Origin of the sequence: Limnobaculum allomyrinae (assembly GCF_016649425.1) — a bacterium.
In the GTDB taxonomy this organism is placed as follows: Bacteria; Pseudomonadota; Gammaproteobacteria; order Enterobacterales; family Enterobacteriaceae; genus Limnobaculum; species Limnobaculum allomyrinae.
This window is the reverse complement of sequence record NZ_JADRCR010000004.1, coordinates 115,343-230,685: the sequence shown is the minus strand read 5'-3', so window position 1 is coordinate 230,685 and position 115,343 is coordinate 115,343. Positions and strand designations below refer to the sequence as shown.

General features: G+C 45.8%; 99 protein-coding genes, 1 tRNA gene and 4 pseudogenes (2 of these 104 running past the window's edge). 49 read left to right on the top strand and 55 right to left on the bottom strand.

What is annotated here, in order from left to right; genetic code table 11:
• On the top strand, nucleotides 1-390 hold the 3' portion of the coding sequence (gene rsmD, locus I2494_RS09955) for a 16S rRNA (guanine(966)-N(2))-methyltransferase (protein ID WP_218466689.1). The gene continues 222 nt to the left of window position 1, outside the view; the window shows 390 of its 612 coding nt (coding positions 223-612); its start codon lies beyond the left edge, outside the window; its stop codon occupies nucleotides 388-390.
• Nucleotides 387-665, top strand: coding sequence for a DUF1145 family protein (locus I2494_RS09950; protein ID WP_218466688.1), 279 nt, complete (start codon nucleotides 387-389; stop codon nucleotides 663-665). Before rsmD ends, I2494_RS09950 begins: the two co-directional genes overlap by 4 nt.
• 22 nt (nucleotides 666-687) lie before the next feature.
• On the opposite strand, the gene I2494_RS09945 is transcribed toward I2494_RS09950, so the two are convergent.
• Nucleotides 688-1,011 (bottom strand): DUF1820 family protein, encoded by a 324-nt coding sequence (locus I2494_RS09945; protein ID WP_218466687.1) that lies wholly within the window; start codon nucleotides 1,009-1,011, stop codon nucleotides 688-690.
• Nucleotides 1,012-1,223: 212 nt separating this feature from the next.
• On the opposite strand from I2494_RS09945, the gene I2494_RS09940 reads away from it, so the two are divergent.
• Nucleotides 1,224-1,826, top strand: coding sequence for a lysoplasmalogenase (locus I2494_RS09940; RefSeq protein ID WP_228350918.1), 603 nt, complete (start codon nucleotides 1,224-1,226; stop codon nucleotides 1,824-1,826).
• Between the two features lie 30 nt (nucleotides 1,827-1,856).
• Here I2494_RS09940 and tusA read toward each other — a convergent pair whose 3' ends face one another.
• Nucleotides 1,857-2,105, bottom strand: coding sequence for a sulfurtransferase TusA (gene tusA, locus I2494_RS09935; RefSeq protein ID WP_130593219.1), 249 nt, complete (start codon nucleotides 2,103-2,105; stop codon nucleotides 1,857-1,859).
• 91 nt (nucleotides 2,106-2,196) lie between these two features.
• A complete protein-coding gene (locus I2494_RS09930; RefSeq protein ID WP_218466686.1) occupies nucleotides 2,197-2,388 on the bottom strand; it encodes a hypothetical protein in 192 nt (63 codons plus the stop codon).
• Between the two features lie 214 nt (nucleotides 2,389-2,602).
• On the opposite strand from I2494_RS09930, the gene I2494_RS09925 reads away from it, so the two are divergent.
• Together I2494_RS09925 and I2494_RS09920 are read left to right on the top strand one after the other, a co-directional pair.
• Nucleotides 2,603-3,268 (top strand): 7-cyano-7-deazaguanine/7-aminomethyl-7-deazaguanine transporter, encoded by a 666-nt coding sequence (locus tag I2494_RS09925; protein WP_218466685.1) that lies wholly within the window; start codon nucleotides 2,603-2,605, stop codon nucleotides 3,266-3,268.
• A gap of 101 nt (nucleotides 3,269-3,369) precedes the next feature.
• On the top strand, nucleotides 3,370-3,927 hold the full coding sequence (locus I2494_RS09920) for a DcrB-related protein (protein WP_218466684.1): 558 nt from the start codon (nucleotides 3,370-3,372) through the stop codon (nucleotides 3,925-3,927).
• Between the two features lie 108 nt (nucleotides 3,928-4,035).
• Here I2494_RS09920 and glpC read toward each other — a convergent pair whose 3' ends face one another.
• Genes glpC through glpA form a run of 3 tightly spaced genes read right to left on the bottom strand, consistent with a single transcriptional unit; the run spans nucleotide 4,036 to nucleotide 8,130 of the window.
• Nucleotides 4,036-5,238, bottom strand: coding sequence for an anaerobic glycerol-3-phosphate dehydrogenase subunit GlpC (gene glpC, locus I2494_RS09915; RefSeq protein WP_218466683.1), 1,203 nt, complete (start codon nucleotides 5,236-5,238; stop codon nucleotides 4,036-4,038).
• Complete coding sequence (gene glpB, locus I2494_RS09910) at nucleotides 5,235-6,497, bottom strand: glycerol-3-phosphate dehydrogenase subunit GlpB (protein ID WP_218466788.1); 1,263 nt, start codon at nucleotides 6,495-6,497, stop codon at nucleotides 5,235-5,237. Before glpB ends, glpC begins: the two co-directional genes overlap by 4 nt.
• Nucleotides 6,487-8,130 (bottom strand): anaerobic glycerol-3-phosphate dehydrogenase subunit A, encoded by a 1,644-nt coding sequence (gene glpA / locus I2494_RS09905; protein WP_407657890.1) that lies wholly within the window; start codon nucleotides 8,128-8,130, stop codon nucleotides 6,487-6,489. Before glpA ends, glpB begins: the two co-directional genes overlap by 11 nt.
• A 376-nt stretch (nucleotides 8,131-8,506) precedes the next feature.
• On the opposite strand from glpA, the gene glpT reads away from it, so the two are divergent.
• From glpT to I2494_RS09890, 3 genes are all read left to right on the top strand, one after another.
• On the top strand, nucleotides 8,507-9,865 hold the full coding sequence (glpT, locus tag I2494_RS09900; RefSeq protein ID WP_218466682.1) for a glycerol-3-phosphate transporter: 1,359 nt from the start codon (nucleotides 8,507-8,509) through the stop codon (nucleotides 9,863-9,865).
• Between the two features lie 234 nt (nucleotides 9,866-10,099).
• A complete protein-coding gene (gene glpQ / locus I2494_RS09895) occupies nucleotides 10,100-11,191 on the top strand; it encodes a glycerophosphodiester phosphodiesterase (protein ID WP_218466681.1) in 1,092 nt (363 codons plus the stop codon).
• A 134-nt stretch (nucleotides 11,192-11,325) separates the two neighbouring features.
• A complete protein-coding gene (locus tag I2494_RS09890) occupies nucleotides 11,326-12,243 on the top strand; it encodes a hypothetical protein (RefSeq protein WP_218466680.1) in 918 nt (305 codons plus the stop codon).
• Between the two features lie 66 nt (nucleotides 12,244-12,309).
• Here the strand turns inward: I2494_RS09890 and yigL are convergent, their stop codons facing one another.
• A complete protein-coding gene (gene yigL, locus I2494_RS09885) occupies nucleotides 12,310-13,107 on the bottom strand; it encodes a sugar/pyridoxal phosphate phosphatase YigL (RefSeq protein WP_218466679.1) in 798 nt (265 codons plus the stop codon).
• 49 nt (nucleotides 13,108-13,156) lie between these two features.
• Nucleotides 13,157-14,158, bottom strand: coding sequence for a lysophospholipase L2 (gene pldB / locus I2494_RS09880; RefSeq protein WP_218466678.1), 1,002 nt, complete (start codon nucleotides 14,156-14,158; stop codon nucleotides 13,157-13,159).
• A 308-nt stretch (nucleotides 14,159-14,466) separates the two neighbouring features.
• Between pldB and I2494_RS09875 the strand changes: the two genes are divergently transcribed.
• From I2494_RS09875 to I2494_RS09835, 9 genes and pseudogenes are all read left to right on the top strand, one after another.
• Nucleotides 14,467-15,342 (top strand): glycerophosphodiester phosphodiesterase family protein, encoded by an 876-nt coding sequence (locus I2494_RS09875; protein ID WP_218466677.1) that lies wholly within the window; start codon nucleotides 14,467-14,469, stop codon nucleotides 15,340-15,342.
• A 153-nt stretch (nucleotides 15,343-15,495) separates the two neighbouring features.
• Complete coding sequence (rhtB, locus tag I2494_RS09870) at nucleotides 15,496-16,122, top strand: homoserine/homoserine lactone efflux protein (RefSeq protein ID WP_218466676.1); 627 nt, start codon at nucleotides 15,496-15,498, stop codon at nucleotides 16,120-16,122.
• Between the two features lie 189 nt (nucleotides 16,123-16,311).
• Nucleotides 16,312-17,424, top strand: a complete 1,113-nt coding sequence (gene asd, locus I2494_RS09865; RefSeq protein ID WP_130593230.1) for an aspartate-semialdehyde dehydrogenase — start codon at nucleotides 16,312-16,314, stop codon at nucleotides 17,422-17,424.
• Nucleotides 17,425-18,073: 649 nt separating this feature from the next.
• Nucleotides 18,074-18,517, top strand: a complete 444-nt coding sequence (gene cmtB / locus I2494_RS09860) for a PTS mannitol transporter subunit IIA (RefSeq protein ID WP_218466675.1) — start codon at nucleotides 18,074-18,076, stop codon at nucleotides 18,515-18,517.
• Nucleotides 18,518-18,543: 26 nt separating this feature from the next.
• On the top strand, nucleotides 18,544-19,932 hold the full coding sequence (locus tag I2494_RS09855; RefSeq protein ID WP_218466674.1) for a PTS mannitol transporter subunit IICB: 1,389 nt from the start codon (nucleotides 18,544-18,546) through the stop codon (nucleotides 19,930-19,932).
• Between the two features lie 13 nt (nucleotides 19,933-19,945).
• The gene (locus I2494_RS09850; protein WP_218466673.1) at nucleotides 19,946-21,223 is read left to right on the top strand and encodes a zinc-binding dehydrogenase; all 1,278 of its coding nucleotides are present in this window, start codon (nucleotides 19,946-19,948) and stop codon (nucleotides 21,221-21,223) included.
• A complete protein-coding gene (gene glpX, locus I2494_RS09845) occupies nucleotides 21,220-22,188 on the top strand; it encodes a class II fructose-bisphosphatase (protein ID WP_218466672.1) in 969 nt (322 codons plus the stop codon). The genes I2494_RS09850 and glpX overlap by 4 nt, the downstream gene beginning before the upstream one ends.
• Nucleotides 22,189-22,206: 18 nt before the next feature.
• Nucleotides 22,207-22,716, top strand: a complete 510-nt coding sequence (locus I2494_RS09840; protein ID WP_218466671.1) for an MltR family transcriptional regulator — start codon at nucleotides 22,207-22,209, stop codon at nucleotides 22,714-22,716.
• Nucleotides 22,713-23,413: pseudogene (locus I2494_RS09835) on the top strand (nucleoside/nucleotide kinase family protein). The gene I2494_RS09840 and the pseudogene I2494_RS09835 overlap by 4 nt, the downstream one beginning before the upstream one ends.
• A 175-nt stretch (nucleotides 23,414-23,588) precedes the next feature.
• Here I2494_RS09835 and I2494_RS09830 read toward each other — a convergent pair.
• From I2494_RS09830 to pepE, 4 genes are all read right to left on the bottom strand, one after another.
• Nucleotides 23,589-24,377, bottom strand: a complete 789-nt coding sequence (locus I2494_RS09830) for a tyrosine-protein phosphatase (RefSeq protein ID WP_218466670.1) — start codon at nucleotides 24,375-24,377, stop codon at nucleotides 23,589-23,591.
• Nucleotides 24,378-24,532: 155 nt separating this feature from the next.
• Nucleotides 24,533-25,234, bottom strand: a complete 702-nt coding sequence (gene fre, locus I2494_RS09825; protein ID WP_218466669.1) for an NAD(P)H-flavin reductase — start codon at nucleotides 25,232-25,234, stop codon at nucleotides 24,533-24,535.
• A 54-nt stretch (nucleotides 25,235-25,288) separates the two neighbouring features.
• Nucleotides 25,289-26,776, bottom strand: a complete 1,488-nt coding sequence (gene ubiD, locus I2494_RS09820) for a 4-hydroxy-3-polyprenylbenzoate decarboxylase (RefSeq protein ID WP_130593233.1) — start codon at nucleotides 26,774-26,776, stop codon at nucleotides 25,289-25,291.
• A gap of 80 nt (nucleotides 26,777-26,856) precedes the next feature.
• Nucleotides 26,857-27,582, bottom strand: coding sequence for a dipeptidase PepE (pepE, locus tag I2494_RS09815; protein ID WP_218466668.1), 726 nt, complete (start codon nucleotides 27,580-27,582; stop codon nucleotides 26,857-26,859).
• Nucleotides 27,583-27,797: 215 nt separating this feature from the next.
• On the opposite strand from pepE, the gene rfaH reads away from it, so the two are divergent.
• The gene (gene rfaH / locus I2494_RS09810) at nucleotides 27,798-28,289 is read left to right on the top strand and encodes a transcription/translation regulatory transformer protein RfaH (RefSeq protein WP_218466667.1); all 492 of its coding nucleotides are present in this window, start codon (nucleotides 27,798-27,800) and stop codon (nucleotides 28,287-28,289) included.
• A gap of 144 nt (nucleotides 28,290-28,433) precedes the next feature.
• Here the strand turns inward: rfaH and hemB are convergent, their stop codons facing one another.
• The 12 genes from hemB to I2494_RS09750 form a co-directional block, all read right to left on the bottom strand.
• Nucleotides 28,434-29,456: a porphobilinogen synthase gene (gene hemB / locus I2494_RS09805; RefSeq protein WP_218466666.1), complete on the bottom strand. Its 1,023-nt coding sequence runs from the start codon at nucleotides 29,454-29,456 to the stop codon at nucleotides 28,434-28,436.
• A gap of 85 nt (nucleotides 29,457-29,541) precedes the next feature.
• Nucleotides 29,542-30,324: a 3'-5' ssDNA/RNA exonuclease TatD gene (gene tatD / locus I2494_RS09800; protein ID WP_218466665.1), complete on the bottom strand. Its 783-nt coding sequence runs from the start codon at nucleotides 30,322-30,324 to the stop codon at nucleotides 29,542-29,544.
• A gap of 502 nt (nucleotides 30,325-30,826) precedes the next feature.
• Nucleotides 30,827-31,624 carry a Sec-independent protein translocase subunit TatC gene (tatC, locus tag I2494_RS09795; protein ID WP_218466664.1) on the bottom strand — a complete coding sequence of 266 codons (798 nt, stop codon included), beginning with the start codon at nucleotides 31,622-31,624 and terminating at the stop codon, nucleotides 30,827-30,829.
• Nucleotides 31,625-31,627: 3 nt separating this feature from the next.
• Nucleotides 31,628-32,155 carry a Sec-independent protein translocase protein TatB gene (gene tatB / locus I2494_RS09790; RefSeq protein WP_218466663.1) on the bottom strand — a complete coding sequence of 176 codons (528 nt, stop codon included), beginning with the start codon at nucleotides 32,153-32,155 and terminating at the stop codon, nucleotides 31,628-31,630.
• Between the two features lie 3 nt (nucleotides 32,156-32,158).
• Entirely contained in the window at nucleotides 32,159-32,440 is a 282-nt protein-coding gene (gene tatA, locus I2494_RS09785) for a Sec-independent protein translocase subunit TatA (protein ID WP_218466662.1), read from the bottom strand.
• 97 nt (nucleotides 32,441-32,537) lie between these two features.
• The gene (ubiB, locus tag I2494_RS09780; protein ID WP_218466661.1) at nucleotides 32,538-34,169 is read right to left on the bottom strand and encodes a ubiquinone biosynthesis regulatory protein kinase UbiB; all 1,632 of its coding nucleotides are present in this window, start codon (nucleotides 34,167-34,169) and stop codon (nucleotides 32,538-32,540) included.
• The gene (ubiJ, locus tag I2494_RS09775) at nucleotides 34,166-34,774 is read right to left on the bottom strand and encodes a ubiquinone biosynthesis protein UbiJ (RefSeq protein ID WP_218466660.1); all 609 of its coding nucleotides are present in this window, start codon (nucleotides 34,772-34,774) and stop codon (nucleotides 34,166-34,168) included. The genes ubiB and ubiJ overlap by 4 nt, the downstream gene beginning before the upstream one ends.
• 550 nt (nucleotides 34,775-35,324) lie before the next feature.
• Nucleotides 35,325-35,891: a DUF4291 domain-containing protein gene (locus tag I2494_RS09770; protein ID WP_218466659.1), complete on the bottom strand. Its 567-nt coding sequence runs from the start codon at nucleotides 35,889-35,891 to the stop codon at nucleotides 35,325-35,327.
• 239 nt (nucleotides 35,892-36,130) lie between these two features.
• Nucleotides 36,131-36,886 (bottom strand): bifunctional demethylmenaquinone methyltransferase/2-methoxy-6-polyprenyl-1,4-benzoquinol methylase UbiE, encoded by a 756-nt coding sequence (gene ubiE / locus I2494_RS09765; RefSeq protein ID WP_130593784.1) that lies wholly within the window; start codon nucleotides 36,884-36,886, stop codon nucleotides 36,131-36,133.
• 91 nt (nucleotides 36,887-36,977) lie between these two features.
• A complete protein-coding gene (gene rmuC, locus I2494_RS09760) occupies nucleotides 36,978-38,486 on the bottom strand; it encodes a DNA recombination protein RmuC (RefSeq protein WP_218466658.1) in 1,509 nt (502 codons plus the stop codon).
• Nucleotides 38,487-38,616: 130 nt separating this feature from the next.
• Nucleotides 38,617-39,150 carry a DedA family protein gene (locus tag I2494_RS09755; protein ID WP_218466657.1) on the bottom strand — a complete coding sequence of 178 codons (534 nt, stop codon included), beginning with the start codon at nucleotides 39,148-39,150 and terminating at the stop codon, nucleotides 38,617-38,619.
• 164 nt (nucleotides 39,151-39,314) lie between these two features.
• A complete protein-coding gene (locus I2494_RS09750) occupies nucleotides 39,315-41,060 on the bottom strand; it encodes a sensor histidine kinase (RefSeq protein WP_218466656.1) in 1,746 nt (581 codons plus the stop codon).
• A 637-nt stretch (nucleotides 41,061-41,697) separates the two neighbouring features.
• On the opposite strand from I2494_RS09750, the gene gbpA reads away from it, so the two are divergent.
• A complete protein-coding gene (gbpA, locus tag I2494_RS09745) occupies nucleotides 41,698-43,173 on the top strand; it encodes an N-acetylglucosamine-binding protein GbpA (protein WP_218466655.1) in 1,476 nt (491 codons plus the stop codon).
• A 141-nt stretch (nucleotides 43,174-43,314) separates the two neighbouring features.
• On the top strand, nucleotides 43,315-43,581 hold the full coding sequence (locus I2494_RS09740) for a DksA/TraR family C4-type zinc finger protein (RefSeq protein ID WP_218466654.1): 267 nt from the start codon (nucleotides 43,315-43,317) through the stop codon (nucleotides 43,579-43,581).
• An 18-nt stretch (nucleotides 43,582-43,599) separates the two neighbouring features.
• Here the strand turns inward: I2494_RS09740 and I2494_RS09735 are convergent, their stop codons facing one another.
• Entirely contained in the window at nucleotides 43,600-44,841 is a 1,242-nt protein-coding gene (locus tag I2494_RS09735) for an MFS transporter (protein ID WP_218466653.1), read from the bottom strand.
• Nucleotides 44,842-45,051: 210 nt separating this feature from the next.
• Between I2494_RS09735 and I2494_RS09730 the strand changes: the two genes are divergently transcribed.
• Nucleotides 45,052-45,960 carry a LysR family transcriptional regulator gene (locus I2494_RS09730; protein WP_218466652.1) on the top strand — a complete coding sequence of 303 codons (909 nt, stop codon included), beginning with the start codon at nucleotides 45,052-45,054 and terminating at the stop codon, nucleotides 45,958-45,960.
• 6 nt (nucleotides 45,961-45,966) lie between these two features.
• Here the strand turns inward: I2494_RS09730 and I2494_RS09725 are convergent, their stop codons facing one another.
• The 3 genes from I2494_RS09725 to I2494_RS09715 form a co-directional block, all read right to left on the bottom strand.
• The gene (locus I2494_RS09725) at nucleotides 45,967-46,872 is read right to left on the bottom strand and encodes a PHP domain-containing protein (protein WP_228350914.1); all 906 of its coding nucleotides are present in this window, start codon (nucleotides 46,870-46,872) and stop codon (nucleotides 45,967-45,969) included.
• A gap of 206 nt (nucleotides 46,873-47,078) precedes the next feature.
• Nucleotides 47,079-47,723: a hypothetical protein gene (locus I2494_RS09720; protein ID WP_218466651.1), complete on the bottom strand. Its 645-nt coding sequence runs from the start codon at nucleotides 47,721-47,723 to the stop codon at nucleotides 47,079-47,081.
• 16 nt (nucleotides 47,724-47,739) lie between these two features.
• Nucleotides 47,740-48,936 (bottom strand): BaiN/RdsA family NAD(P)/FAD-dependent oxidoreductase, encoded by a 1,197-nt coding sequence (locus tag I2494_RS09715; protein WP_228350913.1) that lies wholly within the window; start codon nucleotides 48,934-48,936, stop codon nucleotides 47,740-47,742.
• Nucleotides 48,937-49,212: 276 nt separating this feature from the next.
• Between I2494_RS09715 and pitA the strand changes: the two genes are divergently transcribed.
• From pitA to I2494_RS09695, 4 genes are all read left to right on the top strand, one after another.
• Nucleotides 49,213-50,703 carry an inorganic phosphate transporter PitA gene (gene pitA / locus I2494_RS09710; RefSeq protein ID WP_218466650.1) on the top strand — a complete coding sequence of 497 codons (1,491 nt, stop codon included), beginning with the start codon at nucleotides 49,213-49,215 and terminating at the stop codon, nucleotides 50,701-50,703.
• A gap of 287 nt (nucleotides 50,704-50,990) precedes the next feature.
• Nucleotides 50,991-51,422, top strand: coding sequence for a universal stress protein UspA (gene uspA, locus I2494_RS09705; protein WP_130593255.1), 432 nt, complete (start codon nucleotides 50,991-50,993; stop codon nucleotides 51,420-51,422).
• Nucleotides 51,423-51,910: 488 nt separating this feature from the next.
• Nucleotides 51,911-53,254, top strand: coding sequence for an NADP-specific glutamate dehydrogenase (gene gdhA / locus I2494_RS09700; RefSeq protein WP_130593256.1), 1,344 nt, complete (start codon nucleotides 51,911-51,913; stop codon nucleotides 53,252-53,254).
• 72 nt (nucleotides 53,255-53,326) lie between these two features.
• The gene (locus I2494_RS09695) at nucleotides 53,327-53,728 is read left to right on the top strand and encodes a hypothetical protein (RefSeq protein WP_218466649.1); all 402 of its coding nucleotides are present in this window, start codon (nucleotides 53,327-53,329) and stop codon (nucleotides 53,726-53,728) included.
• A gap of 500 nt (nucleotides 53,729-54,228) precedes the next feature.
• On the opposite strand, the gene rsmJ is transcribed toward I2494_RS09695, so the two are convergent.
• From rsmJ to I2494_RS09660, 7 genes are all read right to left on the bottom strand, one after another.
• The gene (gene rsmJ, locus I2494_RS09690; RefSeq protein ID WP_218466648.1) at nucleotides 54,229-54,975 is read right to left on the bottom strand and encodes a 16S rRNA (guanine(1516)-N(2))-methyltransferase RsmJ; all 747 of its coding nucleotides are present in this window, start codon (nucleotides 54,973-54,975) and stop codon (nucleotides 54,229-54,231) included.
• 8 nt (nucleotides 54,976-54,983) lie between these two features.
• Nucleotides 54,984-57,026 carry an oligopeptidase A gene (gene prlC / locus I2494_RS09685; RefSeq protein ID WP_218466647.1) on the bottom strand — a complete coding sequence of 681 codons (2,043 nt, stop codon included), beginning with the start codon at nucleotides 57,024-57,026 and terminating at the stop codon, nucleotides 54,984-54,986.
• A 407-nt stretch (nucleotides 57,027-57,433) separates the two neighbouring features.
• Nucleotides 57,434-58,627: a 3-hydroxybenzoate 6-monooxygenase gene (locus tag I2494_RS09680; protein ID WP_130593260.1), complete on the bottom strand. Its 1,194-nt coding sequence runs from the start codon at nucleotides 58,625-58,627 to the stop codon at nucleotides 57,434-57,436.
• Nucleotides 58,628-58,677: 50 nt separating this feature from the next.
• Nucleotides 58,678-59,322, bottom strand: coding sequence for a maleylacetoacetate isomerase (maiA, locus tag I2494_RS09675; RefSeq protein ID WP_218466646.1), 645 nt, complete (start codon nucleotides 59,320-59,322; stop codon nucleotides 58,678-58,680).
• Nucleotides 59,323-59,343: 21 nt separating this feature from the next.
• Nucleotides 59,344-60,045: a fumarylacetoacetate hydrolase family protein gene (locus tag I2494_RS09670; protein ID WP_130593262.1), complete on the bottom strand. Its 702-nt coding sequence runs from the start codon at nucleotides 60,043-60,045 to the stop codon at nucleotides 59,344-59,346.
• Between the two features lie 73 nt (nucleotides 60,046-60,118).
• Nucleotides 60,119-61,156 carry a gentisate 1,2-dioxygenase gene (gene gtdA, locus I2494_RS09665; RefSeq protein WP_218466645.1) on the bottom strand — a complete coding sequence of 346 codons (1,038 nt, stop codon included), beginning with the start codon at nucleotides 61,154-61,156 and terminating at the stop codon, nucleotides 60,119-60,121.
• Nucleotides 61,157-61,204: 48 nt separating this feature from the next.
• On the bottom strand, nucleotides 61,205-62,554 hold the full coding sequence (locus I2494_RS09660; protein WP_218466644.1) for an MFS transporter: 1,350 nt from the start codon (nucleotides 62,552-62,554) through the stop codon (nucleotides 61,205-61,207).
• A 134-nt stretch (nucleotides 62,555-62,688) separates the two neighbouring features.
• Between I2494_RS09660 and I2494_RS09655 the strand changes: the two are divergent.
• From I2494_RS09655 to kdgK, 6 genes and pseudogenes are all read left to right on the top strand, one after another.
• Nucleotides 62,689-63,640 (top strand): annotated as a pseudogene (locus I2494_RS09655) (LysR family transcriptional regulator).
• 164 nt (nucleotides 63,641-63,804) lie between these two features.
• A complete protein-coding gene (locus I2494_RS09650; protein WP_218466643.1) occupies nucleotides 63,805-64,647 on the top strand; it encodes a 23S rRNA (adenine(2030)-N(6))-methyltransferase RlmJ in 843 nt (280 codons plus the stop codon).
• Nucleotides 64,648-64,686: 39 nt separating this feature from the next.
• Complete coding sequence (locus I2494_RS09645; RefSeq protein WP_218466642.1) at nucleotides 64,687-65,472, top strand: hypothetical protein; 786 nt, start codon at nucleotides 64,687-64,689, stop codon at nucleotides 65,470-65,472.
• 95 nt (nucleotides 65,473-65,567) lie between these two features.
• Complete coding sequence (gene gorA / locus I2494_RS09640) at nucleotides 65,568-66,920, top strand: glutathione-disulfide reductase (protein WP_218466641.1); 1,353 nt, start codon at nucleotides 65,568-65,570, stop codon at nucleotides 66,918-66,920.
• A 227-nt stretch (nucleotides 66,921-67,147) separates the two neighbouring features.
• Nucleotides 67,148-68,086 (top strand): inner membrane protein YhjD, encoded by a 939-nt coding sequence (gene yhjD, locus I2494_RS09635; protein ID WP_218466640.1) that lies wholly within the window; start codon nucleotides 67,148-67,150, stop codon nucleotides 68,084-68,086.
• Between the two features lie 176 nt (nucleotides 68,087-68,262).
• Entirely contained in the window at nucleotides 68,263-69,195 is a 933-nt protein-coding gene (gene kdgK / locus I2494_RS09630; protein WP_218466639.1) for a 2-dehydro-3-deoxygluconokinase, read from the top strand.
• Nucleotides 69,196-69,264: 69 nt separating this feature from the next.
• Here kdgK and I2494_RS09625 read toward each other — a convergent pair whose 3' ends face one another.
• From I2494_RS09625 to bcsR, 9 genes and pseudogenes are all read right to left on the bottom strand, one after another.
• Nucleotides 69,265-70,704: a M16 family metallopeptidase gene (locus tag I2494_RS09625; protein ID WP_218466638.1), complete on the bottom strand. Its 1,440-nt coding sequence runs from the start codon at nucleotides 70,702-70,704 to the stop codon at nucleotides 69,265-69,267.
• A 434-nt stretch (nucleotides 70,705-71,138) separates the two neighbouring features.
• The gene (locus I2494_RS09620) at nucleotides 71,139-72,419 is read right to left on the bottom strand and encodes a dicarboxylate/amino acid:cation symporter (RefSeq protein WP_218466637.1); all 1,281 of its coding nucleotides are present in this window, start codon (nucleotides 72,417-72,419) and stop codon (nucleotides 71,139-71,141) included.
• 268 nt (nucleotides 72,420-72,687) lie between these two features.
• On the bottom strand, nucleotides 72,688-74,688 hold the full coding sequence (gene hmsP, locus I2494_RS09615; RefSeq protein ID WP_228350912.1) for a biofilm formation regulator HmsP: 2,001 nt from the start codon (nucleotides 74,686-74,688) through the stop codon (nucleotides 72,688-72,690).
• Between the two features lie 128 nt (nucleotides 74,689-74,816).
• Nucleotides 74,817-78,371 (bottom strand): cellulose synthase complex outer membrane protein BcsC, encoded by a 3,555-nt coding sequence (gene bcsC / locus I2494_RS09610; protein ID WP_218466635.1) that lies wholly within the window; start codon nucleotides 78,369-78,371, stop codon nucleotides 74,817-74,819.
• On the bottom strand, nucleotides 78,353-79,459 hold the full coding sequence (gene bcsZ, locus I2494_RS09605; RefSeq protein WP_218466634.1) for a cellulose synthase complex periplasmic endoglucanase BcsZ: 1,107 nt from the start codon (nucleotides 79,457-79,459) through the stop codon (nucleotides 78,353-78,355). Before bcsZ ends, bcsC begins: the two co-directional genes overlap by 19 nt.
• A 1-nt stretch (nucleotide 79,460) precedes the next feature.
• Nucleotides 79,461-81,805: pseudogene (gene bcsB / locus I2494_RS20690) on the bottom strand (cellulose biosynthesis cyclic di-GMP-binding regulatory protein BcsB).
• Nucleotides 81,806-81,825: 20 nt separating this feature from the next.
• Nucleotides 81,826-84,402: pseudogene (bcsA, locus tag I2494_RS09595) on the bottom strand (UDP-forming cellulose synthase catalytic subunit).
• A 50-nt stretch (nucleotides 84,403-84,452) separates the two neighbouring features.
• Nucleotides 84,453-85,193, bottom strand: a complete 741-nt coding sequence (gene bcsQ, locus I2494_RS09590) for a cellulose biosynthesis protein BcsQ (protein WP_218466633.1) — start codon at nucleotides 85,191-85,193, stop codon at nucleotides 84,453-84,455.
• On the bottom strand, nucleotides 85,190-85,444 hold the full coding sequence (gene bcsR, locus I2494_RS09585; protein ID WP_218466632.1) for a cellulose biosynthesis protein BcsR: 255 nt from the start codon (nucleotides 85,442-85,444) through the stop codon (nucleotides 85,190-85,192). Before bcsR ends, bcsQ begins: the two co-directional genes overlap by 4 nt.
• Nucleotides 85,445-85,833: 389 nt before the next feature.
• On the opposite strand from bcsR, the gene bcsG reads away from it, so the two are divergent.
• Nucleotides 85,834-87,498, top strand: coding sequence for a cellulose biosynthesis protein BcsG (gene bcsG / locus I2494_RS09580; protein ID WP_218466631.1), 1,665 nt, complete (start codon nucleotides 85,834-85,836; stop codon nucleotides 87,496-87,498).
• A gap of 66 nt (nucleotides 87,499-87,564) precedes the next feature.
• Here the strand turns inward: bcsG and I2494_RS09575 are convergent.
• Nucleotides 87,565-87,641: transfer RNA gene (locus tag I2494_RS09575), tRNA-Pro, on the bottom strand.
• 251 nt (nucleotides 87,642-87,892) lie between these two features.
• Here I2494_RS09575 and fpr point away from each other — a divergent pair.
• The 3 genes from fpr to tpiA all read left to right on the top strand — a co-directional run bounded on the left by fpr (nucleotide 87,893) and on the right by tpiA (nucleotide 90,399).
• Nucleotides 87,893-88,639: a ferredoxin--NADP(+) reductase gene (fpr, locus tag I2494_RS09570; protein WP_218466630.1), complete on the top strand. Its 747-nt coding sequence runs from the start codon at nucleotides 87,893-87,895 to the stop codon at nucleotides 88,637-88,639.
• A gap of 141 nt (nucleotides 88,640-88,780) precedes the next feature.
• Nucleotides 88,781-89,458, top strand: a complete 678-nt coding sequence (locus I2494_RS09565; RefSeq protein ID WP_228350911.1) for a DUF1454 family protein — start codon at nucleotides 88,781-88,783, stop codon at nucleotides 89,456-89,458.
• Between the two features lie 173 nt (nucleotides 89,459-89,631).
• Nucleotides 89,632-90,399 carry a triose-phosphate isomerase gene (tpiA, locus tag I2494_RS09560; RefSeq protein ID WP_218466628.1) on the top strand — a complete coding sequence of 256 codons (768 nt, stop codon included), beginning with the start codon at nucleotides 89,632-89,634 and terminating at the stop codon, nucleotides 90,397-90,399.
• A 76-nt stretch (nucleotides 90,400-90,475) separates the two neighbouring features.
• On the opposite strand, the gene pfkA is transcribed toward tpiA, so the two are convergent.
• The 4 genes from pfkA to cpxP form a co-directional block, all read right to left on the bottom strand.
• The gene (gene pfkA, locus I2494_RS09555; RefSeq protein ID WP_218466627.1) at nucleotides 90,476-91,438 is read right to left on the bottom strand and encodes a 6-phosphofructokinase; all 963 of its coding nucleotides are present in this window, start codon (nucleotides 91,436-91,438) and stop codon (nucleotides 90,476-90,478) included.
• 343 nt (nucleotides 91,439-91,781) lie between these two features.
• Nucleotides 91,782-92,660: a CDF family cation-efflux transporter FieF gene (gene fieF / locus I2494_RS09550; RefSeq protein WP_218466626.1), complete on the bottom strand. Its 879-nt coding sequence runs from the start codon at nucleotides 92,658-92,660 to the stop codon at nucleotides 91,782-91,784.
• Nucleotides 92,661-92,924: 264 nt separating this feature from the next.
• The gene (locus I2494_RS09545; RefSeq protein WP_218466625.1) at nucleotides 92,925-93,815 is read right to left on the bottom strand and encodes an antimicrobial resistance protein Mig-14; all 891 of its coding nucleotides are present in this window, start codon (nucleotides 93,813-93,815) and stop codon (nucleotides 92,925-92,927) included.
• A gap of 291 nt (nucleotides 93,816-94,106) precedes the next feature.
• The gene (gene cpxP / locus I2494_RS09540; RefSeq protein WP_218466624.1) at nucleotides 94,107-94,652 is read right to left on the bottom strand and encodes a cell-envelope stress modulator CpxP; all 546 of its coding nucleotides are present in this window, start codon (nucleotides 94,650-94,652) and stop codon (nucleotides 94,107-94,109) included.
• Between the two features lie 146 nt (nucleotides 94,653-94,798).
• Between cpxP and cpxR the strand changes: the two genes are divergently transcribed.
• Genes cpxR through trmL form a run of 3 tightly spaced genes read left to right on the top strand, consistent with a single transcriptional unit; the run spans nucleotide 94,799 to nucleotide 97,400 of the window.
• Nucleotides 94,799-95,497 carry an envelope stress response regulator transcription factor CpxR gene (cpxR, locus tag I2494_RS09535; protein WP_218466623.1) on the top strand — a complete coding sequence of 233 codons (699 nt, stop codon included), beginning with the start codon at nucleotides 94,799-94,801 and terminating at the stop codon, nucleotides 95,495-95,497.
• Entirely contained in the window at nucleotides 95,494-96,873 is a 1,380-nt protein-coding gene (gene cpxA, locus I2494_RS09530) for an envelope stress sensor histidine kinase CpxA (protein WP_218466622.1), read from the top strand. The genes cpxR and cpxA overlap by 4 nt, the downstream gene beginning before the upstream one ends.
• Nucleotides 96,874-96,926: 53 nt before the next feature.
• Nucleotides 96,927-97,400 (top strand): tRNA (uridine(34)/cytosine(34)/5-carboxymethylaminomethyluridine(34)-2'-O)-methyltransferase TrmL, encoded by a 474-nt coding sequence (gene trmL, locus I2494_RS09525; RefSeq protein WP_218466621.1) that lies wholly within the window; start codon nucleotides 96,927-96,929, stop codon nucleotides 97,398-97,400.
• Nucleotides 97,401-97,461: 61 nt separating this feature from the next.
• Here trmL and cysE read toward each other — a convergent pair whose 3' ends face one another.
• From cysE to I2494_RS09505, 4 genes are all read right to left on the bottom strand, one after another.
• Nucleotides 97,462-98,280: a serine O-acetyltransferase gene (gene cysE, locus I2494_RS09520; protein ID WP_218466620.1), complete on the bottom strand. Its 819-nt coding sequence runs from the start codon at nucleotides 98,278-98,280 to the stop codon at nucleotides 97,462-97,464.
• Nucleotides 98,281-98,337: 57 nt separating this feature from the next.
• Nucleotides 98,338-99,351: an NAD(P)H-dependent glycerol-3-phosphate dehydrogenase gene (gpsA, locus tag I2494_RS09515; protein WP_218466619.1), complete on the bottom strand. Its 1,014-nt coding sequence runs from the start codon at nucleotides 99,349-99,351 to the stop codon at nucleotides 98,338-98,340.
• Nucleotides 99,351-99,824, bottom strand: coding sequence for a protein-export chaperone SecB (gene secB, locus I2494_RS09510; RefSeq protein ID WP_218466618.1), 474 nt, complete (start codon nucleotides 99,822-99,824; stop codon nucleotides 99,351-99,353). The genes gpsA and secB overlap by 1 nt, the downstream gene beginning before the upstream one ends.
• A gap of 105 nt (nucleotides 99,825-99,929) precedes the next feature.
• Nucleotides 99,930-100,361 carry a rhodanese-like domain-containing protein gene (locus I2494_RS09505; protein WP_218466617.1) on the bottom strand — a complete coding sequence of 144 codons (432 nt, stop codon included), beginning with the start codon at nucleotides 100,359-100,361 and terminating at the stop codon, nucleotides 99,930-99,932.
• Nucleotides 100,362-100,705: 344 nt separating this feature from the next.
• On the opposite strand from I2494_RS09505, the gene gpmM reads away from it, so the two are divergent.
• From gpmM to I2494_RS09460, 9 genes are all read left to right on the top strand, one after another.
• Entirely contained in the window at nucleotides 100,706-102,250 is a 1,545-nt protein-coding gene (gene gpmM / locus I2494_RS09500) for a 2,3-bisphosphoglycerate-independent phosphoglycerate mutase (RefSeq protein ID WP_218466616.1), read from the top strand.
• Between the two features lie 45 nt (nucleotides 102,251-102,295).
• Complete coding sequence (gene envC, locus I2494_RS09495) at nucleotides 102,296-103,594, top strand: murein hydrolase activator EnvC (protein ID WP_407657896.1); 1,299 nt, start codon at nucleotides 102,296-102,298, stop codon at nucleotides 103,592-103,594.
• A gap of 23 nt (nucleotides 103,595-103,617) precedes the next feature.
• On the top strand, nucleotides 103,618-104,592 hold the full coding sequence (locus I2494_RS09490) for a divergent polysaccharide deacetylase family protein (RefSeq protein WP_407657895.1): 975 nt from the start codon (nucleotides 103,618-103,620) through the stop codon (nucleotides 104,590-104,592).
• 93 nt (nucleotides 104,593-104,685) lie between these two features.
• Complete coding sequence (locus tag I2494_RS09485; RefSeq protein WP_218466613.1) at nucleotides 104,686-105,447, top strand: glycosyltransferase family 2 protein; 762 nt, start codon at nucleotides 104,686-104,688, stop codon at nucleotides 105,445-105,447.
• A gap of 142 nt (nucleotides 105,448-105,589) precedes the next feature.
• Nucleotides 105,590-106,525 (top strand): ADP-glyceromanno-heptose 6-epimerase, encoded by a 936-nt coding sequence (rfaD, locus tag I2494_RS09480; protein ID WP_218466612.1) that lies wholly within the window; start codon nucleotides 105,590-105,592, stop codon nucleotides 106,523-106,525.
• 108 nt (nucleotides 106,526-106,633) lie between these two features.
• Entirely contained in the window at nucleotides 106,634-107,683 is a 1,050-nt protein-coding gene (rfaF, locus tag I2494_RS09475; protein WP_218466611.1) for an ADP-heptose--LPS heptosyltransferase RfaF, read from the top strand.
• Nucleotides 107,683-108,642, top strand: coding sequence for a lipopolysaccharide heptosyltransferase RfaC (gene rfaC / locus I2494_RS09470; RefSeq protein ID WP_218466610.1), 960 nt, complete (start codon nucleotides 107,683-107,685; stop codon nucleotides 108,640-108,642). The genes rfaF and rfaC overlap by 1 nt, the downstream gene beginning before the upstream one ends.
• Nucleotides 108,639-109,805 (top strand): glycosyltransferase, encoded by a 1,167-nt coding sequence (locus tag I2494_RS09465; protein WP_218466609.1) that lies wholly within the window; start codon nucleotides 108,639-108,641, stop codon nucleotides 109,803-109,805. The genes rfaC and I2494_RS09465 overlap by 4 nt, the downstream gene beginning before the upstream one ends.
• Before the next feature lie 29 nt (nucleotides 109,806-109,834).
• On the top strand, nucleotides 109,835-110,932 hold the full coding sequence (locus tag I2494_RS09460; protein WP_218466608.1) for a glycosyltransferase: 1,098 nt from the start codon (nucleotides 109,835-109,837) through the stop codon (nucleotides 110,930-110,932).
• Between the two features lie 7 nt (nucleotides 110,933-110,939).
• Here I2494_RS09460 and I2494_RS09455 read toward each other — a convergent pair whose 3' ends face one another.
• The gene (locus I2494_RS09455) at nucleotides 110,940-112,190 is read right to left on the bottom strand and encodes an O-antigen ligase family protein (protein ID WP_218466607.1); all 1,251 of its coding nucleotides are present in this window, start codon (nucleotides 112,188-112,190) and stop codon (nucleotides 110,940-110,942) included.
• A gap of 34 nt (nucleotides 112,191-112,224) precedes the next feature.
• Nucleotides 112,225-113,187, bottom strand: coding sequence for a polysaccharide deacetylase family protein (locus I2494_RS09450; RefSeq protein WP_218466606.1), 963 nt, complete (start codon nucleotides 113,185-113,187; stop codon nucleotides 112,225-112,227).
• A 516-nt stretch (nucleotides 113,188-113,703) separates the two neighbouring features.
• On the opposite strand from I2494_RS09450, the gene I2494_RS09445 reads away from it, so the two are divergent.
• A complete protein-coding gene (locus I2494_RS09445; RefSeq protein ID WP_218466605.1) occupies nucleotides 113,704-114,606 on the top strand; it encodes a sugar glycosyltransferase in 903 nt (300 codons plus the stop codon).
• Nucleotides 114,607-114,675: 69 nt separating this feature from the next.
• Nucleotides 114,676-115,343: the 5' portion of a glycosyltransferase family 4 protein gene (locus tag I2494_RS09440; protein ID WP_218466604.1), read on the top strand. 463 nt of this gene lie beyond the right edge of the window; 668 of the gene's 1,131 nt are visible here — the first part of the coding sequence; its start codon is at nucleotides 114,676-114,678; its stop codon lies off the right edge, out of view.

Sequence of the window (115,343 nt, the reverse complement as noted above, 5' to 3'; positions counted from 1 at the left end):
TATGCCGGGAAAACAGTGCTGCTGGAATCGGAAAGATCGATCGCCCAACAGCTACAACAAAACCTGCAACGACTGAATTCCGATAAAGGTCAGGTGGTTCACACCAATGCTCTTCAGTGGCTGGCTCAGGCCGGTACGCCATTTGACGTGGTATTTCTCGATCCGCCATTTCGCCGTAATTTACTAACTGAAACCTTCACGCTGCTGGAACAACAGGGCTGGCTGGCTGACGAAGCCTGGATTTATGTAGAGGCTGAAACTGAACATGCGGTGAGCGATGCTCCGGCTAACTGGCATTTGCATCGTGAAAAAACCGCCGGGCAGGTGGCTTATCGGTTGTATGTTCGACGCGCGTCCTCCCTCAATGAAACCGCAGGAAATGAAGAATGATTAAACAACTATTTATCAATCTGGGACGCCTGCTAATGCTTGGGGTATGGGGAATTCTGTTGTTAAATCTGTTTCATCCTTTCCCTAGCCCGCTAAAATACTTTATGCACGTGGCAATGGTATTTATGTTCTTTATGCACGGTTTACAGCTAATGATGCTGAAATCGACACTGCCTAAAGATGGGCCAAAACTCACGGGCTGGCAGGAATTCACTATTTTCGTATTTGGCGTATTTGAATTGCTGGCGTGGCAACAGAAGAACAACAATAAATAGTTTCTGGTGCCATCTGTTGTCCTCAGCCTTTTCTGTCAGGGAAGTAGGGAAATGTCATCACGTTATTACCCAGTTCAGAAATGCGCGCGCTCCCCTGAGTGAGCACCGAGTCGATGCGGATCACCGCGTGCATTGGAATATAACTGCGGGTCACACCGCTGAATTCCGTTTTTAACTTCTCTTCGCTGGGATCGACCAGCAGTGAACTCTGACTATCAAAAACAAAATCGCCAATCTCAATAAAGCCAAAAATCGCACTTTGATTCAGTTCACGAACGTAAATCTGATAGTTTTTACCGTTATTCATAAACTGAATCCGGTACAGTGGCTGCTCATTATTATTCATAGACTCATTGATCTCCCGAACAATCGTTAGACTACCTGAAAAGGCATTAACGATCGTGAGGTAACGTTTATCGACTACAATAAAAAGTGCTCTGTTCTTTTCAGTGACATAACAGACTGAAAGCTAACATAACCTAAAAAAGAATGCGACCAGTGCATTCTGGCAGAGGAAAAACTGAAGGATAAGCGATGAGTTGACCATTTTTAGCAGTAATCTTTTCCGGCTGGATCTACATTGATGCCGCTTACCGCGGACCAGCATGGCAACGCTGGGTGTTCAAACCTGTCACTATGTTGCTGATGCTCCTCTGGGCCTGGCAGGCGCCGGAAATAACCACCTTCAGCTATCTGATTCTGTTTGGCCTGTTGGCCAGCCTAATCGCTGATATCATTCAAATGTTTCCACAAGACAGAATGCTCTACACCATAGGAGCACTGTTTATCTCCCACCTGCTGTATACCCTCTATTTTGTTAATCCATTAACGCTGAGTTTTTACTGGCCGCTGATGGTGATTCTACTGGTGGTTGGCGTGGCGATGGCTTTGTTACTGTGGAACCGGCTGGAGGATATGTGCTGGCCTGTGGTGACGTATCTGTTTATCACACTACTGATGGTTTGGGCCGCGGCTGAAGGCTACATCACTCAAACGAATGATATGAGTTTTAGCCAGCTTATCGGCAGCATATTACTACTGATAGCCAGTACTATTTGGTTAACCGACCGCTACCGCACGCCTTTTAGAGCAGCTAACGCCGTTATTGCTGTTTGCTATTTCCTGGGACATTTTATGGTGGTGCGCGCCCTGCATATCTGATCCAGTCAGATATGCAAGAGAGAAGAGAAGCTATTCATTTCCCTTACGAATCAGATAGCGATATGGCAGCTCATCAGTAGACGATTCCAGCAGCTCATGGTCCATAAACCGACAAAAACCGGGAATATCGCGCGTGGTGGCAGGATCGTCAGCAACAATCAGCAGCGTTTGACCAGCATCCATATGACGAACGGCTTTACGCACCATCATCACAGGTTCAGGACAACGCAGCCCTAACGCATCAAGGGTTTTATCCGGATTGGCAAATAAATCAGTCATTAAGCTCTCAAGTCACTTTATCAATACATCTAATAACCCCGCTAGTTTAATACGATAAACCCCCGGTGCAAATCCACTGAGTAAAAATCTATTACGTTAGGGGGTAAATACCACGAATAATGACGCTATTAAGAGGAACATTTAACAAAACTAATCGTCCGGAGAGGCTGCCATTGGCGGTCATAGCAGCGTTAACTACCAGACAAACAGGCAACAGTGCTAGCGCGGGCCCACAGGATGCCCCCGTATGGAATACAAACAGTCTTCCGGTCGGGCACAACATCAATATAAGCACCTGAGATTCTACGACCGAAACATCCTCTTTAGCCGATTTAGACGAGTTTTATCCACATCGCCCATTGCATTCCCCACTCAACTGAGTATCATCTCCACCTCGCAATAAACTGCGTATAATTTATTCACTATTTTATTTAATGCATAGGTTGGGTTCCCTCACCCCAACAGAGTGTTGATACTCATTTAAAAAGGCTAATATCATGTTTGATTTTTCTCCGCAGCAGCGGCTAAAAGCGCTGTTATGGCTATCGTTCTTCCATATTCTGATCATTGCCTCCAGCAATTACCTGGTTCAATTACCGATTAATATTTTCGGTTTTCATACCACCTGGGGCGCATTTACTTTCCCGTTTATCTTTCTGACCACCGACCTTACCGTTCGGGTATTTGGCGCGCCATTAGCTCGCAAGATTATTCTGGTGGTTATGATACCGGCACTGGCCATCTCCTATCTGCTATCTACCCTATTCTATGACGGGGCGTGGCAGGGTTATCAGGCGATTTACAGCTTTAATCTGGTGGTTGCCAGAATAGCCATCGCCAGCTTTATGGCCTACGTGCTGGGACAGATTCTGGATATCTATGTATTTAACCGTCTGCGTCAGTTAAAAACCTGGTGGATCGCTCCCAGCGTGTCTGCGGTTTTCGGTAATTTGAGCGATACCATCGCCTTCTTCTCCATTGCATTTTATAAAAGCAGCAACGCCTTTATGGCAGAAAACTGGGTGGAAATTGCGCTGGTAGATTACGCCTTTAAACTGATCATCTGTGCCCTGTTCTTCCTGCCAATGTATGGCATTCTTTTGAATGTACTACTAAAGCGATTAGTTCAGATAAATTCCCCACAACAACTTCAGCACAGTTAAGTGCAGGATAAAATTTGGCGGAAAAGCGGCAGAAATGATATTTTTATATCCTGTTAACTGAATCCGCGAAAGCATTAGCTTATCAATGTTAAGGAAGTACCATGCAAAAGTTAGTCAAAATTGTAGGAGTCTGCTTGTTTGCCGCCAGCCTGATGGCCTGTGACGGCAGTAAAGACCAACCGGTGGCAACCGGAAGTGGTACTTCAGCAGAGCAATCCGACCAAACCAGCGTATTAGGCGGTAAAGTCAGCTTCACCGTTCCGGATGGCCTACAGGATCAGAGCGGTAAGAGTGCCACTCAGGCGACCAATATGGCGGTATATGCAGATAACGCTGCCCAGAAAATGCTGATTGTTATCAGTAGTTCAATGCCGGATGACACCCTGGAAAATCTGATTACTCGCATGGAAGCGCAGCAAAAAATGCGCGATGCCGAACTGGTCATCATTAAAAAAGAAGAAGTGACCGCCGATGGTCAAAAGCTTCAACGTCTTGATACCGCTATTCGTATCGACGGTAAGAAAAACTACTCATCCACACTGCTGGGTCAGATCGATAAGCAATTGCTGACTATGCAGCTTACCTATCCAATCGAGCAACAAGAAGAGGCTGAGAAAGCCATTAATCAGTTCATCAGCTCACTGAAAATCAAACCGTAATATTGCCAGTTACCGCGCAATAAAAAAGGGGCACGCCATAGGCTGCCCCTGATAACAACGCCATCCCTACAATGTCCTGTTATCTAATACCACTATTATAATCTTCGTTTATTCTGCTAATGCCTGAGCCAGTAAGGTTATTGGGTGTTCACACTTCTTACTGGTGGACATCTCAATTTGCCACTTACAGGTTTCACAATCTGACACCACAAAATCAACGCCGCTCTCCTCAATCTGACGGAACAACGACGCACCTATCCCTTGTGATGTTTCATAGTTCTCTTTCTTAAAACCATAAGTCCCGGCAATACCACAACACTGAGATTCCAGCACAATTAACTCAACGCCAGGAATACGTTCCAGCAACGCCAGGGTATATGCCGTCCATCCCATTTTCTCCATATGGCATGGGGTATGATAAGCAATACGTATCGGAGTATGTTTTAACTTAAGCTCTCGCCCTTCGGACAGCAGGCGATAGAGATGACGAGTTGCCAATTCAACCTGTTCACGCACCGGTGAAGTATCAACCCCCAGCAAATGCGGGTACTCATCCCGTAAAGTGAAGGTACAGGTAGACGATGTTGCTACCACAGGAATGCCTTTACCGATGACGGCATCAACTAACGACTCAGCATTGACCTTAGCCTGCTTTTTCGCCTGATCGATAAACCCGTTGGCGATCAGCGGAACACCGCAGCACTTTTCTCTTTTCAGTAATTGCACGCCAATACCCATGGCGTTAAACACCCGCACCAGATCTTTACCCAACTGCGGATGGTTATAATTAACGAAACAGCCATGGAAAAAGGCAATCTGCTCATCAAATTTTTGCTGCTCTGCCGCCTGTTTGCGATACCAGTGGCGGAAAGTACCAAAAGAGTACTTCGGTAGCTGACGACGATGGTCAATTTTCAGTGCGCTATCCAGCAATTGCTTAACCGGTTTCAACCCCACAGTGGCATTGACGATAGGCGCAAATGGAGTAGAAAGGGTACCCATTAAATCGGTATTACTGAGGATGGCATCACGCAGCTTGAACTTAGGCTTGCTGTAGTTAATACGCGCACGCTGAATAATATCGCCAATCTTCACATCTGACGGACAGGCGACTTCGCAGCGTTTACAGTTGGTACAGTATTTCAGGGCTTCATCAAACAGTGATGGGTCTTTTAAGCGTAAGCGCTCACCGTCAGGCCCCGCCTGTTTTGGGCCTGGATAGTTGGGGTTAACTTTTGCCACCGGACAATAGGTAGTACAGGCGGTACATTTAATACAGTTCTCAAAACTGTTATCCGTTGTCAGGCTCATGCTTCCACCTCCGACAGGGCAAGGATCTGTTCTGCGGCATATTGTGCAGTCACCAGAGAAACGCCGGCGCCACAGCCTTGTGATATCGGGTCATAGCCACCCAATACCGCACCAATGATATAGAGATTATTTAATGGCTGACCCGCCACCGTACCGCGCAGTTGGCTATCGGTTTTAACCCCAAAGCGCAAATAGGGTTGAGCAGAGAACATGCTTTCCTGCGTCCAGTCAGCGCGTTGTGCTGCATCATGGACATCCAGGCCAAACACCGGCTCATAAATCCGATCAAACTCAGCAATTAAACCATTACTAAAGAAACTACCGCTGGCTAAGACCACCTGCCGGGCGACTACCGGAATATCGGTATGGTTACGGGTATAAATACGCGTGACATGTTGCCCTTCGGTTTCAGCTCGCAACACCGCATCACCCGGCATAAACTGACCGCCCAATTGTTGGAAACGACGGCGTAACGCCATATGCATACGCATACCTAATAGGGATGGCGGCAATGTTGGCACCAGCATAACCGGCTTACCAACTCTCTGGCGTAACAGAGTAACTGCATCCGGATTTTCCAGGCCAATACAGGCTGGCAGAATCAGCGCTTCCACATCGCCCGATAAACGAATCAGCTCTTCCGCCAGTAATTCGGTGTTTTCCGGCAAATCAAGCACCCTGGCTATATTGATCGCCCAGAACTCACTGGGGTTGTTACGCAAACGATCCAGCGCGGGAACATGCAGATAATCAGTAATAACGTCAATGCCTTTATCGCTCAGAGACCCTGCTGCCAGTTGAGGCTGGAAGTCGAGGAACCCCTCAATACCTACAATGGCGATCTTCTTCCACGGCAGTGGCTGTTCCAGCTCGGCAACCGGTACTTCTGTTGGACTTAACCAAGTGGCCCGTAACGTACCTAACGGGGTAACACGCAGGTGATTTTGCTCGATATCACCGTGAAAGCGTAATCCACAATCCGTAAGTAAACGTCGCGCCTCTACCGCCATTCTGCTGACGCATTCCCCACCTAATAAAGAATAAGGGTGCTCCGGAGATAACGCTGCCAGCTCTGCCAATGGATGGTTAATTGTTGAACCATCTTCCCGATAACTGAGAAAATCCAAAGAACCCGAAGAGAAATGCAACGCACTCTGTCCTGCACTGATAATCGCACAGCGCTTGCCCTGTTCCGCCAGCCGGATACCGCAAGTTAGTCCAGCCAGACCGCCACCAATAATTGCCACATCAAATTTCATCATTCTTCTCCACCCCGGACGGAGCGTCTAAACCGCACAGCCCCATATAAACCCAGTTGGTAAACTCGCTTTCCCGTAGCGCATCTCCCCATGCAATAGGCCTGACACCTTTCCACCGTTCGTTCAGGAAAGTTGATAGTTGCGTCAATGACTGTTGTGGAGAAGAGACTTTAAAACGGTTCAACAAACCCGCGGCCCGGCAAGCGCACAGCTCACCCTGGCAGGTGCCCATTCCCACACGAGTACGGCGGCGCAGGTCGATCAGATTGTTTACCGTTAATGAATCCACCGCATAACGTACCTCTCCCGCCGTCACCGCTTCACATTCGCACACCAGACTATTATCTAAACGACCGTTGGCGATAAGTTGAGTCGCTCTATCCCCATGACGATAAACCGCAGATCCACGAATGGTTGATGGTAAAGAGATCACTTTGCGCAGCGTTTCTTCAGCAGAATGACGGGAACCCGGCAACGCCTCTTCAGCAGTGGTACATTTAGCGTTATGCCCTAATTTTTCACAGACCTTATCCGTTGCCCATTCAGCCATCAGACGATAAGTCATCAGCTTACCGCCGGTAATAGTAATAAAGCCTTCCATACCGTCGCGTACCGCATGGTCTAGCAGAACAATACCGCGGCTGACGTTGCGACCTGAAGGGTCATCGTCACTGGCAACCAATGGACGAACACCAGCATACGCTCGTAAAATGCGCGTTTGAGCCATTTTAGGGGAGAGTTTGGTGCCTTCGCGAATCAGAACGTCCACCTCTTCAGGGGTGACTATCATGTTATCTATCTGGTCGTAAGGAATGCGGGTTGAAGTCGTACCAATTAACGAGATGGTATCACCCGGCACCAGAATATCGGCATCGGCAGGCTTGCGGCAGCGGTTAATCACCATATTGTTAATGCGGTGCCCCATAATCAATAAGGCACCTTTCGCCGGGAACATGCGTACACGCAGATCGGCATATTCCGCAATATTTTGCCCCCAGATGCCACCCGCATTTACCACAATCGACGCATAAAGTTCTTTGGTCTCTTTTTTGTAGTGGTCAAATACTTTCACCCCGGTCACTCGCTCATTATGGCGAATCAATCCGATCACTTCATGATAAGTCAAAACTTGTGCGCCATGTTCCCGCGCATCCAGCATGTTGGCAGCCGTTAAGCGAAAAGGGTCAACGGTGCCATCCGGTACCCGTACCGCACCCAACATAGTTGGGTTGGCGGAAGGTTCCAGCCTTAGCGCTTCTTTTGGATCCAGCGCCTGAGCATTAATTCCTGCCCGCTGACAGGCTTCAATAAAGGTAGACTGAAAGGCAATATCATCTTCCGGCAACGTCAAAAACAGACCATCCGTTGGCTCCACACAGTGGCGGGCAATGCGTTTGAGGATCATATTCTCTTCAATACACTCACGGGCCGATTCCGCATCGGTTACCGCATACCGGGCTCCACTATGTAACAAACCATGGTTACGCCCTGTCGCACCAGTAGCAATATCATGGCGCTCCAACAAAATAGTTCGCAATCCACGACGAGCACAGTCACGGGCAATACCCGCACCTGTTGCGCCACCACCAATAATGATGACATCCATCTCTGCTGGGGAAAAATCGCTCATCATTAATTACTCCCGATCCTGTATTGCTTATATAAAGAAATTCTCATACTGCTATTTAGGCACAGCCTCAAACAAAATTGTTTGATAAGGAGCAAATTCGAACATAAATAAAAGCAAAAACGCTCATAAAAGAACATTTATGTGATAACAGTCACAACAAAATCAGAAAATAAACACAAAGCGTGTTAAAAAAATGATACATTTCGCGCCGAAAAATACATAAATCATATAAGTCGTGTTGCATCACATATCATTTGAAAATAAATGAGTAATATAGTGAGCGATAAAGAAAATGATGTGGGCATATAAATCATGACCCACCCTAATAACAATACTCATACGACCATTACAGAGATGAATCATCGCCAGTGGAGGCACTATGTTAAGTATGTTTAAACCCGCGCAACATATTGCGCGCTTACCAAAGGATCAAATAGATCCAACCTACCGCAAGTTGCGGTGGCAGATCTTTATGGGAATATTTTTTGGTTACGCAGCCTACTATTTAGTCCGTAAAAACTTTGCTCTGGCTATGCCTTACTTAGTTGAACAAGGCTTTAGCCGCGGAGATCTGGGTTTCGCCCTTTCCGGTATCTCTATTGCTTACGGATTCTCCAAATTTATTATGGGTTCCGTTTCTGACCGTTCAAACCCACGGGTATTCTTACCTGCCGGTTTGATACTGGCTTCATTAGTGATGCTGATTATGGGCTTCGTTCCATGGGCAACCTCCAGCATCATGGTCATGTTCGTTTTACTGTTCGTCTGTGGTTGGTTCCAGGGTATGGGTTGGCCTCCATGCGGCCGTACTATGGTTCACTGGTGGTCACAAAAAGAACGTGGCGGTATCGTTTCAATCTGGAACTGTGCGCATAACGTGGGTGGTGGTATTCCTCCTCTGTTATTCCTGTTAGGTATGGCATGGTTTAACGACTGGAAAGCCGCATTCTATATGCCTGCGATGGCAGCCATTGTGATTGCTATTATTGCTTTTGCTCTGATGCGTGATACTCCGCAATCTTGTGGTTTACCACCGATCGAAGAGTACAAAAATGACTACCCACCTGACTATTCTCACGAAGCAGAAGAAGAACTGACTGCAAAAGAGATCTTCATGCAGTATGTGTTCCCTAACAAACTGTTGTGGTATATCGCTATTGCTAACGTTTTCGTTTACTTACTGCGTTACGGCATTCTGGACTGGTCACCAACTTACCTGAAAGAAGTGAAACACTTTGCGCTGGATAAATCATCCTGGGCTTACTTCTTCTATGAATATGCGGGTATTCCGGGCACCTTACTGTGCGGCTGGATGTCAGATAAGGTCTTCAAAGGTAATCGTGGTGCAACCGGCGTATTCTTCATGGTGCTGGTCACTATCGCCACTGTGGTTTACTGGATGAACCCTCCGGGCAACCCAGGCATCGACATGGCTTGTATGACTGTTATCGGCTTCCTGATCTATGGTCCGGTGATGTTAATCGGTCTGCACGCTCTGGAATTAGCACCGAAGAAAGCGGCAGGTACCGCAGCGGGCTTTACCGGTCTGTTCGGCTATCTGGGTGGTTCTGTAGCGGCCAGCGCCATTGTTGGTTACACCGTTGACTTCTTCGGTTGGGACGGTGGCTTTATGGTGATGATCGGCGGTAGCTGCCTGGCAGTTGTGCTGCTGGTATTAACCATGATCAGTGAAAACAAACATAAAGCTGAAATGCTGGCTAAACAAGCAGCAGAATAATTATTAGTTAAATACTGTCGTCGAAACAAATTGTCGGCAGCTCAAAATAATACCCGCGGAAGTCACAAAGATGTCATGTTCCGCGGGTATCATCGCCCGCAGTTATCCAACTGATACACAATAAGAAAGATAAGACACACTCTGAAAAACGCACCGCACCCGCAGTGGGGTTTCCAGACGCTCTTCCCCTCTGCGTACGTTATTACCTACACCAAAAGATGGAGAAGGAAACTTATGAAAATAGGTTTTAAAACGCTACTCACGGGTATTGTACTCAGCATGTCTATGGCTTCTGTCGCTGATGCTGCCACCGCTAAAAATGACAAAATCGTTATTGCTCACCGCGGAGCCAGTGGTTATCTGCCAGAACACACGCTACCTTCCAAAGCGATGGCCTATCAGCAAGGTGCTGACTTTCTTGAACAAGACCTGGTGATGACCAAAGACGATCGTCTGGTAGTGCTGCATGACCACTATCTGGATCGAGTGACTGATGTTGCTGAGCGCTTCCCTGACCGGGCACGTAAAGATGGCCGCTATTACGCCATCGACTTCACTCTGGATGAAATCAAATCATTAAAGTTCACCGAAGGGTTTGATATTAAAGACGGAAAAAAAGTGCAGTCTTACCCGGGCCGCTTCCCAATGGGCAAATCTGACTTCCGCATTCATACCTTTGAGGAAGAGATTGAGTTTATTCAGGGTCTGAATCATTCAACCGGAAAAAACATTGGTATCTATCCGGAAATTAAAGCGCCATGGTTCCACCGCAGCGAAGGCAAAGATATCTCAGTGAAAACGCTGGAGGTGCTGAAAAAGTATGGTTACAGCCAAAAAAGCGATAACGTTTATCTGCAATGTTTTGATTTTAATGAACTCAAACGTATTAAGACCGAGTTAATGCCAAAAGCCGGCGTTGACCTGAAACTAGTCCAGCTTATCGCTTTCACCGACTGGGAAGAGACTTTTGAGCCAAACGCCGAAGGTAAACTGGTTAACTATAGCTATGACTGGATGTTCAAACCGGGCGGAATGCAAGAAATCGCTAAATACGCCGATGGTATTGGCCCACAGTATCCGATGTTGCTGGATGTAGAAGCCTCTAAGCCTGAGCATGTGAAGCTGTCTGCTATGGCAAAAGAAGCTCACGACAGCGGCATGGTGATCCACCCTTACACCCTGCGTGCCGATGCCTTACCTAAATATGCTACCAGTATGAATCAACTGCTGGACGTGATGTACAACCAGGCAAAAGTGGAAGGTTTATTCACCGACTTCCCGGATATGGCAGTACAGTTCCTGCAAAAAGAGGGACAGCATAAGTAATTACCGTGGGGCATAGTCGCTTTGAGCTGTGCCTCATTGGTTATCTCATTACTGATATTTGTTTATCCACGATCGTTTAACCGCCACGCACACTGGCGTGGCATATTTCATCAGATAATTGCGGAAACCAGTATATGAAACATCAATACCTTGCTTTGAGCCTCGCGCTTACCACGTTCTCATTTCCTGCTTTGGCAGCAACGAACCTTTGCGACTCCAGCTATCGTGATGCGATTCCTAAATATGAATATCAACTCAAAAAAACCTTTGAAGTGGATGGGCGTCAGGGCATCACTACCGACGGTAAGTTTTACTATGTTTCTGGCAGTACCACTCTGTCGAAATACGACTTGCAGGGCAATCTGATCAGCACCAATAAAACACCGTTCGACGGCTATAAGATTCCAGCCAACCATATTGGTGATATTGATGTGTACAACAATGAAATCTATGTTTCTTCTGAATGGTTTATGGATGGCGTCGGTAAAGATATTCAAATCGCAGTGCATGATGCAGATACACTAAAGCTAAAGAGAACCTTCCCATTCAATCCTGATTCGGGCCAACAGGAAGTTTCCGCCATCACCGTTGATAAAGTGAATAACAGCATTTGGATGGCATCCTGGGTTGGGGAAGAAAGCGGTCGTTATCTGTATGAATACGACCTTGCCAACGGCCAGTACAAACGAAAAGTACACTTACAGCCAGTACCTCAATGGATTCAGGGAATTGTTGCTTATCAGGGAGATATTTACCTGACCGCTGATGATGGTACCGCCGATGACAAAGAGGTCGATAACCTTTACCGGGTTAAAATTGACGGCAATAAGAGCAATGCACCGGTAGTGTTGGAAAGAGCCTTCTCCGATTTTAAAGACTATGGTGAAATTGAAGGCGTCGCCATTAATCCACAAACTCATGAACTGCTGGTGCATTCCAACCGGGGCAAACAAATTGTCCTTGGTATGCCAAAAGGCTTTTATCCGGGGTATGACCGGGAAATCAGTGAAGTTTATGTCTACGGTATGGAGCCGGTTCGCAAAACTAAATAGGCTGACAAAAACAGCCCGACCAGCACAAGTGCTGGTCGGAATTTAACAAATTACACGTCGAAGCGATTATAAATACAGTTTACGCAAATAGTGCATCACTGCATCATCCACATTACTACCAATCACTTCCAGTTGAGGCAGTGTCTGCTTTAAGCGCGGAGAAGCATTTTTCATAATGCAGCCTTTGCCTGCCATCGACAGCATCTCTTTATCATTCATGCCGTCACCAAAGGTAATACAGTCTTTTAGCTCATAACCGAGAATGCCGGAAACGTCCTGCAACGCATGGCCTTTCGACACACCAGCACCCATGATTTCCAGACAGTAATCCAGAGAGAAGCTGGCATTAACCTGACCGTGCCAACGGCGGTTAATCTTCTCTTCCAGACGCAGTAATGTCTCATGATTGGTACAGGTATAAAAAACTTTGCATATACCGTCAGTGGCCATCGAGTTTGGTTCAAACAGTTGATAGCTAAAGTCTGACTCTTTATGGAAGTTTTTCAGATCTTCACTTTCACGATTGGTTAGCCAGTCATCGTTACGATAAACGTGAGTTTCAATATCCGCACTGTCATTTACAATACGGAAAAGTTCATAGGCTATCTCTTCATCCAGATTATGGCTGAAAAGCAGTTCGCCCTGGCCATTATGCACTCGGGCACCATTGGACGTGATCATGTAGGAATCGATCCCCAACCCATCACGAATTTGTCCAACATCTACGTGATGGCGACCGGTAGCAAAAATAAAATTCACACCATGTTGAGAAATTAGCTTCAGTGTCTCTTTAGCGAAGGGGGACAACGTGTGATCTGATTGCAGTAAAGTACCATCCAGATCCGATGCAACGATTTGATACATATAGAATGACTAGCCTCTGACTAAAAAATTATATTTACTGGTTTGAAGATTAATACCGGTCGAAAAAACCTAATATTTCCATCAATGCCTCAGTGCGCAGTTCGTCATGTTCAAACAAAATTTCATGGCGAGCTCCCTCAATCACCCTGGGTGAACCACCTTCACAAGGATGACCCGCATCAGCCAAAGCCTGACAAAAGGCAACATGGGCATCATTATCCACTAAACGCTCCTGACTTGCCTGCAAAATAATCAGCGGCGTAGTAATTTCTGGTGCCAGTTCGATGGCGCGCTCACCAGCCATCATCGACTCACGCACCCAGCGATAAGTTGGGCCGCCAATCCGCAGTTCCGGACGATCTGCATAGTGGCGTGAAAACAGACGGTAGCGATCTTTACTGTGGGTTAATAAATTCACCGCATAGGGCATCGGCAACCAGCGACCGGTACCCATGGCGTAATACTCTCTGGCACCCTGCCAGCGTTCCGTCAGGTCTGTAATTTTTTTCGCCAGCCAGGAGGGCATTGGCAGAGCAATGCCTAACATTGGAGAACAAAGCGCCGCGGCCCTGACAGAGTTTGGATGCCGGGCCAAAAATAGCGCGGCAATTGCGCCTCCCATGGAGTGAGCCAGCAGGAACGCCGGTTTATGATTTTCGGCTTCAAAAATAGTGCGCCAAAAGAATTCAAAATCATCCACATAATCATCAAACTTTTCAACGTGCCCACGCTGCCCATCATCCAGCAGACGCCCGGAAAAACCCTGACCACGATGGTCTAAAATCCAGACGTCATAACCGCAGCGAAACAGGTCATAGGCCAATTCCTGATACTTGATATAGCCCTCGGTACGGCCGGTCGCTACCACAATAGCGCGCTGATTCTCTTCTGCGGTGAATTTCACGTATTTAATTGGCACACCATCGGCGCCGTTAAAACTGCACTCTTCCCTCTGCTGCCAGAAGCTCAATAATGGCCCGGCAACAAATGACGAAAAGCGGTTTTCACGGCTTAGCCACTCATTTTTGAAGGATGAAAAATTGACTGTCATTGGCTTCACATATCCTGTGTTGATAGCTGTTTATCGCCCGTGTCGTGAAAATCATCAATAGAATATTGTGGAATAAAAAACCGATTCAAAAATACAGATCTTTTATAATATAACCCCGATACTACACCTTAGTTTTAACCTTTTCAGCCTTTCCGGCATCTAATTACTGCCATGTCATTATCGTGAAATATATGGCGGCGAAACTACGTTCTTTCAACTGGCCCTATTACTGAACATGCCATGTTATTGATGAAATAGTCACAATGATTACTGTTATCAATAATTGTTATTTTTTGGCGGAGACAAATATGAAAGAACGACTGACCATTGCCTTACTATGTTGTTCGTTTTCCACTCTGGCTGCCCCTCAGATTATTGCCCACAGAGCAGGTACTGATGACGCCCCAGAGAACACGTTAGTGGCTATAGATAGCTCACTTAAAAATGGTGCTAATGCTATCTGGATAACTTTGCAGTTAAGTAAAGACCAGATACCTGTTCTGTACCGTCCTTCAGCACTGGAAAAACTCACCGATAAAACAGGCAAAGTTTCTGACTATAGCCAAAAAGAGCTTGCCAATGTGGATGCCGGTTGGAACTTTGGTGACAACGACCATCCTTTCAGGGGAAAAGGTATTCATATTCCTTCGTTAGAAGAAGTGTTGAAGCAATATCCTGATACTTTCTTCTACCTTGATATCAAATCTCCGGATGCGGAGCCGACAGTATTAGCGAAAGCATTAAGCGATGTGCTCAACAAAAATAATTCGCTAAAACGCATTCGCGTTTACTCTACCGAGGCGAAATATCTGGCGGCCCTGCCAGCAGAGATACCTCGTTTTGAAACTCGTGATGAGACCCGATCTTTACTGGCCAATATTTCTCTTAGCCATACCTGTAACATCAATGCTAAAGATAAGCAGCCGCGCTGGTATGGGCTGGAGCTCAAGCGAGATGTGGAAGTAGTCGAATCTTTCACTTTAGGGGAAGGGCGCTCAAAAGCAACGCTGACCTGGGATGAAGAAGCTATGAAATGTTTCCGCTCGCAGGGAAATGCACACATCATTTTCTTTGGTATTAATAACGAACAGGATTATCAGCAGGCCGTTAAGCTAAAAGCAGACGGTGTAATGGTAAATTCCCCGGCTAAATTTAAATCCATATTGAAACAACGAAAGTCGTAACTCCCATTATCCAACATGAGACTGGCTAAATGGTCAGTCTCGATATGTTTGCTGATTAATTTCCCCCTCCTAGTGACTTATGGCAAAACATCAGATAAAACTATCTGATCCCTGTATTTTTCTTGTGCGGCGGCGCACTGATGGTGATCTATTGTGACTTTCGAGTGGTGGTTAACCTATCTGATAACAACCATTATCCTCAGCCTTTCTCCTGGCCCTGGGGCGATTAATACCATGAGTACCGGAACCACCTACGGGTTTCGCGGTACAATTCCCGCGATTGCTGGCTTACAGGTTGGGTTAGCGGTACATATTGTGCTGGTTGGCATCGGTCTGGGGACGCTGCTGTCTCAATCGGCAATAGCCTTTGAGATGTTGAAATGGCTGGGAGCCGGTTATCTTATCTGGCTGGGAATTCAGCAGTGGCGTACCGCCGGAGCCATCGATTTAAATGCGGTATCTAAAGCATTACCAAGCAGTGGGCTTTTTAAACGTGCCGTATTGGTCAATTTGACCAACCCTAAGAGCATCGTATTTTTAGCTGCCCTGTTCCCACAATTTATCATTCCCCACCAGCCACAGGGCATGCAGTACCTGATTCTGGGTGTAACCAGCATTGCTGTGGATGTCGTCGTCATGGCAGGTTATGCCACACTGGCCACTCACGTCGCCAAATGGTTACGTCAGCCTCACCAAATGAAATTGCTTAACCGCCTGTTTGGTACGCTGTTTATGATGGTTGGCGCCCTGTTACTGTTCGCCCGACGAAGTAATAGTTAACGGGCTATGGGCACGATTATTATTGGATTATAAGTTTTACTGCTGAATAATTTTTCTATATCGAATTATTTTACTTGCGCGCTCCGATACATTTTGTAAGGTTGAAGGGGTCCGCTCACGATAATTCAGTAAAAAGTAACGCGGCAAAGACACTCTCACATTGATTACTGCAAAGTTAGGATTGCTAATATGAAAAACGTCGGTTTTGTTGGCTGGCGCGGCATGGTCGGTTCCGTTCTGATGCAACGCATGATAGAAGAACGTGATTTTGATGCTATCCGCCCGGTATTTTTCTCCACTTCACAAACTGGTCAGGCAGCACCCACCTTCACCGGTCAAAGCGGTACGCTGCAGGATGCCAATGATATCGACGCGTTACGCGCATTGGATATTATTATCACCTGTCAGGGTGGTGACTATACCAGTGACATTTATCCTAAGCTGCGCGCTACCGGTTGGAATGGCTACTGGATTGATGCAGCTTCAACCCTGCGCATGAAAGATGATGCCATTATTATTCTCGATCCGGTGAACCATCAGGTGATCCATCAGGGTCTGAATCAAGGCATCAAAACGTTTGTTGGCGGTAACTGTACCGTTAGCCTGATGCTGATGGCGCTGGGTGGCCTGTTTGCTAATAATCTGGTGGAGTGGGCTTCCGTTGCCACCTATCAGGCAGCATCCGGCGGCGGCGCTCGTCATATGCGTGAACTGTTGACCCAAATGGGCATGCTGCACGCCACCGTTGCCAAAGAGCTACAGGATCCGGCGTCTGCTATTCTGGATATCGAACGTAAAGTAACGGCAGAAATGCGCAACGGCGTATTACCTGTCGATAACTTCGGTGTACCATTGGCCGGTAGCTTAATCCCATGGATTGATAAGCAGTTAGAAAACGGCCAGAGCCGTGAAGAGTGGAAAGGTCAGGCCGAAACCAACAAAATTCTGAACACCGGCTCCGTCATTCCGGTAGATGGCTTGTGCGTTCGTATTGGTGCTCTGCGCTGTCACAGTCAGGCATTTACCCTGAAGATGAAAAAAGATGTTCCTCTGGCGGATATTGAAAGCATGCTGGCAGAACATAACCAATGGGTGAAAGTAGTACCAAACGACCGGGAGCTTTCCATGCGAGAGCTGACACCAGCGGCAGTGACCGGTACGCTTTCTACTCCGGTAGGTCGTCTGCGTAAGTTGAATATGGGGCCTGAGTATCTGTCAGCCTTCACCGTAGGTGACCAGCTGTTATGGGGTGCAGCAGAGCCGCTGCGCCGTATGCTGCGTATTTTACTGCAACAGGCCTGATTATATTACTTCCCCTTTTCGGTTTTTGCCGGAAAGGGGTTTGATTTTATACAAGTAGCCATATCGAACCCTCTATCAACTCACTGATATCAAAAGTGATGTCCCTTCCTGTTATCTGATACCTGATTTTCGTCAATCACACCCTAAAATACATTTTGATCAAACAAATCATGGATGAAAGCCAGATCGAATAATGGAAAAGAGATATTGTGAACGCTCTGTAGGTTTGAAGCCAAATACCACAACGAGACAGATTACATAACTAACTTATTGTTTTATAATTATTAGTCACCATATAATCGCCATTTTGTTATCCATCGACTTGGCATTAAATTAATAATTACTTATAAAAATCATATTGTTAATAAAAAATGCATGCGTTAAATCACAAAAATCAATTAACGCAATAGCCTTAATGTGATAATTATCACAAATAATCAAATTCAATTAACTCAAATAATTGTGACTCCCATCACAATTACTGCCATTATTTCTCCCTCAAAATTTTCAACTATTTGATTTTTATTATTTAAAAAATAAACTCAAATTCAAAAATAACCGATTTTCCCTGCATTGCATTCACTAAAACGGTCGCGTATTTTCCTTTCAGAAGCGTCACATACCCTAAAAAATAAAATGAGAGATACCTATGCGATTAATCGACTTTTTCCCGGAAGCATCGATTTCAGTTAAAAACGCAGCAAGCTCATGGCAAGAAGCCATTGATTTTTGCATGGATCCGCTATTAAGACACGGAATTGTGAATGAGGATTATGTTAAGGCAATCAAAGAATCCACAGAAAATAATGGTCCGTATTACATTCTCGTTCCCGGCGTGGCGCTTCCCCATGCAAGACCAGAATGTGGAGCCTTAAAAACAGGGCTGTCATTAACATTATTAAAAAACGAAGTTCATTTTGGTGAGAATAATGAACCTGTACGTTTACTGATTGGTCTGGCCGCTTCAGATTCGAACGCCCATATTGGTGCTATTCAGTCACTCAGTGAATTACTGTGTGAAGATGAGCATTTAAGTGCGCTTCTGGAAGCCAGCACAGAACAGCAACTCACAGACATTATATCTCGCGTCTAGCATCGCCCTCCCTATAGGAAAATAACATGGAAAATAAGTCTGCTCGCGCAAAAGTCCAGGCTTTTGGGGGATTTTTGACTGCAATGGTCATCCCTAATATTGGTGCATTCATTGCCTGGGGTTTTATTACTGCACTATTTATACCTACTGGCTGGATGCCTAACGAAAAATTCGCCGAAATCGTTGGCCCGATGGTGACCTATTTACTCCCGATAATGATTGGTTCAACGGGTGGTCTTCTGGTCAGCGGTAAGCGAGGGGCCGTCATGGGAGGTATTGGTACCATGGGTGTCATCGTTGGTGCAAATATCCCCATGTTTATCGGTGCCATGATCATCGGCCCTTTAGGCGGATGGATCATCAAACATATAGATCGTTTTCTGGAGAAACGCATTCCTGCTGGTTTTGAGATGGTTATCAATAACTTCTCTCTTGGCATTGCCGGTATGCTTCTTTGCCTTTTAGGATATGAAGTTATTGGCCCGGCGGTTCTTGTCGCTAACAATTTCGTAAAACAGGGTATCGAAGCATTGGTACAGACCGGGTATCTACCTTTGCTCTCACTGATTAATGAGCCAGCCAAAATCCTCTTCCTGAACAATGCCATCGATCAGGGTGTTTATTATCCACTTGGCATGCAACAAGCCTCTGAGGCCGGAAAATCTATCTTCTTCATGGTTGCATCAAACCCAGGGCCTGGTTTGGGACTACTACTCGGATTCGCTGTCTTTGGTAAAGGAATGAGCAAAAAGTCTGCACCCGGTGCAATGATCATTCATTTCCTCGGTGGTATTCATGAACTGTACTTCCCGTATGTCCTGATGAAACCGTTGACCCTGATAGCAATGATTGCCGGTGGCATGTCTGGTATCTATACCTTCAACTTACTCGGCGGTGGTCTGGTTGCCGGCCCAAGCCCTGGCTCCATCTTCGCTTATCTGGCGTTAACGCCGAAAGGGTCATTCTTTGCAACGATTGCGGGAGTAACCGTTGGAGCCGTTGTTTCTTTTGCTATCACCTCGTTGATTCTGAAAATGGAAAAAAATGTTGCCGTTGAAAACGAAGATGATTTTGAAAAATCAGCCAATGCCGTCAAAACAATGAAACAAGAAGGCACGCTGTCCATGCCTCAAATTCAGCGTATTGCTTTCGTATGTGATGCCGGCATGGGGTCCAGTGCTATGGGAGCGACCACCTTCCGTAAACGATTAGAAAAAGCGGGCCTTAATATCGATGTTAAACACTACGCGATTGAAAATGTCCCTACGGATACAGACATCATCGTGACTCACGCAAATCTTGAAGGGCGGGTAAAGCTGGTAAGTGATAAGCCATTAATTTTAATCAATAACTATATTGGCGATCCAAAATTAAACGACCTGTATGAAACACTTATCACCGAATCTAAACGCTAATATTGAGGCCATTATGAAAACTAAAGTCGCTGCTATCTATGGCAAACAAGATGTTCGTTTGCGTGAGTTTGAATTACCGGAAATTACCGATAATGAATTATTGGTGAGTGTGATATCTGATAGCGTTTGCCTGTCGACGTGGAAAGCGGCCTCACTCGGCAGTGAGCATAAACGTGTTCCGGACGATTTAGAAAACCACCCGGCAATTACCGGTCACGAATGTGCCGGCGTCATTGTTGAGGTAGGAAAAAACCTCCGGGATAAATATAAGAAAGGACAGCGCTTTGTGTTACAACCCGCGATGGGCCTTCCTTCTGGTTACTCTGCCGGGTATAGCTATGAGTATTTTGGTGGCAACGCGACCTATATGATTATTCCGGAAGTCGCGATAAACCTGGGATGTGTTTTACCTTATCAGGGTTCATATTTTGCGGCAGCTTCACTGGCTGAGCCAATGTGCTGCATTATCGGTGCCTATAATGCCAATTACCACACCACCCCCTATGTTTACGAACATCGTATGGGGATCAAAACCGGCGGTAATCTGGCACTGCTCGCCTGCGCAGGCCCCATGGGGATTGGTGCAATTGATTACGCCATTAATGGAAATATTCAGCCTGCTCGAGTGGTTGTGGTGGATATTGATGAAACACGTCTGGCTCAGGCTAAAAAGCTTCTGCCGGTTGAGCTTGCCGCTGAAAAAGGCATCGAGCTGATTTATGTCAATACGACCGGTATGACCAATCCTGTCGAATCCCTGCGGGCGCTAACCAATGGGGAAGGATTTGACGATGTGTTTGTTTATGCCGCTGTACCTTCCGTTGTGGAAATGGCTGATGAATTACTGGCAGAAGATGGTTGTCTGAACTTCTTTGCCGGCCCAACAGATAAGAACTTTAAGATCCCATTTAACTTCTACAATGTGCACTACAACAGCACTCATGTTGTCGGCACCTCGGGTGGCTCCACCGATGATATGAAAGAAGCCATTGCCCTCAGTGCTACCGGTCAGTTACAGCCATCATTTATGGTGACTCATATTGGCGGCCTTGACGCCGTACCGCACACGGTACTCAATCTGCCGAACATTCCTGGCGGTAAAAAACTTATCTATAACGGCGTAACAATGCCGCTGACCGCCATCGCTGATTTCGCTGAAAAAGGAAAAACCGATCCTCTGTTCAAAGAGCTGGCGCGGCTGGTGGAAGAAACTCACGGTATCTGGAACGAAAAAGCGGAGCAATATCTGCTGGCACAGTTCGGCGTTGATATCGGGGGAGGTGTTGAATGAGGCCACTAGTCTGGTCGTTGGTGCGCACAACGGAACAGGCGGCACTTGCCGCCTGGCCAAAGGTCGGATGCGGCGACAAAAATATCATAGACGGGCTTGCGGTTACGGCCATGCGACAAGCGCTCAATAATATTCCAATGCGGGGGCGTATCGTTATTGGTGAAGGTGAGATAGATAAAGCCCCAATGCTGTGGATTGGTGAAGAAGTGGGGAGCGGCGCCGGGCCAGAGGTAGATATTGCGGTTGATCCCATTGAAGGTACGCGAATGGTGGCTATGGGCCAGAGTAACGCTCTGGCAGTCATGGCGTTCTCTCCGCGTGGCAGTATGTTTCATGCCCCTGATATGTATATGAGAAAACTGGTGGTTAATCAGAAGGCTGCAGGGGCGATTAACCTTTCACTATCACTGGAAGATAACTTACGCAATATCGCTAAGGCACTCAATAAATCTCTTGATACGTTGCGCATGGTGACGCTGGATAAGCCACGCTTACAACCAGCGATAGAAGAAGCGTCCCGTTTAGGGGTTAAAGTTTATGCCCTTCCGGATGGGGATGTCGCCGCCAGCGTGTTGACCTGTCAGCAGGATAATCAGTTTGATGTGATGTATACCATTGGCGGCGCGCCAGAAGGTGTGATATCAGCCTGCGCGGTTAAAGCCTTTAACGGTGACATGCAGGCTGAGCTCATCGATTTTTGTCAGGCTAAAGGTGAATCAACCGAAAACCGGCGCATCGCAGAAAATGAAAGAACCCGATGTGCAGAAATGGGAGTCGATATTAATCGGGTTTATATGCTTAACGAACTGGTTACCAGCGACGACATTCTATTCTGCGCCACCGGCGTTACAGGAGGAGACCTTCTTAGTGGGATACAACAACAGGCATGCGGGTTACGCACTCAAACGCTGCTCATCTGTGGCGCGGACCGGACATGTAATATGGTAAACTCCGTCCATTCCTGATGATTTATTGAGAGATGAATGACGGTGTTAACTGAAGATGATGTGTTGGAGCAACTCGATGCGCAAGCAGATCTGCGCTCGTTTATAACAACAGCAAATGAGTTATTGCTGATTGGCGTAAAACAATTTTTACCTTCGCTATTCGTCAACAACGATCAAGAAATTATGGAATATGCAGTAAAACCGTTACTTGCCCGCAGTGGTCCGCTGGATGATATTGATGTAGCACTCCGACTGATTTATGCCCTGGGGAAAATGGACAAGTGGTTATATTCAGATATCACTCACTTTTCTCAGTTTGGACACTATTTACGGGAGCAGGAGCGCTCGCCTGATTTTACCGATGATATATGTTGGGACTTTATTAGCAACGCCAATATCATCACCGACAATGCCACTATGTTCAGTGCATTAAAATCGATGAAATTTGCTGATTTTTCTGTCTGGTCAGAAGTTCGCTTTAAAGGCATGATTAAAACGGCACTCATACTGGCAGTAACGGGAATTTTAAAGGAACTGACACCATGAAGATTAAGTTGCCTATCAATGGATTGATGGTTGAAGCACAATATAACGAGCAAGAAATTACTGATGTCCACCTGCCTCTGCTGCAACGCCTTACAGACTTAGAAAATACTCCGCAGGGAAAGAGAAAAATCATTTTTCTAAGTGCTCCGCCGGGTACCGGAAAGTCCACACTCACTGCCTTCTGGGAATATTTAGCGCGTCAGAACCCCCATCTACCCGAGATTCAGACACTGCCGATGGATGGTTTTCATCATTATAATCATTGGCTTGATGAGCGGGGAATGCGACCTTTCAAAGGCAGTCCTGAAACATTTCATGTTAAAAAATTAGCCGAAAACCTTGAGCTTATTGCTACCCATAACGGTACCTGGCCTCAATATGACAGAAAACTTCATGACCCGGTTGAACATGCCATTACGGTTACCGCACCGGTTGTGATTGTAGAGGGGAACTGGCTGTTACTGAATGATGCTAACTGGCGAACCCTGCAACCTTTTTGCGATGTATCCGTATTTATTCAGGCACCGGCAGAAACACTGCGCGAACGGTTAATTGCAAGAAAATGTGCAGGAGGACTAAGCATCGATGAGGCAAATGCATTTTATCTGCGTACTGATGTGTCAGGGTACTGCAGGAGAGCAGGCCTGCTGATATTACGCTTTCAATGAATGCTGATGGTGAATACCGTATCGTCTGAAATCAATCTCATCCAATGACGCCTGGTTTATTCAAAACACCAAAAGGTATCATGACGTTGAACTGACCCCATAAGCAGCAGTACAAGGGGTCAGTTTCTTTCTAAATGCTAATAAATTCAAAACCTGCCGCCAACTTGAAATTATCATAATGACAATTTCAGGATTTCAGGCTTATTAGCCTTCTAAATACTTATCCTGAACCTTCGCCCGAACTTCTGGCGTTAAACCAAATTCCTGCTCCAGCCAGTTATCGGTATTGCCATAACGCTGGTCGATAGCCTGCAGCGCGGTGCCAATAAAGCTCTCTTTGGCTGACATTACATAGCTCAGGCTATCAATACCATGCTGTTCGTTCAGATGTTCAGTCATATGACTTAAAATCTCTCTGCGATAAGGCGCCAGCGTCGTTTCCGTCAGCATATAGTCTTCAATAACCGTATTGCGATCTGCACCCAGCGTGAGCAACACGATAGCAGAACCAATACCAGTGCGATCCTTACCCACCGCGCAATGCTGTACTAAAGCACCAGAACCTGGCTGCTGCATCACCTGAGTCAGATAACGGTAAGCCCGATTATTAAAAGGCAGTTGGTTATACAGGCGGGTCATAAAATCAACCGCATTAAACGATGCCAGTGACTCATCCGTCAGCTTACCAAAGTTAGCATTTACATCATCGGATAAAGGATTAGCCGGAATATTTTCATAATCAACACCCTGCCACAGTACATCGGGACGGGTTTGCACTTCATCAGCGTCACGGTAGTCAATAATCTGGGTCAGTGGCATTTGGCTAAGATAGCGGCAATCATCCGCGGTTAGTCGATCCAGAGAGCCGGCACGCAGCAACAAACCAGATTTCACTTTACGTCCGTCTTTGACCTGATTTCCACCCTGATCGCGAAAATTAATGCCGCCCTGTAGCGGTAGCAGTGATGAATGCAAAATATTGATAGTAGTCATGGATCCCTCTTCAATTCGGCTATCAGTAGTATTAATGATCTGTTTCGATGCTCAAATTAGCACCGGATAAATGGCTGAGGAGTGAAGTTGGTGGCTATGACGCGATCGCTTTTATCTATATCCGATACGTCATAGCCTGATAAGTAGATAGATTCTCAGATAAACGAGAAGGCGTCACCAAACATGCGGGTTTCGTCCGCGCCACGCTCATTGCAGAACCGTTCCCTGGCAATCTTGACCATTTCAAAGCGCCCGGCGATATAGATATCATGCTCAGCCAATGAACCGAAATCAGCCAGTACGGCAGTGAGTACGGTTCCGCTACGCCCGCGCCATTCAGGTTCTGGTTGTTCTACTACGGAGATAACGCTCAGGTTGGGATACTGAACGGTCAGCGCTTCAAGACGGCCAAGGTCATATAAATGCGCCTCTTCACGACCGCCCCAGTACAGAGCTATCTGACGTTCCGGCTGTTGGGCCAGTACGGTCATTAAGATAGAGTTCACATAAGAGAATCCGGTACCACCGGCAATCAGCAGAATTGGACGCTGAGAATCCGTGCGTAGCCATGCCTCACCGTGAGGAATATCAACAGAAATTGTCTCTTCCTTCAACAAACGATCCATCACTGCCATAGCATACAGATTGAGTTCGGAAGCGCCGATATGCAACTCAATAGATTCGCTCTCCATGGGAGTCGACGCCATGGAAAACGGGCGCTTATCACGCTCATCCATCACCACCATCAAATACTGACCGGCCTGAAATGAAACCGGTAAATCGGGGACTAAACACACGCGAAATACCGTATCAGTGATGGACTCCACTGAGGCAACCTTACAATTCAATATAGCCATGTACTCCCTCTACAGAGTCATTAAATTCCAGCTATCGCTAAGTTAATGCGACAGTTAACGAGGCGTTTTGCCATCTTCAAATATTGCCAGCTCATCCCAGATGGCATCAACACGAGAACGCACGGCAGGGTCCATCGTAATTGGTCTTCCCCATTCACGCTGCGTCTCTCCTGGCCACTTGTTGGTGGCATCCATACCCATCTTGGAACCTAACCCTGAAACCGGTGAGGCAAAATCCAGATAATCGATTGGCGTGTTTTCCATTAATACGGTATCGCGCGCCGGATCCATTCTGGTGGTAATTGCCCAAATCACATCATTCCAGTCTCTGGCATTAATGTCATCATCACAGACAATGACAAACTTGGTATACATAAACTGCCGCAGAAAAGACCAAACGCCCATCATCACGCGCTTGGCATGACCGGCATATTGCTTCTTCATGGTCACTACGGCCATTCGATAAGAGCAACCTTCAGGAGGCAGGTAGAAATCAACAATTTCCGGGAACTGCTTTTGCAGAATTGGCACAAAAACTTCATTCAGCGCCAACCCCATCACCGCTGGCTCATCCGGTGGACGACCGGTATAGGTTGAATGGTATATGGCATCAGCCCGGCGAGTAATATGAGTTACAGTAAACACCGGGAAGCTATCCACTTCATTGTAATAACCGGTGTGATCTCCATATGGCCCTTCAGGTGCCATTTCCCCTGGCTCGATATAACCTTCCAGCACAATTTCAGCACTGGCCGGCACTTCTAAGTCGTTGGATACACACTTCACCACATCGGTTTTATAACCACGCAGTAACCCGGCAAAGGCGTATTCAGAGAGTGTGTCCGGCACCGGCGTTACCGCCGCCAGAATAGTGGCAGGATCGGCACCTAATGCCACTGCAACCGGAAAACGTTCACCGGGATGCTGCTGGCACCATTCCTGATAATCTAAGGCACCGCCCCGATGAGAGAGCCAGCGCATAATCACTTTATTTTTACCCAGCACCTGCTGGCGATAAATGCCCAGATTCTGGCGCTCTTTGTGAGGGCCTCGGGTCACCGTCAGCCCCCAGGTGATTAGCGGAGCAGCGTCTTCTGGCCAGCAATGCATAATGGGCAGCTTGCTCAGGTCAACATCATCACCCTGCCAGATCTGCTCCTGACAAGGTGCTGAGGCCAGCCGTTTGGTCGGCATATTTAAAACCTGTTTAAACTGTGGCAGTTTATCCATCAGGTCGCGAAACCCTTTTGGTGGTTCAGGCTCCTTCAGGAAGGCCAACAGTTTACCGACTTCACGCAGCGCACTCACATCCTCCTGTCCCATTCCCATCGCCACCCGCTTGGGTGTGCCAAACAGGTTACATAGCACAGGGGTCTGATATCCCTTGGGATTTTCAAACAATAGTGCAGGGCCACCGGCACGCAAGGTGCGATCGGCAATCTCTGTCATCTCAAGATAGGGATCAATCGGTTGTGTAATACGTTTTAATTCCCCTTGCTTCTCCAGCAAATCGAGGAACTCGCGCAGATCTCGGTATTTCATAGTTTTATTTACAGACCAGTTAAGATGTCATTATAGAAAGGTTTCCTTCACTTCGCCGCCATTATACTTACTTTTAGCCATTAACAGCAGGTAAATGGAACCAGTTCGCTGAGTGCTGCGGTATCAAAATGTTCTGTGGTTTCCTGCCCGTGACGGAAAATTTTGAAACCCTGTTCTTTGGCGCTGTAATAGCGAAGTTTCGTTCCGGAGATTTGCAGCAGGCTGCCTTCACGCAGTGCCACTACGGACTCCGTCTGGTTTACCGCACAAAACTCAGCAATACGCTCATCACGAGTTTCACCCATATGACCACTCAGATGAGCATCAATATAGTGTGGGTTAATTTGCACCGGAAACAGACCTAATGATGGTAACACTACGCTGCTGCGTACTGGCATATCGTTAGTGGTTCTGATAGACGGGCAAGCCACGTTACAACCAGCACTCCAGCCAATATAAGGAACTTCACGCTCACGAACTGCACGTTGAATTGGCACAATTAAATCTTTCTCATGCAACATCTGATTCAACATCCATGTGTTACCACCACTAACAATAATGCATTCTGCCTGAGCAATGGCTTCGGCTGGCTTATCAAAGTGGTGAATGCTGGTGACGGAAATACCTAAGCTGCTTTCCAGATCACGCGCGCGTGCATCATAATCACTACGAATCAGGGCATAAGGAATTAATATTGCTTTGGCGACCTTCCTGCGTTCCAGCACCGCTAAAATTTGTTTTTTAGCGTAACCCAGTAACTCTTCGTCGCCGGATGTCTTACCATTACTTAACAATATCAGTTCCATAAAAAACACCTCTGTTTAGTTATTAACTCTCTATTTATACAGGAAAACACACGCCTTTACTGTGATCGTTTTCCATTTAGTTTGAAACTGTCATCAATGTATTAAGCCAGCATAGTATTTATCGCTGGATTAATCGACCATCACACTGAACCTTATGTCTATTATCCTACTCTTTTGCTATGCTTAAGCGGTATTTTTCTTTGGTGAATTAGCTCATGGAATCATGGTATTTACTTTATTGTAAGCGTGGTCAATTGGTGCGCGCGCAAGAGCATCTTGAAAGGCAGCAGGTGCCCAGTTTTAGCCCTATGTATCAGATAGAAAAAATCGTTCGGGGTAAAAAAACATTGGTGGATGAACCGCTGTTTCCAAACTATTTGTTTATTGAACTGGATCCGGAAAGAGTTCATACCACAACTATCAGCGCTACTCGTGGCGTTAGTCACTTTATTCGTTTTGGTAAATACCCGGTAACAGTGCCCTTTAGCCTGATAAAAAACCTGATGACTCAGCCTAAACCACAATTAAGCGACCCGACACAGCCCAAAAGTGGTGATACCGTTGTTATTACTGAAGGGATATTTGAAGGGTTGGAAGCTATTTATGCAGAACCTGACGGTGAAGCACGCTCTATCTTGTTGTTAAATCTTATTAACCAGAAAGTTGAACATAAGATAAGTAATTCCCAGTTTGAGAAGCGGGATTGATATTTAAGTAGTTAACCAACTCAGCTATTTTAATTTCTGTGAATATTCCGGCCGTAAATACAATGAGCGAATATCGGCCGGAACAACCATTATCTCAGTTTTAGCGCACGTCGGGCTAATAGCCCGACGCTTTACCAATTATTTTTAGCGTTGCATAGCGTCTTCATGTAGCCACTGAGCTACGCGTTTAGCAAAATAGGTTAAAACGCCATCCGCTCCCGCACGTTTAAAACACAACAACGACTCCATTACTGCCGGTTTCTCTTGTAACCAACCATTCTGGAATGCGGCCATATGCATAGCGTATTCACCTGACACCTGATAAGCAAACGTTGGTACACCGAAGGTATCTTTAACCCGACGCACTACATCCAGATATGGCATACCAGGTTTCACCATCACCATATCTGCGCCCTCTTGCAGATCCTGAGCCACTTCCTGTAGCGCCTCATTACTGTTCGCCGGATCCATCTGATAAGTTTTCTTATTACCGCCTTTCAGGTTGCCGCTGGAACCCACTGCATCACGGAATGGTCCGTAATAACATGAAGCATACTTGGCTGAATAAGCCATAATTTGGGTATTCACAAAGCTCTGAACTTCTAACTGATGGCGTATAGCACCAATACGACCATCCATCATATCGCTTGGAGCAACAATATCAGCTCCGGCTTCAGCATGGCACATTGCCTGACGAATCAGGATCTCTTTAGTAATATCATTAATTACATAACCATTGTCATCAATGATGCCATCCTGACCGTGTACTGTATAAGGATCGAGAGCGACATCCGTCAGGATACCCAGCTCCGGTACCGCCTGTTTTAACGCACGTATTGCGCGTGGAACCAGACCTTGTGGGTTGTAGGCCTCTTCTGCATACAAGCTTTTCAAATTTGATTCAATCACAGGAAACAGAGACAGAACCGGAATGCCCAATTTAGCCAGCTCTTCAGCCTCTTTCACCAACAAATCAACGGTCATACGGCTAACACCCGGCATGGAAGGAACTTCCTGACGCTGGTTCTCCCCCTCCATAATAAATACCGGATAGATCAAATCGTTAACCGTTAACTGATTTTCAGACACCAGACGACGACTAAAGTCATGGCAACGTACGCGGCGCAGTCGACGCTCAGGGAAAGCACTCGGAATAATATAGCTCACAAAAGTTCTCCTCAATTCTTAACTCTGCGGGGAATCAACACCCACCAGTTTTTCATTATTTATCATACGCTGCTCTCGCAGTGACTCAACCTAATCTCAATAAACGGTTAGCATTTTGCTGGGTTATTTCTCCCAGCCAGACAGCATCTTCGCCACGCAGTATGGCAACTTGCTGCAATATATGGGCTAAAAGTGCGGGTTCATTGCGTCGTGAAGTTGGCTTAGGTGTAAGGTCACGCGGCAGCAAATAAGGGGCATCAGTCTCCAACAATAGCTTATCCACAGGTATTAACGGCACCAGTTCGCGCAGCTCTTGCCCCCGACGCTCATCACATATCCAGCCGGTAATACCAACATAGAGCCCCAGTGATAAATACTCTTCCAGTTCCTGACGATTGCCGGTGAAACAATGAACTACCGCCGCAGGAACCCTATTCAACCAGGGTTTCAGTAACTCAATAAACCGGTGGTGAGCATCACGACAGTGCAAAAACAGCGGCATTTCAAGCTCTGCGGCTACCGCCAGTTGTGCACTAAAAGCATGTTCTTGTTCCTGTGGTGTTGAGAAGTTACGGTTAAAATCCAGCCCGCATTCACCTATAGCGACTACATTTGACTGCGCTGCCAGTTGATATATTTGCTGTTCACAGGAAGCTGACCAGCCAGAAGCATCATGAGGATGAACCCCGGCAGTACTCCAGCAGTAATCAGGGTATTGGTTGGATAGTTGATGAGCCGCGATGCTTTCTTTCAGCGAAGTTCCGGTAACCAGCATACCGTTAACTCCGGCCTGTTTAGCTCTCTCCACCACCTCATGCCTATCCTGAGCAAACTGACGGTTGGTCAGATTGACGCCGATATCGAACATTGATTTTTCTCCTGACGGGGGAATATCGTTACCAAAACAAACCACCCAGTTAAGTTTCGGTGAATGTTCCGGCCGTAAAAACAAAAGGGTTATATTTATATTGTGCCCGGCCGGGAGACCATCTGAGCTTAGCGCTTGCCCCAAGTCGACCCCAACGGCAATCTCTCCCTTCGATTGGTCTCGCTAATAGTTTAAAGCCGCCCATCAGGCGGCTAAAATTGGTGACAAAGTCTGACCTAATCGGTTTTGTGTTTAAAAATAGCCAATTGTCGGGAGGGGCTCCCGTGGGGGTCGACTTGGCGTAAGCCAACAAAGTGCCCGTAGGGAGACCAGGCCCGACACGCACTGAAGCTAAGTACAGGCGGTCTTCCGGTCGAGCACAAAGCCAATATAAGCACTTTAGATTTTTACGACCGGAATATTCATTGAGGCCAATCTATCTGGTTTGTCAGCTGCCTGCGCCGCCCGAAGGCGGCTTTATTTAAATCAACTGACATAACAACTATGCCGATGGTTTTTCGCTATCGTCGGAATGCTCGTCTTCGCAATCCTCTTCGTCTTGCTCATCTGCTTTTTTGCGGCCTTTCCCTACATAGAAACGGGCAAAGAAGACGCCGATTTCAAACAGGATACACATGGGGATGGCCAACAACGTTTGCGAGAACACATCGGGGGGCGTCATTAACATGCCGACCACGAATGCTCCCACAATGATGTAAGGGCGTTTCTTTTTCAGGTCGTCCGGCGTGGTGACTCCACTCCAGCACAGCAAAATAATCGCGACCGGAACTTCAAACGATACGCCAAAAGCAAAAAACAGCGCCATAACGAAGTTCAGGTAATTATTAATATCGGTAGATATCAATATGCCTTCCGGTGCGGTTTTAACAAAGAAGCCAAACGCCAGCGGGAATACCACGAAGTAGGCAAATGCCATACCCAGATAAAACAGCGCAGTACTGGAGAATAACAACGGCATCATTAAACGGCGTTCATGCTTATACAGTGCAGGGGCAATAAATGACCACACCTGATACAGAATATAAGGGGCTGAAATAAATACCGAAACGATCAGGGTCAACTTGATTGGCGTCAGGAATGGCGAAGCCACGTCCGTTGCAATCATGCTGGCACCATGAGGCAGTTGAGTCATCAATGGTGCGGACACCATATGGTAGATGTCGTTTGAAAAATAGACTAACGCCAGAAATATCAAAAGAATACAAACCATCGACCGTAACAGGCGAGAGCGTAATTCAATCAAATGGCTGATAAGCGGCTGGGTATCTTCTACGGACATGGATTATTTTTCGCTATCAGGTTTATTGATGGATACCGGCTCTGGCTGAACTGCCTCTGTTGCCGTTTCAGCAACAACCGGCTCTGCAACAGACTCGACGGGAGGAACTTTACTCTTGTTCGCTGCTGCTTCCTCTGCTGCTTTTGCGGCAGTTTCAGTGGCTGACACCGAAGGCTTATCGGCATCAGCAGCAGAAGTTGGTGAAGTATTGAAAGACTCAGCCGCATTATTGAGATCGCTCTGGATAGTACGCTTCATCCCGGTAGCCATCTCTTTTAATTCATCCATAGAAGCTTTCAGCTCCGGAGATAAATTCTGCAGACCTGCCTGTTCCGCTTTCTTCAGGCGCTCTTTCAGCTCCTGTAGCTTCAGTTCCTGAGTCAGCTCATTTTGCACGGATGAAGCCAGAGAGCGCATTGCCCTAATCCAGCCCGTGACTGTTTTAACTGCAACCGGTAACCGCTCAGGGCCAAGCACAATCAGGCCAATGATCAGTACCAGTACAATTTCACCAAATCCTATATCGAACACGGATTATACCTGCTCTTTATTCTGGCTCTTTTGCTCTTCGGTTTTAACCGAAGGTTGTTGCTGTTCTTGAATAGATTTCACATCAAAATCAGCGTCGCTCTGGGCTTCTTCTTTGTTGGCAGTGGTTGCCTGGTTAGAAGTCGTCTCTTCATCGCTCATGGCCTTTTTAAAGCCTTTTACCGATGCTCCAAGGTCAGAACCTAAAGTACGCAGTTTCTTTGTTCCGAACAACAGTACGACAATCGCAACGATTATCAGTAGTTGCCAAATGCTAATTCCACCCATGTTATATGCCTCTATTAATCGCGGGTTGATTTTGAGATTGCTGACCAGTATACGGTAGTTTCAGCAAGCTGTAGTAATAAAATCTGGTAATAAATAGTTAAGCTGCCTTTCGCCATCCAATCAGCCAGACAACCGCTCCGGCACCCGCCAGACAAACTGGCCAGACGGGAATATGATTTGCGAACAGGATTGTAGCACCAATCAGTAAAGTAGCACCTACCCCAAACAGGTAGCGTGACTGGTTCTGTTTCTCCTGACGATGACCAATTTGAGCGTTGAGTTTATCAATACTATTTTGCAATTCTTTGTGCTGCCGCAAACTGTCGTAAAACAATTCCGGTAATTCAGGTAATTTCTCTATCCAGTATGGCGCTTTTTCTTTCAGGGTGCGAACCAGCGCAGGGATCCCTACCTGATCGCGCATCCAGGTTTCCAGGAAAGGCTTAGCGGTCGTCCATAAATCCAGCTGAGGATAGAGTTGTCGGCCTAATCCCTCAATATACAACAAGGTCTTTTGTAACAGCACCAATTGAGGCTGTACTTCCATGTTGAAACGACGCGCCGTATTAAACAGGTTCATCAGCACGTGACCGAATGAGATTTCAGACAGTGGCTTCTCAAATATAGGCTCACAGACAGTACGAATAGCAAACTCGAACTCTTCTACATTGGTATCTGGTGGCACCCAGCCAGAGTCCACATGCAGTTCAGCAACTTTGCGATAATCACGGTTAAAAAAGGCGATAAAGTTTTCCGCCAGATAGCGTTTATCCCCTTTGCTCAGTGAACCTACAATGCCACAGTCTATACCAATATATTGCGGATTCTCCGGCGTGGCGTAACTGACAAAGATATTTCCCGGATGCATATCCGCATGGAAAAAGCTGTCGCGAAATACCTGAGTGAAGAAGATCTGAACACCCCGCTCCGCCAGCACTTTCATGTTGGTGCCATTGGCTTCCAGCGCATCAATATCAGCAATGGAAATGCCATAGATACGCTCCATGACCAGCACATTTTCATGACAGTAATCGCTGAAAACTTCTGGCACATACATCATCGGGCTGTTATCAAAATTGCGGCGTAGTTGAATGGTATTCGCCGCTTCGCGCAACAGGTTTAACTCATCCAGCAGCGTTTTTTCATATTCACGCACCACCTCACGTGGTCGCAGGCGGCGACCATCCGGCAGTAGTTTTGGTACCCAACCGGCAATGCGGTACATCAGGCGGATATCTGCCTCAATAATCGGTTTAATATCCGGGCGAATAACTTTCAGTACCACTTCCTGCCCGTTGCTTTTCAACACCGCAGTATGAACCTGAGCGATAGAAGCCGATGCCAGAGCCTGAGGGTCGAAATCATCAAACCACTGCTCCAGCTTACCGCCCATGGATGATTCGATATGTTGACGAGCTAATTCACCATCAAAAGGAGCTACCTGATCTTGCAACAAAGCCAATTGGTCAGCGATAACCGGCGGAAATAGATCCCGACGGGTTGACATCATCTGGCCGAATTTAATCCACACCGGCCCTAAGGTCTGCAATGCTAAACGTAATCGCTCACCCAGCGCTTTATCCGGATATTTATTTCTCATCCAGAACAATGAACGGCACCACATTCTCAATGGCCAGGTCAGTCGCATTTTCGGGATCAGCTCATCCAGCCCGTGGGTCAGAAAGACACGGACGATGACATATAAACGCAAAAATTCAGATGGGGTCATCGGGTACTCTCCAGCTTCTCTATTCTTTTCGCCAGAGAATCAACCTGCTGACTCAAAATTTCAGTTTCATCGCCAAAGTGCAACACTTCCAGCCGCCCGGGAGCCAAACGCCACTCCTCAGTCACTGCCTGCGCCAGATAGTTTTGTTGATGTTCTACCCATTGCTTCATCTTTTTAGCGCCATTCTGCGCTCCCTGACTCAGGGTTTCTGCCGCTACATCGCCAATATAAGGAGAGAGCCATTCGGCAGGATCCCACTCAGCCAGATCGATTAAGGTGACAAATTGCTGTATTACCTGCATATCCCCTTCGACCACAACATCACCATCACGCATTAATGTAGACAGGCGTTGACGATCGCGCAGAGAAAACAGGGTTGGCAGTTTGGTTATCAGAGTGCAGTTTGCTGGCTGCTCCCACTGGCTCACCACATCAATATGATTAACGCTAAAAACTAACGTCAGAGAAGTGGACAGCTCTTGCAGGCTCAGCTTTAGCGTCTTACCCGCCAGCCGATGACTCATCGACTGCATACTGCGATCGCGAAAAAGCAAACTGTTCAGAGAGGTTTCAATAATGCCGGCAATCAAGGGAACAAACAACATAGCGATCCTTTGTAAGAACTGAAATACAACACGGGTATATTGATGATATTCAACCATGAAGGCAATGACTGAATGAGGAGATAAACCAAAATGGCAGAATAAAATATCTGTTTTGAGACGATAACATTATTGTTAACGATCTCTAATTGAAATCATCCACCTTTGATAATCTGACCGCTAACCCGTCAATACTTTCATGGTTATCTCAGGTGTAACGCATTGGAAACAACAATAAACACTCTTGTTATCATTCAAAAAATAACCGCCTGACTTAACAGGACGTATTTATACATATTATGGCTATAGTAGCTGGATAATTCTGCACAATCTCCCTATCAATCATTATTTCCATTTACGGAATAGCCTAATAGTATACAGTTGAAACTATACCGTAGTTAACTAATGACTATGGCTCATACTTGAATAACTGACAGGGATGTTAGCTTCACTAAGCACTGTATTTATTTCGCTATGGATAGCGGTAATAACCACCACTAAGATCACTCTGATTCACATCATCGGAATAATTTCTACATCACTAAACCACAAGTCACCTATAAACCCTCTCCAACGGCAACAACTCCGCTGCCTTATCCATTTCTCCTTTCACCACCAACGCCCGAATTTCATGGGCCAGCGGCGTCACGTCAGTAATCCGACATATCCACTGGTTTACATAACGTTCTACAGCCTCTTCCCCTAAACCAATCTGGATAGAACGATATTCAAGAGGCTGAAGCAACAAGTTACGCTCAGGATCCCACTGGATACGAACCGGAGAATCACGTTTTACCTGTTCCCATTGTTCCTTGCTCATTGATGGTTCTGCATGGCTACCACAACTATGTGCCAGCGCCCACTCAAAACCTTCGCGGCTGATATCCATAGCCAGAATACGTGCCTGACCGACATCTTTATAGCCCCATCCGGCCCGATACATCATCCAGAGAAATGACGGCTTTATCCAGGTCATGCGCGCCATCTTAAAAGGAGGAGAAACAAACGTACCCTGAGCCAATGCCGAGTCAGCAATTTGGTGGGAATAAGCCTGATAAACCCGAATAGTGTCATTGTCGAACAGCGCCCGGATTTGACGGTAGGGTATTGATGGCATCATGTCGGAAATCCTTTTATTACCTGATGATGAAGAGTTTTGCCAGTAGTGGGAAATCATAATACAGGAAGGGGTTTGGTGAAATATCAGTTAAAAATCCGATAACCGTAAGGTAAATATGGCGGTATAAATGTGCGTTACCACGGGCAACGCGCCTCCCTTTGTCCTGCTAACTCCCTTAGCAGAAAACCATATCTACCAAACCATCGGCATTTGCAGACGAAAGACGCCTGCTTTTCTGATTAGTACTTAAAGCCCCGATGCAGCGCAACAATTCCGCCCGTCAGGTTAAAATAACCAACACCGTCAAATCCGGCTTCTTCCATCATGCCTTTCAGGGTTTCCTGATCGGGATGCATACGAATGGATTCCGCTAAATAACGATAACTGTCGGCATCGCTTGTCACCATCTCACCAATCTTTGGTAAAACATGGAACGAATAAGCGTCATAAGCGGTATTCAGTAACTTCACTACCGGCTTGGAGAACTCCAGCACCAGCAAACGACCGCCCGGTTTCAGCACGCGGAACATTGAACGTAACGCCTTATCTTTATCGGTGACATTGCGCAGCCCGAAGGAGATAGTAATACAATCGAAGTAGTCGTCCGGAAAAGGCAATGCTTCAGCGTTAGCCTGTACATAGTTGACGTTACCGATAATACCCATGTCACGCAGCTTAGAACGCCCCATTTTCAACATGGAATCATTAATATCGGCTAAAACAACTTCGCCCTTTTCGCCAACCAGACGTGAAAATTTTGCTGTTAAATCACCGGTTCCACCTGCCAGGTCGAGCACTTTCTGCCCTTCACGAACCGCACTACAATCAATAGTGAATCGTTTCCAAACCCGGTGAATCCCGAATGACATTAAGTCGTTCATCAAGTCATATTTTGAAGCTACAGAATGGAAAACCTCAGCAACCATTGCGACTTTTTGATCTTTTTCTATCGTGCGGAAACCAAAGTGCGTCGTGGTTTCCTGCGTTTCGTTCATCATGATTAAACCTGATTTAATAAGTCATATGAATTAATTTAGTCTACCAGAAACAATCTGAAACATACTCACCAATAACTCTTTTTTACTATCATTCAGTAATATCAGAAGATTTCTCTGGTTCAGCAGTATTATCCGGTATTTTTGATATCGATTCAGCTAAAGCTGGTTCTGATATCGCTGTATTCATCGGGCGTTTTACTTCAACCCCCAGTGTTCGAAAACTTTCTACCTGCCCAATGACATTACCCCGCCCCTGAGACAGCTTGTTCATCGCCTGTCGGTAATTATCCTGCGCTTTGTCGAGGCTCATACCCAGCGCTGTCATATCATCAACAAACAGCCGGAGTTTATCATACAGGCGCGCCGCCCGGTCAGCGATCTGTTGGGCATTCTGGCTTTGATGCTCATAACGCCATAGATTACCGATAGTTCTTAATGCCACCAATAATGTCGTTGGGCTAACCAGCATAATATTATTCTGCAATGCTTCACTGATTAACTCTGGTTGCCTGTCGATAGCCAATAAGAACGCGGGTTCTACCGGAATAAACATCAGTACATAGTCTAAGGAACGTAATCCCGGAAGCTGGTGATAATCTTTACGACTGAGCAAGCGGATATGCGACTTGATGGAAGCGATATGTTCATGCAACGCCTGACTGCGCTCCTGATCATCATCACTGTTAAAATAGCGCTCGTAGCTTACCAGCGACATCTTAGCATCAATAACAACATCTTTCCCCTGTGGAAGATGAACTATCACGTCTGGTTGCTGACGGTTACCCTCTTCACCTACCATATTAACCTGAGTTTGATACTCATGGCCCTCACGTAAACCGGAGGCTTCCAGAACCCGACTTAACACCACTTCTCCCCAGTTCCCCTGAGTCTTATTATCCCCTTTCAGGGCTTTAGTCAGGTTAAGCGCCTCCCGAGCCATTTGGGCATTCAACTGTTGCAGATTGCGGATCTCATGGGTCAGAGTATGGCGTTCCCGCGCTTCCTGCCCGTAACTGTCCTGAACCTGACGGCGAAAGCCGTCTAACTGTTCATATAGCGGAAGCAATAACCGGTCAAGACTCTGGCGGTTCTGTTCATCCACTTTACGCCCGCTCTGCTCAAAAATACGATTGGCTAAGTTTTCAAACTGCACCGTTAATCGTTGTTCGCTGCTGATTAACAAGCGCTGCTTCTCTTCCGAAGCAAAGCGGGTCTCTTCCAGACGAGTGGACATCTCCCGTAGCTCAACCTCCAGCGAATTATTAATGCCCTGAAGACTGCGCAATTCTTGATTCAGCCGTTCACATTCTTCATGCCATAGCGCCTGTTGCTGAGCTTTCTCCTGCAGAGCAGCCAGACGAGCATACAGATCGCGCAGATCCAACTGCCCTTTTTGCAGTTCCTGCTGTTGAATTTTACGTTCCGATTGTAACTGCTGATTGTCTGAATCCGCCTGATCCAACTGTGCGGTCAGTAATGCGATTTGATTTTCCTGCTGCAGATTATGGCGTTGGTTATAAATCGCCGTCACTAATCCACCCAGTAATAACCCTGCCAGCGCAGCAGCAATCATCATCATCATCAAGCTGGTATCCACCGCGCCTCCGGCTTTTGATATACAAGCATCACAAATTAATAAGGGTTAAAAGTAAGAGAATACTGTATAAATGTCCAGATTGTTTTGGCTGATTATGCGTAATTGTTCCCATTATCGCTTAACCAAATGGCTAAAAGCGCAGATAGTGAGCAATCCATTGAATACCAAAGGCACCGGGAGCCAGAATCAGAAAGCCCCACAGCATGGCTGACGTCAGATTAACGACCTGAAAAGATTTCAGCGGCATCTCACATATTCCGGCAACCAGCGGCACGGTGGCACGAAAAGGGCCAAAAAAGCGGCCAACAAATACCCCAATGGTTCCCCAACGATCAAAAAAGTGCTGGCCACGAACCAGCATTTGCGGGTTACGCGATAAGGGCCAGATATGCGCAATACGCTCTTTATAGTGCCAGCCCAGCCAGTAAGATATCCAGTCACCAAAAAAAGCGCCGAGGGATGCCGCTATCCAGATGGGCCAGAAAGCGATACCGCTCTCACCAATAATCGCACCAATACCGATTAAAATAACCGTGGCAGGGATGAGTAAAGAGAGAAAGGCAATGGATTCGCCAAACGCCAGAAAAAAAACAATAGGAGCGCCCCACGCCTGATGGTCGCGGACAAAATTCATGGTCGACGTAATGATATAGTCAAGGGTCACATTGCTACTCCCGTTTTTAACACCCACATTTAGCAAGATATCGATGATAAAAAGCAATATTCTTTTGATTTTTATACATTATACAACATGCTTTTTTGCCCGATAAACGCCATAAAAAAACCGGGGGAATCCCGGTTTCTCTTTTCATTAATAACTTCAAATAATTAAGCCGCAGGCTTGGCCTCTGACGCAATACTGAGCATATCCTCACCGCCAATAGCAGGAACACGGATCGTAACTCGCGTATAAACTTCCGACTGGCTCTCCACCGTCACCCCATATTCATAACCGTGACGCGCCTTAATACGACGATCCACCAAATTCATACCCAAACCATCACCGTTTGGTCTTGGGTAGTAATTACCTGCGTTATCCTCCACCAATAAAACCAGTGCCGGATGGTGAAGATCGGTGGTATCAAAATAACCTTTAATGCTGATATGCCCTTCCGTCAACATCTGAGAGGTGCCGTGCTTGATGGCATTTTCCACAATAGGTTGCAGGGAGAATGCGGGTAAAGAAAGCGGTAATAGCGCATCCGGTATATCGATATCAACCGTGAGCCGATCGGCAAAACGCGCTTTTTCAATTTCCAGATAGGCATTGATGTGTTCTAACTCATCACTAAGGCTAACTTCATCATTACTACGCTTTAAGTTTTTACGAAAGAAAGTGGATAGCGACAACACCAGACGACGGGCATGACCGGGATCTTTACGTATTACCGCCGACAGCGTATTCAGCGCATTAAACAGAAAATGAGGGTTAACTTGCGCATGGAGTAGCTTAATCTCCGATTGCGCCAACAGCTGCCTCTGCTGTTCCAGGGTTCCAGTCAGGATTTGCGCCGATAATAAATGGGCTATCCCTTCCCCCAGCGTTCGGTTAATGGAGGAAAACAATCGGCTTTTTGGTTCATACAGCTTAATGGTTCCAATAACGGTTCTTTCAGCACCACGCAGTGGAATCACCAACGTTGACCCCAGCTTGCAGTTAGGCGTAATCGAACAGGCATAATGAACCTCGTTGCCATCCGCATACACCACCTGATTATTCTCAATGGCTTTATGGGTATGATGAGAGGTGATTAATGTGCCAGGAATATGGTGATCGTCACCAATACCAATAAATGCTAACAGCTTTTCCCGATCGGTAATTGCCACGGCGCCAACGCCGAGCTCCTCATACAAGATTTGAGCAACCCGCATACTGTTTTTCTGGTTAAATCCTTGCCGCAATACCCCTTCCGATCGGGCAGCAATCTTTAATGCCTTGGCGGAGAACGCGGTGGTATATTTTTCAAAAATCGCACGACGATCCAACAAGATACGCATGAACATTGCCGCACCAATCGAGTTAGCAATCATCATCGGCAGGGCAATATCATTGACCAGATGCACTGCCTGAGAGAACGGACGGGCAATTAACAAAATGATTAGCATTTGCAACGCTTCAGCAAACAGAGTGATGGCAGCAACAGTCAGCGGCTGAAACAGAAGATCCATACGATTATGGCGAACCAAATAGCGGTGTAATAGCCCCCCCACTAAACCTTCTACAATCGTAGATAACATACAGGCAGTTGCCGTCATACCTCCCATAGAATAACGATGCAAACCACCGGTTAATCCCACAAAAAAGCCTACGGATGGCCCACCCAGTACACCACCTAAAACCGCCCCCATCGCTCGAGTATTGGCAATAGAATCATCGATCTGCAAACCAAAATAGGTTCCCATAATACAGAACATAGAAAAGGTGAAATAGCACAGCAGCTTATGGGGAAGGCGAATGGTGACCTGCATTAACGGAATAAATAGCGGGGTTTTACTCAGCAGATAGGCAATAACCAGATAAACGCACATTTGCTGTAATAAAGATAAAATGAGGTCAATCTGACTAATTTCCATGAAGTATCTTTCTCTACGAGGTCAGGGATTGTTCGCTGACTATTCTAACATCAGTTGTTAATTATCCCCGTATTTTTACACGATCGACTTATCTTGCGATAGACACAAGTCCAATAATGGAACGTTTCAGCCAAAATGGATAAAAAAAAGCCAGCACGCGGCTGGCTAAAATAAACACTGGAAGCAATGTGAGCAATGTCGTGCTTTCCCGAGGTGAGCATGAATGACCGCCCCTTGAAAACATGTAAATAATAATCATTATCAATAGACTCTGTAAAGCTCTTTTTTATTAAAATGAGAATATTTCTCATTTTAATAAAAATATCTGGGTTTCTCGTTAACTACTCAAATATCCATACTATAATTAAGGCCACTATTTTACTGTTCACTCACCGCCCTTTTTTCCCTTCCAATATTTTTACCGCAAATTATTTTAATCATCTAAATAATCATGCATTTATAAAATAAAATATCGAAATATCGAAATATCGAAATATCGAAATATCGAAAATTAAAAATAAATTTTGAAATATTAAACTAACATCATGAGTAGGTGTTTTGCCCCGTCTGATATTTTTGCCACAGATAAAAAAGTGGATATTTCGTATACATTATTAAATTTTTTAGGAGGTTAATTATGATTTCTGCTTTATCACTCAGAGGATTAGCGGGTACTCTGGCAATCATAAGCCCACTGGTATGGGCTCATGGTTTTATTACAGAGCCCCCATCCCGAGGTTATTCCTGTAACATTGGACAAAACGTAGGTTGTGGCGATGTGCAATATGAACCACAAAGCCTGGAAGCGCCTACCGGTTTCCCTAATAGCGGGCCGGCTGACGGAAAAATAGGTAGTGCCGGTGCTGCGCGATTTGGTCAATTAGATGAACAAACTGCAGTTCGCTGGAAAAAGACCAGCATAAAACCCGGTGACAATACCATCACCTGGAAATTTACTGCTGCTCACCCGGTTAATAACTGGCGTTACTATATGACTAAGCAAGATTGGGATCCGAATCAGCCACTCACCCGAGCCTCCTTTGATTTAACACCATTCTGTAAAATTGACGGAAAAATGGCGTTGCCTCAAACCATTACCAGTAAAACCTGTAATGTACCTAACCGCACTGGCTATCAAGTGATTCTGGCGGTATGGGAAGTTGCTGATACCCCTAACAGTTTCTATAACTTGATCGATGTCGATTTTGCTGGTGGTAGTGACACTGGCGGTGGGGGTGGGGGTTCAAACACCCCGGCAGTGATTGATACCTGGGCAAAAGAAGTGGGTAATATTCAGCCGCTTGTCGACCTGAAACGCGGTGATAGTGTTAAGTTACGGGTTTTTGATAGTCGTGGTGAACGTAGCGATTTATCTATCCCTTACACCATTGAAAGCGATGAAAGTGGAGCCAAAAACGTCTGGGCTCATGACTTTGCGGATAAAATCAACACATCTCAACAGTTAGTTCGTGCCGGGCAAAAAGAAGGTTCCGACATATTTAACTCGGTATATGGCAATAATACCGTATATGCCACTGAAGCCAGCGGTATAAACCATACTGAAATTCAAATTGATCAACAACCAGTACCAGTAACATCATCAATCACCGTTACTGGCGTGGAACAAAGCTATACCACTAAACAAAGTGGCGATCTGACATTGGCATTCAACGTATCTGTTAACGGAAAACTAACTGTTGAAACATCAGTTTATGATAGTGCTCATGTTCAAAAAGTTTATGAAAGTACCGAAATGAATAACGACAATAAGAGCTTCTCGCTGGCAATGAAAGGGCTGGCATCGGGCAATTATGGGTTACTTGTTGTCGGAAAAGATGAGAACGGAAACGTACAGCAACAGATCGTTAAATTCACTGTTACTGTTCCATCCAGTAGTAGCGGCGGCGGAAGCACTAATTATGATGCAGTCTTCCCGGAAAAAATCACTACTTACAAAGGCGGAACTAAAGTACTACAACCAAAAGACGGTAAGGTTTATCAGTGTAAACCTGCACCTTACAGCGGTTTCTGTAAGCAATGGTCGGCAACAGCAACCGGCTTTGAACCCGGTGTTGGCGCCAGTTGGGAAATGGCCTGGACATTGGTCAAATAATCCTTCGCTGTAAAGCTAGCAACCAAAAGAGCCTCCAATACCGGAGGCTCTTTTCATTATATGCGCTTCACCATCCTGACGGCTCCCTGCTAAACTTAAGTTATCCCGGTTTAAGTAACCTGCTGGTTGAGGAGTTCTGTCATGGCAAGCGGATGGGCGGCAGACGGCGCCGTACAAGATCAAATCGACAGCACCATTTCAGATGCTGTCGCTAAAGCCCGTTCTCAGCTACATAATGGTGAAAGTGCAACTCACTGTCTGGAATGTGGTGAACCTATTCCACAAGCGAGAAGAGATGCTCTTCCCGGGGTTCAATATTGTCTTGCCTGCCAGACCGAACTGGATAAAAAGAACCAGCATCAGGCAGGCTATAACCGTCGGGGAAGCAAAGACAGCCAGCTAAGATAATCGTGGCTATCGGCTCCGTTACCCTTCTTCTGCCGTTTCCTTCACCGGAGCAACTGCACCGAGTTTGGATACCAGCATCAGACTAATACACAACGGAATCACCAACAGCAATAGCGCATTTTTCACACCAAATATATTTGCCAAAAAACCCAGTAACGGCGGCCCGGTTAATAGTGAGCAATAACCAATAGCTGCCACCACTGCAATGCGCGAGGCGGCATATTGTGGTTCATCGGCTGCGGCACTCATTCCCACAGGGAAGCCCAGAGCACAACCAACTCCCCACAACAAAATACCAAAGATAGCTATCGATAAATTCGGTGAAAAACCAAAGATCAATAGCCCGGTAATGCTAAGCAAAATACAGACGCGTAACACAATTACTCGCCCATACTTATCAATCAACGCACCGCCAAACCAGCGCATACTGGTCATTGCTGTGACAAACAGCGCCAGAGCCATAGACCCCATCCACCCTGCCGGTTCAGCTCCGTCAAGGGTAAATCCAGTGACAATACCCAACGGTAGCCAGTCAAAAGCTGCACCTTCTAACAGCGAAGCAGCCAATACGGTAAAACCAATCACTAAAGTGCGCCACTCCAGCCAGGCGGCAAATGGATTCCCTTTAGTCTGGTTTTCAGTACTGGTCACTGCGTGATAACCAGTCCCCGCCGAAAGATAGCGGCCGCTGCACCAGAGTAATAATATGGCGGCACCGATCACCAACGATAACAGCGGTAGAGTAAAACCAACCCGTAAATATTCCAGCAATGCACCACATGCTGCTCCGGTCACGGTTCCAAACGAAAAACAGGCGTGCAGTTTAGGCATAATGGTATATCCCAATCGCTGCTCCACCTGCGTTCCCTCCAGATTCATTGCCACATCACACAGGCTAAATCCAAAGCCAAAAACAAATAACCCGGCCCCCAAAAGCAACTGGCTGGGTAACAGAGCAGATAGCGCGACGCTCCCCATACCCGATGCAAAAACCAGAGCGGACACCATAACGGTAAAAGCACTGCTGAAACGACTGGTAATCCAACCGGCGAGAATCAGTGCAACCAATGAACCTGCCGCTGCACAAAGAAAAAATAGCCCCATTTGAGCAGAGTTAATGGAGAAGATACTCATCACCAAAGGAATACGAGCAGCCCAACTGGCAAACACAAAGCCACAGAGGAAAAATGTCAGAAACACCGCATATTTTGCACGCACGGCGCTATGGGATGGCGTAATGTCTGGCTGTATTGAAGTCATAGAGTTACCCGGATCTGTTTAATGATATCGTGCCAACATGATGTGGCTTATCGTTCTCACATTTTCATAATCAAAACAAATCGGCACATTCAGGCCGATCTTTTGGCGTTTCTGCTTCACCATTGCACTAAATTTACCTAAAGTGTTTCATACTTTATGGATGACTAAAAACTATCGTTTAGTCAGTGCAGAAAAAACGGGTGGTTTATAATGGATCGGTTCACCAGCATGTCAGTTTTTGTTGCGGTGGTAGAAAAAGGGAGCTTTGTTGCGGCAGCAGAAGCCATGAAGATCTCTCCTACCATGGTGGGAAAACACATCACTGCCCTTGAACATTCCCTGAAAACCAAGCTCTTGGTTCGTACTACCCGTCGACAAGGCCTGACCGAAGCTGGACAGCTGTTTTATCAACACAGCCGCCGAATTGTTGATGATATGGCCAAAGTAGAAACATTAGTTCATTCACTGAAAACAACCCCTACCGGACGCCTGAAGATCACTGCGCCTTATGCCTTTGGTAACCATATTTTGATACCGCTCATCAGCCAATTTCTCGAGTTATATCCGGAGATTAATATTGAGATAGAACTGGCTGACCGTAAAGTAAACCTGATTGAAGAAGGGTTCGATTTCGCCTTTCGAATTGGTGATATCATTGATGAACGGCTGGTGGCAAAAGCATTACCAGACTATGAAATGGTGCTGGCAGCCACACCCGATTATCTGAAGAAATACGGCACTCCGGATACACCGGAATCCCTGCGCCACCATAACTGTCTGGGGTATAACCAGCATCAGAGTGAAAAGCTTTGGCAATCCATTGGGATCACAGCAAACGAAGGGGAATCACTTCCCTCCCGTCTGGTGATCAATTCAGGTGAAGGTGCGCGTCAGGCGGCACTAATGAATTTTACGATTGTGCTGCAATCTAAAGTGATTCTGGAACAGGATCTACTCAATGGACGATTAGTCCGAGTACTGCCGGAATTCTCTCTGCCCTCTTACCCCATGCATATGGTTTACCTGCCGCAAAAAGAGATGCCACTAAAAACCGAAGCATTTATTAGCTTTATGATGGAAAAACTATGGCAACGGCTAATGACCCTCTCCCGTCTGTAGTTAAGACTATGCCGTCACGGTATCCGTAAACCGGCGAATCGCTGCCAGTTGGCTGGCGTTATAACCACACTGCCCTACTTCAATTTTTGGCTTATTATGTCCATGGAAGTCGCTTCCGCAGGTTACATGAAGATTTTGCTTCAAGGCAAAATCATACAACCATGCTTCCAGCTCTGGTGAGTGGTAGCTGGAGAATACCTCGATACCCATTACGCCAACCTTTTGCATGTCAGTGAGCACTTCCTGATACTGCTGCTTAATATTGGCACCGATATGAGCGATAACCGGGGTGCCGCCATTACTGCGGATCACATCTACCATCTGTTCCATCGCCGGATAGCTCACCGGGATATAGCAGGGACGGCCTGCGCCAAAGAAGTCCCAGAAAAAATTGATTAATGGCATATCCGAACGTGAACCACCAGAGCGGTAAGGATGCAACAATGGGTTATTTTTATTGCGATCGTCCGCCAGAATTACTTCAGCCATCTGCTCTTCTTGTGGAACTCGCTCACCGGCAAGTTCGGCCAGTGCATTCTCATCAACAATAAAACCATAATGACGTAGTGCCTCTATCTTTTTCGGCGCCAGCTTTCGCTGCAACTCACTAAAATTGCGGTGTATCTGCGAGAAATCATCACTGGGTGTAAAACCATATCCCAGCAAATGATAATTTCGCCCGTCAAAGGTACAGTCGATTTCAATACCGGATATGGTTCGTAGAGCGCTATCTGCTAAAGCGCTGGCCTCTGCAACGGAGCTGGCAGAGTTATGGTCAGTTACCGCCAGCATAGTAATGCCATGCGCCTTACAGCGGGATATCAGTTCTGCCACGGGCAAATCTGCATCATCGCTGTAGTTTGAATGCATATGAAGATCGATCTTTTCCAGATTTTCCAGATTTTCCATCATGAATAATAACTCCTGAATAACGCCGGAACGGGCATGATCCACGCCCTATAACCTGGCTAAATATTATTCTGAAAAATAGCATATCAATATGAAATGAAAAGCAGGGAATATTGACTAAAAGGTGGATTAAACACGGGGGTGTTTTCTGTGGTTACCGCTGTTGTTAACAGTCAGTAAGAAATAAATTGAGAGTGATAATTAAGATATTACTTATTCTCATATTTAAAATAATCTTCTAAGGCTTTCACTATAGATTCTTGATACATAATCCACGCTTTCCTGGCATTCTGATTCATTTCAATTTCTCTCCTTGCTTCTCTGTAAAGTACATCAAGATCGGATGTACAAAAGTCGATATTGAAATATGACTTCGTTGTTAAGTATTCGACCTTATTATCACTTATCCTCCATCCGTACTTTTGCAGAAACGGAGCAAATTGTTTCCAACGTTTGTTACAACGAACGGCGTTGGCCTCCAAAAGATTATCTATAATGGTAGGATTTTCTAAAAATGCATTAAGCAATTGCGCTCGAGCATTCATACCTTCGCTCTCGCAAACCAGGGAAAGTAACTTTATATAATCACCTTCAGTCAGGAAAGAACCCATCTCATCACCACATCCAACGCAACATACCTCAATAAGGTTGTTGAAAGTATTATTCTCCTTCTGTTCAACCTCATCCTCAGGATAGGCCACAACCCAGCCATCATCCCCATACCCATGACGACGTAACGCGTATGTCACTAATTGATCAACGTTTCTTCTACTAGTTATTGCACTTAACGCGTCCCTGAATTCGGGCAAATTGGGTTCAACTTCGAAATAATTATCATGTTTCACTATCTGCATAACATTCTCAATGAACCTATCGATTCCCCAACGCCTGTGCACAAGCCCAGGCCGAACTCCACGCCCACTGGAAGTTATATCCTCCCAGCCAACCGGTAACATCCACGACTTCACCAATAAAATAGAGTCCGGGCACCTGAGCTGACTCCATGGTTTTGGATGACAATGCTTTGGTATCGACACCGCCCAAGGTGACTTCGGCGGTACGATAACCTTCTGTACCGTTAGGCTGAATTTGCCATTGCTGCAACGTATCAGATAATTGCTGTTGCTGAGGGGCAGAAAGCTGCTTTAGTGTCACGTCAGGCACTTTATTTAAGGTTTGCAGACTTTCTACCAGACGTTTAGGCAGGTGACGTGCCAGGGTGTTTTTCAGGCTCTGATTTGGATGTTCTGCACGTTCTGCATTCAGGAAGGTCTCCAGATCTAAATCCGGCAGTAAATTAATGGTGATTGACTCGCCGGGTTGCCAGTAACTGGAAATTTGCAGTATTGCCGGGCCGGATAGGCCGCGATGGGTAAACAGCAGACTCTCTTTAAAACTAACACCGTTTTCTGCCGTTACACTTACCGGTACCGCAACGCCAGACAGCGTTTGCAACACTTCCAGCAACGGTTTATGTAACGTCACCGGAACCAGACCTGCACGGGTTGGGAACAAGTTAATGCCAAACTGTTCCGCTATTTTATAACCAAAAGGCGTTGCCCCCAGTCCGGGCATAGACAAGCCACCGCTGGCGATAACTAAAGACCTGGCCTGAATATTTGTCGTAGATAAGTTAATCAGAAAACCCTGTTCATTACGTTCAACGCTAAGTACTTCACTACGCATACGTAAATCAACATTTCCCTGCTGGCACTCTTTCATCAGCAGATTAACAATATCTTCGGCTGAGTTATCACAAAACAGCTGCCCCAGCGTCTTCTCGTGGTAAGCGATGCCATGACGCGATACCAGTTCAATAAAATCCCATTGGGTATAGCGTGCCAGTGCTGATTTACAGAAATGTGGATTATGGGAAAGGTAAGCCGTATGGTCAGCATACATATTGGTAAAGTTGCAGCGGCCTCCGCCGGACATCAATATTTTTCGCCCCGGCTTTTTGCCATTATCCACTAACAGGACATTAAGCCCCTGCTGTCCGGCCTGAGCCGCACAAAACAGCCCGGCAGCTCCGGCACCAATAATCACTACGTCCGCTTGTTCAACCACAAAAACCTCTGAAATTTCGGTCCGCTGACCGCACGACTTCCTATTTTGTGCCAGAATTGTATTCATCATCCAGGGTTCTAGCCAGCAGAATAGATTTTACTGGCGTGGCAAAAATATTTTTAGTTCATGACTTATCTCATTAATAACAATTAGTTAAATTTGTAAATACATGTAAACGGGTGCGCAGAATCGAAAAAAAAGTTAATTTTTTCTTTGCCGATAAGCTAATTGTGCTGATAATGCGCCGGTCTACCTCCATTACTGACAGTAAGGTTTATGCTAAACATATTTGCTGGACTAGAAATTCATACTGCCCTAATGCTGGGTCTCGCATTACTGTTTGTTCTGTTTTATGAAGCTATCAATGGCTTTCACGATACAGCAAACGCAGTAGCCACCGTTATTTATACCCGCGCCATGCGCGAACAGCTTGCTGTTGTGATGGCGGGTGTTTTCAACTTTCTTGGTGTTGTGCTTGGCGGATTAAGCGTTGCTTACGCCATCGTACACCTGCTGCCAACAGATTTGTTGCTTAACATCAGTTCAACCCATGGCCTTGCCATGATGTTCTCGGTGCTATTAGCGGCCATTATCTGGAACCTTGGAACCTGGTATTTTGGTATTCCAGCCTCCAGTTCACATACGCTTATTGGTTCCATTATCGGTGTTGGTTTAACTAACGCTATCGTGACAGACTCTTCTATCGTTGATGCACTAAACCTGCCGAAAATGATTCAGATTTTCCTGTCACTGATTCTGTCACCGCTGGTTGGTTTGATTCTGGCCGGTGCCATGATCTTTGTTTTACGTCGCTTCTGGAGCGGTAGCAAGAAACGCCAACGTATTCACCTAACCCCTGCTGAACGTGAAAAGAAAGATGGTAAACGTAAGCCACCATTCTGGACTCGTATCATGCTGATCCTATCAGCCATTGGGGTAAGCTTCTCCCACGGCGCCAACGACGGTCAGAAAGGCATTGGTTTACTGATGCTGGTACTTATCGGCGTGGCCCCGGCAGGTTTCGTGGTGGATATGAGTGCTAATGGTTATGAGATTTCCCGTACCCGCGATGCCTTGGGTCATCTGGAACAGTATTATCAAAATCACCGTGAGGCCATCCCTCACATCGTAGGGCAGAACAGTACCGATCCTCTGCCAGCCATGAGCACCTCCACAGAATACCACTGCGATAACTCCCGGGCGTTGGTTGCTATTGGCCATTCACAGCAGATGCTGAATGGGCTGGATAACTACGATCAATTGGCTCCGGAACAGCGTGGTCAGCTACGTCGCTTGTTATTATGTGTTGCCGATACCGCCGCTAAAGTAAACAAGCTACCTGAAACGACCTCTCAGGATAAGCGTTACATTAAAGAACTTCGCGAAGACGTGCTGGTTACCGTTGAGTATGCGCCTATCTGGATTATCGTTTCTGTCGCATTAGCGCTGGCTCTGGGTACCATGGTGGGCTGGAGACGCGTAGCCGTCACTATCGGTGAGAAAATTGGTAAGAAAGGCATGACTTATGCGCAGGGTGTTTCTGCACAGTTGACTGCTGCGCTGTCTATCGGCGTTGCCAGCTACACCGGGATGCCAGTTTCTACCACACAGGTTCTCTCTTCTGCCGTAGCCGGTACCATGTTGGTTGATGGCGGTGGCGTGCAAAGTAAGACAGTTAAGAATATTTTCCTGGCCTGGGCTCTGACCCTTCCTGTTGCAGTTCTTCTTTCCGGTAGCCTGTACTGGATTGCTCTGAAACTGATTTAACAGGTTCAGGAATCATGAATAAAAAACCCCGTCGTGTGATAAACACCGCGGGGTTTTTTATTACCTGAAGCTTCACGACCTCACATTATGAAGCTTTCGGCAAAATCGACAGTAGCCAAGCGCCTATCGTTATTTTATAGTCAATAAGATGATGATTCTCCGTAGGAATCGATATCAAGACTATTTGGCGATAAAAGCGTGCATCATGTGATCGGTATACCACTTTAGATAGGTATATTGAGCTATTATTAATTCAAGTTAACGGATCTTACAGAAGGAGTCATCCTATGTCATATAAACACATTCTGATTGCAGTTGACCTATCTCCGGAAAGCAGCGTACTGGTTGAAAAAGCGGTCTCTATGGCTAAGCCATACAACGCGAAAGTTTCTCTGATTCACGTAGATGTCAATTACTCCGATCTGTATACCGGACTGATCGACGTCAATATGGGTGATATGCAAAAACGCATCTCTGAAGAAACGCATAACGCGCTAACCGAGCTGGCAAACAATGCCGGTTACCCTATCACTGAAACCCTCAGCGGCAGTGGCGATCTGGGTCAGGTACTGGTTGATGCAATTAAAAAGTATGATATGGATCTCGTACTGTGTGGGCACCATCAGGATTTCTGGAGCAAGTTGATGTCTTCTGCTCGTCAGCTAATTAATACCGTCCATATTGATATGCTGATTGTTCCTTTACGGGAAGAAGAATAACGCATCACATAAACAACTCAACGCCCGCCCCCTGCGGGCGTTTCTTTATTCAAATGATTTAATAATTAGCCCGTATGCAATAAAGCTTATCTTATAAATAAGCATATTTATCCTTTCATCAACACCACTTTTTCACTTGCAGATAAATATACTGTCCTTTTGAATTATGTTACTTCAGATAACTGCTTTAATAGAGTATTCCCCTATTATTCAATTTATAACCCCCTTTGAAATCATGTAATTATCATGTTTTCAATATATTGAGATTAGTTTTGTTACTTATTGAATTTCCATAATTATTGGCTCTAATAATTTTTAGCATAAATATAAATAATATTAATTCCCCTTAAAAAACGGCTTGCCTTATCACTATTAGTTAGTGTTATATTCGGAAAGAACATACATCACATCATGAAGCCCGCAATATTCACTTTTCTGAATAGCGTTTTTTCGTGGAAAAAATAAAAAAGACATAGGAAATAGCATCAATGAATCATTACTCCACTGTGGACGATTTTCTCGTCATGCTCCAAAAACGCGATGGCCACCAACCAGAATTTCTGCAGGCGGTTCGCGAAGTATTCACTTCTCTCTGGCCTTTTTTAAAAGAAAACCCTCGTTATACCGAGCAGGGTTTGCTGGAACGTTTAGTTGAGCCAGAGCGCGTAATTCAGTTTCGCGTTTCATGGGTAAATGACAAAGGTGAAGTTCAGGTTAACCGTGCATGGCGAGTACAATTTAGCTCCGCTATTGGGCCATTTAAGGGTGGTATGCGTTTTCATCCATCGGTTAACTTGTCTATTCTGAAGTTTTTAGGTTTTGAACAAACCTTTAAAAATGCGCTGACGACTCTGCCAATGGGCGGCGGTAAAGGCGGTTCAGACTTCGATCCAAAAGGTAAAAGCAACGCTGAAATCATGCGTTTTTGCCAGGCACTGATGACCGAGCTTTATCGTCATTTGGGTTCTGACACTGACGTGCCGGCCGGTGATATCGGCGTGGGCGGTCGTGAAGTTGGCTATATGGCCGGTATGATGAAAAAACTGTCGAATAACACCGCCTGCGTGTTTACCGGCAAAGGCCTTTCATTCGGCGGTAGCCTGATTCGTCCTGAAGCTACTGGCTATGGGTTGGTTTACTTTACTCAGGCCATGTTAAAACGTCACGGCTCTGGTTTTGAAGGCCAGCGTGTTTCTGTTTCAGGCTCTGGTAATGTAGCTCAGTACACCATTGAAAAAGCCATGGAACTGGGTGCCCGAGTGATTACCGCATCAGATTCTGCCGGCTCTATTGTCGATGAAGAAGGCTTCACTACCGATAAACTGGCTCACCTGATTGATATTAAAAACAGCCGCTATGGCCGTATCAAAGACTATGCTAACGAGCGCGGTTTAACCTATCTGGAAGGCCAGCGTCCCTGGGGCGTTCCGGTAGATATCGCTCTGCCATGTGCCACTCAGAACGAGCTGGAGCTGGCTGATGCCAAACTGCTGATCCAAAACGGCGTGAAGGCCGTTGCAGAAGGCGCTAACATGCCAACTACCATTGATGCCACTGAAGCGCTAATGGCAGCTAACGTACTGTTTGCTCCGGGCAAAGCGGCTAACGCAGGCGGCGTTGCCACTTCGGGTCTGGAAATGGCGCAAAACGCCGGTCGCGTTAGCTGGAGAGCAGAGAAAGTTGATTTACGTCTGCAACACATCATGCACGATATTCATGAAGCCTGTGTTAATTATGGCGGCGAAAAAGCCCAAACTGACTATGTCAGCGGCGCAAATATTGCCGGTTTTGTGAAAGTGGCTGATGCCATGTTAGGACAAGGCGTGTTATAACAATACTCTGAGGCGGCTGCGCACCCGCGTGGTCGCCGTACTGTTATCGCAGTACTACAAGAGGAAATGCTGATGACTAAAGCCAGGCGTAACCATTTAAGACTTGTCGTTGATAACACCCGCAATAATCCTCCCACAACTCAACGGGAACCGATTCAAACCAGACGTTTTACCGCTGAACAATTGGTCGCACAAACCACGGATACCCCTGCCGATCATTTCTCTTTGCTGAAAGCAGCAGCAGCCAGAGAAAAAACCTTAACCCAGATGAAAGTGCAGGAAGAACTACAGTCCCGCCTGAAAAAACTCAAAACAGACCACCCTGATATCGACATTACCCTGCCGCTGGATCAACAAAGCGAAGAACACCGTAAGTTAATGATTGAACGTTTCCCTCACTATTTTAACGGTGGGGCCTTTGTTTATTGGGAGGATATGGAGGAGTTGATATTTCTGGAGCCGGATGAGGACTGAGTTTTTGTTTTAGTGGTGGTTTTCGTATCGGTAATTGAGGATATTCCGGCCGTAAAGAGGATGTTGCTCATATCACCATTGTGCTCGGCCGGAAGGACATCAATACTTAAGTCAGGAGTGCGTTGGGCCTAGTCCGCCCAGGGGCGCTCCGGCAGCTAAAGCTGCTACGACCCCAACGGCGGCCTCTCCCAACGATTAACGTCGGCAGTTATACAACGTAGGCTATCTAATCAATTAGCCAATAAAGTTTTTATGAATTACTACAGTTAAAGTATTTACCAAAGCCCATCGGAGGGAGAGGCGGGCGTGGGGGTCGACTTGGCGTAAGCCAACGACAAACAGGCTTTCGCCTGTTTGAACAGCGCTAGCGCTGGCCCGACGCACTCCGAAGCTAAGTACAGATTGTCTCCCGGCCGGGCACGTTGGTCATATGCTCATATTGTCATTACGGCCGGAATATTCTCAAATGTCCATTTAAACAACCACCAGCCCAGCGCCAGCTATAACGTCACATACATATCAAACCGGTGGCTCTTGGTATTAATCGACGCCTGCGGTTTAGCGTTTGCCAATGGCGGAGCATAATCCGGGCGTTTTACCACCACGCGTTTTTTTGCCAATTGGCAGGCAGGTTCCAGCAAACCATCAGCATCCAGATCTTCCCCCACCAGCGACTGGAACACTCTCATTTCCTTTTTCACCAACGCACTTTTTTGTCGATGAGGAAACATCGGATCAAGATAAACCACATCAGGAGCGGGTTGAATTGAAGATAATGCCGTCAGGCTGGAAGCATGCAGCAGCGTCAGGCGCTGTTGTAACCAACCGCCTATTTCAGCGTCAGCATAAGTGCGCTGTAAGCCGTCATCCAGCAATGCCGCCACTACCGGATTACGCTCCAGCATTCGCACCTTGCAGCCCACAGAGGCTAATACAAAGGCATCACGACCTAAACCTGCGGTGGCATCCACCACGTCAGGCAGATAGTCTCCTTTGATACCCACTGCTTTTGCTACTGCTTCGCCACGGCCTCCACCGAACTTACGTCGATGAGCCATCGCTCCGGCAACGAAATCAACGTAAATAGCACCCAGTTTAGGTTCATCACGCTTACGTAATTCAAGACGCTCTGGCGTTAACACCAGCGCCATAATAGCCTGCTCGTCGGATACCAACTCCCAACGTTCAGCTAAAAGTGATAAGGCGCCGGAATCGGCGCCTGCTTCACAGATTAAACACACTGACACGAGAGACGTTATCCCTTTATGCCGTAATGGCGCAGCATGGCATCAAGCTCTGGCGCACGACCACGGAAATTCTTGAACAGCGTCATCGGCTCATCAGAACCACCCTGAGACAATATGTTGTCCAGGAAAGACTGACCGGTTGTAGCGTTGAAAATACCTTCTTCTTCAAAGCGGGAGAAGGCATCAGCAGACAATACTTCAGCCCACAGATAGCTGTAATAACCTGCGGCATAACCACCGGCAAAGATATGACTAAACGCATGCGGGAAGCGACCCCAGCTTGGAGAAGGCATTACCGCTACCAGCTTTTTCACTTCTGCCAGAGTTTCCATAATTTGGGCACCCTTCTGCGGCTGATACTCATAATGTAAACGGAAATCAAACAGACCAAATTCTAACTGACGCAGAATAAACAACGCCGCCTGATAGTTTTTCGCTGCCAGCATTTTATCTAACATTTCCTGCGGCAGAGGTTCGCCGGTTTGATAATGACCGGAGATAAAGGCTAATGCCTCAGGCTGCCAGCACCAGTTTTCCATAAACTGACTTGGTAACTCGACCGCATCCCATGGAACACCATTAATACCGGAAACGCCCGCGGTATCAATCTTCGTCAGCATATGGTGAATGCCGTGGCCAAACTCATGGAACAGCGTAGTCACTTCATCATGAGTAAACAGAGCAGGCTTATCACCAACCGGACGGTTAAAGTTACAGGTCAGGTATGCTACTGGTTTTTGCAGATGACCATCGGCGTAGCGCAGGCTGGTGACGCAGTCATCCATCCAGGCACCGCCACGTTTATGTTCACGGGCATACAGATCCAGATAGAAACTACCACGCAATTCACCGCTGGCATCAAACAGATCAAAGAAACGAACTTCAGGGCTCCAGAAATCAACGTCTTTACGCTCTTTCGCCGTCATACCAAATACGCGTTTCAGCACCTCAAACAACCCCTGCATAACCCGTGCTTCCGGGAAGTAAGGTCTCAGTTGCTCATCGCTGATAGAGTAAAGGTGTTGCTTCTGTTTCTCGCTGTAATAGCTGATATCCCAAGGCTCAAGCTCGGTTTTACCAAAATGCGTTTTGGCAAATGCACGCAGATCCGCCAGCTCTTTCTCACCCTGTGGACGTGCGCGTTTGGCTAAATCATTCAGGAAATCCAGCACCTGCTGCGGGTTCTCTGCCATTTTGGTTGCCAGAGATTTATCGGCATAGCTGTTAAAGCCCAGCAGTTGCGCCAACTCATAACGCAATGCCAATAGCTCTTCAATAATTTGGGTGTTATCCCATTTACCGGCATTTGGCCCTTGATCCGAGGCGCGAGTGCTAAATGCCTGATACATTTCATGGCGCAGCTCGCGGTTATCACCGTAAGTCATTACCGGCAGATAGCTTGGGATATCTAATGTCAGCAACCAGCCGTCCTGATCTTTGGCTTTTGCCATTTCACGGGCAGCATCCATAGCGCTTTCAGGTAAACCCGCCAGCTCCGCCGGATCGGTAATCAGTTTGCTCCAACCCATGGTGGCGTCCAGCACGTTGTTGCTGTAGGTAGAACCAAGCTCAGACAGACGGGAAACAATCTCGCCGTAACGCTTCTGTTTCTCTGCATCCAGACCAATACCGGATAACTCGAAATCACGCAGAGCATTATCTACTGATTTTTTCTGTGCTTTGGTCAGGCGATTAAATGCCTCACCCTGCTTCAGATTGCGGTATGCCTGATACAGACCTTCATGTTGGCCAACCCAGGTACCGTACTCAGACAGCAGAGGTAAACATTGCTCATAGACCTGACGCAGTTCCGGACTATTTTTAACCGAATTCAGATGACTAACCGGTGACCAGATTTGCCCTAACCGATCGTCAACTTCCGCCAGCGGCTGGCATAAATTATCCCAGGTGAACGGGCCCGGCTGCGCGACCACTTTTTCCACCGCAGCACGGCAATCATCAAGGGCTGCTTTAATGGCAGAAACAACATCATCAGGAGTAATAGCAGAAAATGGGGGAAGCCCCTGGAAAGTTAACAATGGGTTAGTCATAAAAAACAGTCCTTAAATTTGGCGATAAAACTAACATGAGGACTATTATGGTCGAATTCAATGGCTGGCGATACTAATCCTAATAATAGATATTCTCTTTTGTCACTTATTGGAATTAGAAAATCAGGGTTCTATTCTGTCACTTTCTCTGGCTTGATGACAAATCTAATAAATCAGCTCCTGAGAATATTCCGACCGTAACAACACAGGCTTATATCTGCATGGGTAACGGTCGGTAAATCGTCTGTACGCAGCTACGGAGCGCGTTGGGCCTGGCCGGGTTAGGGGCAGTTATGAAACACCTTGCGGGCCAGCGCGAGCCAAGTCGCCCCCAACACCCGTCCCTCCCAACGATTAGCTATTTAAGGTACAAAACCAAACTGTCTAGTTTTATCACTCTCTGAAAATTATCGAGGTAGCAAACAGTTATCTTCTTTCCAGCCATACAGCCAGTCCAGCGCTTTGTAGTAATCCTGCTGGGTTTTACCCTTCCACAGCAGATTACGCACCTGACGCTCAACACCTTTGGCATGATAGAGTCGTCCCATCTCACGAGTAGACCAGACAATGCGCGCAGTACGAGGTATACGTACTTCCTGATACAGTTTGAATGCTTCCACCGCATCACCATCACAGGCTTTAATCGCCTCACCCAGTGTTACCGCATCTTCCAGCGCCATACAGGCTCCCTGAGCCATATACTGCGCCACCGGATGCGCCGCATCGCCCAATAGCGTTACCCGACCAGTACCCCAAGACTCAACCGGCTCACGATCTGCCGTGGCCCAGCGACGCCATGAAGTGGGTTTATCCAGCATTTGACGAGGGCGTGGATGAATCCCTTCAAAGTAAGACATCACTTCTTCTTTACTGCCGTCGGTAACGCCCCATTCTTCTTGCTGACGACTATGGAACGTCACCACCAGGTTGTATTGGGAACCACCACGCAACGGATAGTGCACCAGATGGCAGTGGGGGCCGCCCCACAATACCGGCGCATTGATACGCAGATCTTCCGGCATATCGTCGCGATCGATAACCGCACGATACACCACATGCCCGGTTACTCTTGGTTTGTCATCCAGCGTAGAGGCGCGAACAATGGATTTACCACCGTCACAGCCAATCAATACGTCCGCTTTATAGCTGTTGCCCTGTTCGTCGATAACTTCCACATCATTCTGATTAATATTGATTTTTACTACTTTAGTCGCAGTACGATAACTCACTAAAGGGTTCTTCAACGCCGCCTGCCAGACAGTGTCATGAATATCTACCCGGTGGATAACCGCATAAGGGCCGCCAAAGTGATCGCGGAACTCTTTGCCGGTATCGATATGCACCACTTCGTTGGCATCTACAGCATCCATCAATGAGATATGATCGGTAAATACCGCTCGTTCACGGGCAACCTGACCCACACCCAGGCTATCCAATGCAGAGAAGGCGTTTGGCCCCAGCTGAATACCAGCACCAATTTCGCCAATTTCAACCGCTTGTTCCAGTAACAGGACTTTAATACCTACTTTCGCCAGTGATAATGCAGCCGCTGCGCCGCCGATCCCACCACCAACAATAATGGCACTTTGAGTTTTGCTCATGATTCGCTCCTTCTTATAAATATCTGTTTATGGCAAATACATGTGATACATCAGGCCGGAATAACGTCAGGCTGATTTTCCGGTGCTGCGGCAATAAATGCCGGTAAGGTATTACAATGTTGATAGATACGCTGGCAGCGCGGGTAATCAGACAGATCGCACCCCATTCTCAGTGCATTAGCCCACTGAGGAATAAGACAGCAATCCGCTAATGTCACCTGCTCACCAACGCAATAGTTTCCGGAGTTGCTCTGCTCCAGTAAGCGTTCTACCGCGCTTAGTCCCACCTTGATCCAGTGGGCATACCAGCTCTTTTTCTGACTTTCACTCACCTGTAACTCATCGGTCAGATAGCGCAAAATACGCATGTTGTTAACCGGATGAATATCACAGGCAATAGCCAATGCGATTTCCAACACCTGAGCACGCAAGTTTGCTTCCTGTGGTAACAATAGCGGTGCCGGAAAACGCCGATCCAGATAATCAATAATCGCCAGCGACTGCCCAATGGAATCACCGCTATCGTCAATCAGCGTAGGTACCACGCCAACCGGGTTATGCTGTAAATATTCCGCATGGTACTGCTCTCCCGCACGGATATTGACGCCTTCCGTTTGGTAATCAATGCCTTTCAGCGCCAGAGCAATACGAACCCGGTAAGAGGCGGAACTATTAAAAAAACTGAATAGTTTCATTGAGTAGTCTCTCTTATGCGCTTAAATGATAGTCACAGTCAGGTCGGTTAATCCTTCAACACCACAGGTTATCGTATCCCCTTTAACCACCGGGCCGACCCCTTCTGGCGTACCGGTATAAATCAAATCGCCAGGTTGTAATTCAAAGAAGGCTGACAGATAACTGATGGTTTCTGCTACTGACCAAATCAGGAAATCAATGCCGCTACGCTGGTGGTCTTCACCGTTCACTTGCAGCCAGATTGCCGCTTTGCTGACATCAGCACAGTTAGCTACCGGATGAATCGGTGAAATAGGTGCTGAGTAGTCAAACGCTTTACCAATTTCCCACGGCCGACCCATTTTGCGCATCTCCATTTGACGATCGCGGCGAGTCATATCCAGTCCGGTGGCATAGCCATAAACATGTTCCAGTGCTTTCTCTACCGGAATATCTTTACCCCCCTTGCCAATAGCCGCAACTAACTCAATTTCATAATGATAGTTTTCAGTCTGCGCCGGATAAGCCAGCTTCAGGGTTTCACCCGCATTAACCGGGATTACCGCATCCGTTGGTTTACAGAAAAAGAACGGTGGCTCACGATCCGGATCGAATCCCATTTCTCTTGCATGGGCAGCATAGTTACGCCCTACACAGTAAACACGACGAACCGGAAAAAGCTCATCAGAACCGACAACGGGAACGGCTACCTGAGGTGCCGGAGAGAAAACAAACTTGCTCATAACTAAATTCCTTAATCAGAGATCAAAATGGTTTTTAGCGCGGTGGGTTTATCCCACCTGCGCGGGTATCTTTTTAGCCACGGGACTCACGAAACAGGCCCAATGCTTCTTGTACCGGACGGTCAGAAAAGCTAAACAGCACGGTGTCTGACTGAGTTTCAAAGCTCACCGCTTGCCAGGTTGGCACCACAAAAATATCTTTTGGCGTAAAGCTGAAGCTTTCGCTACCGATGGTGACGCGGCCTTCTCCTTCCACCACGTGATAAATCGTGCTGTCAGTGGAGCGGCTGCTCTGTCCTTTAAATCCTTTCGGCAGTAATTGCATAAAGGTTGCCATAGTTGGCATTGGGTGACCGCCGTTGGCTGGATTGACGTAACGCAGTTTGAATCCTTCACACTCATCCGGATCGCCATTACGACTTAACTGATCCAGCGCTTCACGACTGCGGTCGTAACGGTAGTTAAAGATTGGCGATGAATTACCAGACTGATAGCGTACCGGCAGCATATTGGCAGCGTAGCGCGGTAAATAATCGCCCATTGGACGCGTTACTGGCTGTTGCTCTTCCGGATAGTTTTCAGCAAATGCACAGCCCAGATAGTTGACTAACGGCAAGTCCAGACCATCCAGCCAGACGACTGGCTCAGAACCCGGATTACCGTGGTCATGCCAGCGCCACTGTGGGGTAAGGATAAAGTCACCGGCATGCATCATGGTGCGTTCGCCATCAACGGCGGTAAATGCCCCTTCACCTTCCACAATAAAACGTAAAGCAGACTGAGTATGACGGTGGCTTGGTGCAACCTCGCCCGGCATAATTAACTGTAATCCGGCATACAGCGATGAAGTAATAGATGCTTTACCCGTCAGCGCCGGGTTTTCTAACACCAGCACCCGACGAACCGCTTCACGGGCACCAATCAACTCACCGCTTCTCATCAGAAAAGGACGGATATCCTGATAGCGCCACAGGGCAGCAACGGCTGGCGTATGCGGCGTTGGTGGTACTAACTGATGTAATGATTCCCAGAGAGGAGAGAGGTTCAGGCCAGCAATCTCCTGATAGAAACTCTCCCTGCGGCTTGGTGCGGTTGCATGAATCTCGTACATAATCGACTCCTTTATATTTATCATTCAGTGAGTAATCACAAATCTGTTTTATTCGCTCAGTACGGTGATGCGCGGGGCAACAATTGGCGTATGGCGGTGTTGAAAACGTAAGGCGACCAGTGCCAGAGTGGCAACCACCGCCGGTAGAGAGATAACGACGAACATGGTGCTGAAGGAGATATTCCACGACAGCATCAGACCACCGCTGAGGGAGCCAAAAATGGCACCACAGCGACCGATAGCATTGGACCAGCTCACACCGGTTGCCCGACACTGTGTTGGATAGAGCGCTGCTGACAACGCATTCAAACCAACCTGAGAACCGCTGATACCGATGCCCGTTCCCAGTACTGCCAGCGACATGGCCAACAGTGAACCTTCCGATACGCTGATTAATACAATAAACACGGCACCCATGGCGTAGCTGCCCGCCAGCGTCCAGTAAGGATTAAAGCGATCCATCATGCCGATCAGAATAGCGCCGGCAGTTCCTCCCACCTGGAAGGCCGTGGTGACCCATGCTGCATGCTGTAAATCAACCCCACCGCTGTTAAGCATGGTTGGTAGCCAGCTCGACAGTGAGTAGATAATCAACAGACTCATAAAGAACACGCTCCACAACAGCAAGGTTGTTGGCAGGACTTCACGAGTAAACAGCGCGACAACAGCTCCTTTTTCCGCTGGTTTTTCATCCAAATGGAAATGAACATCGTCATAGTTTTTACCGGTGATTTTTTTCAGCACTTCTGCAACCTTTTCAGGTTGATACTGCTTCAATACCCGATAACGAGGTGATTCCGGTAACGCCTTCCACAGCACCACACACAGTGCTAATGGCATCACGCCCCCCAGAATCAAAATGCCTTCCCAGCCGATATGGGGAACCCATTGGGCGCTAACCACACCGCCCAGTGCTGAACCCAGCGTAAAACCGCAGAACATCAGGGTCACCAGACCCGCTCGCCGCCGGGCTGGTACAAACTCCGATGTCAGGGTGATCGCATTCGGCATGGCGCCTCCGAGTCCTAATCCCGTCAGGAAACGCAGTATTGTCAGGGTGTTCATATCGGTCGCGAACGCGGACAGCACGCTCATCAGGCCGAAAAAGGCCACACTGAACTGCATAATGTTCTTGCGGCCGAATCGATCGGCCATTGGACCAAATATCAAAGCGCCTAAGGTCAGGCCAAACAAACCTGCACCAAACAGCGGTGCCAGATGGGCGGCATCCAGTTGCCATTGCTGGCGGATAGCCGGTGCGATAAATCCAATTGATGCGGTATCAAACCCGTCAAGGGTCACTACCAGAAAACAGCAAGCCAAAACCCGCCACTGGTAGGCCGAAACGGGCGCAGCATCAATCACCTCCTGAACCGTCATGCTACGTGTTAGTGTCATCTTATTGCCTCATGGTTGTAGGGTACTTTTATCGTTTTTGTGATGTATGTTGCTATTTTGTTAATACTATGAGACTGCGAGATGTGAAAAGATAATGGTATTTCGACCCTGGCTATAACCCGGAGGTTATACCTATGAGTGACTGGACGCAGAAACTGAAAGTGCAACACCTCAGATTGCTTGTCTGTATTGGCGAACAGGGTAATTTGAGTAAAGTGGCAGAGATTATGAATATCACTCAACCAGCCTTGTCTAAATGGCTAAGCTCACTGGAGGAGGATATCGGGCTGATACTGTTTGAACGACACAGTAAAGGGCTACGCCCTTCAGAAGGCGGGCGGCTGATGCTGGAACATGCCCGACGTTTGCTTAACGACCTCGAGCGCTCACGGGAAGATATCGAACAGTTCAAATTGGGTGCTCAGGGTAGCCTGCTGATTGGTTGTTCACCGGTCGCTACTGATTGCGTTTCTCTGGCTTTGCTCTCGCTAATTAAGGATTATCCCAACGTTCACGTTCAGGTAGTAGAAAACGTGATGACGCCTTTGCTGCAAAGTCTGATTTCCGGCAAAGTTGATGTCGTTGTTGGCCGGGCGGGTGGGTGGAAAAGCATTGCAGTTACCGCTTAATTACCGAGTGCTATATACCGAACCCGTGTGCTTTGTTGGTCGTTGTAATCATCCGCTGGCAACCAGAGATAAGATCAGTTGGCAGGATCTGCTGGAGTATCGCTGGATTGTCTGGCCCACGGGTACCCCTATTCGCGTGAGTATTGATAATGCATTGGTAGATCAGGGGGTGATGTTACCGGAGAATTATCTGGAATCCTCTTCCATGAGCGTTACCGTAAATATGGTACAGGCCAGCGATATTGTATCGATTTTGTCATGGCGTCTGGCTCAACGTTATGTAGAAAAAGGTCAGTTAGCCATGTTACCCCTGCCACGTATCGAACAAAAAGGCAGCGTTGGCGTATTCTGGCGTAAAGATAATGCACCATCTGATGCACTGCTGCGCTTCTTAGCCCATTTAACCAGCACCTCTGCCGAACCGGAAAGCGCAGACAACCACAATGTCCAACAATGATTTTCACTTTTTATCAGTCAGACAGTTTATACTGGTCGCCATAACGCAACATATCCCTTCATTCGGCCAGAATTTTAGCCCGTATGTTGCGCAGACGATAAATACCTTGTTGGCCACCACATCTGGTGGTGGCTCGGGTCAATCACAGGAATGTATAAGACACCATGTTAAGCTATCGCCACAGTTTCCATGCCGGTAACCATGCCGACGTTGTGAAGCACACCGTTCAAAGCCTGATAATTGAAGCGCTCAAAGAGAAAGAGAAACCTTTTCTGTATCTTGATACCCATGCCGGTGCCGGGCGCTATTTTTTAGGTAGTGAGCATGCGGAAAAGACCGGTGAATATCTGGAAGGTATCGCCCGGATCTGGCAACGGGACGATATGCCCGTTGAGCTTGAGGCTTATATGTCCGCGGTTAATGCCTATAACAAAGGCGGTTACCTGAAATATTATCCAGGTTCACCCTTGATTGCCCGTCACCTGCTCAGAGAGCAAGACCAACTGCATATGACAGAGCTGCACCCGACGGATTCCCCACTGTTACGCCATGAATTTCTTAAAGACGACCGCAGTAAAGTTTTACGTGCTGACGGTTACCAACAGCTCAAATCCCAGCTTCCTCCCCAATATCGTCGCGGATTTATTCTGATCGACCCGCCTTATGAGCTCAAAACTGACTATCAGGCGGTAGTTCAGGGGATTCAGGAAGGCTATAAACGCTTTGCTACCGGCGTGTATGCGCTATGGTATCCGGTGGTACTGCGTCAGCAAATCAAACGTATGGTTAAAGAGCTGGAAGAGACGGGTATTCGACGCATCCTACAAATCGAGCTGGCGGTTCAACCAGACAGCGATCGTCGCGGTATGACCGCATCAGGTATGATTGTGATCAATCCCCCCTGGAAACTGGAACAGCAAATGAGTACCGTTTTACCATGGCTGCATCGTGTTCTGGTACCTGAGGGTATTGGCCATACCAAAGTTAGCTGGATTACACCGGAGTAAACACGCATTGGACGGTTGTAGTAAGAGTTGAGAATGGTTATGAAAAGAAATACGTTAGTCGGTATCAGCCTTTCTGTGATCGCTATCGTGATTTTAGCCGGTTGGTTGATTTGGCAATTTTTATTTCCTGTACCTGTTGCTAAATGGGTTTTTTATGGTGAAAAACCCTCTGAACTTCGCGGTTACATCTACCCTGCGGCCAAAAACAGTATTGATGGCAAACTTGAACCCAAGCCTGACATTCCTGATGGCGATGGCGCTCTGCTCACTCTGTGGTCAGATACCAAACGCTGTACCTTAACGGTAAAATCCGGTCGGGAAAACATCAGTGTGACACGTTTTCGGGAGAGTACGCCTGAAACGGTACAGGTAGAGTATGTTAATGAAGATGGTGCACCTACCGCACTGTATGTTCAACTCGATGCTGGTGTCAGTTTTTGGACTTACCCTGATCCGAATATGGTCAATGATTTCATTGGCTGGAAGTTTGATAATTTGGCAGGTCAGGCACTTCCCGTTCGTTTTCGCACCGGGGCTTTGATAATAAAAATCATCGATGGTACCCAATACAAACGCCAAACTAACGGGCACTGGCTGTATGAGAAACATCAAAATGGGATAGTGTTGGAATCTAAGGAGTTCAACACATTGCCAGTGACAAATTCAGAGCAGAACCACCAGGCTGAACTGAAATTAATCGGTAAAGCGAACCAATGGCTGAGTGAAACGTTACAAGATTTATCAGATACCTTATCGGTTCCCATTCCCGATCAATGGTTAAGCACCAATAGTGACCCCTGTCAGTCAGTGAATACTGATATGTAAACGTAGAGCCGACGTTCGGGGGGCTTTTATTCTCCATCGGGTTGTGAGAACCTTTCTCAATCCCCTCTTAGCTATAGAGAGAAGCAGACAATATCATGACTAAACATTACGACTATCTTGCTATCGGCGGTGGTAGCGGCGGAATCGCTTCTATTAACCGTGCAGCCTCTTACGGAAAAAAATGTGCCATTATTGAAGCCAAATACCTCGGCGGTACCTGCGTAAACGTGGGTTGTGTACCGAAGAAAGTGATGTGGCATGCAGCACAAATCGCCGAAGCCATTCATCTGTATGGCCCGGACTATGGTTTTGATACGACGGTAAATCATTTCGACTGGAAAAAGCTGATCGAAAGCCGTACGGCTTATATTGACCGTATCCACCAGTCTTACGACCGCGTATTGGGTAATAACAAAGTTGATGTTATTCATGGCTTTGCCCGCTTTGTCGATGCCCATACCGTTGAAGTCAATGGGGAAAAAATTACTGCTGACCATATTCTGATTGCTACCGGCGGTCGCCCTTCAGTGCCTTCTATTCCAGGTGCAGAATACGGCATTAACTCTGACGGCTTCTTTGCTCTGGACGAAATGCCGAAGCGCGTAGCGGTTATTGGCGCTGGTTATATTGCGGTAGAAATTGCTGGTGTACTGAATGGCTTAGGGGTTGATGCCCATCTGTTCGTGCGTAAGCATGCTCCGCTGCGTACTTTCGATCCAATGATTGTAGAGACCCTGCTGGAAGTGATGGCGGCGGAAGGCCCTTCGCTACACACTCAGGCCATCCCTAAAGCTATCGTCAAAAATGCTGATGGTACCTTAACCCTGACGCTGGAAGATGGCACAGAGCACGTAACAGACTGTCTGATTTGGGCTATTGGCCGTGAGCCGGCAACAGATAACATTAATCTGGCTGCGGCTGGCGTTAAAACCAATGAGAAAGGTTATATTCCGGTTGATAAATTCCAGAATACTAACGTTCCGGGTATCTATGCCGTTGGTGATAACACCGGTGCCGTTGAGCTCACCCCGGTTGCGGTTGCCGCAGGTCGCCGTTTATCTGAGCGTTTGTTTAACAACAAGCCAGATGAACATTTGGATTACTCGAATATTCCTACTGTGGTATTCAGTCACCCACCTATTGGCACTATCGGTCTGACAGAAGGTCAGGCTCGTGAACAGTATGGTGATGACCAGGTGAAAGTGTATAAATCCTCCTTCACTGCGATGTATACCGCGGTAACGTCTCACCGTCAGCCATGCCGTATGAAGCTGGTATGCGCCGGCAAAGAAGAGAAAGTCGTTGGTATCCATGGTATCGGCTTCGGTATGGATGAGATCCTACAGGGCTTCGCGGTTGCCGTTAAAATGGGCGCAACCAAGAAAGACTTTGATAACACCGTTGCTATCCACCCAACAGCAGCAGAAGAGTTTGTTACTATGCGTTAATCGCCTTGTGATAAATTCATCGAAACCCGAATATTCCCGCAATATTCGGGTTTTTTATTGCCTGATCGATGATAAATGTCTAACTCACCGATTCACTATTACCACTTCATTATCCGGTCGTTTTATCCCGATTTTTGTCGATATATATAAACTTTGCTATTATCAATCAGATAACAGCAAACACGACGATCGCCTCAGCCAACTGAATCTATATAAAGAACTTCCTGATGAATAACGCGGTAAAAACAGCCACACGGCTGGTAGACAGAATTAAAGCCATCCCGGCCATCGCACACTTGCTGCGTGCGACTGAACGCTTTAACGATCGTCTAGGAAGCCAGTTTGGCGCTGCAATTACTTATTTCTCTTTTCTGTCATTGATCCCGATTCTGATGGTCTCTTTTGCCGCCGCCGGTTTTGTGTTGGCCTCCAACCCTGAACTGCTGGCTGAGCTGATTAATAAAATCGTCACCAGTGTTTCTGATCCTAATCTGGCAACCACGCTGGAGAATACGGTCAATACGGCGATCCGTCAGCGTACTACCGTGGGTTTAACCGGTCTGCTGGTCGCGCTCTACTCGGGTATCAGTTGGATGGGCAACTTACGCGAAGCCATTCGGGCACAAAGCCGGGATGTCTGGGAACGTAATCCGGCGGAAGAAGATAAATTTTACTTTCGCTATATTAAAGACTTCATCTCTCTGACAGGATTGGTGATTGCACTCATCGTTACTATTTCTCTCACTTCTGTTGCCGGTTCGGCTCAACAAGTGATTGTTAATGCATTAGGACTGGGAGACATCACTTGGCTCAGACCGGCTTTAACGCTGATCGCCCTGACGGTTTCCATTACCGCTAACTACTTTATGTTCCTGTGGATATTCTGGATGTTGCCAAAACAGCGCCCTAATCTTAAGGCGTTATTAAAGGGAACGCTGCTGGCAGCTATTGGTTTTGAAGTGATCAAGTTCATCATGACCATTACCTTACCGCAGTTAGCAAAATCCCCTTCCGGTGCGGCTTTTGGCTCAATTATTGGTTTACTGGCATTCTTCTACTTCTTCGCCCGGTTAACCTTATTCTGCGCAGCCTGGATTGCCACTGCGCAGGAAAACCAAAAGAAACCTGACGTCAGTGACCGCCAAACGCCATCATCATCGATATAGTAGATTATTGACTGCTTAGCTTTTTACGATATCACCAAAGTCAGTACGCTCGTTTTTACTAAAAAAGCGTTACCCCAAAATTATTGAAACAATGTTTTATTTTTTCTTGACTATCCACCGCTAAGTTATAAAACTAATCCCAATAACCAATAAAATTAAGACTGGGATGCCACACCATGACCACTAAAAGAATTGCCGTTATTGGCGAATGCATGATCGAACTCTCTGAAAAAGAAAATAATGTCAGCCGTGGATTTGGCGGAGATACCCTGAATACCTCTGTATATATCGCCCGTCAGGTACCAGAAGATAAACTGGCAGTACACTACGTCACCGCTCTGGGGACTGATGTTTTCAGCGATCAAATGCTAACCACCTGGCAAAAAGAGAAGGTTAAAACCGACTTAATTCAGCAGTTGGATGACAAAATGCCGGGGCTCTATTACATCGAAACTGATGACACCGGTGAGCGTAAATTCTATTACTGGCGTAATGATGCCGCTGCACGTTATTGGCTGACTCGCGATAAGTCGGATGAAATTTGCCAAAAGCTGACGCATTTCGACTATATCTATCTGAGTGGAATCAGTGTGGCAATCCTTAATCCGGAAAGCCGTCAGAAACTCATCACCCTGCTGAAAGCCTGCCGCAGTAATGGGGGTAAAGTTATTTTTGATAACAACTATCGCCCACGTTTATGGCAGAGCCGTGAAGAGACACAACAGGTCTACCATGACGTGCTTTGCTGCACCGATATTGCCTTTCTGACTCTGGACGATGAAGATGCGCTTTGGGGCGAAGAGCCGTACGAAAACGTGATTACCCGCACTCAAGCGCTCGGCGTTAGCGAAATCATCATTAAGCGTGGAGCCGACTCCTGTATCGCCGCTACCGGTAACGATCGGGAAGAAGTCGCCGCGGTTAAGCTGGCGAAGGAGAAAGTCATCGATACTACTGCTGCCGGTGATTCTTTTAGCGCAGGCTACCTTGCCGTTCGTTTACAGGGGGGGAATATGATTGATGCCATTAAACGTGGCCACCTGACCGCCAGTACGGTTATTCAGTATCGTGGGGCGATTATTCCTCTGGATGCAATGCCAGCGGTCTGAGAAAAGATCCAGTAAAAAGCCCCGGTGCTGAATTTCAGCCCGGGGCTTTTCTTTTACTTATAATTCAAATCACTTAGCTTCTTCTGCCTTTGGCGTCATGATGGAATCCAATAAATCTGATAATACTTTAACATTCTCTTCAGGCTCACCGGCTGGCTGAGTCAGCACCATGGTCGGTTTAATCGTCAGTATTTGATGAATACGCGAATTCACATCCATCGTCGTCAGGCTGTTAAGAAACTTTTGATTCAGTTGCTGATAAGATTCCGGATCGACCGCAATAGAACCACTTTTTTGGATCAACAGGCGCTGATTCATAATCTCAGTGGTATCCGTCTTGGCATAAGTAGCAATCGCCTTGTCCAGTTGCTCTTTTTGCGCAGCAACTAAAGCTTTTAACTCGGCTTCGGTGATGCCTTCTTTATCCAGTTTCACCAGCTCGGTTCCCAACTGCTTAATGCTGTTTTTTAAAGCGGGTAACTGCACATCTAACGTCATATTGCATTTATAACGCTGAAACTGTACCTGACACTCAATATTCAGTGGGTCACCTTTTAGCACGGTACGCCCAAGCCTCTGGTTCAGACGATTTTTGATCATGTCATTGGCGATCATACTTAACCACTGGCGCTCCAGTGAAGCCGTTGTCACCACCGGATGCCATGGATCGTCCCATACCAGTTTAATCCGGTCTTTTGTCACACCCTGAGATGAGAAATTAACCGGGGTTGGCGGTAACGCGCTGAGCGCAGCAATGGTTGCCGGAGTCTCCCGCTTACCGGTTAGGCCACCAAAAGCTTTATTAATCTGATCGTTCAATACCCGACGGTCAACATTGCCCACCACATACAACGTCATTGCATCCGGGGTATACCATTTATTGTAGAACTCACCCAACTGTTCTGCAGTAGCGTCTGCAACGATGGTTTGTCCTGGCTCATGGCCCATTAACGGTGAATTTTTGATGCGATAACGCCACCATGCATCATTCAAACCGGATGGCAGCATGACCAAGGGGGAAGCAAACTCACTGCGAATAGCCTGAATTTGCTCACTGGTTGCCGTTGGGCGATTGACTGCATCAGATAACCAACTGAATGCTTCTTTTAATATTTCTGGTCGGTTATTTGGCAAGCTCAAATTGTAGCGAGTGTAATCGTAGGAAACTTCCACCAAATATTTTGGTTCAGCATCCGGCAAAATTTGAGGAAGCAGCGCCTGCATTTCAGCACTGCTAAAATGTTCAGTATATGAGGTTGCCAGACGCGGCAACAGATAGGAGAAACCGACTTGTGGAATACTCTCTTGCAGAGAACCGGCATTGATTTCTAAACGAACTTCAATTTTATCGCTGGGTCGATGTGGGGTAGCAAGGACTTGCCACTTAAATCCATTTTCTAACTTTCCTTCCTGCCATGCCGGATCGGCCTTTAATGGCTCTGCCTGAGCAGCTCCCGCCATTATCAACACCAATCCGCCTAAAGCGGACCACAAATACTTACTATGCATACTGAAACCTCATTTACTGCTTATATCAACCCGACAACATCATGTGGTTGTCTGACAGCTGATATTTGCATCCTTGTCGTTTTTGTTATTGAAAGAAGCAGGCTGTCGAGATGTCACTTAATGCTACTATCATTTAAATAATAAAACTGATGGCTAACTTGCAAATAGAGACATTATGCAGAGAATACCGCCAGCAGCAAGCCGTCGGAAGGAAATGAAGCAACGCTTGATTATAAAATAAACAATTTCGTTGCATATGAAATTATATCTGAGAAATGTTTTATTTCCACACAAGCTAAAGTTTAATCTCGCCTTATCCTATTCCAGGTCAATTTTAAGAACTAAAACAGATGCACTACGCATATTTCGCTTTCGCACAGATAAAAAAAATCCCCACCAGTGGGTGAGGATCTTTGATTGAAGTGAAGTATTAATCAGACAGCTGGAGTCGCTTTTTTAGAGCCCTGATTATTTAACTCTTCATGCAGTTTATCTTCGTCTATCTGACGGCACCATTTAGCAACAACCACAGTTGCTACACCATTACCAATCAGGTTAGTTAGCGCACGAGCTTCTGACATGAAGCGGTCGATACCCAGAATTAACGCCAATCCAGCCAGTGGTAAGTGACCCACCGCCGAGATAGTTGCAGCCAGTACAATAAAGCCACTGCCGGTTACCCCTGCGGCCCCTTTTGATGACAGCAGTAATACCACTAACAGCGTTATCTGATTGAGCACAGTCATCTCGGTATTTGTCGCCTGAGCGATAAATATCGCCGCCATGGTCAGGTAGATGGAGGTTCCGTCGAGGTTGAACGAATACCCCGTAGGAATAACCAACCCTACTACCGATTTCTGACAGCCCAAACGCTCCATTTTATCCAGCATTCTTGGTAACACTGACTCAGAAGAAGAAGTACCCAGAACGATCAGCAGTTCTTCTTTGATATAACGGATAAATTTGAAAATGCTGAACCCAAAGCCTTTGGCGATTGAACCAACAACAAACACGATAAACAGTACACAGGTGATATAGAAGCACAGAATTAACTGTCCTAACTGCACCAGAGAACCCACACCATATTTACCGATAGTAAAGGCCATTGCACCAAATGCCCCGATAGGTGCCAGACGCATGATCATGTTGATAATGCCAAAAATCACGCGGGAGAAGCTGTCAATAACGTTAAACACTAACTGACCTTTTTCACCCAGGCGATGCAGAGCAAAACCAAACAGCACGGCAAACAGTAATACCTGAAGAATGTTGCCACTGGCAAACGCCCCTATTGCGCTGCCTGGAATCACATCCAGTAAGAATGGAACGATACCTTGTGATTTAGCTGCGTCTGCGTAAGCGGCAACCGCGGTAGCATCCAGTTGAGAAGCATCAACGTTCATACCTGCGCCTGGTTTAATCACGTTTACCACGATCAAACCAATCAACAGGGCTAATGTACTCACGATTTCAAAATAGAGTAACGCGATGCCGCCGGTACGACCTACGGCCTTCATGCTCTCCATTCCGGCAATACCGGTCACAACGGTACAGAAGATGATCGGTGCGATAATCATTTTAATCAATTTGATAAAGCCATCACCTAACGGCTTCATTGATGCACCAATCTCAGGATAAAAATGCCCCAACAGTACCCCAACCGTTATTGCAATTAACACCTGAATATAGAGTGATTTGAAAATATTCAATTTCATGATGCTTTCCTTATTTTTATTAGCAACACGGTGTAGAGCGCTGGAAAATAACATCCAATTAACACTATGGATATTAATTTATTGATTAAACAATGGGGAAAAATCAGAAATATGAACTGGATCGCATCACAACTGCTGGTTTTACGTACTTTATGGTCAAAAATTGGTTAATCGGTACTTTTCTATCTCTGCTAATTAGTGATTCAGTATTTATTAACAATATTAACAATCTCGTTAATGTACTACCCTGGAGACAATATCGATTTTCTTAATAATAAGAGGACAGGTACTTTTCCTTAAACATTTCATAAGGAAGCGGACGGGAGAAAAGGTAACCCTGAGCAAAATGCATGCCGTGAGCTAATAACCAATCGACCTGTTGTTGCGTTTCCACTCCTTCGATCACCACTTTCAGAGAAAGGATCTGAGCAATCGAATTCACAATTTGTACCAACTCGTCATCGTCCGGTAATCCGTCCACAAAGCTCTTATCAATTTTCAACTCATCGACAGGTAAATGGCTGAGATAATTAAGATTACAGTAACCCGTGCCAAAATCATCCAAGGCAATCGAAATGCCCAAATCACGCATTTTTATTAATGTTGGCAGCACCGCCTTTAAATCATAAATATTCGCCGTTTCTGTCAACTCCAGAATTAACCTGCTGGGACAGAAGTCGTGCTGCTGGCATAACCCACTCAACTGTTCAATGATATCAGGCTGCTGTAACTGCAATGCTGACAGGTTAACTGACAGGGTCAACGGAATCGCCTGCTGTTTCCAATGGGCAAGCGTAGTGCAGGCTTCTTCCAGCACCCATGCCCCTAATTCAAGGATTAATCCTGTCTCTTCTGCCAGTGGGATGAAATCTCCCGGATAACGAATATCATTTTCCGTGTAGTGCCAGCGAATCAGAGCCTCTGCACCATAAGGTTGGCCTGTCGCCATATCTACCTGAGGTTGAAGATAGAGGCGGAACTGGTTCTCTTTCATTCCGCGAACCACCTCACTTTCCATAATCAGCCGTTGCTGAATATTATTGGTCATATCCGGTTCGAAGAACAGAACCTGATTTTTCCCCCGGCGCTGGGCTAATAACATCGCCGCCTGAGCATGAGCAATAAGTCCGTCAGGCTCCTCACTATCGCTGGGGTACTGTGCAATACCAATACTGACGGTTGGTTGATACTGGTACTCATTAATGCTGAGCGGAATAGTAATATTCTCAACCAGACGCTGCCCCAGTTGCATAGCATGTAATGGACTTTCCTGAGATTTGCTCAATACAATGAACTCTTCTCCATGGAGTCTGGCCAGCAGGGTATGTTCTCCCAGCACTTCTTTCATGCGCTGCACGGCATCAATCAGGCCAAGATTACCCTGCTCTTGGCCTAATGCCTGATAGATATCTTTAAAGGAATCTAAATTAATAAACAGCAAACTAAATGGCTGCTTTTCGTGGCCACTATTCAAAAGCTGCTGTTTTAACAACTCTTGAAACAGAGTGTAATTGGGTAAATCGGTAATAGGATCCCGCGTGCTCATGCGGGTCAACTGATGGTGAGCTTGCACCAATGCCTGTTGGTTGCGGTTATAACTGCGAACCAGTACTCCCAACTCATCATCCTGATGGTACCGGGGTAACGTTAGCTGATGATATTGAATATTCTCTACCGGTAAGGTGCGTAGGTCATCCGCAATAGCCCGCAGTGGATAAACTAACAAACGATTCAGGCACCAACTGATAGCAATAGAAAGCATAAACGCCAGTAGCAAATAAGCCACCAACAAGGTAGAAAGCCGCTTCAGAGTATATTGATAAAGTTTGTAGGAGTCCGCCTCCAGCACTAAATAGCCCATAGGCTGGGGATCGATGGCATTATATTCCGGCGAGTAAAGCGGTATCAGTGAAACAATGGGAAGAGACAATAGCTTTTCGACCACGTGCGGGACTTTTCCATTGGGCCCGCGCTGGCTGTGAACCGAGATTAACTCCGCATTCACGATTAAATTGGCTTTGGTTAAAAAATCCAGCTCCATCAGATTATCCAACGCCCGTTGGATCTCTTTCATGTTCCTGTCCCACAGCGCTCGTTCTAAAGGTTGAGAAACCGAGTAACCAATATTATCGAGCTGAATGTGGTAGACCTCTTTGCGTTGTTGAATAAAATCAAACATTTGTATTACGATAAAAATACAAATTGTCGCCAGAGCAACTACCGTTACTAGCGACATCTGCTTGATTGTTAGCGAACGCTTTACCTGCAAATTTTTATCTCCAAATGGTGGTGACTGAATAATATATTTACACGCTTGGCACTGAGTAAAATATTATAACGTTCACTCCTCACATTATGGCAAAAGTATTCTGCGATGCTCAGAAATCTCGCTCACTATCATTTAAAATCAGCATAAGGTGTTAGTGGCTGAGGCGGTAAATCTATGTCTCCCAACCAAGGCTCAAGAGCATAACGGACATAAATCAACGCATGGCTTGGGGTATAGTCTTTCGCCTGTTGGATATCGACACCGGCACCCACACTCCAGTGAGAGGTGATTCGGCGCTCAACTAACGCGCGCACGGTATATCCGGTTCCACTACTGCTACTGCTGTCTGTTGTGACATATTTATCCGGCAGACTGTCAGGAACCAGCCCCTGTAACGGATAACGTTGACTACTATCGGTTGAAGAATGGGAGAGAGAGACTGAACCGCCCAACTCCCAGGACCAGTTTTCTGTGCGTTCACGATAGAGCAGCGGTAAAGAGAACGATAAATATTGTTGAGGGCTGTAATATCCCCCCTGCCCCAGACTGTAATCACTTAAATCTTTCTGATAATGCCACCACATGGTATTTAAACCGACTCTCACCTGACGATCGTTTTCATTGATCACTTTATAGTAGTAACCGGCCATAGCCTGCATACGCTGGTTATCTGCCACATTCTTACCGGTCAGTTGATGATAGGCGACATTTCCCCACACGCCATTCGGCCCACCACGGTCATAGCTTAAATCCAGTTGAACACCATTTTTACGTACGCCGCCCCATTTGGTTCCGGTATAGGGATCAACCGCCCCCCCAAACGATAACAGCGAGCTGGAAATGGGCCGGCGGGAAGCGGTAACCGTCCATCCCAGATGATTCCAGTCATTGCTGTATCCAACACCCCCCACCCAATCGACCACTTCAAATCCCATTGGCGTGGTACCGATATCCACCTGCCAGTTATCATCTTGCCAGCCAGTGGCTACGCTAACACCATTGCTCTTCTGGTTGCGATCGTCGCTACAACCCACTTCCCGACAGGTACCAAATGTCTCGTTATATACGCCATTACTGTCGGTGCTGAAGCTCCCCGCATCCATGATGACTGAATCACCACGCAAAAAAGCCGTTCCCCGCTGTAGAGGAAAAGCAATATGCAGCATGGTGGTATGGGCGGTTAAATCAGATATTCCTTTAGTGCCGCTGGAACCCCAGTAATCATGATCCAAGGTTACTGTAGTGGACTGCTGCTTATACAGTGATTCTGCATCTGATTTGATACCCCGTTTTAACCAGTCATCCTGCTGGTTGTTGCGCATAGCCTTGGTAAAGGTCTCATTATCCATCTCGGCTGAAGGGGTAATACCATAGGCGGTCATCGCATGGCGGTAATCATTTAATGCTTCATCTGGGCGCCCGGTTCTCTCTTCAAACGCGGCAGCATCACGCAGCAGACGTGCGTTATCCATTGATGGTTCAGCAGACGGTTGCAGTGCTGCTGATTTGAGCTCAGTCAATATAGCACCCGCACGTTCATCATCCCCGACTAATGACCAGGCATTGGCTAAACGACGTCCGGTACCGATATCACTGGCCTGGGGTTGAATAGAGAGTGCCCCCAGAGAAGTTTTAGCCGCATGTAAGTCGCCTTCGGTAATCTGAGCTTCAATCACACCCAGCAGCGCATCCTGATTATCCGGTTCTCGTGCCAGAATCTTTTGATACTGCTCTTGCGCCTGTTGACCATCTTCCCGTTCTATCGCCCAGTCGGCCAAAGTCAGATCGATACGGGTACTGGCTGGCTGCTGTTTTAACCAGTCAATGGCCGCTGGTTCACCTTCTGTTTCACGAATTTGCTGGGCTTGTTGCAGAATTTGTGACGTCTTCAGGCGGGTATCAAGTTCACGAATATTGTCGTCCCACTTTGCCTGACCCAATGTTTGTAGTTGTGCCAGCGCCTGAGCCTCTCGGCCACTGCCGGACAAATAGAGTGAATGTGCATATATCCAGTCAGCATCTTGTCGATGTGGTTGCATCGCCCGACTGAACAGCGCATCGGCCTGGGCATTTTTGCCCTGAGTACGCATCACACCGGCCAGACGATAAGTTAACCAAACGTCATCAGGGGTCATTTTTTGAGCCTGAAGATATTTCGCCTCTGCCTCAGCCGGTTTACCGGCAACGACAAGATCTTCCGCCTGCTGTTTCAGGCTACCTGCGGTTAGCTGATTGAGTGAGCTACGCATGCGGTTTTTCATATAACCCGGCAGCCCCTGAATGTAACTCAGCGCTTTTTCCGGCGATTGCTTTTCATATAATGAAACCAGTGAACTCACAGCACTACCACTGTCTGGTTCACGACGCAGTGCCTGTTTATAATAAGACTCTGCCGCCGCTGCATTATTGCGGGCCATTTCAACATCACCCAAACCTATCAGCCCTTGTGCATCCGAGCTATCAATGGCACTGGCCTGGCGGTACAGCGCTTGTGCCTGATCTAACTGTTTATTTTTCAGGGCATTATCCGCCCGATCGATAGCCAACCAGTAACGATTGGTTTTGATCAGGCTATCCAACTTAGACGCGTAACTGCCTGTGGTATCGCTCGCTTTAGCTTTTTCAAACTGAACCAAAGCCTGCTGGCGATTTCCAGCCCGGGCATAGGCCTGCCCTAACGCTGTCAGTAATTCCGCATCACTCGGTGAAGCGCTGAGCGCCTGTTTCAGTGAAGGAATAGCGCTACGACCGCCGCCACTATCCACCTGCTCAAGGCCGCGAACTCTGGCACGATAGCGGGGGTCTTGTAACAGTGTCTGCTGACGCACCAGCTCTTGTTGAGCGTCAGCCGCCTCCGGCTGCCCCTCAAAGGTAGTGATAAAGTGTTGTAACTGAGCAACACTCCCATCTGAAACCGGCATACCTTTCAATTTGCTGTACCACAGCTCGGCAGCGCTACCAATACCACTAGGGTTGGCAGCCAGTTTTTCCAGCACCTGATAGGCCTGCTGATCTTTTCCTTCATCAAACAGAAGCTGTGCAATAGACATACTTAGCGCATCTGAAGCAGGAAAGCGTTTTTGCAGCACTTGCATCTGCTGCAATGCATAATCTCGCTGACCGGGAATTTTCAGCACGACATTCCAGTATTCAATCGCCAAATCCAGCGTGGGCGCTTTGCCTTCAAACAGTTCATCATAAGCCGCTTTGGCCTGAGTCAGTTGACCACCGGTCGCCAGTAATCTGGCCTGCTGTAGCTTGTTTTTTCCTTCTGGTTGCGCCAGCGCAATTTCCAGCTTAGCCGTAAGATAGGCATCAGAATCAGGCTGTAGCTTTCTTAACTGCTCCAACTGGCGGGTCGCGGTAGTCATATCTCCCTGACGTAACGCATAACGGATTTGGGCCGCCAATGTTTCAGGTGCATTTGGACTGATCTTCTCCAGTCGATAAAGAGACTCTTTAACCAAATCATCCCGATGGGTTGATTCGCCAATTCGTATCTGTTCCTGTAACCGGGCTTCAGGAGATACGCTGTCTGCCGCTAATGCGCCGAGAGGAGAGAGTGTAAAAGGAAGCAGAATAAAAGAGAGCACGGGGGCAATGCGATGCACGGTGCCCGATGCAGGGAAAAATCGATGATAAAGTTTCAGCGTGTAGTTTGAAATCAGTGGGTATTTTTGCATGTATCTTTCTCCCAAGAAACCTGCAACTCTCCCTGTTGATTAAAGCGGTAATATTGTTGATCCCAGCCGAGACCAAATAGGGTTAATACATTATTGTAATAAGCATCGCGGCCCGGAAGATTATTCACTACCCGTTCGCGTTGAACGGCCTGAGCCGGGGATCCTGTTAAAAATGGCAATAGTGCGGCAGAAAAACCAACCGGCCCGGTACCGGTCGCTTTCCCGGTTTGGGTATCTACCGTTTCCGGCGGCAACCCCATATCCTGCGTCAGTTTAGCCATTGGCTGGTAATGAGCTATCAATTCAGCTTTCCCCGACGTATCTTCTGCCAGCATGCCGAGCCATAAATAGACCCGAATCGCATTGTAATCGCCGGTAGCGCCGGTTTTATTGTCCGTTTGCCAGCCTTTCTCTTTCTGCCACACGACCCAATCCGCAGCAACCCCCGCAGGTGCTGCTTCAAGTAATAGTTTACGGTTGCTCTGTGCTACTTCACCCCAAATCTTGTCGGTTTGAGCGAGACGAGCTAACAGTTGTGGCGGTTGATAGCTGGGGTTCAACCGCCAGCTATCAGATTCGATAAAACCCACTTTTCCGGGCATCAGCATGGTACCCAACCCCGGTATCCTGGCGACTTCTTCTCTGGCAATACGCTGTAATAGCAAAGTGCCCATAACCTGATAGCCACGGGAATGCCAGAGTCGTCCGGCTTCCAGTAAGGTGTAAGCAATCCACAGGTCAGAATCAGATGCCGAGTTGTTATCCAGAATTCCCCAACTGCCATCGGGCTTTTTACCCCATAACCAACCGGGTAAACGTGCCGTCAGATCGCCGGCAGCCAGATTTTTCTCTGTCCAGTTCAAAACCTGATCGAATCGATTACGGTCATTAGCCACCAACGCAAAAAATAGCCCGTAGCTTTGTCCTTCTGATGTGGTGATGTTATTGCCATCCGTGGGGTCGATAACCCGTCCTTCACGACTGATATATTCCCGGGAAAAGTACTGCCACTGTGGCCAATGGCAGCTATCCGCCCACGCCTGACCAGCAATAAGGCAGCAACAAAACATCATCACTAAACGTTTCATATTATTTATCTTCACCCGGATTTAAGCGACGGCGACTTATCGCGCGCAGCCCACGCCAGAGCATTAACGCCACCAGAATCACACTGAAAACAGCAAATACAGCCAGCCACACCGGATGTGCAGATAGCTTAAACCATAGTTTGTCCCACCACGGCAGATAACCAACGTAGTAGGTCTCTCCAACCCGTATACTATTTACCCCGGAGTTGCGCACAATGGAAACCGACCCGGCTATAGCCGCCCGTTTACCGCTGTCGCGCCAGGCTTCATCCAGTAGTTGATAACCACTATCTCCGCTGGCCATCAGAGCAACGACACTGCGCTGCTCGTTATAAGGGGACTGGAAGCCCGTTATCGCACCAATAGGCCCGTCGGATGAAACTACGGCGCTAGCCTGTGGTGTTGGTTCCGTACTCGGCTTATCGAAATCAACAGTATGTAGCTCCAGATTATTTTTTCCCGGACGGTTAAGCTGGCTCTTTGCCTGCTCAATCAGTATTTCCGGTTGGTTTCTGGCATCCAAATCTTTCGGAATACTGCTTAACACCAACAGATCTTTATCTGCATGCTGTTTCGCATCCGGTTTAGCCGTCAGTTCAACCCCCAGCGCCGGATAGCCAATACTGGCCCCCATCTGCCCCAGCACGTTAAACAGCAGCGTTAGTTGTTCAGCCGTTGGATTCTCTGGCATCACTACCAGCGTTTCCGATAAGTCTGCCATACGACTGAACGGGAAACCCGACTGAGCAAACGTTTTCAATGCTGGCATGGCCAAATAGTGGCGATAGCCAGAAAAATCGATAGTTGAATCACCATCAATCACTGCTTCATGTTTTACCGGTGTCATGGTGCGACATACGTCAGTGGTGCTGGCACCAATATTTGAAACGAAATCAAAATCGAAGCGCAGTTTGTTATTTCCGTCCAGTTGGAAAGCCGGGATCATCACTTCTTCATCAGTACTGCTCAATCCCTGAATCAATGGAATATGCAATACCTGGAGCTTATTTGACTCATAAGGTTTCAGCGGAAATGCCTGTAAAAAACGATTGTTAAGGCTGACATTTAAGCGAGAATCATCAACATAAGGAGGTGGTGTATAACGATATTTAAGATTTAGCGCGATCCCCTGACTGCGCAGTAAGAACAGATCTGGCGGTAACTTCATATCCAGATCAATCGGTGGCAAACGTCCACCGGAAACGCTGAGTTGTTCCTGATAGGTCGTCAGGTCAGCTAATCGTACCGGACGATCGGTTCTTACCCAGTTAGGCGCATCGTAAGGTTAGGTTGGCGAGGCAGCAGTTGTTTTACGCTATCAATGGTCACGCTCTGGCCGCGGAATAAAGGTTCTCCCTGAGCGATTCCCTGTACAGCTGTCAGTAAATCTTTATTATCACGCCCCAGCACCAGCAACAGCTTGATATACGGATTAGTTGGATGTGAGATTATCTCAACTGTTGGCGCATCAACTTTCGGATAGTCTTTCAGAAAATCCGGGCGCCAGTCGTTAGTGGCGAAAACTACACCGTTACTTTCTGGCAGTTGGTTATACAATACCGGGAAGTTCTGCCCCCGCCATTGCGCTTCCACCCCGAACCATGAGGCCAAAATTGCCGCGGCTTTTTGCTGCTCATTATCCGGAGCCGAACTGAAAATCATCGGTAAATTTAGCGGGCGGAAATCGCGGCTGTCATAGAAAGGTTCAGGGAAGCGAGAGAGATCGTTATTCACCTCAAGTCCCTGATAGGTCAGCGCCACCGAGCTGCTTTTACTCACATCAATCCAGATACTGCTATGGGTTGGATTTTCGCAAGCATCTTTATAGTTCCCCACCGGTTCCAGACGAATATGCCCCACCAGTTCCAGACGAATGCGGTTAAAGTCGCTAATATAGCGAGCATCCATCGGCAAATTAATGGTTCCCTTTTTCCCCGGTGAGTCCTGATTAACCGGCACAACCCCCATCAGTTCATCATTCAGATAGACTTTAATATGGGAAAGCAGCGGCAACAGGGCAGGAGAAACGGTATAGTCCAGATTCAACGCGGCCTGAGAGACCACTTCGTCACTGCGCACAGTGAATGTCATTTGCGCTACGCTCTGCAGGCCCCTTAAAACCAGGCTGCCTTCCGGTGCCAGCGTTTTAAAAGAGAGTGAGTCATTACGTACTGGTGCTCCTGGTACGATTGGCATCGGCTCCACCTGCGGGGCTACCGGTGTCGCACTGTTTTGCACATCAGCATCTACAACCGGCGGTGTATCCGTGGTTTGCGCATAAGCAGCGCCCGCCAGACTCAGCAGAACAATTCCCAGCCAGCGACGTTTCGCTATACCGGTAAACATCACTTCAGATTTCATTTTCTTCATATTGTTGCCACTTCTGTTTTGGGCTGATTAACCCGCCGAGGTAAAAACGAAATTAACCAAACAATCACCGATGCCATACGCCCCAAAATGGAATATAAAAATGGAGGTGAGTATTCGAGCATCCGTTGATAACCATGTAAGCCCAGCATCAGTACATCACGCATGCTGCTCATTGGTTTATCTTCCGGTACGCTTTCTTGCCATAACGCCCAGGTATCTGCCCGGGCAAAAGTACATTGCATAAAATCAATATGTTGTTGTGTGGTGGTCAGTTGAAGCTGAACGCCGACAGTCTCGTTGAATGAGCGCATCACCTGACAGGGGAAAGCATATTCGCGATCTCCCCGGGTTAGCATCAGGGTAAGTTTGTCACCCTTCGTCACCAGATCCGGCGCTTTCATCTCAATGCCTACTCCGGCATCCGAGTAGTCCCGCAATGTACAAGGGAACAAATGCCCATCTTCACGGGCAATCGCTGCCGGCATGGCAATTTGAATGCGGGGTGAATTCCTGATTTGTTTGGCTTCAATAGAAACCGCGATAGCGCCACCTAAAATAATCAGGTTATAGATAACCCATATGGCACTAACCAACACGGTCGGGATTTCATTCGTCGGCCCGTCATACAGACGCCATCCTGCGGCCAGCAGACCCGCAGCATTGAGTATCACCAGTAAGAAATAGGGGCGCGAAATGATCCAGTCCAGATGGCTCTCTTCCACTAACCCGCCTTTGGCAGTGACGTTAAATTTGCCTTTATGCGGGTTCAGCAACGCAACGGTGGTTGGACGAGCGATATACCAGGCCAGTACCGTCTCATAAATCTCACTCCAGAAAGAGTGACGGAACCGCCCCTGAATTCGGGAGTTAGTCAGGCTGGCATGAATCATATGGGGTAAAACATACAATGCTATCGCCAATGCCGGAGCATAAATAATATAGGCATGGAAATAGAGGAAAGCTAACGGCGCAGTTAAAAATATCAGCCGTGGAATACCTGACAGGAAATGCAACATCGCATTGGCATAACACAGGCGCTGAGCCAGTTTCAGGCCTTTACCAAGCAATGGATTATCCAGTCTGAAAATTTGTACCATGCCTCGTGCCCAACGAATACGCTGGCTAATATGGGCTGACAGCGTTTCTGTTGCCAACCCTGCCGCCAGTGGAATACGAATATAGGCCGACGTATAGCCAGCACGGTGCAAGCGCAGCGAGGTATGGGCATCTTCCGTCACGGTTTCCACCGCAATCCCCCCCACTTCATCTAACGCAGTTCTGCGCATAATGGCACAGGAACCACAGAAGAATGTCGCATCCCAGGTATCATTACCGTCCTGAAGCAAACCATAAAACAGCGTGCCTTCATTTGGCATTTTACGGAAAGAACCCAGATTACGCTCAAAAGGATCCGGTGAGAAAAAATGGTGGGGAGTTTGTATCATTCCCAACTTTTTATCTTTAAAAAACCAACCCATCGTCAGTTGCAGAAAAGAACGAGTCGGCACATGGTCACAGTCAAAAATAGTGACAAACTCGCTGGTAGCCTGCTTCAGCGCATGGTTGATATTACCGGCTTTAGCATGTTCATGAGTTGGGCGAGCGATATATTTCACCCCAACCTCTTCAGCAAATGCCCGAAACTCAGGTCGATTACCGTCATCCAGAATATAGATAGTTCGTTTATTTTCTGGCCAGTCGATACCCAGCGCAGCATAAATTGTGGGTTTAACCACGTTCAACCCTTCGTTATAGGTAGGAACCATAATATCGACACTGGGCCAGGCGGCGAGATCTTCCGGCAATGGAACCGGCTTACGATGCAGTGGCCATACTGCCTGGAAGAAACCTAACACCAATACAATCCAGGCATAGGTTTCTGCTGCCAGTAACAACAGCCCACAAACCAAACTTACCGGATCATCCCAGTTAAGCGTAGAGGTATAACGCCACCAGATATAACGAGATGAGATGGTCAGTGACAGTACAATCATCATCAGAGAGGCAAAACGGCCCGGGATGCGGCGCATTACCATAGCAATGCCCCACAACAGCAGAACAAAGATAAATTGGGCAAACAGCTCGAACGGCTGAGAGATACAGATGATTGCCAGTATGCCCGCCAGTAAGCTACAAACGATAAACACTGCGCGCCTTAAGGTCGGGCTCAGATTTTTTAAGCGCTGCTCTGAACGGTGTTCCAGTTTGTTAGCTCTGACATACTCCGGCAAACTATGTAGCCAGTTATTTATCTGTTGATGCCTGATAGTCACCCACTACCTTAATTGCTGCCATCCCCGCCGTAACCACAAAAATGACGGTGAGACTTCCTGACGAACAACAATCAGCCACAAGCTTTGTACCAAATAACGCAAAATATCAGCTAAACGAGGGCGTGCATCAGCAACCTGTGGAAATAGCTGGTTATGTTGTTCTCTGATCCGTTGCCAGGCAGGTGATTCCAGACAGAACACCGACCATAATGCGGCATAACCAACGCAATACAAGAATGCGGTGATGGCGGAAGTTTTCTGTTGACGATAGCCATTATAACGGGCAACCAACCGACTCATCGGTGCTGCGGGGATAAATAAACTGAACAGAGACCGGAATGGATGCATAGTCAGGAACCTTGCTTATCAAGGCTCTGGCACCACAATGCCAGTTGGTGAATATCCTGAACAATCAAACTATCAGGCTGGCTCTCCCCTGGCGTTTTCTTAACGGCCAGAGACTCTGCCATAGCCTCATCACGATGTAATATAACCGGGATCAGACCTGATAAGCTTTGTTGCCAAATATGGCTGATATCTTGCTGTATTAAACTTGTTGGTGAAAAGCCATTAATCAGAAAATAACGATTAGCCGGAAATGAATTCTGCCCCAGTAAAACATGACATTCCACATCCGGGTTTAATAAAACCAGATTAATATCTGCCAACGAATTGGATAACTCTTTTAAAGATGAAAGCGTGTTGGAACAATCAATAATTATCCATTGATAATCATTCGATGAAAGAAACGCTAAAAAGCCAGGTAATTTCTCTGGTTGATGTTCTTTTTGTTCAAATAACCCTTCATTAATCAGGGAATATGTTTCTTTTTCAGAAAAACCAAAAGGCAGATAATCAATTCCTGGCGCATAGGAAATAACCGGCGGTGGTGATTGCTGTAATTTAAGCGCCGAAGCCCAACCCTCTTTGCTACTCCAGGCATGGTTAAAATGAAGACGCAATACGTTATTGATGCTGAAATCAACCACCAGTACAGACTGCCCGGTTTGGGCAAGCGCCCAAGCCAGCGAAGCACAAACGGCTGTAGTACCACAGCCACCGCGAATACCCTGCATTGCCAGAATCGTCACGAACCAACCTTATCTGAGTTTGACCCAGATAACATTTCGGACAGCAATGGCCAACGCAAAAATGCTTCCTGCAACGCACTTTGATGAGAAAGATCCTGATATTCCAGCGAAGTGAGATGATAAGCCGTCATCACTGCAGCAATATCATTCTGGTACTCTTTTGCTACCATCAGCTCGGGTAGCCGATTTCCTGTTTCTGTTTTGCGTCCCTGCCTCAGGTTCCATTGGGTTCCTGTGACATCATCGTTCATTTTGATAACTCATTAATGCAGGCTATGTAGTTAATTTTAGCTGATAAAAACCATTTTGCTGGTGCAACAAACTAAAAAACTCGGTATTACCTGATGGTTTTCCTATGAATACGCAATATAAATTTTTCTGTGTTAAATTAAAAAATAAATAAACAGGTTTTCCCACAGAATTCGGTTAAAATAATAACAGAGTCGTGAGTACAAAAAAATGGAATTTCTGTTTTATTCATAGTAATAAAGAGACAGGATGTTATTTCACGCTACTAATCCATTCGGCTGAAACCCTAATTAATAGCAATCAGCGAATATTATTGGATTAACCTCTGTCTGTGAAAACAGGTGAAAAAACTCTGCCAACATGATTATTGTGGATAACTTAAACAGATATTATGAATAATGAGAAAATATCCTCTCCGCCTCCATCTTCGGATAACAACCTGTGGAAAAACTGGCAGGGGTTAAAGGGCTGGAATTACTACTTTCTGATAAAGTTTGCACTGCTATGGGGTGGATATCTTAATTTTCATCCTCTGGAAAATCTGGTTTTTGTCGCTTTTTTACTGTTCCCTTTACCCGCAGGCTGGCTCAGAAAAATCCGCAACTGGGTTGCCGTTCCGGTAGGTATTGCGCTGTTTTACTATGATACCTGGCTTCCGGGCATTCAAAGTATTATTAGTTTACGCAGTCAGGCAACGGCTCTCAGCTTTGATTATATGGTGGAATTCGTACAGCGCTTTATTAACTGGAGCTGGGTGGGTGCAGGTTTTGCGCTGTTAGTTGGCTATCTGTTTATTTCCCAGTGGGTACGTATTACCCCTTTTGTGGTCGCAGCACTGGTATGGTTAAACGTTATCGCTATCGGTGGGCCATCATTCAACTTAATGCCGGCGACAGCGACGACCAATACACCATCAACAAATACACCGACTCAGTCGGGTACCACAGATAGCTCGCAATCAGAAGCCCTGGGGCCACCAACGTCCCAAAACCTTACCGCCTATTACGATAAATTCATTCAGACTCAGCAAAATCTTCATACTGAATTCCCGGCATCATTACCTGCTGATGCCCAGCCTTTCGATCTGTTAATCATCAATATCTGCTCTCTCTCCTGGTCAGATATGCAGGCAGCTGGTCTGGCAGACCATCCGGTCTGGAAAAAGATGAATGTTGTGTTTGATAATTTTAATTCGGCTACCTCATACAGTGGGCCTGCCGCAATTCGCATATCCCGCGCCAGCTGTGGTCAGTCCTCGCATGCTGCATTGTATAAAGCAACGGATCAGCGCTGTTATCTGTTCAACGAACTGGCGCAGTTAGGATTTAAAAACGAGTTAGTAATGGACCATTCCGGAGCTTTTGGAGATTATTTGAAGCAACTGCGTGAGTATGCAGGTATTCAAGCCACCCCACTGCCTTTTGGCAATGCCAAAACAGAATTAACCTCCTTTGATGGTGAACCACTCTACAGCGACCTGAGTATGTTGACTGAATGGCTGGAAGCCCGGAAAAAGGGGGATTCTCCTCGTGCTGTCACATTCTACAATACCATTGAGCTTCACGACGGTAACCGCGGCCTTGCCACGAACAAACCGGTGGAATACAAAAAACGCCTGCAGGATTTGTTTGACGATCTGGATAATTTTCTGGATGAACTGGACAAGTCTGGCCGGAAAGTGATGGTGATGATCGTGCCAGAACATGGTGCTGCACTGGTTGGTGATAAAATGCAAGTTTCCGGCCTGCGTGATATTCCCAGCCCAAGCATTACCCACATTCCTGTTGGTATTCGAATTGTTGGTGCAAAGGCGCCAGCACAATCTGAGGCGTTGCACATTACTTCCCCGAGCAGCTATCTGGCCATTTCTGAACTGGTTAATCGTACGCTGGACGGAAAATTGTTTACTCAGGACAGCATTGACTGGCAAAAACTAACGGAAAATCTACCGCAAACACCGGCAATATCGGAAACATCAGGTACGGTAGTGATGAAGTATCAGGATAAAACCTATATCAGGTTGAATAATGCCGACTGGGTGCCTTATCCACAGTAAGTTGCTGGTTCAGGCACAATAAAAAGCAAAACCCCCGATGGCTTTCACCATCAGGGGTTTTTAATCTGGTCGGCGAGAGAGGATTCGAACCTCCGACCCACTGGTCCCAAACCAGTTGCGCTACCAAGCTGCGCTACTCGCCGTCGAATTGAGGCGCATGTTACTGCTGCCACAATATAAGGTCAACTGCTTTCCATCATCCCGCAGCCGACCGTAGATAAATGCAGCAAACCGCGGATAATTCACCCACATCAAGCAGATAAGCGTGTTTTTCTTCGGTTAATTTACTCATAATTGTTAACAAGAAGTGATATTCTAATTAACTCTCCAGACTTCTGGTTCCAGACACCTTTCTGGTTATACAACATGCAACAATATACTGAGGGGAAAACGCATGGCTGATTGGGTTTCAGGCACGGTGACACAGGTAGATAATTGGACAAACAACTTATTCAGCCTGCGTATTCATGCCCCTGTACGACCATTTACTGCCGGTCAGTTTGCTAAACTTGCCCTGGACATTGGAGGAGAACGAGTTCAGCGTGCTTACTCTTATGTCAATGCCCCCGGCAACCCGGAACTTGAATTTTATCTGGTCACCGTGCCGGAAGGTAAACTTAGCCCTCATCTTCACCGATTAAAAGCGGGCGATTCAGTTATGGTCACGCTGGATGCCGCAGGATTCTTTGTACTGGAAGAAGTTCCTGCCGTCGATACCCTCTGGATGCTATCAACCGGTACCGCTATTGGGCCGTTTCTCTCTATTCTTCAGGCGGGTGAAGATCTGGATCGATTTAACCATATCGTTTTGGTTCATGCCGCTCGCTACAGTCAGGATCTCAGCTATCTGCCTTTAATGCGTGAACTGGAAAAGCGCTATCAGGGAAAATTACGCATTCAAACTGTAGTCAGCCGGGAAAAAAGTCCCGACTCTTTGTTCGGTCGCATTCCTGCATTAATTGAAAGTGGTGAACTGGAGTCCGCTGTCGGACTAACCATTAGTCCGGAACAGAGTCACGTCATGCTTTGTGGTAACCCTGAAATGACAAAAGATACCCAGCAACTACTCAAACAACAACGCAATATGGCCAAACATCTACGCAGGAAACCGGGCCATATCACCAGTGAACAGTATTGGTAAATTCAGTAAAAGAGCGAATATCAGTCAGATCGCGTTGTCTGATACTTTACAGACAACGCAATAAATTTAGAGACATGTTTTTGACAAGCCAGACACAACAGGTTTTAATCAGACATTATCTCTTATAGATTAGTGATATATATGAATGACACGCAATCAGAACACTCAACATTAATGAAATCTGGAATTTCCGGCACACTCTTTTTGGCGCTGATGTTAAGTTCTGTGTCATTCGCAGCTCAGGAGAATCCCCCTACTCCATCCACTGAATCAACAACGACTGAACCAGCTATCGCACCCTATTTGAGAGAAGATGCTCCTTTATTCAGTCTGACTATCGCTCAATTCAGAGAAAAATTCTCAACCGCCAATCCAGATTTGCCATTAGGGGAATATAAGACGATTAAAACACTGGAGGTTAAATCTCCACTGCTCCGTGCCGCCAGTCGAATTAACAGTACTCTGTACTCTTCAGCAGCTATTGATAAAAGCCAGCGCACAATCAAAAGCTTACAACTCACTTATCTGCCACCTACGCCATCAGAAGAAAAAACCGAAAAACCGGAAGAGGCCGCTAAAGTAGAAAAAGCCAATAAAGCTGTGTTAATCAACTATATGAGTGCGTTTATCAATCTATTTGAACCCACGCTATCAGCAGAAAAGTGCCAAAAGAAATCCATTGAGCTACTGGAAAAAGGCAAAGGAACTCCCTTCTATCAACAAACTGAAGGTACATTGCGTTTTGTTATAGCCGATCATCGTGAAAAAGGTATAACATTCGCTATTGAACCGATTAAGCTGTCGCTATCTGACAAGTAAATTATCAAAAGTAAGATGCACCGCTAACAATCAATAAAAGCTAAACCCGAAGCATTAAGTCGTTCTATACTAGGGAACAAATTGATACTGGCATTAACCTGTCATCAAATGCTTTAAATCACTAACTCACTGTAATGAAAGTTATTACCGTATAATCTGATTGGAGAAAAAACATGCGTCATCCATTAGTTATGGGAAACTGGAAACTCAACGGCAGCAGACATATGGTCAACGAACTGATCGATGGTCTGCGTAAAGAAGTCAGCAGTGTAGATGGTTGTGATATTGCGATTGCTCCACCATTTATTTATCTGGATCAGGCAAAACATCAGGCTTCTGGTAGCCGTATTATGCTGGGTGCTCAAAACGTTGATATCAACCTTTCAGGTGCATTCACCGGCGAAACGTCAGCCAATATGTTAAAAGACATTGGTATGAAATACGTTATTATCGGTCACTCAGAGCGTCGTACTTACCACAAAGAAAGTGACGAAGTGATTGCTGAGAAATTCGCGGTTTTAAAAGAAGCGGGTTTGATTCCTGTCTTGTGCATTGGTGAAACTGAAGCAGAAAACGAAGCCGGTCAAACCGAAGCCGTTTGTGCAAGACAACTGGATGCCGTATTAAAAACCATGGGTGCTCCGGCATTTGAAAACAGTGTGATTGCTTATGAACCGGTTTGGGCAATCGGCACCGGCAAATCAGCAACCCCAGCCCAGGCTCAGGCCGTTCACAAATTTATCCGTGACCATATTGCCAAACATGATGCCAATGTTGCTGCTCAAGTGATTATCCAGTACGGCGGTTCAGTAAACGCCAGCAACGCTGCAGAATTATTCTCTCAGCCTGATATCGATGGTGCACTGGTTGGCGGCGCATCATTAAAAGCAGATGCGTTTGCAGTGATTGTTAAAGCTGCGGCAGAAGCTAAAAAAGCATAATCGCTTTTCATGCTCAATAAAAAACCCGGAACATTTTTCCGGGTTTTTTCATCTCGATAACGATGTTCAGGCAGAATCAGAACAGCTCTTTTGCCGTTTTCAACCAGTCGCTCTTAAATGGACGCTTCATATTCTCGATAGCATCGATGATATCGTGATGAACCATCTTCTCATTCTGAATGCCTACGCAGCGACCACCATGGCCTTCCAACAGTAAATCAATAGCATAAGCGCCCATACGGGAAGCTAAAATACGATCGTAAGGGACAGGAGAACCACCGCGTTGAATATGACCCAACACCGTTGCACGCGTATCGCGATGGGTTTTTTCCTGAATATATTTGGCCAGCTCATCAATATCACAAATGTGCTCGGTGATAGCCACAATTGCGTGTTTCTTACCTTTACCAATACCCGCCATGATCTCTTTTACCAGTTCATCACGATCGAACTCAATCTCAGGCAGAACGATAAATTCACAACCGCCGGCAATGGCTGCAGCCAGAGTCAAATCACCGCAGTGGCGGCCCATGACTTCAACAATCGAAATACGTTGATGAGATGAAGAGGTATCACGCAAGCGGTCAATCGCTTCAACCACAGTGCCTAATGCGGTAAAGAAACCGATGGTGTAATCAGTACCGGCTACATCATTATCGATTGTTCCCGGTAAACCAATACATGGGAAGCCGCGCTCTGTCAGCAATTTCGCTCCCATATAAGAACCATCACCGCCAATAACCACCAGCGCATCAATATTTCTGCGTCTCAGGTTTTCTATCGCAATTTCACGAACGGCAGGATCTCTAAATTCCGGATAACGAACAGAGCCCAGAAAAGTACCACCACGGTTAATAACATCAGATACGCTATAGCGATCTAACTGTTCCATGCGATCTTCACACAGCCCCTGATAACCATCATAAATACCAAAAACTTCCAATCCCTGAGAAAGTGCAGCACGCACAACACCACGGATTGCCGCATTCATTCCTGGTGCATCACCACCACTCGTTAAAACGCCGATTCTTTTGATCATGACCACCTCTAAACTGACAGATGTTATTTTAGATATCGTTCCACCAAATGCCATGCATTACATGACAGTGGAACATAGTGAGCCGTCAGGCTCGTGGTTATCAATTAAATGCACCGGGCGCATTATGTAGGGTAATCCCCGGGCTTTTAATCCTGTTGACTACATTTCAGACTAATGTCTGCTGACTTTAGTGTTTCAGTATAGCAAACATGATTTGCTGAATTGATTCAGTTTAAGTTAAAAACGGTAATAATTAATATAGATAAAAGAATTATTTTTTTATCGTCCCGAAATAAGTTTCTGCTAATGGTTAATCTGACTCATTCGCAAGCAGAGTTCATTTTCAGGATACCACCACAGAATAAGGATCCTGATGAATGATAACTTCTGAATTGGGAAAACGTTTTAATATATCCTGCTCTACGTCATCGGCAATTTTATGCGCCTCAATCAACGGTAGCTCATCTGCCATTTCCACATGCAACTGAATAAAACGAGTTGGGCCTGACTGACGAGTACGAAGATCGTGAGCCCCCATGATGCCCGGCTTCGACAATGCAATGTCCATAATTTCCTGCCGCTCTTCGTCCGGTAATGCTCTGTCCAGCAGCGTTTGTACCGCATCATAAGCCATCGTTAATGCGCTGTATAAAATGTAGCAGCCAATGCCTAAAGCAAAGATCGCATCTGCATGCAGGAAGCCATAAAGACTCAGTCCTAATGCCGCCAGAATAGCGCCGTTCATGAAGATATCTGACTGATAATGTAGCATATCCGCACGAATAGCCTGACTTTGCGTTTTTCTTACCACCCAACGTTGAAAAGTGACCAAACCAATGGTGCTGATTAACGAAATGACGGTAACAATAATACCGATAGCGGCAGATTTAATTGGTTGAGGATTCGCCAGATGCTGAAAACCGGTTAAAAACAGGAAAATAGCAGAACCGCTGATAAACATGCTTTGGGCTAATGCAGCCAGAGACTCCGCTTTACCATGACCAAATGTGTGCTGATGATCGGCAGGCTGCAAAGCATAACGTACGACCAACAAATTAGTGACCGAAGCGGCAATATCTACCATTGAGTCAACCAATGCAGCCAGCAAACTGACAGATCCGGTAAGCCACCAGGCAGCAATTTTTACCAACAATAATACTGTTGCCATACTTGCTGCGCAGATTGCTGCTGTTTTAACTAGTCGTCCGTACTGATCGCTCACGTTCTATTGCTCCTGAATACTATCAGTCAAAGCAGTTAGTATAGCGATTTTTAGGCAAAAAAAACCCACGGCCAATCTCAACTGGCTTACTACTTTTAATCACATATCAATAACTTTATTCATTCAGAATAATGACAATACAATGTAAAAAGAGAGCTGGCCACGTTTAATGTACATAAAAACAATAATTTTAGAACGTAAAAATTAGTTAACTATTGCATCACATAGGTATTAATCTAATGAAATATACTTTCATAATAAAAACTAAATTGTCAAAATACGTCCTACAGTCTGAGGTAAACACCAACGAGCCTTATATGCACCAGACATAGCACCAAAAGAAAAATACATCGGTACGTTCAGATTAACTGCATATGCATGAGCTTTTTTTAAATTATTCCACATTAAAATAGAACCCAGAGAATGTTTATTAATATTCATATCATAGCCAATATTAATGAAATCAACAAAGAAGCCTTTCTTAGAAAGGCTGAATATTAATAACTGAATTCCTACAGGTTCACCATTCAGATAAACTACATCACCAAAAAAATTATTTTTACATTCTCGAAAAAAATCAATATTTAATTCAGGCTCATTTATCCGTACACCCCGTCGGTTAAAGAAAAGAATATCATATATATTAAATAATTCTAATGGTGAAAGAGCATTTACATCAACAAAACTTCCTCCATCCTCCAGAAAAAGACGCTCCTTTCTATTCATAGTTGATATTGATTTCTTTGAAAAACCATTAACCACATCTTTTGTATATGCGACTCTTCTTTTAGATAAGAAATGAAATGATGTATTTATAAAACTATTAAACGAAGGATATATACATTTTGATTTAAATGGTGCAAGCACTCGCACACCATCCATGAAAGGCGGTAATATAGAATATGCTGGAATAGGAAGATGCATATTAGTTCTTTTGGGATTTTTAAGATCGTTTGTTAACCACCCATTATCCAGACACACTCCTCCTACAAGATTATTATTTCGCTTATAAGAAAGAAATCTAAAATCAGCGCCCTTATTAAGCATAAATTTAATAAATAATGGAGATGATTCACAATTGAATCCAAATGAATCACATAATAAGGCGTATTCTTCAAATGAACACTCATCCCAACCCAAAAATTTTGCAATCACTTCCAACCACCATAGCTAACAGCTTGTAATTGTATATTCACCAATATATGACAATATTATGATATAACGACCTTAATTATTCTCTATTATCATAGTTTCTTTCTTTTCTGTCTATGTTCTCAAGAATAGTGCGGCCAATACCAGCTACTCGCTATGTGTTCATAGTAAGAATTAAGAAGCAAAAAAAACCCCGCCGTCTATGGCGGGGAAGACATGGATGGTGTCTAAGGCAAGGAAAAACATACATCATAGGATTTACTACATACGACTACTTACAACTACATACTCTTACTACTGGGGATCCGGTTCATCATATTTGCGCATCAGGTCTAAGTGATGCTGCATCATCACCATCCTTTCGGAATGGTTATGATTGAATATCTTTTGCTGCTCTGGCGTTAACAAGCTATAAAACTGGTGATTAACTCGAGCTAAAGCAATTTGTCTCTCCACCTGTGCTTTAGCGATAACTTCAGCCTGTGCACGCGCTACATCTTCATCAAATTTGTCGGCAATGATTAACTGATGCATTGCCTCCATGTTATCCCGGTACATCTGTGGCATAACATCATGGTAATTTTGTTTTATCAGGTCTCGCATCTGCTGGCGTTGTTTGGCGGTTAACTTCAATCCTTCAAACAAACCATGCTGGCGCATCACCTCTGTTTTCATCACTTCACCGCTATTCGCGGGAGAAACCGAACTAAAACAAGCTTCCGTCTCTGTACAATTTACTGGTTCAGCTGGAGATTCAGCGTTTTTTGTGTCTGCGGCCAACACTGTTGATGTACTCAGTGCTAACATTGATGCCATAATTAGTAAATTAACTTTATGCATCACCTTCTCCGCAAACTTCACCGTATTGAACCGATGTAGAGAAGTCTACCCGAGCGGATGAAAACTAGCGTCAGTGCTTGTAAATGTGTGTAAAGTCATGGATTAGCGCCACCTATTCGAGTAATTTTGCTTCCGGAGGAAACACTATGAGTAAAATATTGCTTGTTGATGACGATCGTGAAATCACGTCATTGCTGGAAGAATTACTGGAGTTGGAAGGGTTTGACGTTGTTGTTGCTTATGATGGCGAACAAGCAATAAACATGATGGATGACACTATTGACCTGCTTCTGCTGGACATTATGATGCCAAAGAAAAATGGCATCGATACATTAAAAGAGTTACGTCAAAATTACCAAACACCGGTGATTATGCTTACTGCCCGCGGTAGCGAGCTTGATAGAGTATTAGGACTGGAATTAGGCGCCGATGACTATCTGCCTAAGCCATTTAACGATCGCGAGCTGATAGCCCGTATCCGCGCTATTTTAAGACGTTCCAACTGGAGCGAACAACAACAAGAACCTGAAGTCAGTTCCAATACGCTACAGGTAGATAAATTACGTTTGAATCCGGGTCGTCAGGAAGCCAGTTTCGACGGTCAGACCCTCGATCTGACCGGTACTGAGTTCACCCTGCTTTACTTATTAGCTCAACGTTTGGGCCAGGTGGTTTCTCGTGAATATTTAAGTCAGGAAGTATTAGGGAAACGCTTAACACCATTCGATCGTGCTATTGATATGCATATTTCCAACCTCAGACGTAAATTACCTGAACGCCATGACGGCTTACCTTGGTTTAAGACTCTGCGTGGCCGCGGCTATCTGATGGTTACTGTGACATGATTACCTTCAATAGCCTGACAACGCGCATTTTCGCCATATTCTGGCTAACCCTGACGTTAGTGGTCATGGTGGTACTAATGGTTCCAAAACTTGACTCCCGTCAGTTGGCCGCACTGTTGGACAGCGAGCGGCGTCAGGGAACCATGCTGGAACAACACGTTGAAGCTGAACTGGCCAGTACACCTAACAGCGATTTAATGTGGTGGCGCAGGCTATTACAGGCTATTGAAAAGTGGTCTCCCCCTGGCCAGCGTATGTTGCTGGTCACCAGTGAAGGGCGAATTGTCGGCATCCTTAAACGTAATGAAATGCAGATGGTGCGCAACTTTATCGGACAAGCTGATAATGCTGACTATCCGATGAAGAAAAAATATGGCCTGCTGGAAATGGTGGGGCCATTTTCAGTGCGCGATAGAGAAGAACACTATCAGCTGTATTTAATGCGCCCGGCAACCAGCCCACAGTCAGACTTTATCAACCTGCTGTTTGACCGCCCGCTGTTATTGCTGGCTGTAACCATGGTTATCAGTATACCGCTGTTGCTCTGGCTGGCCTGGAGTCTGGCTAAACCAGCCCGCAAACTAAAACGCGCCGCGGATGAAGTCGCCCGAGGCAACCTGAAAGAGTCCCCCGAACTTGAGTTTGGCCCACTAGAATTCCGCGCAGCGGGTGCCAGCTTTAACCAAATGGTGAGCGGGCTGGATCGCATGGTAAAAGCCCAGCAAAGATTAATCTCTGACATCTCCCATGAATTAAGAACACCACTGACTCGTTTGCAGCTGGCGACGGCATTGATGAGACGTCGGCACGGTGAATCTAAAGAATTGGTTCGAATAGAGACTGAAGCACAGCGGCTGGACCATATGATCAACCATCTGCTGGATCTGTCTCGCAACCAATATAAAAGTGAAATCGCCAGAGAGCGCCTGTTGGCAAATGAACTTTGGGCTGATGTTCTCGATAACGCTAAATTTGAAGCTGAACATACGGATAAAAAGCTGGAAATTGCCGTTCCTCCGGGCCCCTGGCCGATTTTTGGCAACCGGGCAGCGCTGGACAGTGCATTAGAGAATGTGATTCGTAACGCTTTCCGATACTCCAACAACCATATCGTTGTGACTTTCAACTGCAACGAACAGGGCGTTGAAATTCATGTCGATGACGACGGGCCGGGTGTAGCGGAAGAAGATCGCGAACAAATTTTCCGACCATTTTATCGTACAGATGAAGCTCGAGACCGTAATTCCGGCGGCTCTGGTCTTGGTTTAGCCATTGTGGAATCGGCAACTAGCCAGCATGGCGGCTGGGCCAAAGCAGAAAAGAGCCCGTTAGGCGGACTACGTCTGATAATTTGGCTGCCTCTTTACGTTCGCTAGTTCTAGCGCGATTCAATATCTGCTATTCTGCGCCTCTCTGAATTGGGGGGCGCATGTTAAATATTGTTTTATTCGAACCAGAAATACCACCAAACACCGGCAACATTATCCGCCTGTGTGCAAATACCGGATTCCAGCTACATCTGATAGAACCACTGGGTTTTACCTGGGATGATAAACGTCTGCGCCGCGCCGGACTGGATTACCATGAGTTTACTGCTATCAAACGCCATAAGAATTATCAGACGTTTGTTGCTAACGAAAATCCTGCCCGGCTATTTGCCCTGACCACCAAAGGAACACCGGCTCACAGCGCAGTATCATATCAGCCCGGCGATTACCTGCTGTTTGGTCCTGAAACGCGTGGCTTACCTGCGGAAGTTTTGGATAACCTGCCGAAAGAGCAAAAAATTCGCATTCCTATGCAACCGAACAGCCGCAGTATGAACCTGTCAAATGCCGTTTCAGTGGTGGTGTATGAAGCATGGAGGCAATTAGGTTATCAGGGAGCATTACATCGGGAATAGAAACTGACCGGAAAACCGGTCAGCAAAAATAAACTATTTGAACAATTCTGATGGCAAATGGTTAATCATCAACCGGGAGATCGATATCCCCCTTCAAGCCATTAAAGCTTTGATCCATTTCCATTGAAGGCTTATCGCAGCCTGAGCGCCCAACAATTCGGGCCGGTACACCTGCTACCGTGGTATAAGGCGGTACCGCTTGTAGCACCACAGAACCCGCACCAATTTTGGCGCCTCTTCCCACTTCAATATTGCCAAGAATTTTAGCACCTGCACCAATCATCACCCCTTCACGGATCTTAGGATGACGATCGCCACCTTCTTTGCCGGTACCACCCAACGTCACAGATTGAAGAATAGAGACATCGTTATCTACAACGGCGGTTTCACCAATCACAATGCCGGTAGCGTGATCCAGCATGATACCGTGACCAATACGCGCCGCCGGATGAATATCGACCCCAAACACCACAGAGACTTGGTTTTGCAGATAAATCGCCAGTGCTTTACGATTCTGCTGCCATAACCAGTGGCCCACGCGATAGGCCTGCAATGCATGGAAACCTTTAAGGTAAAGTAGTGGCGTTGAGTATTTATCAACCGCAGGATCGCGCTGACGTACCGCCAAAATATCACGAGCGGCAGATTCAACAATGGTGTTATCAGACTGAATTGCCGCTTCAATAATTTCCCGCACGGAAATTGCCGGCATGGTGGCACTGGCCAATTTATTGGCCAGAATATAGCTCAGGGCATTCCCCAGAAACTCATGATTCAACAGTGTCGAATGAAAGAAACTGGCAAGGATAGGTTCACAATCAACCAGTTTTCGCGCTTCAACTTTTATCTCATTCCAGACCTGCATTGACTCTGATGACATTTTCCAGCTCCTGCTTACACCTCTGGTTCCAATAAAAACAATGGATACTGATGGTAATTAGACTTTTATTTTCTCATCTTTGCTGGTTCTGCTGAGTAGAGTGATAGCCGCTTCCCGGGCATCTTTACCGGCATAAAGTACCTGATAAATCTGTTCAGTAATTGGCATCTCTACGCCATGGCGCTGAGCCAGTACCCACACTTCTTTGGTATTACGATAGCCTTCAACCACCTGACCAATCAGGTTTTGGGCTTCTTCAACATTCTTTCCTTCGCCCAGCATAATGCCAAAACGACGGTTACGGGATTGGTTATCCGTACAGGTCAATACCAGATCCCCTAATCCAGCCATGCCCATAAAGGTGGCAGGATCTGCGCCCAAAGCGGCACCTAAGCGACTCATTTCTGCCAGACCCCGGGTTATTAATGCTGTTCTGGCATTGGCACCAAAGCCAATACCGTCAGACATACCGGCACCAATCGCAATAACGTTTTTAACCGCACCGCCTAACTGAACGCCAATAAAGTCCGGATTGCTGTAAACCCTGAAACTCTTCCCGCAGTGCAATAACTTTTGCAGATCATCAGTGAACTGAGGATCCGATGAAGCCACCGCGATTGCGGTAGGTAAACCCGCGGCAAGCTCTTTAGCAAAAGTGGGGCCGGAGATAACAGCCAGAGGGATATCATCCCCTAACGCTTCTCTGGCGACTTCGGCCAACAAACGCCCGGTTTCGGCTTCCAGCCCTTTAGTTGCCCAGACAATACGCGCATTTGGCTGTAAAAACGGTTTGATCTGGCGAAGGACATCACCAAAAACATGACTGGGTACAACCACCAGAATATCCTGACTGACACTGATAGCCTGCTGGAGATCGGCCTGCAACTGTAACGTATCCGGGAATGGAACATCCGGAAGAAATGCCTGATTCTTTCGGTCCTGTTGCAGTTGTGCAATATGTTTAGGATCGTGGCCCCACAGCACCACCGAGTGACCATTACGCGCCAGCGTAATGGCTAAAGCGGTGCCGTACGAGCCGGCACCGATAACAGTCATATCGACCTGTTTCATTACGCGTCCTGATGCGGCGCAGCGCCTTGCTCAGCTTCGGCTTGCTGTTGCAGATAGTTCATGAACAGCGCATCAAAGTTAACTGGCGCCAAATTCAATTGAGGGAAACTACCGCGAGAAACCAGAGCAGACACGCATTCACGAGCATAAGGGAACAAAATGTTCGGGCAGTATGCACCCAGGCAGTGAGCCATCTGAGAATCATCCAGGCCAGTGATGCTAAAGATACCTGCTTGCTGGACTTCACATAAGAATGCAGTATCTTCACCCAGCATCGCTGTTGCTGTAACGCGTAAAACCACTTCAAATACACCATCGCCCAGTTGGCTGGAAGCCGTATCTAAATCCAGTTTTACCTGAGGATCCCAATCTTGTTGAAAAATCAACGGTGCTGCTGGAGCTTCAAAAGAGACGTCTTTGGTATAAATGCGTTGGATTTGAAACGCCATTTCTGGGTTGCTTTGCTCTGACATAAAAAATTACCTTTAAGTTAAATGTCCTTCTCATGCTGAAATAAAGCAATAATCGGGAATATTGAGACAAACAGTAAAATGGGGCTCATCCCGTTTTACCGACTATTACTTACCGCGAACCAATGGCAGGTTTTCACCACTCCAGCCAGATAATCCATTTTTCAGAGTGAATACCTGTGTAAAGCCCTCTTTAACCAACGCTTCTGCCGGCTCTTTTGAACTGGTGCCATTAGCACACAGTACCACCACCGGACGCTCTTTATGTTTGTCCAAAACGGCAAGAGTGCCATTTTTAATATCTGTTGGCGTTAAGTTGATAGCACCGACAATATGCCCTTTACGGAAATCATCGATAGTACGGGTGTCAACAACGACGGCATCTTCTGAGTTGATCAGCCGGGTCAAATCCGAATTGCTGATATCTTTAACTTTAGATGTTGCTGTTTTTAGCGTCATAAAAATGACAGCGATCAGTAACCCAACCCAGGCAATACTCAATACCGGATGGTTACTAACAAATTGCATAACTTGTTCCATGGAGAATAACAACTCCCGCTGTTTGGGATTAAATAATCAAGGTTATGGAGTATACCTTCGCACTGCATCAAATACAGCCAAAATACGGTTAGCAATGCAGAAAATACGGCATATCTCTAAAAATTTTACCAAGAGTCTACAGCGAAACATATTGAAAAAGAGTAAAAACAGGTATCAAAGTCTGATTTTCCGCTTATTTTTCTCCGACTGTAGTAAAATTCTCCGCCAAATGACGATGCTGGTTGTACCTATCGTTACCTCTAAGTTCTCAATGTGGTATAAGAAGCACATTGGATATGAAATAAGTACTGCAAAATTTCAATGTTATTTACGAGGTTATTTGAATGTCGAGCACAAAAAAACCCATGGTTCTGGTGATTCTTGATGGTTATGGCTATCGGGAAGAACAACAGGATAACGCCATCATTAATGCTAAAAAACCCGTGATGGATAATCTGTGGAAGAACTACCCACATACACTCATTGCTGCTTCTGGTCTGGATGTAGGTTTACCCGATGGTCAAATGGGTAACTCTGAAGTTGGCCACGTGAATCTGGGCGCCGGACGCATCGTTTATCAAGATCTCACTCGTCTGGACAAAGAGATTAAAGATGGTGACTTCTTTACCAACCCGGTATTAACTTCCGCTGTTGATGGCGCAGTTGCAGCCAATAAAGCGGTTCACATTATGGGATTGATGTCCCCTGGTGGCGTTCACAGCCATGAAGACCATATTCTGGCGATGATTGAATTAGCCGCAAAGCGTGGCGCAAAAGCCGTATACCTGCATGCTTTTCTGGATGGTCGCGACACCCCACCCCGTAGTGCGCAATCAACACTGAAACGATTCACCCAAGAATTTGAAAAGCTGGGCTGTGGTCGTATCGCTTCTATCGTAGGCCGTTACTATGCAATGGACCGCGATAACCGTTGGGATCGTGTGCAACTTGCTTATGATCTGATGACTGATGCCAACGGCGAATTTACCGCAGAAGATGCGGTTTCTGGATTACAGGCTGCATACAGCCGTGATGAAAACGATGAGTTTGTTAAACCGACGGTTATTCAAAAATCAGGTGAACCTTCTGCCGCGATGCAGGATGGTGATGCATTAATTTTTATGAATTTCCGAGCTGACCGTGCTCGTCAAATCACTCGTACTTTTATCAATTCTGACTTCGACGGATTTAAACGTAATAAAGTGGTTAAGTTCAGCGAGTTTGTCATGCTGACAGAATACGCGGCTGATATTAAAGCGGCATGTGCTTACCCACCAGATTCACTCACTAATACCTTTGGTGAATGGCTGATGAAGCACGATAAGACTCAGTTACGTATTTCAGAAACAGAAAAATATGCCCACGTGACATTTTTCTATAATGGCGGCGTAGAAGATCCATTCACCGGTGAAGATCGTATTCTGGTGAATTCGCCTAAAGTTGCTACCTATGACTTACAACCAGAAATGAGTTCCGCAGAACTCACCGAGAAGTTAGTTGCGGCTATCGAAAGCGGTAAATATGACGCCATTATATGTAACTACCCTAACGGCGATATGGTTGGTCATACCGGTGTATATGAAGCAGCGATTAAAGCCGTAGAAACGCTGGATGCCTGTGTTGGTCAAGTGGTTGCCGCCGTTGAAAAAGTAGGTGGACAATTATTGGTTACTGCCGACCATGGTAATGCTGAACAAATGCGCGATCCGGCAACGGGTCAGGCTCATACGGCACATACCAGCCTGCCAGTACCATTAATTTATGTAGGAAAGTCAGCACAGGTCGTCGAAGGTGGCAAACTGTCTGACCTTGCACCAACCATGCTCAGCCTGATGGGAATGGAAATTCCACAAGAGATGACTGGTAAGCCGCTGTTCATCGTGAAATAATCGCCTTCCATGAAGGAAGCGATTTTTTTTCACAATTCACAAGCTATCAGGGGGTCGATTGTGCGGATACCAAAACAGGACTCTGCACCACGTGTATCGACCCACCGTTTCAGTTTGAGTGTTATTTGCGCCAGCCTGCTCTGTGCTGGCGCACTTCTCTATTCTTATCCTGGCTATGCTGACGAAAATAATAAGCAGCAGCTTAATTCCGTTTTACAAGACATTGCTGAAAAAGAAAAAAACGTCAAACTACAGCAAAAACAGCGTGAAGACCTTAATGTGCAGCTTAAAGAGCAGGAGAAATCCATTGCTCAGTCCAGCCTGATATTACGCAAAACCCAGGGGGCGCTAAATACCTTAGGTAGCGAAATCGGCACCCTTAACAACAATATAAAACGGCTGCAAAAACAACAAAATACTCAGCAGGAGTATCTGGCTAAACAGCTGGATGCCGCTTTTCGACTGGGAAAAAGCTCCGAGCTTCAACTGATTCTGGAAAGTGAAGAGAGTCAACGCAGCGAGAGGATCCTCGCCTATTACGGTTATCTGAATCAGGCTCGTCAAAAAACTATTGATGAACTCAAAGAAACACAAACCGACCTGAAGCAGGAAAAAGCCAAGTTACAAACCAAACAGACCGAGCAGAAAACTCTGCTTGGCCAGCAAAAAGACGAACAGGTAAAACTGGAGTCCGTACGCCAGGCTCGTAAGAAAACCTTAAGTGCTTTGGATGTTTCCATTCAAGCCGATCAGCAAAAACTGGCGGAATTGAAGAAAAATGAATCCCGCTTAAGGGATCAAATAGCCAAAGCTGAACGGGAAGCCAAAGCCCGTGCTGCCCGCGAACAACGGGAAGCGGAAAAACTAAGAGTGCGTCAACAGCAGGCTCAAAAATCAGGTTCAGTGTATAAACCAACAGAAGAAGAGCGTTCTCTGATGGCGCGTACTGGTGGACTTGGTCGTCCGGCAGCTCAGGCGATATGGCCAGTAAGAGGGCAAGTAAGCCATCGGTTTGGTGAAGCATTGCAAGGTGAGCTTCGCTGGAAAGGTATGGTTATTAACGCTGCGGAAGGCAGTGAAGTTCGAGCCATTGCTGATGGTCGGGTATTACTGGCTGACTGGCTACAAGGCTATGGTCTGGTTGTTGTTATCGAGCATGGTAAAAGTGACATGAGCCTGTATGGCTATAACCAGAGTGCACTGGTCAGTGTTGGTAGTCAGGTTAAAGCGGGTCAACCAATTGCGCTGGTTGGCACCAGTGGCGGTCAGGGAGAACCTTCGCTGTATTTTGAAATTCGCCGTCAGGGACAAGCAGTTAACCCACAACCATGGCTTGGGAAATAGTAGTGACTTTATTAAAACATCTTATCCACCCTGTACTCGGCTTATTGTGCCTAAGCTTTACGCTTTCAGCTGCCCCCGCCCGACTGGCGATTGTTATTGATGACTTTGGCTATCGTAAACATAACGAAGAGCAGATCCTGAAAATGCCAGCCGCTATTTCGGTCGCCGTCTTACCCAACGCACCACTATCCCAAGAAATGGCGCAAAAAGCCTATCAATCAGGGCATGAAATCCTAATCCATATGCCAATGGCTCCAATTAGTAAGCAGCCTCTGGAACGGGATACACTACGTCCGGGAATGAGTGTGGAAGAAATCCGGCGAATTATCGCTCAGGCAATACGCAACGTTCCCCATGCAAAGGGAATGAATAATCATATGGGAAGCGCCATGACCTCTGATTTAGGCGCTATGCAGTTAGTAATGAAAACCCTTAGCCACTATCAGCTGTACTTTCTCGATAGTGTGACTATTGGTAGCACCAAATCAAGTCAGGCTGCAGAGGGCACTTCTGTTCAGGTAGTAAAAAGAAAGGTCTTTCTGGATGATGACCAAAGTGAAGCGGCAGTAAAAAAACAGTTTAATCTGGCAGTGAGAATGGCACAAAAAAATGGTTCAGCTATCGCTATTGGTCATCCTCACCCTTCGACGATTAGCGTGTTGCAACAAATGATTCCACAATTACCACCAGACGTGGTACTTGTGCCTGTCAGCCACTTATTGCCATCAGCGCCACATCGAACCTATCCCTCTCGCGACCCTAAACCGGTTGAAGTGGAGACGCCAGAAAAACCAGTTACTATTCCTGTCGATCTGAGCCATCGCTGTCCTGCACCCGAATCCATTGAGAAAATCAATCCACAGGCCACTTATAGCACTATCAAAAATATTTTTGGAACATCACCGGCAATATGGTCAATCTACTCTTATCTGGCCTATTGTAGCGTCGCGCCACAAATAGCCGCGTCCTCATTACCTCCGACACAAAATCGCCGATGAGAGAACCGTATCTAAGCATATGAATTATCCTTAATTGAACAAAAATAGCGGCTACGTTACTATTTATTTTTTGAGTCCAATGGCGGTCAGGTTATGTTTCCTTTATCAGTGTGCGTACTAACATTTAATTCCGCACGTTTACTAGAAGATGTACTTTCGCCCCTGAAAGAAATCGCCGATGAATTAATTATTGTAGATTCAGGAAGCAGCGATGAAACTCTGGATATTTGTCAGCGGTTTGGTGTAACACCCGTCTATCGGGCCTATACCACACATGGTGAACAGATGAACTATGCAATCTCATTGGTCAGCAACCAATGGGTACTTTGCATGGACAGTGATGAAATCATTGACCAGAAAACCGTTGAAGAGATAAAGAAAATTAAGAACGGGACGATGCCTGCACCTGATATGGCATTTCGTATTTCCCGCCACTGGTTTGTTTTGGGCAAAGAAGTCCATAATATTTATCCCGTCACCTCGCCAGACTATCCTGTCAGATTATTTAATCGTGAATGTGTTGGCTTCAATAGCCGCCCGGTTGATGATGCTGCTGAGGGCTATAAAAGTACTGCCGTGATCGCCGGCTTTGTTAAGCACGATACCTTTTTCTCTATCCATGAAGTGTTTAATAAACTGAATGGATATACCACCCGACTGGTTAAATATAAGCGGGTTAAACCGTCTTTAGCCAGAGGGCTGTTTAGCGCTTTTGGCTCTTTCTGGAAATGGTATATTTTCAAAAATGGCTGGAAAGATGGCAAAGTAGGCGTTGTTACCGGAACTTACGCTGTCGCGTACAGTTTTATGAAATACCTGAAAGCCTGGTATCAACACGATAATAAAAAGCATTAATTATCTGCAACGGAACTGAGAATAATATCCAGTGTCTATCTGCCAGATAGCCATGTTGATGCAGTCGGCATAAAATAACGCGGGGTGCGGTTTAACACAGACAACATCCCAATAAATTTATCTAGGAACAAGTGGTGAAACCATGATTATCGTAACCGGCGGTGCTGGATTTATCGGCAGCAATATCATCAAAGCATTAAACAATACCGGATATCAGGACATCCTGGTGGTCGATAACCTGAAAGATGGTACTAAATTCGCCAATCTGGTTGACTTAGAAATTGCTGATTATATTGATAAAGAAGATTTTCTTGCCCATATTCTCGCCGGTGACGATTTAGGCGATATTGACGCGGTTTTCCATCAGGGCGCCTGCTCATCAACCACCGAGTGGGATGGTAAGTATATGATGGACAATAACTATCAATACTCCAAAGATCTGCTTCACTTCTGTCTGGATCGCCACATTCCATTCCTCTATGCATCCTCTGCCGCCACCTACGGCGGACGTAGCGATAACTTTGTTGAAGATCGCCAATTTGAGCAGCCTCTTAACGTATATGGTTATTCAAAGTTCCTGTTTGACCAATATGTTCGTCAAATTTTGCCTCAGGCCGAATCCCAAATTTGCGGGTTCCGCTATTTCAACGTGTATGGGCCACGGGAAAACCACAAGGGCAGCATGGCCAGCGTTGCTTTTCATCTGAATAATCAAATAAATAAAGGTGAAAATCCAAAGTTATTCTCAGGTAGCGAGCAGTTTAAACGCGACTTTATCTATGTGGGCGACGTAGCCAATATGAACCTTTGGTTCTGGAAAAATGGCGCCTCAGGCATCTTTAACTGTGGAACCGGCCGCTCAGAATCATTCCAGGCAGTTGCAGACGCGGTATTGGCTTTCCATAAAAAAGGACATGTTGAATACATTCCCTTCCCTGAACATTTGAAAGGCCGCTACCAGTCCTATACTCAGGCTGACCTTACTAAATTAAAAGCAACAGGTTATGATCTACCTTTCAAAACGGTTGCTGAAGGCGTGGCAGAATATATGGCCTGGCTAAATAGAGATAAATTATAAAGTTGAAATAACACAGTCACTCAATAAAAAGCCCTGTGTTAATGACTCCGGGCTTTTATTTTAACCATGCAGTAGCCGTGTCGTTTTACAACTGGAGCAGAATTAAGCATGAAAACGCTGATTATCGGGCCATCCTGGGTTGGTGATATGATGATGTCACAAAGCCTTTATCGTACTTTAAAGGCAGAAAATCCGGCGATAGAAATAGATGTAATGGCTCCTGCCTGGTGTCGACCATTATTAGCCCGAATGCCCGAAGTCAGTAAAGCGGTGCCAATGCCTTTAGGCCATGGTGCACTAGCCATTGGAGAACGTCGTCAGTTGGGCAAGCAATTACGCCAGGAGCAATATCAGCAAGCTATTGTTCTGCCAAACTCATTTAAATCTGCTCTGGTTCCTTTTTTTGCTCAAATTCCTCTGCGCACCGGATGGCGTGGAGAGATGAGATACGGCCTGCTTAACGACCTTCGGGTATTAGATAAGGCCGCCTTTCCATTGATGGTTCAGCGCTATGTGGCTTTAGCCTATAAAAAACAACGCATTTCTCGTGCAGAGGATATCCCTCAGCCTATTCTTTGGCCTCAGCTCCATGTTAGCCAAACCGAGATTGAATCAACTGCCGCTGAATTCAATCTAAGTAACAGCCGACCTGTTATTGGATTTTGCCCCGGTGCTGAATTTGGCCCGGCAAAGCGCTGGCCTCATTATCATTATGCGACTTTAGCTAACAGTCTGATCCAGCAGGGATATCAAATTGTGCTGTTCGGCTCAGAGAAAGACAGGGCAGCTGGCGAGGAGATTGTGCATGCGCTACCGGTAGATCTGCAAAACCAGTGCCATAATCTTGCCGGAAGTACTAAGTTGGAGCAGGCCGTTATTCTGATAGCCGCCTGTCATGCCATTGTTAGTAACGACTCGGGGTTAATGCATATCGCGGCAGCGCTCAACAGACCTTTAGTCGCCCTTTATGGCCCAAGCAGCCCTGATTTCACACCACCACTCACACATGATGCCAAAGTGATCCGCCTGATTACCGGTTACCATAAAGTACGCAAAGGTGATGCACAACAGGGCTACCACCAAAGTTTAATTGATATTCAACCTGAGCAGGTTTTAACTGAGCTCCAATTATTGCTAGCCAGTAAGGAGAGCCAATAATGAGGGTTCTGATCGTCAAAACCTCTTCAATGGGAGATGTTTTGCACACTTTGCCTGCACTTACCGATGCACAAAATGCAATCCCAAATATCCGTTTTGACTGGGTAGTCGAAGAGGGGTTTGCACAAATCCCAAGCTGGCATAACGCAGTTGACCAGGTTATTCCCGTCGCCATACGCCGCTGGAGAAAATCGTGGTTCAGTGCTGATACGCGTAAGGAAAGAGCCGCATTCATTGCTCAATTACAATCACATCATTATGACGCCATTATTGATGCACAAGGGCTCATAAAAAGCGCCTTTTTAATTACTCGAAAAGCCAAAGGAACAAAGCACGGGCAAGATCGCCATAGTGCCAGAGAGCCGCTGGCCAGCTGGTTTTATGATGTAAAACACGCCATACCTAAAAATCAACACGCCGTTGAGCGCACCCGACAACTGTTTGCTCTCAGCCTCGGCTATCCAAAGCCAGAGCAAAAGGGTGATTATGGTATTGCCCGGCGATTTCTGGCAACACCTCCCGCAGATGCAAATACCTATTTGGTTTTTCTTCATGCCACAACCCGTGACGATAAACACTGGCCTGAGCAGCATTGGCGCGAGTTGATTGCCCTTACAGCAGACTCTGGATTAAGAATTAAGCTTCCCTGGGGTGCTCCTCATGAGCACGAAAGAGCAAAACGTTTAGCGAAAGGCTTTCAACATGTTGAAGTTTTACCTAAACTACCCCTGGAAGAAATCGCAAATGTGTTGGCCGGAGCTAAAGCCGTTGTTTCTGTGGATACCGGACTGAGCCATCTTACAGCTGCACTGGACCGCCCCAATATCACCCTGTATGGACCAACAGATCCTGGGCTGATTGGGGGATATGGAAAAAATCAGCTTTCAGTAAAACGAGCTAACAATATAGAATCTATATCACCGGATATTATCTATAATTATTTATTGGATCTCAAATGAAGCGCCTACATATAATTAACTTGGATGGGCTGGCAGGCACCGAAAAAATGCTTATCCAATTTGTTAATAGTAATATCAATGACGGTGATGAAGATATTATTATCAATATTAATAATGAGTTAAGTGATAACCTCATCAAACATATTGATAAAAATACTGTGATTTTCCCTTATCGAATTTTTCAAAATAGAGCGTATAAATATCCATCATTTATACGCAAGCGTTTGCTTCGCACATTGATTGAAAAAGAAAAAGCAGATCTGGTTATTGTTTGGGATCTGATCCCCAATCTGGATAAAAAACCTTCGTGTGGAAAAATCATCTATTACGATCATGGAAATTCATGGCACTTTAGCAAAAATTCTAAGACATTAAATTTCTTCTCTATGGTAGATGGTTGCATTTCTGTATCTGTAGCATCTCAAAGAATGTTGCAACTTAAATTTAACTTGCGCTGTCCAATAGAAACTATTCCAAATAATATTCCTCCGCCTCATAAGATTAAAAAGCAAAAGGAAGCTCTGGAAGAGAATATCGTTTTGGGTACAGCTTCACGACTGGAGCCAATTAAAGCTATTGGTGTTGCTATATTAACAACTCTTGAGCTCAATCGAAGAGGAATTGATACAACACTATATATTGCGGGCCAAGGTTCTCAGGAAGCGAGATTAAAATTATTAGTTAAAAAGCTAAATTTAACTGACAAAGTTATCTTTATGGGTTTTCAACATGATTTGGCTGATTTTTATCAAAAAATAGACTTCTATATTAGTAGTCCAATAACTGAAGCTTTTGGTTTATCTTGTATGGAAGCGCTTTACAATGGAATCCCGGTAATATTTCCCCTTATTGATGGACAACCAGAAGTTATTACAACAGGTGAAACGGGGCTTGGGTATACTCCAACCATGACATTCGAACAATACAACGAGCTAACTGGATTAAACATTCATTATAATCATCAAGGATATGACCCTTTAAGCGATAAACTGATGATGCTTAAAGTTCCTTCTTATATTGATTATGCCAATGGCATAGAAAGCATTGTTAAGAAAAATGAATACCGTAAATATAGCGAAAATGCTTTGCACTATACTCAAGAACAGTGTGATTACGAAAAATTCAATGATACATTAAGAGGGAAATTAAACTCTTTTATCTAAATAAAAAGTTATCGGTTATATATTCCAATATGAAAAATAAAACTACGGCATTAAAAAAAATCATTTTAATCCTTCCCTTCCTGGAAGGACGAGGGGGAATGGAAACCGTAATGACTACCCTCCTGCCTATGATTAAAGCTGATGGTATTCAGATTAAATTATTTATGTTGGGAAAAGAAAAGCAACACTATACAGAATGGCTAGAAGGTATTGAGTATAAATCTTCAATGTGCATACACAAAAGCAAGAAAGTGAGAAATCTTGTTTATGCTATTTCACTGTCTCGTTTTCTTTACCAAGAGAAGCCCGATCTTATCATTTGTACAAATTCTTTAACTTGTCTGATAGCCGACTTTGCAAGAAAGATATGTTTTGGCCATTATCCTTTGATTTCATGGTCTCATAATTCTCTAATAAATATAAATAAAAAATCAGGTATATTAAGGGCGGATTTTCATTTAGCCATTGCATCAGAAATAACAGAACAATTAACTCAATTAGGAGCAGAAAAAGACCGTATTTATACTATCTTCAATCCATGTAAACCTGCTAATCGATTGATCCCAAGACCAACAGATAAACACAAATTTGCTTATTTAGGCCGTATTCTTTTCGGCGATGAAAAAAGATTGAAAGATATTCTGGATGCATTTTCCACAATAAAAAACGAATTTGAACTGCATATTGTTGGTGACGGTAAAGATATGGCAATTACCCAAGATTATGCTAAACAGTTAAGTATTTATCCCAAAATAATTTGGCATGGATGGCAGCATAAACCTTGGGATGTTTTACATGACATAACTGCGATTATACTTGCCTCGACTCATGAGGGTTTCGGTATGGTTCTTGCCGAAGCTGCAGCTCATGGTGTATACAGTATTAGTAGTAGCTGCCCAACGGGGCCAAAAGATATTATTCAGAATGGTATTAATGGTGTTTTGTTTAAACCAAGAGATGTTCAAGCACTACATAATATTATTAGTAATATTATTAATGGTGAAGCGCTCCCCGACCAGCAATTAATTCAAGCCTCTGCAGAAAGATTTTATCCAGAAAATTACTATGCTTTGTTTAAAGCATCTCTAATTTCTATTACAGAAAGATGGCATAGTAAACAAGCTTAAGAGGATCCTATTTTTTACTTATCTCCTGCACATTTTTATTTCCAGAGTATGAAAAAAAGATATATATAACTAAACTCAATAACATGACATATATATATTTATTTGAGTAAAGTAATGTATCTGACAATCCAAAAAATATCGTTGGGATCATAAGTAATGCTGATATAAGAAAACTTTTCGTTATGATGACTGTGTAATATATCAGGGAAATATAAAAAACAAGCAAAAATAATATTCCCACTATACCCTGTAGTGAACCGATATTAATTATATCATTGTGTAAATGAAATTCCAGTGCATCTAATGCTGCCGGGTTACTATATTGTTCTTCTATAATATATTCTTTAGCCAATGCATTACGTTCATCAGCGCTAACCCCATAAGGATGTTCACTTATAATATGAACCCCAGCTTTCCACAGGCTAAATCTTGCACCTAAGGATGTACCAACAGTCCCCCCCTGATAAGCATTAACCTCATAGACGGTAGAGTCCATTCTATAAATAATTGGCTGTAACGAAATTAAATTTGTACTTACACCAGCTGTAATAAGTATTACTAAGACTAGTAGAGATTTTATATTTATAATTTTTGATTTAATAAATAATAAAAATACACATAATGGATAAATTATAATAATGGCTCTGGTTTCTGTCATAATAACAACATAAAATGTAAATAATGCCAGCACGACCAATAAGATATCACTATATTTTATTTTAGATATGGATACTATATACATTACCAATAAAGCCTGGATGGTATAAATATACCCCCCTATTGTTGCTGCCATTCCAAATCCAATACGCTGCCCTGTTTGCATATAGTAAAGGATTCCACTAAATGATAGATATAAGTAACTGAGCAACAACATAAAAGCACAAAGGGATAATGTTTTTTTACCCACTCGTTCCTTAATTGACACCAAATGAAAAAGTATTACTGCACACGAAATCATTCTTTTAGCAGTACGTATATATTCAATATTTACAATATTATAATCAGTACTCTTAGATAATTCTGCCCATGATATTTCAAAGATACCAAATAAGATAATAACTATGGGTAATATCAGCTCTCGGTTTCTTATATTATTTCTTCTGATAAATATATATATTACTGAAAGATAGAATGCAATATATAAGGCATAACGACTAACCGTATCGTATAGTAGAGCAAAAGATAGAGCTAAAGAAATCAGGAAAACAATGGCAGGGGCTTCATTGAATTGATATAACTTATTTTTTATTTTACTCATACATTTAGAATACCAAAAGAAACAATAATCGTATTTAACAAATAACTTCGTTTTTATAGAATTCAGCCATTGTCATTCCCTGAGTTCGTTGACTCAGCCACACAAATAGCTCATCCAAATCACTATAGAGTAATTCAATGGATTCTTCATCACTAAATGTTGGACTACCACCCGGCATAAACTCGGAAGAATGCAGCATGAACTCTACGTAATTCTTACCTTCATTCAGGCACTGCTCAACAACACGTTTCATTTCATCAACATTTCCACCTTTCGGGCGTAACCAACGAACAGAGAGAGGTTTCTTTTTGCCCCTGACGCCATTGTACAGCTGTTTAAATGTATTCTGTAAGGTTCCATGTTTCAATCTGGTACTCATTGGTACCTGCAAGAGTGTCGATGTACCGACTTTAGCAATATTCTCTAAGTCCATGAAATAAGCACCATCAGGAAAACGACTAAAGTCAGAACCACCATCACCATTCGGATCACCCAGTACCCCACTCCAATCTATATAAGGGGTTACTGAGCAATCAACCAGATATCCAAATTCATGCAACAACTGGGCATAATGCTTATTAAAAGCCCAACGTCCTGCACGATGGCTGACCATTTTTACACCAAATGTGTCTTCCAGTAAGTTTGTCATAAAGGCAATTTTCTGGCGCATAATATCCAATGGATATTCAATAAGATAAGGTTTATATTTATCATCATCTGCCGTCAGAGAGTAAAGAGGTGGGCTATTCCAGGCATGTAAATGCATCCCGACTTCTCCTTGCTTACGCTCAATTACATCTCTTGCAAAAGAAACGTAAGCAGGCGAAATAGCCATTTCATAATTAGTCAGGTAGGTAGGCTTAAAATTATATTTCTCACAAAGCTGTTGAAATCTAAATAAATAATTAGCATTTTGTGTTAAAATATCTTTTGTATTAACCCAAAGGTTATCGCCTTCGGTATCAATCGTGATAAGAAAAGCAGGCTTCTGGACCATAAATAACTATTTTCTTTCTCTCTAATATTATAGGGTACCAATGTTACGCACTCTCTCCTGAAGGCGCAAACAAAGTTGTATTTATATATGTTTATTACTTAGCATATAGAATGAACTGTTACTTCTTCACCTTGTGTTATCCCACTCTTGATTACCAACACACCACTATATGTAAGATTTGTTTACATGAGTAATCATATAAAATCTTATGCGAATAGCAATAAAAGCTCCATAGCCACAACAAACTAATGTTAAAACGTAGCCGTGCTAATTTAGTCATTACCCGAAAACAAATTTAACTACGTAGCAGAGATGTAGTGAAAATGCGTTAAACTATTCAGGAAACTTTTTTCATAAGGCTAATTCAAGCATAATAGCTGGGTGAAAAAACATCTGTAAATCGAACAAGGTGCGCAGAATTGGGGTACGTTTGTATATGGCAACAACAAATGGTGGAGGTTCAATTTTTCGAACGTCTCTTTGTTGTTATCTGTTAACCAATCAGATGAGTTAAGTATGAGAAGTTTGCTAAAGCAGATTTACCGTTACACGCATTCACGCGCTTATCGGCATAATGAGAACCTTTGGCCTTACTTAAAAATTGAGCGAGCAACTACAGGTGAAATTATCACATTTAGTTATAAAGGGTTAAATATCCCTATAATTGAACTAGGTTCGCTCAAAAATAGCTGTTCGGGTTCACTACTGCTTGCTACTACAGGACCATCGATCAATCAAATTGATTTTTCGTGCATTCCCCCCTTAGCTGTAATGGGAGTTAATGGTGCTTATCATTTAAACAATGTGCTAAATTTTACGCACTATGTCATTGTTGACATGACATTCATTGATGACAGAAAGGAAGTTGTTGAAAGCATCATCAGTAATACCTCACTTATCTTATTCACTACGGTTTATGGAATTATTAAACTTATCCAAATGTTTGGATGGGAAAAAGTACAATGCCGTCTAGCCTTAATCGAAGATGCAGCTTTCAAAATCTATCAACACAAGAATATTCATTCTAATCTGAACTCTGTTTCCAGTATTCATTTTCATCATAGTTTGCCTAATATCGCATTCAACACTGACATTCGCAGTGGAGTCATTGATTCTGGTACCGTTGCCTACTGGGCAATGCAAATTGCTTATTACCTGGGTTATGAGCGACTGTATATTGCAGGACTGGATATGGCCAATTTTAATCTTCCGAGATTTTATGAAACGCCCAATGATATTTTGCCCAGTCGTTTAGCTGAATCTCTTGATAGCAAAATTATTCCCTCATTTGAACTTGCAGCTCGTCTTTTTAGGGAAAAACATATTAATATCATTAATCTTTCTGAAAGCAGTGCTATCGATGATGCCATTTTCAAAAAGGTTAACTATCGACAAGCATTTAACTTAAATAATGATTAAAAAAGCAACCTCAATATAATTAGAAGTTGTTAACACAGAAAATAATTCTTTTTCTCAAGGAATACCGGTATGAATCCAATCCGTCTTGCTATTGTCCGGCAAAAGTATCGTCCGGATGGCGGCGCAGAACGCTTTATCTCCCGAGCTCTGGAAGCGTTAAAAGATCATAACCTTTCACTGAATGTCATCACACGGGAATGGCAAGGTGAGCAGAATCCTGACTGGCATATTTTTCACTGTAACCCAACCAAATGGGGAAGGATCAGCAGAGAAAGGGGCTTTGCCCACGCTGCGCGACAAATTTGGCAGCGTGAACACTTTGATTTAGTCCAAAGTCATGAACGTATTCCTGGCTGTGATATTTATCGTGCAGGTGATGGTGTTCATCAACGCTGGCTACAACAACGAGCCAGAATACTGCCCGCCTGGCGTCAAAAATTTCTGTTTAACGACCGCTATCATCGCTACGTAATGAATGCAGAAAAAGAAATGTATTCTGCTCCAGAACTACGTGCCGTTATCTGTAACGCAAACATGATTAAGCAAGAAATCATGGAAGATTTTGGCGTACCTGAAGATAAAATTAACGTTATCTATAACGCTATCGATAGCCAGCGTTTTATTCCCGTAGATGAACAACAAAGAGAGCAGATCCGTACGCAATTAAATATCGATGCCAATGTATCTTGCCTGATTTATGTAGGTTCTGGCTTTGAGCGCAAAGGATTAGGAGCAGC

What these genes read in the sequence shown, in the direction of transcription:
- bcsG (WP_218466631.1), top strand. Translation starts at nt 85,834, where the DNA reads ATGAATAATGAGAAAATATCCTCTCCGCCTCCATCTTCGGATAACAAC.
- I2494_RS09850 (WP_218466673.1), top strand. Translation starts at nt 19,946, where the DNA reads ATGAAAACTAAAGTCGCTGCTATCTATGGCAAACAAGATGTTCGTTTG.
- gdhA (WP_130593256.1), top strand. Translation starts at nt 51,911, where the DNA reads ATGAATCATTACTCCACTGTGGACGATTTTCTCGTCATGCTCCAAAAA.
- glpA (WP_407657890.1), bottom strand. Translation starts at nt 8,130, where the DNA reads ATGATGAGCGATTTTTCCCCAGCAGAGATGGATGTCATCATTATTGGT.
- glpC (WP_218466683.1), bottom strand. Translation starts at nt 5,238, where the DNA reads ATGAGCCTGACAACGGATAACAGTTTTGAGAACTGTATTAAATGTACC.
- glpQ (WP_218466681.1), top strand. Translation starts at nt 10,100, where the DNA reads ATGAAAATAGGTTTTAAAACGCTACTCACGGGTATTGTACTCAGCATG.
- cysE (WP_218466620.1), bottom strand. Translation starts at nt 98,280, where the DNA reads ATGTCATCAGAGTCAATGCAGGTCTGGAATGAGATAAAAGTTGAAGCG.
- tusA (WP_130593219.1), bottom strand. Translation starts at nt 2,105, where the DNA reads ATGACTGATTTATTTGCCAATCCGGATAAAACCCTTGATGCGTTAGGG.
- ubiB (WP_218466661.1), bottom strand. Translation starts at nt 34,169, where the DNA reads ATGACCCCATCTGAATTTTTGCGTTTATATGTCATCGTCCGTGTCTTT.
- I2494_RS09720 (WP_218466651.1), bottom strand. Translation starts at nt 47,723, where the DNA reads ATGCAGATAGTGAAACATGATAATTATTTCGAAGTTGAACCCAATTTG.
- gtdA (WP_218466645.1), bottom strand. Translation starts at nt 61,156, where the DNA reads ATGTACGAGATTCATGCAACCGCACCAAGCCGCAGGGAGAGTTTCTAT.
- I2494_RS09855 (WP_218466674.1), top strand. Translation starts at nt 18,544, where the DNA reads ATGGAAAATAAGTCTGCTCGCGCAAAAGTCCAGGCTTTTGGGGGATTT.
- rfaC (WP_218466610.1), top strand. Translation starts at nt 107,683, where the DNA reads ATGAGGGTTCTGATCGTCAAAACCTCTTCAATGGGAGATGTTTTGCAC.
- I2494_RS09945 (WP_218466687.1), bottom strand. Translation starts at nt 1,011, where the DNA reads ATGAATAATAATGAGCAGCCACTGTACCGGATTCAGTTTATGAATAAC.
- gorA (WP_218466641.1), top strand. Translation starts at nt 65,568, where the DNA reads ATGACTAAACATTACGACTATCTTGCTATCGGCGGTGGTAGCGGCGGA.
- gbpA (WP_218466655.1), top strand. Translation starts at nt 41,698, where the DNA reads ATGATTTCTGCTTTATCACTCAGAGGATTAGCGGGTACTCTGGCAATC.
- cpxR (WP_218466623.1), top strand. Translation starts at nt 94,799, where the DNA reads ATGAGTAAAATATTGCTTGTTGATGACGATCGTGAAATCACGTCATTG.
- trmL (WP_218466621.1), top strand. Translation starts at nt 96,927, where the DNA reads ATGTTAAATATTGTTTTATTCGAACCAGAAATACCACCAAACACCGGC.
- I2494_RS09465 (WP_218466609.1), top strand. Translation starts at nt 108,639, where the DNA reads ATGAAGCGCCTACATATAATTAACTTGGATGGGCTGGCAGGCACCGAA.
- tpiA (WP_218466628.1), top strand. Translation starts at nt 89,632, where the DNA reads ATGCGTCATCCATTAGTTATGGGAAACTGGAAACTCAACGGCAGCAGA.
- I2494_RS09625 (WP_218466638.1), bottom strand. Translation starts at nt 70,704, where the DNA reads ATGCATAGTAAGTATTTGTGGTCCGCTTTAGGCGGATTGGTGTTGATA.
- kdgK (WP_218466639.1), top strand. Translation starts at nt 68,263, where the DNA reads ATGACCACTAAAAGAATTGCCGTTATTGGCGAATGCATGATCGAACTC.
- I2494_RS09750 (WP_218466656.1), bottom strand. Translation starts at nt 41,060, where the DNA reads ATGGAAATTAGTCAGATTGACCTCATTTTATCTTTATTACAGCAAATG.
- I2494_RS09620 (WP_218466637.1), bottom strand. Translation starts at nt 72,419, where the DNA reads ATGAAATTGAATATTTTCAAATCACTCTATATTCAGGTGTTAATTGCA.
- I2494_RS09505 (WP_218466617.1), bottom strand. Translation starts at nt 100,361, where the DNA reads ATGGAACAAGTTATGCAATTTGTTAGTAACCATCCGGTATTGAGTATT.
- fpr (WP_218466630.1), top strand. Translation starts at nt 87,893, where the DNA reads ATGGCTGATTGGGTTTCAGGCACGGTGACACAGGTAGATAATTGGACA.
- I2494_RS09565 (WP_228350911.1), top strand. Translation starts at nt 88,781, where the DNA reads ATGAATGACACGCAATCAGAACACTCAACATTAATGAAATCTGGAATT.
- I2494_RS09840 (WP_218466671.1), top strand. Translation starts at nt 22,207, where the DNA reads ATGACGGTGTTAACTGAAGATGATGTGTTGGAGCAACTCGATGCGCAA.
- tatC (WP_218466664.1), bottom strand. Translation starts at nt 31,624, where the DNA reads ATGTCCGTAGAAGATACCCAGCCGCTTATCAGCCATTTGATTGAATTA.
- pitA (WP_218466650.1), top strand. Translation starts at nt 49,213, where the DNA reads ATGCTAAACATATTTGCTGGACTAGAAATTCATACTGCCCTAATGCTG.
- I2494_RS09925 (WP_218466685.1), top strand. Translation starts at nt 2,603, where the DNA reads ATGTTTGATTTTTCTCCGCAGCAGCGGCTAAAAGCGCTGTTATGGCTA.
- I2494_RS09670 (WP_130593262.1), bottom strand. Translation starts at nt 60,045, where the DNA reads ATGAGCAAGTTTGTTTTCTCTCCGGCACCTCAGGTAGCCGTTCCCGTT.
- bcsC (WP_218466635.1), bottom strand. Translation starts at nt 78,371, where the DNA reads ATGCAAAAATACCCACTGATTTCAAACTACACGCTGAAACTTTATCAT.
- uspA (WP_130593255.1), top strand. Translation starts at nt 50,991, where the DNA reads ATGTCATATAAACACATTCTGATTGCAGTTGACCTATCTCCGGAAAGC.
- yhjD (WP_218466640.1), top strand. Translation starts at nt 67,148, where the DNA reads ATGAATAACGCGGTAAAAACAGCCACACGGCTGGTAGACAGAATTAAA.
- cpxP (WP_218466624.1), bottom strand. Translation starts at nt 94,652, where the DNA reads ATGCATAAAGTTAATTTACTAATTATGGCATCAATGTTAGCACTGAGT.
- glpT (WP_218466682.1), top strand. Translation starts at nt 8,507, where the DNA reads ATGTTAAGTATGTTTAAACCCGCGCAACATATTGCGCGCTTACCAAAG.
- I2494_RS09445 (WP_218466605.1), top strand. Translation starts at nt 113,704, where the DNA reads ATGAGAAGTTTGCTAAAGCAGATTTACCGTTACACGCATTCACGCGCT.
- tatD (WP_218466665.1), bottom strand. Translation starts at nt 30,324, where the DNA reads ATGTTCGATATCGGCGTCAATCTGACCAACCGTCAGTTTGCTCAGGAT.
- bcsR (WP_218466632.1), bottom strand. Translation starts at nt 85,444, where the DNA reads ATGAACGATGATGTCACAGGAACCCAATGGAACCTGAGGCAGGGACGC.
- I2494_RS09875 (WP_218466677.1), top strand. Translation starts at nt 14,467, where the DNA reads ATGAAAGAACGACTGACCATTGCCTTACTATGTTGTTCGTTTTCCACT.
- I2494_RS09650 (WP_218466643.1), top strand. Translation starts at nt 63,805, where the DNA reads ATGTTAAGCTATCGCCACAGTTTCCATGCCGGTAACCATGCCGACGTT.
- I2494_RS09730 (WP_218466652.1), top strand. Translation starts at nt 45,052, where the DNA reads ATGGATCGGTTCACCAGCATGTCAGTTTTTGTTGCGGTGGTAGAAAAA.
- maiA (WP_218466646.1), bottom strand. Translation starts at nt 59,322, where the DNA reads ATGAAACTATTCAGTTTTTTTAATAGTTCCGCCTCTTACCGGGTTCGT.
- fre (WP_218466669.1), bottom strand. Translation starts at nt 25,234, where the DNA reads ATGGCTATATTGAATTGTAAGGTTGCCTCAGTGGAGTCCATCACTGAT.
- I2494_RS09930 (WP_218466686.1), bottom strand. Translation starts at nt 2,388, where the DNA reads ATGTTGTGCCCGACCGGAAGACTGTTTGTATTCCATACGGGGGCATCC.
- I2494_RS09455 (WP_218466607.1), bottom strand. Translation starts at nt 112,190, where the DNA reads ATGAGTAAAATAAAAAATAAGTTATATCAATTCAATGAAGCCCCTGCC.
- ubiD (WP_130593233.1), bottom strand. Translation starts at nt 26,776, where the DNA reads ATGAAATACCGAGATCTGCGCGAGTTCCTCGATTTGCTGGAGAAGCAA.
- I2494_RS09890 (WP_218466680.1), top strand. Translation starts at nt 11,326, where the DNA reads ATGAAACATCAATACCTTGCTTTGAGCCTCGCGCTTACCACGTTCTCA.
- I2494_RS09830 (WP_218466670.1), bottom strand. Translation starts at nt 24,377, where the DNA reads ATGACTACTATCAATATTTTGCATTCATCACTGCTACCGCTACAGGGC.
- secB (WP_218466618.1), bottom strand. Translation starts at nt 99,824, where the DNA reads ATGTCAGAGCAAAGCAACCCAGAAATGGCGTTTCAAATCCAACGCATT.
- I2494_RS09695 (WP_218466649.1), top strand. Translation starts at nt 53,327, where the DNA reads ATGACTAAAGCCAGGCGTAACCATTTAAGACTTGTCGTTGATAACACC.
- I2494_RS09950 (WP_218466688.1), top strand. Translation starts at nt 387, where the DNA reads ATGATTAAACAACTATTTATCAATCTGGGACGCCTGCTAATGCTTGGG.
- I2494_RS09645 (WP_218466642.1), top strand. Translation starts at nt 64,687, where the DNA reads ATGAAAAGAAATACGTTAGTCGGTATCAGCCTTTCTGTGATCGCTATC.
- ubiE (WP_130593784.1), bottom strand. Translation starts at nt 36,886, where the DNA reads ATGAACGAAACGCAGGAAACCACGACGCACTTTGGTTTCCGCACGATA.
- I2494_RS09680 (WP_130593260.1), bottom strand. Translation starts at nt 58,627, where the DNA reads ATGAGCAAAACTCAAAGTGCCATTATTGTTGGTGGTGGGATCGGCGGC.
- yigL (WP_218466679.1), bottom strand. Translation starts at nt 13,107, where the DNA reads ATGTATCAAATCGTTGCATCGGATCTGGATGGTACTTTACTGCAATCA.
- I2494_RS09740 (WP_218466654.1), top strand. Translation starts at nt 43,315, where the DNA reads ATGGCAAGCGGATGGGCGGCAGACGGCGCCGTACAAGATCAAATCGAC.
- cmtB (WP_218466675.1), top strand. Translation starts at nt 18,074, where the DNA reads ATGCGATTAATCGACTTTTTCCCGGAAGCATCGATTTCAGTTAAAAAC.
- ubiJ (WP_218466660.1), bottom strand. Translation starts at nt 34,774, where the DNA reads ATGTTGTTTGTTCCCTTGATTGCCGGCATTATTGAAACCTCTCTGAAC.
- pfkA (WP_218466627.1), bottom strand. Translation starts at nt 91,438, where the DNA reads ATGATCAAAAGAATCGGCGTTTTAACGAGTGGTGGTGATGCACCAGGA.
- tatA (WP_218466662.1), bottom strand. Translation starts at nt 32,440, where the DNA reads ATGGGTGGAATTAGCATTTGGCAACTACTGATAATCGTTGCGATTGTC.
- rfaH (WP_218466667.1), top strand. Translation starts at nt 27,798, where the DNA reads ATGGAATCATGGTATTTACTTTATTGTAAGCGTGGTCAATTGGTGCGC.
- I2494_RS09460 (WP_218466608.1), top strand. Translation starts at nt 109,835, where the DNA reads ATGAAAAATAAAACTACGGCATTAAAAAAAATCATTTTAATCCTTCCC.
- rfaF (WP_218466611.1), top strand. Translation starts at nt 106,634, where the DNA reads ATGAAAACGCTGATTATCGGGCCATCCTGGGTTGGTGATATGATGATG.
- cpxA (WP_218466622.1), top strand. Translation starts at nt 95,494, where the DNA reads ATGATTACCTTCAATAGCCTGACAACGCGCATTTTCGCCATATTCTGG.
- I2494_RS09660 (WP_218466644.1), bottom strand. Translation starts at nt 62,554, where the DNA reads ATGACACTAACACGTAGCATGACGGTTCAGGAGGTGATTGATGCTGCG.
- I2494_RS09735 (WP_218466653.1), bottom strand. Translation starts at nt 44,841, where the DNA reads ATGACTTCAATACAGCCAGACATTACGCCATCCCATAGCGCCGTGCGT.
- prlC (WP_218466647.1), bottom strand. Translation starts at nt 57,026, where the DNA reads ATGACTAACCCATTGTTAACTTTCCAGGGGCTTCCCCCATTTTCTGCT.
- pepE (WP_218466668.1), bottom strand. Translation starts at nt 27,582, where the DNA reads ATGGAACTGATATTGTTAAGTAATGGTAAGACATCCGGCGACGAAGAG.
- gpmM (WP_218466616.1), top strand. Translation starts at nt 100,706, where the DNA reads ATGTCGAGCACAAAAAAACCCATGGTTCTGGTGATTCTTGATGGTTAT.
- gpsA (WP_218466619.1), bottom strand. Translation starts at nt 99,351, where the DNA reads ATGAAACAGGTCGATATGACTGTTATCGGTGCCGGCTCGTACGGCACC.
- I2494_RS09450 (WP_218466606.1), bottom strand. Translation starts at nt 113,187, where the DNA reads ATGGTCCAGAAGCCTGCTTTTCTTATCACGATTGATACCGAAGGCGAT.
- bcsZ (WP_218466634.1), bottom strand. Translation starts at nt 79,459, where the DNA reads ATGAAACGTTTAGTGATGATGTTTTGTTGCTGCCTTATTGCTGGTCAG.
- pldB (WP_218466678.1), bottom strand. Translation starts at nt 14,158, where the DNA reads ATGACAGTCAATTTTTCATCCTTCAAAAATGAGTGGCTAAGCCGTGAA.
- glpB (WP_218466788.1), bottom strand. Translation starts at nt 6,497, where the DNA reads ATGAAATTTGATGTGGCAATTATTGGTGGCGGTCTGGCTGGACTAACT.
- I2494_RS09920 (WP_218466684.1), top strand. Translation starts at nt 3,370, where the DNA reads ATGCAAAAGTTAGTCAAAATTGTAGGAGTCTGCTTGTTTGCCGCCAGC.
- I2494_RS09725 (WP_228350914.1), bottom strand. Translation starts at nt 46,872, where the DNA reads ATGATGGAAAATCTGGAAAATCTGGAAAAGATCGATCTTCATATGCAT.
- asd (WP_130593230.1), top strand. Translation starts at nt 16,312, where the DNA reads ATGAAAAACGTCGGTTTTGTTGGCTGGCGCGGCATGGTCGGTTCCGTT.
- glpX (WP_218466672.1), top strand. Translation starts at nt 21,220, where the DNA reads ATGAGGCCACTAGTCTGGTCGTTGGTGCGCACAACGGAACAGGCGGCA.
- I2494_RS09485 (WP_218466613.1), top strand. Translation starts at nt 104,686, where the DNA reads ATGTTTCCTTTATCAGTGTGCGTACTAACATTTAATTCCGCACGTTTA.
- I2494_RS09770 (WP_218466659.1), bottom strand. Translation starts at nt 35,891, where the DNA reads ATGATGCCATCAATACCCTACCGTCAAATCCGGGCGCTGTTCGACAAT.
- rfaD (WP_218466612.1), top strand. Translation starts at nt 105,590, where the DNA reads ATGATTATCGTAACCGGCGGTGCTGGATTTATCGGCAGCAATATCATC.